Origin of the sequence: Streptomyces sp. CRCS-T-1 (genome assembly GCF_024442335.1) — a bacterium.
GTDB lineage: Bacteria > Actinomycetota > Actinomycetes > Streptomycetales > Streptomycetaceae > Streptomyces > Streptomyces koelreuteriae.
The window spans coordinates 513,548-624,462 of record NZ_CP101651.1 but is presented as its reverse complement, the minus strand read 5'-3'; the positions used below and the strand labels follow the sequence as shown (position 1 = coordinate 624,462).

Genomic DNA, 110,915 nt, shown 5'->3' with positions numbered 1-110,915 from the left:
GCGCGTCCACTCCGTGCGGCCCGTGGCGGTGGTGTGCCGGGACAGCACCTGGAACGGCTCGCCCCCGTCCGGCCAGCCGCAGTGCGGGCAGGCGGTGGCGTGGGTGCTGGTCATGGCTGACTCCTCGTACGTCGTGGCTGGTTGACCGTCGCGACACAGCCAGGGTGCGTCGAGATCTCCGTACACGTCCAGGTTGACTTTGTGGACCGCATTGTGAAGCTTGGACTACATGATTGACCTGCGCAGGCTGCACGTCCTCAGGGCTGTCTCCCACTACGGCACGGTCACCGCGGCCGCCCGGGCCCTGCACTTCACCCCGTCCGCCGCCTCCCAGCAGATCCGGCAGCTCGCCCGCGATCTGGACGTCGAACTGCTGGAGCCCCAGGGGCGCGGAGTGCGCCTCACCCCGGCCGCCGAGAGCCTCCTGGCGCACGCCGACGCCATCCAGGCCCGCTGGGACCTGGCCGAACTCGACCTACGGGCCGATCACGGAGCGCCCTCCGGGTTGCTGCGCGTGACCGGATTCCCCGTCGCGATCTCGGTGCTGCTGGCCCCGATGGCGGCCCGGCTGGGCGAGCGGCATCCGCGGCTGTCCGTACGGATCACCGAGGCGGGTGTCCCCGAGAGCTTCGATCTGCTCTTCGAGGGGGAGTGCGAACTGGCGATCGTCGAGGCCACCCCGCTCAACCCGCCGCTGAGCGACACGCGGTTCGACCAGCAGCCGCTGCTGGACGACCCGTTCGACCTGGTCGTCCCCGAAGGGCACCGGCTCGCGGGGCGGGCCCGGGTCGATCTCGCCGAGGCGGCGCGCGAGGCGTGGATCGCGCCGGTGGAGGAGAGCCCCTGCCGTCCGCACGTGCTGTCCGCCTGCGGCGCGGCGGGGTTCACGCCCGACGTCGTCCACCACGCCCTGGACTGGAACGTCACCGCCCACCTCGTCGCCCACCGGCTCGGCGTCGCCCTCGTCCCACGCCTGGCCCACCTGACCCCGCACCTGCCGATCACCCGGGTCCGCTGCACAGGCAACCCCCACCGCAAGCTCCTGACCTGCACCCGCGGCGGCGGCCACGCCCGCCCGGCGGTCGCGGCGGCCCTCAGGGAGCTGCGCGAACTGGCCCCTACGGCGGTTGCCTGACCCGTTCGCGGTATCGCCGTCCGGGGGAGGCCTCAGCGCCCCGGCGCCCCCACCCGCAGCCCGTCCATGACGAAGTCCAGCAGCCGGGCGGCGCGCGGTTGCCAGTCGGTGTGGGGGTCGATCGTCCAGAGGCCGCCGATCGTGAGGAAGAGATCGTCCGCGGTGATCCCCGGGCGGATGGTGCCGGCCTCCTCGGCGGCCCGCAGCAGCAGTTCGGCGGCCTCCGTCACCGGGGTGTGTCCCGGCTTCGCGGGCTGCCCCGGTGCGCTCGTGGCCTGGCGGATGGCGTCGGCCAGGCCCGCCTTGGTCATGGCGAACCGCGCGAGCCGGTCCATCCACTCGCGCAGCGCCCGGTCGGGTTCCCGGCTCTCCAGCAGGGGCGCGGCGCTGTCGGCGACCTGCCGCATCTCGTGGCGGTAGATCTCCAGGACGAGTGCCTCACGGCTGGGGAAGTGGCGGTAGAAGGTCCCCTGCCCGACGCAGGCCTTCTTGGCGATCGAACTCAGCGGCGCGTCCGCCGACCGCGTCAATTCGGCCAGCGCCACTTCCAGGATGCGCTCGCGATTGCGCTGCGCGTCCGAGCGCAGGGGAGCGTCCTTCTTCTGCCGCACTCGCCCTCCTCGCGATCCCATGGCCGAAACCCGGCCCTTGTTAAGCGGACAGTTGTCCGTTACGTTTTCGGGTAACGGACAACTGTCCGCTTGCTCCATCGTATCGGTGTGCCGTCCGCGCGGACAGCCCGCGCCCCTGCCTCCTGTGCCTCCTGGCCTCGCGACACTGAGAGAGAAGGCTTCCATGCCCCCATCGACGTCCAGCGACCTCACCCTGTCCGTCAACGGCGAGAAGTACACGCTGACCGTCGACCACCGCACCACGCTGCTCGACGCCCTGCGTGAACGGCTCGATATGACCGGCACGAAAAAAGGCTGTGATCAGGGGCAGTGCGGCGCGTGCACCGTCCTGGTCGACGGCCGCCGCAGCGTCGCCTGTCTGCAACTGGCCGTGGCGGCCGAAGGGCGCGAGATCACCACCATCGAAGGCGTGGCCGAGGGCGACCGGCTGCACCCGGTGCAGCAGGCGTTCCTCGAACTGGACGGCTACCAGTGCGGCTACTGCACGCCGGGACAGATCTGTTCGGCCATCGCGATGATCGAGGAGCACGCGGCGGGCTGGCCGAGCGCGGCCACCGGCGACGTACGGCCCGAGGCGGGACCACCACCCCTGACGCCGGAGGAGATACGGGAGCGCATGAGCGGCAACCTGTGCCGCTGCGGCGCGTATGTGTCGATCGTCCAGGCCGTGGCCCGCGCCGCGGAGTCCAAGGGAGCGGCGGTATGAGGGAGTTCGGCTACCAGCGGGCGTACGACGTCTCCGGCGCCGTGGCGCTGCTCGAAGGCGACCGGGAAGCCCGCTTCCTGGGCGGCGGCACCAACCTGGTCGACCTGATGAAGACCGGCGTCGAGCGGCCCGCCCTCCTCGTCGACGTACGCGAACTGCCCCTGAACCGCGTCGAGCCCACCGAGGACGGCGGACTGCGTATCGGGGCCACCGTCACCAACAGCGACCTCGCGGCGCACCCCGAAGTCCGGCGCCGCTACCCGGCGTTGGCGCAGGCCGTACTGGCCGGCGCCTCCGGGCAGCTGCGCAACATGGCCACCGTCGGCGGCAATCTGCTCCAGCGCACCCGCTGCGGCTACTTCACCGACGTCACCGCCCCCTGCAACAAGCGCAGCCCGGGCAGCGGCTGCCCCGCGATCGAGGGCGAGCACCACAACCACGCCGTCCTCGGCGCCTCCGACCACTGCGTGGCCACCCATCCCTCCGACATGGGCGTGGCCCTGGCCGCCTTCGACGCGACCGTGTCGTACGAGACGGCGGACGGGCCGGGGGAGGTGCCGCTCGCCGACTTCTACCTGCCGGTGGGGGAGACCCCGCATCTGGAGACCGCCCTGCCGCCGGGCGCGCTGATCACCGGCGTCACCCTGCCGCCCGCCCCGGTCGCCGCCCACTCCCGCTACCGCAAGGTCCGCGAGCGCGCCTCCTACGCCTTCGCCATCGGCTCGATCGCCGCCGCGCTCGACGTCCGGGACGGCGTCGTGCACGACGTGCGCCTGGCCTTCGGGGCCGTCGCCTCCCGCCCCTGGCGGGCCCGCGCCGCCGAGGGCGTCCTGCTCGGCGCACCCGCCGACGCCGAGACCTTCGCGGCTGCCGCGGAGCTGGAACTGGCCGCCGCGAGGCCCCTGCCCCACAACGGATACAAGGTGACCCTGATGCGCAACCTCGTCGTCGCCGTGCTGAGCGAACTCGTCGAGGAGGCCACCCGATGACCACCGCCACCAGGGGCTCCGTCGGCTCCGCGCACGCCCGTGTGGAAGGCCGCGACAAGGTCACCGGAGCGGCTCGCTACGCCGGTGAGATCCCCTTCGCCGATCTCGCCCACGGCTGGCTGGTGCTGTCCACCGTCGCCCGCGGCCGCGTCCGCGCCCTGGACACCGAGGCCGTGCTCGCGATGCCCGGGGTCCTCGCCGTCCTCCACCACCAGAACGCCCCGCGTGTCGACACCGACTACGCCGGACTGATGGGCATGTCCCCGGACCCGAGCATCGCCCTCTTCCAGCACGACCGGGTCGCCCACCTGGGCTGGCCGGTGGCGCTGGTCGTCGCCGAGACGTCCGAGCAGGCCCGGGAGGCCGCCGAGTCGCTCCAGGTCGACTACGAACAGGAGCCGCACGACGTCGCGTTCGGCGCCGAGAGGGAGGCCGAGGCGTACGCGCTCGACGGCCATATGCCGGGCGTGGTCGAGAAGGGCGATCTGGAGGCCGAGCTCGCGGCGTCCGCCGTCGTGCTGGACGCGGAGTACACCACTCCGGAGGAACACCACAACCCGATGGAGCCGCACGCGGCGACGGCCCGGTGGGAGGGCGGCCGGCTCGAGGTCGTCGACTCCAACCAGGGCACCACCTGGGTCGCCGGCGAACTCGCCAGCCTGTTCTCCCTCGACCCGGCCTCCGTGCGGGTGCGCTCCGAGCATGTCGGCGGCGGCTTCGGCAGCAAAGGCGTGCGCGCCCACCAGGTGGGCGCGGTGATGGCCGCGACCGTTCTGCAGCGCCCGGTGAGGGTCGTCATGACCCGCCGGCAGATGTTCTCGCTCGCCGGATACCGCAGCCCCACGGCCCAGCGGGTCAGGCTCGGTGCCGACGCGGACGGGCGGCTGCGCGCGCTGGAGCACCGGTCCCTGAACCTCACCTCGGCCGTGCACGAGTTCGTCGAGCCGAGCGCCGCGGCGGGCCGGTCGATGTACGCGGCGGACGCCCACCACACGGCCAGCCGGATCGTCCGGCTCGACGTACCGACCCCGACCTGGATGCGCGCCCCCGGCGAGGCTCCGGGCTCGTTCGCGCTGGAGTCGGCGCTCGACGAACTCGCCGAGCGGTGCGGCCTCGACCCGATCGAGCTGCGCGTACGCAACGAGCCCGAGGTGGGCCCGGTGTCCGGCCTGCCGTTCGGCAGCCGCAACCTGATCGCCTGCTTCCGCGAGGGCGCCCGCCGGTTCGGCTGGGCGGACCGGGACCGGCGGCCGGGGGTGCGCCGCGACGGCCGCTGGCTGCTCGGCACGGGCACCGCCGCCGCCTCCTTCCCCGCCGGGGCCATGCCCTCCACGGCGGCCGTCACCGCGGAGGCGGACGGCACCTTCACGGTGCGGATCAACGCAGCCGACATCGGCACCGGCGCCAGGACCGCGCTCACGCTGGTCGCCGCCGACGCCCTGGAAGTGGCGACGGACCGCGTCCGGGTCCGCATCGGGAACAGCGACTTCGGCCCGGCGATGATCGCCGGCGGCTCGATGGGCACCCGCTCCTGGGCCTGGGCCGTCACGGCTGCCGCCGACGAACTGCGCCAGAGCCTCGCTCCGGGCGCCGACATCCCGCCGGAGGGCGTCACCGTACGGTCCGACACGAGCGAGGCCATCGGCGCCCTCGCCCAGAAGGAGCGGCACTCCTTCGGGGCGCAGTTCGCCGAGGTCGCCGTCGATCCGGCCACCGGCGAGGTCCGCGTCCGCCGCATGCTGGGCATCTTCGCGGCCGGCCGCATCGTCAACCCGCTCACCGCCCGCAACCAGTTCGTCGGCGGCATGACCTGGGGCATCTCCATGGCCCTGCACGAGGAAGCCGTACGGGACCGGGCCAGCGGCGGCCTCTACGGCGCCGACCTCGCGGGCTACCACGTCGCCGCGCACGCCGACGTGCCCCCCATCGAGGCCGACTGGATCGACGACCCCGACCCGGACGACCCGGTGGGCATCAAGGGCATCGGCGAGATCGGCATCGTGGGTGCCGCGGCGGCGGTCGCCAACGCCGTGTGGCACGCGACCGGCGTACGCCACCGCGACCTGCCGATCCGGCCCGACCGTGTCCTGATGGCGGGCGGCGATGCTTGACCTCGCCCGACAGCTGCGGGAGTGGATCGAGGAGGGCCGGGAGTTCGCCGTCGCCACGGTCGTCGCCGTCGGCGGCAGCGCCCCGCGCCCTCCCGGCGCCGCCCTGGCCGTCTGCGCCGACGGCACCGCCATCGGCTCGGTCTCCGGGGGCTGCGTGGAGGGAGCCGTGTACGACCTCTGCCTCCAGGCCCTCCAGGAGGGCGAGACGCTCGTCGAGCGGTTCGGCTACAGCGACGAGGACGCCTTCGCCGTCGGTCTGACCTGCGGCGGAACCATCGACGTCATGGTCACCCCGTACGACGCCTCCGAGACACACGAGACGGCCGCGCTGTCGGCCGCCGCCCGAGGCGAGCCGGTGGCTCTCGCCCGGGTGGCCAGGGGGCCCGCCGTCCTCCTCGGCCGGTCGGTGCTCGTACGCCCCGACGGCTCGCACGAAGGCGGTCTCGGCGGCGCTCCGGACCTGGACCGTACGGCGATCAGCCAGGCCCGTGCCCTGCTGGACAGCGGCCGCACGGGCACGGTCGAGCTTTCCGAGGACGGTTCGCACTGCCCGGGCGGGATCACCCTGCTCGTGGAGTCGGCCGTGCCGCCGCCCCGCATGATCGTCTTCGGCGCGATCGACTTCGCGGCGGCCCTGGTCCGGGCGGGCAAGCTCCTCGGCCATCACGTCACCGTGTGCGACGCCCGGCCCGTCTTCGCGACCCGGGCCCGCTTCCCCGAGGCCGACGAGATCGTCGTGGACTGGCCCCACCGCTATCTGCGGGCGACTCGGACCGACGGACGCACGGTGCTGTGCGTGCTCACCCACGACGCGAAGTTCGACGTGCCCCTGCTGACGGAGGCCCTGCGCCTGCCGGTCGCCTACGTCGGCGCCATGGGTTCCCGCCGCACCCACCAGGACCGCAACCGGCGCCTGCGGGAAGCGGGCGTCGGCGAGCGCGAGCTGGCCCGGCTGCGGTCGCCGATCGGACTCGACCTGGGCGCCCGTACGCCCGAGGAGACCGCCGTGTCCATCGCGGCGGAGATCGTCGCGGCCAGGCGTGGCGGAACGGGTCTGCCACTCACCGGCTCGGGGACCCCGATCCACCGGACCGAGCCGCTGCCCCAAGCGGTCTGACACCGTCGGGAACACGCCGGAGGGGCCGCAGCCGACCATGGCTGCGGCCCCTCCTCGGCACCGGTCGCACCGGTCGCGTGACGGGTCAGGCGGCGGCCGTCTCCGTGGCCTGGCCGTGCAGACGGGTGATGACCTCGGTGAGCTGCGCGGCGACCTCGGCGTCGTCGGCCGGGTGCGTCTCGGCGAAGCGGGTCAGCGAGCCGGGGATGGACACCTTGACGTCCTCCAGCACCTTGGCGCCGGCGATCCCCACGGACTTGCGGGTCTCGTCGTGCGCCCACACACCGCCGAACTGGCCGAAGGCGGTGCCGACCACGGCGACCGGCAGGCCGCTGAGGGCACCGGCGCCGTACGGGCGGGACAGCCAGTCGATGGCGTTCTTCAGGACGGCCGGGATGGTGCCGTTGTACTCGGGCGTGAACAGGATCAGACCGTCGGCCGCCTCGGCGGCCTCGCGCAGCTTCACGGCGGCGGCCGGGACGCTGCCCTCGACGTCGATGTCCTCGTTGTAGAAGGGGATCTCGGCGAGGCCCTCGAACAGGTTCACCTCGGCACCCTCGGGGGCGAGCTTGACGGCCGCCTCGGCGAGCTGGCGGTTGTGCGACCCGGCGCGAAGGCTGCCGACGAGCGCGAGGATGCGAACAGACATGCTGACTCCCAGGTAGAGAAAGACTGCTGCGAAACACAGCCGTTACGATCCGGACCGAGGTCCGTTTATTGTTCTAGCACCCTAACCGGACCGCGGTCCAGTTTTGTTCCCGATGCTTTACGCTGGCTTCATGTCCACCGCCCCGCCGCCCTTCCCGACGCCCCAGGAGCCCGTCGCCCGTCCCGAGCTGCTCCAGCTCGAGACCGCCCCGGAAGTCGACGAGCCGTGCCTGCGGGCCGACGCCGCGCGCAACCGGGCCCGGCTGCTGGAGGCCGCCGGGCGGCTGGTGGCGGAGCGCGGCGCGGACGCCGTCACGATGGAGGCGGTGGCCGCGGCGGCCTGCGTCGGCAAAGGCACGGTCTTCCGCCGGTTCGGCGACCGCACCGGCCTGCTGACGGCCCTGCTCGACCACTCCGAGAAGAAGTTCCAGGCCGCCTTCCTCAGCGGCCCGCCGCCGCTCGGACCCGGCGCGCCGCCCGTGGAGCGGCTGCGGGAGTTCGGTCGCGCGATGCTGCGCCGGTCGGTGGACGAACTGGAGCTGCAGCTCGCGGCCGAGCCGGGCGCGAACCGCCGCTTCGTCGTCCCGGCCCGCCGGGTGCTGCGCCACCACGTGGCCATGCTTCTGCGGCAGGCGGTCCCCGAAGCGGACTGCGAACTCCTGTCCCACACCCTGATGGGCCAGCTCGACCCGGCCCTGATCCACCACCTGACCAAGCAGTGCGGGATACCCCTGACCCGCCTCGAAGAGGCGTGGACCGACCTGGTCGACCGGCTCACGGGCACGCAATCCACCCGCTAGGGGCGCCCGCCGCCCCTCGTGAACGCTCACGGCTTCCTCACAACTCCCCCGCTTGAAGGGCGCATTGGGGCTTCTGCCAAGATGCCGTACGTCATGGTGCAGATACCGAAAACGCCCGCGCCCCCGTCCCCCGCACCGATGCGCTCGGTACCCACGAGCGCCGATGTGGCCCGCCTGGCCGGCGTCTCGCGCGCGACCGTCTCCTACGTCCTCAACAACACCAGCGCCGTACGGATCAGCGAGCCCACCCGCCGCCGGGTCCACGCGGCCGCGAAGGAACTCGGGTACGTGCCGCACGCGGCGGCCCGTTCCTTGCGCGCCGGGCACAGCCGTATGGTCCTGATCCCCGCGCCGACCTTCCCTGTCGGCCCGCTCTACAGCCGGTTCCTCACCGATCTCCAGGTCGCGCTCGGCGCCCTGGAGTACACGGTGGTGCAGCATGGCACCGGCGGCCCGCACGGCGACGACGCCGCCCGCGCCTGGGCCGAACTGCGGCCCGTGGCCGTGCTGGTGCCCGGTTCCGGACTCGGCCCGCACGGAGTGGCGGTGCTCAAGCGCTCCGGCGCCCGGGCCGTGGTCACCCTCGGCCCCGAGACCATAGAGGGCGCGCACGCCCTGCTCATGGACCACGACGTCGTCGGCTACAGCGCGGGCGCCCACCTCTACGACCGCGGGCGCCGCCGGATCGGCGTCGTCGTCCCGCAGGAACCCGGCCTCGAGGCGTTCTCCGCGCCCCGGCTCGACGGGGTGCGCCACGCCCTGCGGGGCACCGACGCCACGGTGACCGAACTGCCCCTCGCCCACGATGAACAGGACGCGGCCCGCCTCGCCGCCCGCTGGCGGACCCTCGGCCTGGACGCGGTGTTCACCTACAACGACGAGTACGCGATGCTGCTGATGCGGGCCCTGCAGGACGAGGGCATCCGCATCCCGGAGGAGACGGCCGTGGTCGGCGCCGACGATCTGATGCTCGGCCGGCTGCTGCGGCCCCGGCTGAGCACGGTCCACCTGGAACTGCCCTCCGGCCGTGAACTCGCCGAACTGGTCGACCGCGCCGTACGCAAGCCCATGACCGAGCCCGAGACGCACAAGGTGCTGGGCGCGACGCTGCTGCACCGCGACTCGAGCTGACCCGACCGGAAGGCGGCTCCTCGCGGGACAATCGGAGTGGTCCGGCGGACGGGCGGCACCGGTCATCGCCCGGCGCATGACTAGGATGTTGCATCGTCAACAAAACGGGGGCGCGTGCGAACGCGGGCGCTGCACACATGGCTGCCCCGGATCGCCGCGCCCCGCCCTGTGACCGCCGAACCGGCCACGTTCCAGCGGGAGTTCCACCCACCCCGCACGCCGGTGACCGATCGATCGGAGAGCCGTCATGCCGCTGCTCGACCCCAGGACCTGGCAGCCCCGCGCCCTGGCGGGGCCCGGGTACACCGTCACCGAGCCCGCCACCGGCGGGGCCCTCGGCACCCTCGCCCTCGCCACCCCCGAGGACGTCGGCGCCGCCGCAGGGCGCGCGGCCGCCGCCCAGCGCGAGTGGGCACGCGCCCCGCACTTCGCCCGCGCCGCCGTCCTCCGCAAGGCGGGCGACCTGTTCACCGCGCACGCCGCCGAACTGCGCGAATGGATCGTCCGCGAGTCCGGGTCCGTCCCCGGCAAGGCCGACTTCGAACTGCACGTCGCCGCCCAGGAGTGCTACGAGGCCGCCGCGCTCGCCTCCCGCCCGGCCGGCCAGGTCCTGCCCAGCGAGGCGCCGCGCCTGTCGTACACCCGCCGTGTCCCGGCCGGTGTGGTGGGCGTCATCTCGCCCTTCAACGCCCCGCTGATCCTGTCCATCCGCTCCGTCGCCCCGGCCCTGGCCCTGGGCAACGGGGTCCTGCTGAAGCCGGACCCGCGCACCGCCGTCTGCGGCGGTCTGGCCCTCGCCGCGGTCTTCGCCGCCGCGGGCCTCCCGCAGGACCTGCTGCACGTGCTCCCCGGCGGTCCGGACGCCGGGCAGGCCCTGGTCTCCGACCCGCGCGTGCCGGTCATCTCCTTCACCGGCTCCACCGCCGCCGGACGGGCCGTCGGCGAGGCCGCCGGGCGTCACCTCAAGCGGGCCCACCTGGAACTGGGCGGCAACTCGGCCATGATCGTGCTGGAGGACGCCGACCTCGACGCGGTGATCTCCACCGCCGCCTGGGGCTCGTTCTTCCACCAGGGCCAGATCTGCATGACGACCGGACGCCACCTGGTGCACGCCTCCCTCTACGACGAGTACGTGGAGCGGCTGGCCGCCAAGGCGGACTCCCTGGCCGTCGGCGACCCGCACCGCGACCACGTCCACCTGGGCCCCATCATCGACTCCGGGCAGCTCGACAAGATCAGCGGCCTGGTCGACTCCAGCAGGGCCGCGGGCGCCAAGATCGCCGCGGGCGGCACGCACGACCGGCTCTTCTACCGGCCCACCGTCCTCGCCCATGTCGACGACCGCACCCCGGCCTACACGGAGGAGGTCTTCGGCCCGGTGGCGCCCGTGCGCTCCTTCAGCACCGCCGACGAGGCGGCGGCCCTGGCCGCGCAGAGCCCGTACGGCCTCTCCCTGGGCATCGTCACCAGGGACACCGCCCGCGGCCTGGACCTCGCCGAGCGCATCCCCACCGGCATCGTCCACATCAACGACCAGACCGTGAACGACGAGGCCGTGGCGCCCTTCGGCGGGGTGGCCGCCTCCGGCACCGGCGCCCGCTTCGGGGGCGAGGCCAATCTGGAGGCCTTCACCGAACTGCGCTGGACGACGGTACGCGCGGACGTGGCCCCGTACCCCTTCTAGGCCTGGGCCGGACACGGCTTCCGGGCCGGACGTGACCTGAGGCCGGACGGCGACCTAGGGCCGGACACGACCTGAGGCCGGACACGACCTGGGGCCGGGTCCGGCCTCGCAGGCCAGGCCCGGCCCCGGAGCCGGTTGCTCGAGGGCGTGGAAGCGCCCCCGGGCCGCTTACTCGGTCCCCTGCGGCTGCTGGGCCTGCTGCTCGGCGACGGCCTTGCGGACCTCGTCCATGTCCAGGCCACGGGCCTGGCCGATGACGTCGGTCAGGGCGGCCTCCGGCAGGGCGCCCGGCTGGGCGAACACGGCGACCTGGTCGCGGACGATCATCAGCGTGGGAATCGACTGGATACCGAAGGCCGCGGCCAGCTCGGGCTGCGCCTCGGTGTCCACCTTGCCGAACACCAGGTCCGGGTTCTCCTCCGCCGCCTTCTCGTAGACCGGGGCGAACTGCTTGCACGGCCCGCACCAGGACGCCCAGAAGTCGATCAAAACGAACTCGTTGTCCGTGACCGTCTGGTCGAAGTTCTCCTTGGTGAGCTCCACGGTGCTGCTCATGGTGTAAATCCCTCTTCCTGGTGTGGGGGCAAACCGTCGGCACAACACGGCCGACCTGGTGGGTATTCCGCGCCCCTACCCGTGTGGCCAGGGCGCACACCACCCACCAGACTGACCCCATGACGGAAACGGAAACCAACGCGTACGACGTCGTGGTGCTCGGGGCCGGGCCCGTGGGGGAGAACGTCGCAGACCGCGCCCGCGCCGCCGGTCTGACCACCGCGGTCGTGGAGAGCGAACTGGTCGGCGGCGAGTGCTCGTACTGGGCGTGCATGCCCAGCAAGGCCCTGCTGCGGCCGGTCATCGCCCGGGCGGACGCCCGCCGTGTCCCCGGCCTGAGCCAGTCGGTGCAGGGCCCCCTCGACGCCGCCGCGGTCCTCGCCCACCGGGACTACTACACCTCCCACTGGAAGGACGACGGCCAGGTCGGGTGGCTCGACTCCATCGGCGCCGACCTGTACCGCGGCCACGGACGCCTCGCCGGCCCCCGTACGGTGACGGTCACCGGCCCCGACGGCGCCGAGCACGTCCTGACCGCCCGGCACGCCGTCGCCGTCTGCACCGGCAGCCGCGCGTCCCTCCCCGGGCTGCCCGGACTCGACGAGGTCAAGCCGTGGACCAGCCGGGAGGCCACGAGCTCCAAGAGCGTGCCCGGCCGGCTGATCGTGATCGGTGGCGGCGTGGTCGCCACCGAGATGGCCACGGTCTGGCAGGCCCTCGGCTCCGAGGTCACCATGCTGGTCCGCGGCAAGGGCCTGCTGCCCCGGATGGAGCCCTTCGCCGGGGAACTGATCGCCGAGGCGCTCACCGAGGCCGGCACGGACGTCCGCACCGGTACGTCGGTCGAGTCGGTGACCCGCGAGAACGGCAAGGTCGTGACCGTCACCGACACCGGCGACCGCGTCGAGGCCGACGAGATCCTCTTCGCCACCGGCCGCGCGCCGCGCACCGACGACATCGGTCTGGAGACGATCGGCCTGGACCCCGGAACCTGGCTGCCGGTCGACGACAGCCTCCGCGTCACCGGCCACGACTGGCTGTACGCGGTCGGCGACGTCAACCAGCGCGCCCTGCTCACCCACCAGGGCAAGTACCAGGCGCGTATCGCGGGTGCTGCCATCGCCGCGCGGGCCACGGGGGAAACCCTCCTCGCCCAGCCCTGGGGCGCCCACAGCGCGACCGCCGACCACGCCGCCGTCCCCCAGGTCGTCTTCACCGACCCGGAAGCCGCGGCCGTGGGCCTGTCCCTCGCCGAGGCGGAGCAGGCCGGCCATCGTGTGAAGGCCGTCGACGTCGACCTGTCCTCCGTCGCCGGGGCCGGCCTGTACGCCGACGGCTACAAGGGCCGCGCCCGCATGGTCGTCGACGTCGAGGCCGAGATCCTCCGCGGCGTGACGCTCGTGGGCCCGGGCGTGGGCGAACTCATCCACTCCGCCACGATCGCCGTGGCCGGCGAGGTCCCCGTCAGCCGCCTGTGGCACGCGGTCCCGTCCTACCCGACGATCAGCGAAGTGTGGCTCCGGCTGCTGGAGGCGTACCGGGACGCGTGACCGGCGCGGCCGGGGCGGGCCGCAGGGCCCGTCCGGAGGCCACTGGTCGGCGGGACGGGGCCGCAGGCGGGCGGCGGGGCCCGCCAAACGGTGACCGGTCGCCGGGTTGGAACCCTAGGCGGGCAGCGGGGCCGTCCCAGCAGCCACCGGTCGCCGGGACGGGCACCCTCGGACGAGCGGCGGGCCCGCCCAGCAGCGACCGGTCGCCGGGCTGGGCCCTTAGGCGGGCAGCGGGGCCGTCCCAGCAGCCACCGGTAGCCGGGACGGGCACCCCCGCGCGGGTGGCGGGGCCCAGCCGGAGGCCTCAGGTACCCAGAGCCAGGTCACGCGTGCGCGGGCACCACCAGCTCCCGGTAGTCGTCGCTCCACAGGTCCTCCTCCGCCTCGGGCAGCAGCAGCACCCGGTCCGGCCGCAGTGCGTCCACCGCTCCCTCGTCGTGGGTGACCATGACGATCGCGCCCGGATAGGTGCCCACCGCGGCCAGGACCTCGGCGCGGGAGGCCGGGTCCAGGTTGTTGGTGGGCTCGTCCAGGAGCAGGACGTTGGCGCCCGAGTGCACCAGCCCCGCGAGGGCGAGCCGGGTCTTCTCGCCGCCGGAGAGGACACCGACACGCTTGTCCGTGTCGTCGCCGGTGAACAGGAACGAGCCCAGCACCTGGCGGACTTCGCCGTCGCCGAGGTGCGGGGCGGCACCGGCCAGATGCTCACGCACCGTCAGCTCCGGGTCCAGCGTGTCGTGTTCCTGGGCGAAGTAGCCGATCCGCAGCCCGTGCCCGTGGACCACCCGCCCGCTGTCGGGTGTGTCCCGACCCGCGAGGAGACGCAACAGGGTCGTCTTTCCCGCCCCGTTGGGGCCGAGCACGACCAGACGGCTGCCCCGGTCGACGGCCAGATCCACCCCGCGCAGGACGTGCTGCCCGCCGTACGACCTGGTCAGACTGACGGCACCGAGCGGGATCCGGCCGCAGGGCACCGGCTCGGGCAGCCGGATCCTGGCCGTCTTCTCGGCGCGCCGGGCCGGTTCGAGGTCGGCGAGCATCCGGTCGGCCCGGCGGGCCATGTTCCGGGCGGCCACCGCGGTCGACACGCGGGCCCGCATCCGGTCGGCCTGCGCGTGCAGCGAAGCCGCTTTGCGCTCGGCGTTCGCCCGCTCGCGCGCCCGTCGCCGCTCGTCGGCGTCCCGCTGGGCGAGATAGGCGTCCCAGCCGGTGTTGTGGATGTCCAGCACGGCCCGCCCCGGGTCCAGGTGGAACACCCGGTTCACGGTTCCGGCCAGCAGGGACGTGTCATGGCTGATCATCACCAGACCGCCCTGATGGCTCGCGAGGAAGGCGCGCAGCCAGGTGATCGACTCCGCGTCCAGGTGGTTCGTCGGCTCGTCCAGCAGCAGCGTGCCGTGCCCGGCGAACAGGATGCGGGCCAGCTCCACGCGCCGGCGCTGACCGCCCGACAGGGCGCTGAGCGGCCGGTCCATCAGACCCGACGGCAGCCCGAGCCCGGCGGCGACCCGGGCGGCCTCCGCCTCGGCCGCGTAGCCACCGCGCGCCTGGAACTCGGCCTCGGCCCGCACATAGGCGTTCATCGACCGCCGCGCACCGTCGGCCATCGCGGCCTCGGCGCGGCGCAGCGCCCGTACGGCGCGGTCCAGACCGCGCGCGGACAGGATCCGGTCGGTGACCGTGACCGACTGGTCGGCCGCGCGGGAGTCCTGCGGGAGATGGCCGACGTCGCCGGTGCGGGCGACGGTTCCGGCGGCGGGCCGCAGGGCGCCCGCCAGGGTGTGCAACAGGGTGGTCTTTCCCGCGCCGTTGCGGCCGACCAGGCCGACGCGGTCGCCGGGGGAGACATGGAGACAGACGCCGGACAGCAGCAGACGCGCGCCCACGCGCACGTCGACGTCACGAACGGTGATCATGAGAAAACGCTCCGAACGAGAATTCCGATCAAGAATTCCGCATAGCAAGAGGACACACGGGTGGCGTGGAAGCGGGTCCTCGGCTAGGAAATTCGGGGCGTAGACATGGGCGGCACGCTAGCTGAGGCGCCCGGCGGGCCGCCTCCGGTTTTCCGTTCGTTCCCTACGGCAGCTCGAAGCCGAGCGCCCGCGCGGCCTTCTCCGGCGTCGGCTGAGCCCAGCGCTCCGCCATCGCCGCGTTGGACGACAGCGAACGCGACTCGGCCCGGTCCAGATAGAGCACGCCGTCGAGATGGTCCGTCTCGTGCTGCACGATCCGCGCCGGCCAGCCGGAGAACACCTCGTCCAGCGCGCGCCCGTGCTCGTCCTGCCCGGTCAGCCGGACCCCGGCGTGGCGTGCGACCACCGCCTGCCAGCCCGGCACACTCAGACAGCCCTCGAAGAACGCGGCCCGCGCGTCGCCGACGGGCTCGTAGACGGGATTGACCAGCACCCGGAAGGGCTGCGGCACCCGCCCGCGTACCAGACGCACGTCCTCCGGCACCGGAGCGGGATCCTCGATCACCGCGATCCTGAGCGGCACACCGACCTGGGGCGCCGCCAGACCGACCCCGGGCGCCGCGCGCATGGTGACGCGCAGGGCCTCGACGAACCGGGCCAGCAGCGAGGGCTCCAGCTGACCGTCGTACGGCTCGGTTCCCCGCCGCAGCACCGGGTCCCCGGCCGCGACGATGGTCAACGGGACGCCGCCCGCGAGGAGTTCCTCGACCCGCTCGGCCAGCGGTGCGCGATCACTCGGAGTTCCCATCGCGTCAGGATGACACGGCACCCTCCCGGCCTACGTGACGCACATCACATGCACTCGTCGGGAACTGAATGCCCCGCCGCCCCGACTACTGCACCGCAACACCACCACAGCCCCACGCACGACCACCACGCAACGGCCAAGAAGACGTCCCCCGGAGAAGCCCGCCGATGACCACCGCTCCCTCGACCACCACGGACGAGGCCCCGAAACCAGCCACCCCGGCACCGTCGAAGAGCAGTTGGGCCCCCTTGCGCCCGCTGGTCCTTCGCCTGCACTTCTACGCCGGGGTGCTGGTGGCGCCGTTCCTCCTCGTCGCCGCCGTCACCGGCCTGCTGTACGCCGCCTCCTTCCAGGCCGAGAAGATCGTGTACGACCACGAACTGACCGTCCCGGTCGGCGAGCGGAAGCTGCCGATCAGCGAGCAGGTGGCCGCCGCCCGCAAGGCCCACCCCGAGGGCACCATCTCGGCCGTACGCCCCTCACCCGAGGCGGACGCGACGACCAGGGTCATGCTGTCCGGCGTCCCGGGCGTCGACGAGACCCACGCGCTCGCCGTGTTCGTCGACCCCTACACCGCGAAGGTGCGCGGCTCCCTCGAACAGTACGGCTCGACCGGCGCGTTGCCCCTGCGCACCTGGATCGACGAGTTCCACCGGGACCTGCACCTGGGCGAGACAGGGCGCTACTACAGCGAACTGGCGGCCAGCTGGCTGTGGGTGATCTCGGCCGGCGGACTGGTGCTGTGGTTCTCCCGCCGCCGCGCCCTGCGCAAGGTGCGGGGGACGACAGGACGGCGCCGCACGCTCGGACTGCACGGCAGCATCGGCGTGTGGGCAGCGGCCGGGTTCTTCTTCCTCTCGGCGACCGGTCTCACCTGGTCGGCCTACGCCGGGGCCAACATCGACGAGCTGCGCACCTCGCTGGGCCACGCCACCCCGACCGTGTCGGCGGCGGCGGGCGGTGAACACTCCGGCCACGGCGCCGCGGCCGGGCAGGCGGGAGACGCCGCGCACGGCGTGGGCCTGGACAAGGTCCTGGCGGCGGCGCGGGCCGAGGGCCTCGGCGACCCGGTGGAGATCGTGCCGCCGGCCGACGCGACCTCGGCGTACGTCGTCAAGCAGGTACAGCGCGGCTGGCCCACGAAGCAGGACACTGTCGCGATCGACCCGTCCAACGGCGAGGTCATGGACGTGCTGCGGTTCGCCGACTACCCCGTCCTGGCGAAGCTCACCCGGTGGGGCATCGACCTGCACACCGGCATCCTGTTCGGCCTGGCCAACCAGATCGTCCTGATGCTGCTCACGCTCTCCCTGATCCTGCTGATCGTGTGGGGCTACCGCATGTGGTGGCAGCGCGGCCGCGGCTCCGCCTTCGGCCGGCCGATCCCGCGCGGCGCCTGGCAGCAGGTACCGCCGCAGATCCTGGTCCCGCTGCTCGCCGGGGTCGCGGTGCTCGGCTACTTCCTGCCGCTGTTCGGCATCCCGCTGGCGGCCTTCCTCGCCGTCGACATCCTGCTGGGCGAGATCGCCTACCGGCGGGGACGGCGGTCGTACGGAACCGGGACGCCCGCGCAGTAGCGGAAGGCCCTCTGATACGAGCGGTGCCCGGCTCCCTAGCGAGCCGGGCACCGCTCGTATCACCGACAGTCAGAGTTGCTGGAAGAGCCTCAGCTCTGCTCGAAGTCGCCCGCGAGAGCCGAGGCGATCCGCAGATGCGACTCCGCCTCCTCGTACCGCCCCTGTCGCTGGAGCGTACGGCCGAGCATCAGCCGGGCGTAGTGCTCGACGGGGTCACGCTCGACGATCGTCCGCAACTCGCTCTCCGCACGCCACAGTTGGGCCGAGTGGTAGTAGGAGCGCGCCAGCAGCAGCCGCGGCCCGGTCTGCTCGGGCACCTCCTCGACCAGCCCGACCAGGACGCGCGCGGCGGCGGCGTAGTCCTTGGCGTCGAAGAACAACTGCGCGCGCTCCCAGCGCTCCGCCGGTGTTCCATGGGCGTAGTACGTGGCGTCGTAGGTCGTGTTCACTCGGGGCCTCCTTCGAGGCCGACAACCGGGCCGGTCGGTTCAATATTCCACTACCTGGTTCGGTAGCTGCCGGCCAGAGCGGCCAGCTCGGCATCGGCCCGCTCGGTGATCAGGCTCAGCACCCGTCCGGCGACGGCCAGGTCCTCCGCCGGAATGCCGTCATAGATCCGGGCCGTGAGGGGCGCTGTCTCCCCGGAGGTCGTGTCGTAGAGCTCCCGTCCGGCATCTGTGATCCGCACACCCGATCCCTCGTCCGGGGCCAGCAACCGCGCGGCGATCAGCTCGTCGATCACGGCGTGCACCTCCGTCGCGTCGATCTTCAGCGCGCCGGTGACCCCGTCGACGAGCCGCTCGCGCCCGACCGGGCCCTCGGCGACGGCCGCGAGGCGGAGGGTGACGGACTGCTGGAAGGTGACGCCGTGCCGGGCCAGTACGTTCTCGAGGATCGCCCGGCCGGCGTAGTGGGCCAGGGCGATGACGCGGGGGCCGACCGGGGGAGTGGTGGTGGTCATGACTGCTCCGTCTCGTTCTCGCTGAAGGGATCAAGAGGCGCGTCGAGCAGGGCCGTCAGGTCGCGCGCGAACTCCCTCGCACGCGCGCTCTCGAGACCGCCGAGCGGCTCCAGAAGCTGCTGAAGCAGCCCGTGGACGACGGTGATCGCCCGCGCGCCGACCTCACACCCCTGCTCGGTGAGCGCGAGCTGCACCGCACGCGGATCGCGCGGGTCCCGCGTGCGCTCCAGAAGGCCGGCGGTCTCCAGTGCGCGGGCGAGCTTGGACACATAGAGCGGTTCGAGTCCGGTGTGGTCGGCGAGGCGACGCTGACTGGGCCGTTCGCCGGACCGTCGCATGCCGTAGAGCGAGGCCACGAGCGAGTACTGCGCATGGGTCAGCCCCAACGGGGCGACGGCCCGGTCGACGGCCACCCGCCACTTCATCGACAGCCGCCACACCAGGAACCCGGGTGTCGCGCCTTCGGAACCATTGCTCATGGGCCGATACAGTACATGGCGACTATATACATGGCGACTATTTATGGACGGGGGCCAAGGGCATGACCGCCTGGATGACGCGGCGCAGCGCCGCGGCGACACATGGACGCAGCGACGCATGGACGCAGCGACGCATGGACGCGCTGACGCGAGTCCTCCCGCCGGACTAGGTTGTGGCCATGAGCAATCTTGAGCGCGAGGCGGCACCCGCTCTGTGCGGTGGCCGGGGCTTCGTCGTGGCGGAGCCGGTGCGTGAACTCCTCAGTCCTCGCCGCGTCAAACTGGGCGAGTCCAGCGAGGTCCGCCGGCTGCTGCCGAACCTCGGCCGCCGGATGGTCGGGGCCTGGTGCTTCGTCGACCACTACGGCCCCGACGACATCGCCGACGAGCCCGGCATGCAGGTGCCGCCGCATCCCCACATGGGTCTGCAGACGGTGAGCTGGCTGCACGAGGGGGAGGTGCTGCACCGCGACTCCACCGGCAGCCTCCAGACGATCCGCCCGCGCGAACTGGGCCTGATGACCTCCGGCCGGGCGATCAGCCACTCCGAGGAGAGCCCTCGCTCGCACGCCCGTTTCCTGCACGGCGCGCAGCTCTGGGTCGCCCTCCCGGACGGCCACCGCCACACCGACCCACGCTTCGAACACCACGCCGACCTGCCGGTCGTCACGGCACCCGGCATCAAGGCCACCCTCATCCTCGGTGACCTCGACGGCGCCACCTCGCCCGGCACGGCGTTCACCCCGATCGTCGGCGCCGACCTCGCCCTGACCCGAGGCGCGGACCTACGCCTCCCCCTGGAACCGGACTTCGAGTACGCCGTCCTGTCCATGTCCGGCGAAGCCCACGTCGACGGCGTCCCGGTCCTGCCCGGCTCGATGCTCTACCTCGGCTGCGGCCGCAGCGAACTGCCCCTGCGGGCGGAGTCGGACGCAAGCCTGATGCTCCTGGGCGGCGAGCCGTTCGAGGAGGAGTTGATCATGTTCTGGAATTGGATCGGACGGTCCCAGGAAGAGATCGTGCAGGCGCGTCAGGACTGGATGGAAGGGTCGCGGTTCGGGGAGGTGAAGGGCTACGACGGGGCCCCGCTGCCGGCCCCCGAACTGCCGGCGGTAGCACTGAAGCCGCGAGGCAGGGTGCGTTGACCTGCAGAAATACTTTCCTGGCGCCTAGTCAGCCATGGAGAGATACCCGGACGTCATGATCACACCAAACGCAACGAGATCACGGCTCGGGACTTCCCAGGTACTTCCAGAACGGCGGCCGCCGCAGGGCAGCCGGTGCGGCAGAGGTTCTGCCGGGCCGGTCAGGCGTCAACTGCGGGAAGCTGTTCCAGGGTTGGGTAGTCCGTGTATCCGCGGTGATCTCCGCCGTAGAGCCCGTGGGGTGCGAGGGCGTTGAGCGGGGCGCCGACGCGCAGCCGCTCCACGAGGTCCGCGTTGGCGAGGAATCCGCGTCCGAAAGCGACCAGGTCGGCACCGCGTCGCAGCCAGGCGTTCGCCGCATTGACCTTGGTGACATCACCCGGCCGGCCGGCCATTGGTGCGATCACGAGAGCGCTGGGCCACACAGCCCGGATGCGGTCATCAAGGTTGGTACCCGTCTCGACAAGGTGGAGGTAGGCCAGACCGTCCTGGGCCAGCTCCTGGACCAGCGCGGTGTACGTCGCCTCCGGTGCCTGCTCGACGAGGCCGCCGAACTGGTTTCCCGGGGAGATCCGCAGCCCGACGCGGTGCGGGCCGATGGCTGCGGCCACCGCTCGTACGACCTCGACCGTCAGCCGGATCCTGGCGTCGAGAGATCCGCCCCAGCCGTCAGTGCGCAGGTTGGCATTCTCGGCGAGGAACTGGTGCAGGAGGTAGCCGTTGGCGGCGTGGATCTCCACACCGTCCATCCCAGCGGCCATCGCGCGCACCGCCGACTGGGCGAAGTCGTCGATGACGTCCAGGATCTGCTCATGGGTGAGCGCTTGCGGACGGACCGCCGCCTTCCGTCCACCGGCGGTATACACCTCCGCTCGCGCGGCGATGTCCGAAGGAGCCACGGGGTGCAGCCCGTCGGGTAGAAACGAGGGGTGGGCGAGGCGTCCGGCGTGCATCAGCTGTACGAAGATCCTCCCCCCGGCGTCGTGCACCGCGTTTGCCACGTAGGACCAGCCGAGACGGTGGGCGTCCTGGTGCAGTCCTGGCGCGCCGGGGCCGATGCGGCCTGCGGCGGTGGGGTGGGTGCCCTCGGCGATGATCAGCCCGGCGGTGGCACGCTGGGCGTAGTACGTGCTCATCAACTCGGTCGGGGTGCCGTCCACGGCGGCCCGTGACCGGGTCATCGGGGCCATTGCGATGCGGTTGGGCACGGTGAGGGCGCCCAGTGTCGTGCTGTCGAACAGTGTCGTGGTGCTCATGGTGTCGGGTCCTCGCTGCACCCTGCTGCGTGGGCAGGGAAGCCGGAATGAGTAGGGGGAGATTCGGGGGTCACGCGGATTTCAGTTCGGCGAGGAGTTCGTAGCTGCGGATGCGGTCCTTGAAGTCCCAGGTCTCGGTCAGGACGATGAGCTCGTCGGCCCCGGTGCGCTTGAGCAGCGCACCCAGGCCCTCGCGGACGGTGCCGGGCGAACCGACCACGGACTCGCGCAGCATGTCTTCGACGGCCGCGGCTTCCTGCGGGGACCAATGCCGGTCGATGTCGTCGACCGGGGGCAGGTTCTGGAGTTCGCCGCGGATCAGGGTGAGGAACTTGCGCTGCAGGGTCGTGAAGATGCGCCGGGCTTCGCGGTCGGTGTCGGCGGCGATCACGTTCACGCCGACGATGGCCTGCGGCTTCTCCAGGCTCTCCGAGGGGCGGAAGTTTGCTCGGTAGACCTCCAGCGCGGCGGCGAGCTGGGTGGGTGCGAAGTGCGAGGCGAAGACGAAGGGCAGGCCCTCCTGTGCGGCCAGGGCCGCGCCGAAGGTGGAGGAGCCGAGAACGTACAGCGGGACCTTGGTGCCCTCGCCCGGGATGGCGCGTACCCGCTGCTTGGGTGTGGTCGGCTCCAGGTAGCGCCGCACCTCCGCCACCTGCGCCGGAAAGTCCTTGGCACCGGCGTCGCCGCGGCGCAGGGCCTGGGCCGTCCACGGGTCGGTGCCCGGAGCTCGCCCGATGCCGAGGTCGATGCGCCCCGGGAAGAGGGAGGCAAGGGTGCCGAACTGCTCGGCGACCACGTACGGGGCGTGGTTGGGGAGCATGATGCCACCGGAGCCGACCTTGATCCGTTCGGTGGCGGAGGCCACCTGCCCTACGAGAACGGAGGTCGCGGCGGACGCCACCGCGGGCATGTTGTGGTGTTCGGCGATCCAGTAGCGGTGGTAGCCGAACTCCTCTGCCTTACGGGCGAGTTCGATGGTCTCGAGCAGTGCCTCGGTGGCCGTGCCCTCGCCGTGCCGGATGGGGGCGAGGTTGAGCAGGGAGAGCGGAATGTCGCGGAGCTTCTTCATGGTGGTGCGGGATTGCCTTTCTGCAGCTGCGGACGCGGAGCTGGGCCGGTCGGCGTGGATCACGTGATCAGGCAGTGGGTGTACAGGGGAGGCGGGGCGGAACTGCGACGCCGGACACCGACGTTAAACTTGCACATCGATGTCAAGGTCAAGACGAAATGGAGTGAGGTGCGTCACTGTGAAAATCGGTGAACTCTCCCGACGTACCGGGGTCGCCACCAGGCTCCTGCGCTACTACGAGCAGCAGGACCTGCTCCACCCCGACCGCCTCCCCAACGGCTATCGGGACTACCCCGAGAGCTCAGTGCAGCGCGTCCAGCAGATTCGCGACCTGCTCCAGGCGGGGCTGAGCACCGATGTCATCCGTGAGATCGTGCCCTGCTTCCTGGGTGCGGGAGCCGAGCTGCGCCCCATGGTCGACCCGGAGCTGGCCGCCAACCTGGCGCGGGAGCTCGGCGAGATCGAGCGGCGCATCGAGACCCTGACGCGCAATCGTGACGCGATCCGCGACTACCTGGCAGTCGCAAGCCAGACGGTCCCGGGCCATCGGAAAACCCCCGCTGCTTGACATTCACACTGATGTGAATGTTTAGCGTCGGCGCCATGTCTCGCAGCAAGAAGCCATGCTCCTCCCCTCCACAGTGGGGGGCCGATCGATGAACCCGATCACCAAGGACGTACGCGCCACTCTGGACGCCTTCGCCAGGGGGTGGACCAACGGCGACGAATCTGCCCTGAGTCGCCTCTTCACCGAATCGAGCGTGCTGCATTCCAGCGCGCACGGGCAGGCTCGCGGTGCGGCGGAGATCGCCGCCCTGTTCAGCGCCGACATCGTCGCCAAGACGGCCCTCCGTCTGGTCACCACCAATCACTCCGTCAGGGGAGACGATCGCCGGACCGTGCTGACGTCGTACCTCTACGGCACCAGCTCCCATTCCGACCCCGCGCCCTCCACTTTCGGCGCGACGCTCCTGGCCGACCTCGTGCGGAGCGAGGCGGGCTGGCAGTTCGCGGAGCTGCGGCTGTCCATCCCATGGACCGACGGAGACCCGGCACGGTTTGCCCCGTGGAGCCTCCCGTCAGCGGAAGGCTGGAAGCTCGGCGACGCGGCACCCACCATCGTGAGTGAGCTGGACTCGCCGTGGGGCCGTGGCATCCCCGACCTCGACGCCGACGACGCCGTGCAACAGGCAGCGGACTTCTACGCACGCTATTCATGGGCCATCGACCAAGGCGACTTCACGCTCCTGCACGACTGTTTCACCGAGGACATCTCCGGGTCATTCCCCCCGATGGGCGACCTCAACGGTCGCCATGAAGTCATCGGCCAGATGAAGTCCTTCCGGCGCGGGTGGCCATGGATGCAGCACTTCGGCCGGACGCTGCACGTCACGGTCGACGAGGCACAGACCAGCGCTCACCTCGTTGTGGGCAGGATCATTCCGCAGCAGCCGGCCGCGCCCAATGGCCAAGACCTCTACGGAGCCCACTACCAGTTGGACCTCCGCCGCCAGAGCGGCATCTGGCGGATCTCCGGCTTCGACTACACACCCGGCTGGATCACGGTCAAGGATTCCTAGACCTTCCTGGAAGCGACACACCGCATGGTGACGTCCGCGGCCAGGACTCATCAGCTGCCCCGTTCCATGCAGTCGAACACTGAAGGACCCTCATGTCTGATACACACGAAGCCCTCACCGCCGTTGCCGCGCTGGAGGCCCGCCTGAACCGGCTCGAAGACGCTCGCGCCGTCGAGCAACTGAAGTACCGGTACGCGGCTCACTGCGACAACGCCTATGACGCCCAGGGCATCGCGTCCCTCTTCACCCCCGACGGCCGCTGGGTGGTCGACGGCGAGGGAGGCAGTAACAACGGCCGCGTCGAGATCACCGAACACTTCAAGGACCTCCCGAAGAAGATCTTGTGGGCCCAGCACTACGTCATCAACCCGCAGGTGGAAATCGCCGAGGACGGCTTGTCGGCCATCGGCAACTTCCGCCTCCTGTGCCTGTGCACCATTGCCCGCACGGACGACGCCGGCGCGCAGGACGCCGTGATCCTCACGATCGACTACACCGACCGGTTCGTGAAGCGTGACGGGCAGTGGTACTTCCAGGAACTGCGCGGGCGCACCCACCAGGTATCCAATTGGGACCAGGGCTGGGTGAAGCAGCCCTTCCGAGAGTGAGTAGCAACAAGAATGCCTAATGGAGAACCGCCGTGCCGCCGTCCGCTTCCTGGTGGCTTGGTCCGGCTGCGTATGCCAGTGGCGGTGCGACTGCTTGCGCATCCGCTCCCTCGCCGACCCAGAGGGTGATGAACAGCGCGGCTGTCGCTTCCAGGAGTCCCGCACGTTCGAGACCGCCGACAGCCACGGGTTCGCAGCCCACGTCCCGCACCAACTCGCGTACAAACACGAGAGCCTCCTCGTCATTCCCACAGATCGGAACGGCCAGTGGTCGCCCATCGAAGACGGGCGGCCGCATGCGCCACACGTCCTCGTGGCAGAGGTTGAAAGCCTTGACCACGTGGGCTCCCGGTGCCGCAGCGGCAAATCGCCGCGCGGCCGAAGGGCCTCCTTCCGTCAGCAGCCGGAACCCTGGACCGACCGGGTTGGAGCAGTCGAGCAGCACCTTGCCCTCCAGGGCCGCATGCATGTCCCGCGCCACGTCTGCTCCCGCCCCGAAGGGCAGCGCGGCCAACACCACCTGGCCGAACTCGGCCGCCGCGCGCAGACCGGCAGGTTTCGTGCTGCCTCCGATGCGCGTCGCGAGCCGCTCTGCCTTGCGTACGTCCCGTCCCCCGATGATCACCTGGTGTCCGGCCCGCACCCAGTGGGTGGCGAGCGCGTCGGCCATATTGCCTGTCCCCAGTACGCCGATTCTCATCATGCGTCCCCTCTCCGCGCCTGCTATGACCATGTGCACCGACGCTAGAAGGCGGTTCGGGCACCATTTGGTACGTGACGACTGATGCCTTCCTCGCCGACTGCCGCGCACGCCTCGCCTTCGACCTGCTTTCCAACACCTGGAACGCCGTCGTGCTCTGGGCCCTGCGCGACGGCCCCAGGCGCCCGGTCGAACTACGGGAGCGGATCGGGGGCATCAGCTCCAAGGTCCTCACCGAGACTCTGCGCCGACTGCAGTTCAACGGACTGGTCGACCGGCAGGCAGACCCTGACGCACCATCACGGGTCGAGTATCGACTCACGTCTCTGGGCCGGACCTTGCTGGCGCCCATCGACGCCTTCGGCGCGTGGGCCTTCCAGTACGGCGATCAGGTCATGGCCGCCCAGGAAGCAGCATGCACGCCCGCCCCGGCGAAGCAGAGCGCGGTGCCCTTGGGGTCAGGGCCCGGATCGCGTCGGCCGGCAGGATCCGCTCCTGCCGCATGCTGACCGAGGTCGACTTCCCGGACTCCGAGTGCGAGGTGGAGGTGGTCTCCACCTCGTGGTCGCCGATCAGCCGGCTGAGCTTGTTGGCGAAGTCGGGGTCGTCGATGCCGGAGCCGATGACCTTCACGGTCGACGCTGACCACAGGGCATCCACGCCCGCGTCCCCCCCCCAGACCCTCTGGCCCTGGCGGTAGGACTGCAGGATGGTGATCGGGATGATCCCGCGGCTGCCGAGGTGGGAGAGGTCCGGCAGGTCGCTGATCTTGCAGACATAGGCGGCCTCGTCGAGGATCGCCAGTACCGCCCAGGCGTGCTCTCGGGCCGCCGCCTCCAGCTGGTCGTATCCCACCTGGGCCGTCATCTGCCCGTCCCACTTGCGGTATCGGTACACCGGGACCGGCAGCAGGATGCCGGGGGCGAGAGCGGTGACGCCGAGGGCCGCGCAGTAGTCCTCGCCCTGGACGAGGCCGCCCATCGTGGCGGCGCGCACGAGGTCGGTGCGGGCGAGGATCGTGGTCGGCCCGATGGGGATGGTGTCCGCCGGCGACTTCCAGTACGTCGACACGTCACCGGCCTCCTGCCGGCCGGGCGGCGTGGGGGCCCGCCACAGGGTGGTCGAGCCGTCGGGGTACTGGTCCTCGCTCCAGCCCGCACACCAGCCGACCCCGGTCGACTCCAGGGTGTTCAGCTGTACGGCCATGGCGTCGTGGGCGAACTCGTCATCGTCGTCCGCCCAGTTCATGTACGGGGTGCGGACCTTGTTGAGGGCCAGGTTGCGGGCGCAGGCGGCGCCGACCGGCCGGGGAAGCGCCAGCGTGCGGACGCGGGGGTCCTGCGCGAGCGGCGCATCGAACCGGCATGCTGTCAATTGCAGTTGCAGCCGGATTCTCTCCTGGCTTCGGCGACGGAGCTGTGGCCCTTGGTGGCAAAGGCGCGGTCGGGCGTCGGTATGCTGGTGGGCTCGCGTATTCAACTGTCGTGAGTTCTCCGTGGGTTCCAGCCGGATGGTGACTTTAAGCGGTCTCCGCCGGCGTATCGGCTCCAGGTGCCTCCTCCCTTCGGCGAGTACCCGGACGAGACCGCCGGCCTCTTCGGTCCTGTTGAGGTGCTGTCCTCAGTGGCTTGCTTCGTTGTTCTCAGCTCGACAGCGATCGCTCCGTGCCCCTGGCTTCGTGGTCGAGCCGTGTCCCGATCCGCCACTGGCTGACCGGCCGTGACGAGCCCGCCGCCCCGGACATCGCACGCCGGGCGTCCGGCCGTGCTGTCGGAGGCGGCTTGTATCCTTCACGCATTCGAGGATCGGACGATCACGCGTACGGGCATGTGGGCCCGGGGCGGGCGTCCAGGGGCGGGAGCGCGGGGATTTCGATGAGTGACGCACGTCCGTTACGAAGCCGCAGACCGGGCCTCGCGGCCGGCGCGTGCATCATCGCCGGGGTCGTCCTCGCCGCGATCGGGGCCGTCGGCGCCTGGCTCCAGCACGACGCTCCCGGCCGGAGTGCGGAGCCGCGTACGGAGTTCACCGCGAACAACCCGCCCGCCGGTCTGCCCACCGCGCTCACCACGGGCCAGCACCTCCGCTGGTCCCGCTGCTCCTCGCCGCCCACCGCGCGCACGGGCTACGACTGCGCCACCATGAAGGTCCCCCTGGACTACCGGAAGCCGGACGGCAGGACGATCGACGTCGCCTTGATCCGCCGCAAGGCCACCGGCCCGAACGCCCGGCGCATCGGCTCGCTCGTCCTCAACTTCGGCGGCCCCGGCGTGTCCGGCGTGTCCGGACTGCCCGAACGCCTCAACCAGTACGAGACGCTCCTCGACCGCTACGACCTGGTCTCCTTCGACCCGCGCGGCGTCGGCGCGACCATCCCCGTGCGATGCGGGAAGTCCGCGGACGACACCGGCTACGACGGGGCCGACGCCTGCGCCGAGCACTCCGGGGCGCTCCTCCCGTACATCGGCACCTCGCACACCGCGCGCGACCTCGACCTGATGCGCTACCTCCTCGGCGACGAGCGGCTGTACTACTTCGGCGTCTCGTACGGAACGGCGCTCGGCGCGGTCTACGCCCACCTGCACCCGTCGCACGTCGGACGGCTCGTCCTCGAAGCGTCCGTCGATCCGACCGAGAACCTCAACGAGGAGCAGGTGTCGCAGGTCAAGGCGGTCCAGGCGGCGTTCGACCGGTTCGCCGCGCACTGCGCGGCCCGTATCCGCCACTGCCCGACCGGCGATGGGCCCGAGGAGGCCGCGCGGCGTATGGTGCGCCTGGCCGACCGCCTGGAGAAGAAGCCCGCCCCGGCCGGCGGCGGAAGGAACCTCGACGCCGACGACCTCGCGAACACCGTCAGCGACCATCTCGGCCTCGGCACGGACGGCTGGGCGCCGCTCGCCAAGGCCCTCACCGCGCTGATCGACCACAACGACGGCCGTCCGCTGAGCAAAGGCGCGGACCACATCGGCTCCGCCGACCGCGCGGCGACCCCGCGCGACAACAGCCGCGCCGCCCAGACCGCGATCACCTGCGCGGACTCCAGTCTGCGCCCCGGCTTCGAACGCCTCGACAGGGACGAGGCCCGCGTCAAAGCCGCCTCACCTGTCTTCGGCGCGGCCTGGTCCACCGGTGTCTACCTCTGTTACGACTGGCCGTTCGACGGCGAGCGCACCACGCTTCAGGTGAACGCCGACGGCGCGGCCCCCGTCCTGGTGGTCGGCGGCACCGGCGACCCGACCACCCCCTACCCCGGTGCCCGCCACATGGCCCGCGCCCTGGGCGACGGTGTCGGCGTCCTCCTGACGGCCGAGGAGGAGGGCCACGGCACATACCCGCAGAACCGCTGCGTCACGGAGACGGTCGACTACTACCTCCGCACCGGCCGCACCCCCGCACCGGGAACGGTGTGCCGGGGCAGCATGTCCTGAGGCTCGTACGGCGGGGGCCGAGTCAGGGGCGGACCGAGGCGAGGGCAGGCCAGTGCCCTCATCGTGTTGACCGCCTCCGGCAGGCAGTGCTGGAGTCGGCGTGTGGACAGCATCCCCGCGAACCGGCGGCTCTGGAACCGGATCAGCAGCGCCTACCAGCACGAGCACGATCCGCAGATCGGCGCCGCACCTCGGCTGTGGGGCATGTACTCCATCCCCGACACGCACCTGCACGCCCTGGGCGACGTCACCGGCAAGCGTGTCCTCGAACTCGGCTGCGGCGCCGGCCAGTGGTCCAGGGCGCTCGCCGCCGAGGGCGCCACCGTGGTCGGGCTCGACCTGTCCGAAGCCCAACTCACCGCAGCACTCCGCGCGATGGGATCTGCTCGCTACCCGCTGGTGCAAGGCGCCGCCGAACAACTCCCCTTCGCCGCCGACAGCTTCGACCTGGTGTTCTGCGACTTCGGTGGGCTCAGCTGGGCGCCCCCGCACCTGGCCGTCCCGCAGGCCGCACGCATCCTGCGCCGCGGTGGGCGCCTGGTGTTCAATGTCGCCAGCCCATGGTTCGAAGCCTGCTACGACGAAGCCGCCGGCCGCGTGACCACGACGCTGCAGCAGGACTACTTCGGGCTGAACACCATCGCCGAAGACGACGGCGCGACCAGCTATCAGCTCACCTACGGCGGCTGGGTCAAGGTCCTGCGCGGCGCGGGTCTCATCATCGATGACCTCATCGAGCCGCGGCCCGAGCTCGGAACACCCAACGGCTACAACGAAACCGACCCACCCGACTGGGCACACCGCTGGCCGGCGGAACTGCTCTGGGTAACCCACAAACCGTAAGTTCCGCCGTGCCGAAATGTGGAAGGCATCCCCTCGCCGGACAGCACACCTAGGGCGCCCCAGACAAGGTTGAACTGTGCGCAGCGATCCGTCGTGAAGTCCGGGCGGCCCCCCGCTATTGCGGTCTGATGGCTTTCAGCCAGTCCTCGACGGCCATGACATCTGCCCATTGCGGGAACAGCCTCTCGGTGAGCATCTTGTGGATCTCAGGGTCGGTGTCGAGGCAGCCATCCGCCAGGACGGTGAGGCCGAAGTCCAGGTCGATGGCGTGCCAGAGAGTGGACAGCACTACAGCGCTGGTGGCGATGCCGGTGAGAACAAGGCTGTCGATTTCGCGAGCCCTGAGTATCAAGTCGAGGTCGCTGCCCGAGAATGCGCTCCCTCGCCTCTTGGTCACCACCACGTCGCCCTGCTGGGGCGCGACGTCGTCATGGATCTCGGTGCCAGGGGCGCCCTCGGTGAACAGGCCGGCCCGCACGGCGTTTGTGATCACCTTGTTGCGAGGGCTGACTTCCGGATCGCCCGGCCGTAACCCCATCACCACGTAGATCACGGGGATGCCGGCAGCCCGGGCACCGTCGATCGCCCTGCGCAAACGCGGCAGATATCCGGAACCGTCGTCGGCGATGGCCACGACGTCCCGTTGGATGTCCATCACCAGAAGAGCACTGCCCGCCATGCTCGCCGTCCCTTCTCCCTTGGAAAACAAGGGCAAGTCTGGTCGATCAAACGAGCCGCGGTGGAGGATCGGAGATCTTCTCGGTGACAGGCAGCGTCGCCCGTGAGTTACGAAGCCATCGGGTCGGCCCAGAGCGGGATCATCCGCACCGCGACCTCGTGTTGCTCGGGAAGGTCGCGGAGGACATCTGGAGCGGCGTGATCGGCTTCGGCCGGTCACTTCTCTGGACTCAGACTTGGCGTCCGGCTCGAGGCTCCCGCGCCGCGCCCGTACTGATATCTCAAGCGATGCACGCCTCGACTACTCAGCACGCGCTGACCGTCGCGCCGCCACCCCTCTCGCTCATAGAACGCCATGGCCCGCTCATTCCCCTCCAGCACCCACAGGAACCGTTGGGTTGCTCCCATGCCGTCCATTGCTTTGTGAGCTGCTTCCATGAGGCGTCGTCCGACACCGGCTCCCTGTGCCTGCGGCGCGACAAAGAGGTCGTACACATAGCAGTGGCCCGGTTCGTCGCCCGAGGCGACGTCGACGAACCCAACGATGTCGAGCTCGTCGACAGCCACGATCACGCTGTGACCTCGGAGTAGGCCGCGCCACCCTGCGGCAAGGCTGACGCGGAGAACGTCTGGAGACAGAATCTCGGCGTAGGCCAACGACATCGCGTCCGCGTACACCTGGCGGACGCCAGTGCGGTCGCCAGCTTCGTACGCCCTCGTGATCATCTGAAGGAGGGTAGTCCACAGCAATAAGTCGTGCTCCTGCGGATGTAGTTGGACGCAGAGATCGAGGGCTGCACCGCCGCTCCACCGTCTCGCACCGCAACGGTTGCGCTCGATGGATTCCTGACAACAGCCTGAACTGCGGAATCGTGGTCTGCAGAGCTGCCTCACGGGCTCAGGACCCAAGAGGACCGAGCGGCTGAACGAAGCCTTCACGGTCCCGTGCCTCTGCGCGGCTGTTGTCTACCGCCGGACCTTAGAACTCGTAACATGATCTTGCTGGCGTACCGCAGCTGGTCGGGGGGCACTGTGTTGAGTAGGTTGCCGCTGCCGAGGTCATTCACGGGCTACGCCGGAGTCATGCTGGGATGAAGCTCGGCCACCAGGGTGGGATGTTGCCCGGGCACAACGGGGCGGGGTAGGAATCCGGCATGCCGAGCCATGTGACAAGGAACCAGGTGAACCACAGGGTGAAGATGAGCTCTGCAGTCAGGGCTGTCCTGCGATGACGTCTTCCGAGGGTGCTGTGCAGGATCACCCACGGAACCGCAGCGGCGATCCAAATGAGAGGGACAAGAAACAGCAAAGCCATGCCATTGGTTACGCCGTTGCCGATGTCACACGTAGCCCATGCATTCCCAATGGCAGCAGTGGACACCACCGCGGTCAGCCCACCGAAGCGGACACCAAAGCCAGTTCCTCTGAACCAGCGGCTCGGAGGACTCGACGGCGCTGCTCCCACGATCATCTCCCCTCCTCGCCGTAGATGCGGAGAGTACCAACGTGTGAAGCAGCCTGCTGGTGTCCTGGCCTGCCCTGACACCGGTCAGCAGTTCTTGAGCTTCCGAAGCCGTCGCCAGCAGATGAGGCTGCAGGCGAGGGAGACGAAGGCGTCGTGAAGTTCGGTGCGGCGTTCCCATCGCACGGCAAGGCGTTTGAAGTGGTGAAGCAGGGCGAAAGTCTGCTCGACGACGTAGCGGAGCTTGCCCATGCCCTGGATGTTCGGCGATCCCTTGCGGGAGATGACGGGCAGCATCCGCCGGCAACGCAACTCGTCGCGGTGGGCGTTGGAGTCGTAGCCCTTGTCACCGAGCAGAGCCTCGGGCCTGCGGCGGGGTCGGCCGGGGCGGCCCGCGACGGGCGGGATGCCGTCGACCAGGGCGAGGGTCTGGGTGACGTCGTTGACGTTGGCCGCAGTCGTGATGACCTTCAACGGGGTGCCGCGTCCATCGCAGATCAGGTGGTGTTTGCTGCCCGTTTTCCGCCGGTCGACCGGCGACGGACCCGTGTCGGCGCCCCCTTTTTCGCGCGGATGTGAGAGCCGTCCACGCAGGCCCGTGACCAGTCGAGTTCGCCAGCCGCGTTCAGCTCCGCGAGCAGGACCCGAACCAGCCGGTCGAAGACTCCTGCCTTCTGCCACCGGTCCAGGCGGCGCCAGCGGGTCTGCCCCGAGCCGAACCCCAGCTCCAAGGGCAGCAGTTGCCAGGCTATGCCGTTGCAGAGGACGAACAGGATGCCCTGAAGGCAGAGCCGATCCGCCACCGGTCGCGGCCCCGGGGCCCGCACCGGCTACGGCGGCAGTAACGGCTCGATCAGCGCCCACAACTCATCGTCCACGATCCACGGTCGAGTACCCACACCCCACGAACGGCCGAATCGTCACACCGGTTACGCCCCACCAGCACGCTTCAACAAGATCCTGTTACGAGCTCTTAGACGGCGCCATTCTGTGTGGTGCCGTGCAGGATATGGTCATGGAACCCTCGAAGACCATTCAGATGCTCTGGGCCCGTATGCATGCCCGGGATTGGGAAGGCGTCGGCGAGCTGCTGGCGGACGATGTAGTTGTGGAATGGCCGGTCAGTGGTGAACGCATCTGCGGCCGGGAGAACTACGTACGCATCAACGCGGAGTATCCGGAGGGCTGGTCGATCAAGGTTCTCCGCGTCCTGGCGTTCGGGGACGAAGTCGTTTCTGAGGTTGAGGTTCCTCACGACGCGTTGGGTATCCACCGGGTGGCGTCCTTCTGGACTGTCCGCAACGGCATGGTCGTCAGCGGCCGCGAATACTGGACGGAGCTTGGAGCGGATCCTTCTCCGGCATGGCGGGCTCCGTATGTCGAGCGCCTCTGAGGAGGTTCATCGTCACCGACACCCTCGGCCTGCTCATGGCCGTTCACGTCGTGCAGCGAATGTCCAGGACCGCGACGGCGCCCGCGTCCGCTGCTGTGGACCCGGCTCGACCATCCCGGAATCTGTAAGGCCTGGGCGGACCAGGGCTTCGCTGGCCGACTAGTGGAGTGGACCGCTCAGACTCTGGGGCGAGAGCTCGAGATCGCCGAAAGGAACCCGGCCGGCGAGGTTTCCGGGTCCAACCCAAACGTTGGGCGTCGAGCGGACCTTCGCATGGCTCATCGCCCACTGGCGTCTGGCCCGGACTACGAGTCCAGCCCTGCCCGATCAGAAACGATGATCCGCTGGGCGATGATCGGCATCATGGTCCGCCGACTCTCAAGGCGAGGGCTGACCGCACGGCCAGGAGCCCGTCGCTTTTCCGGACCGCTACTGAACCGGGCCGGCCAGGGTACTGATGGGCAGCGGAGGGACCCTCTCCGGCGTCCGGGTGAGGTTGACCAGCTCCTCCGAAGGATCGTCTCCGTCCCGGACGGCCATGACCTAGGCCTTCGCCTGCTGCAGCCCCAACAGTGGGGCCCGCTTCCGCAGGTGGCGCATCGCGGCCATGGTCCCCTCGGAGTGGACGAGCGCTTCAACGGCCGCGACCAGCGGATCGGGCGGCCGGACGCCCCTGATCTGCTGGAGGTGGAGATCTTGCCAGACATCGGCGACGTATGTGGTGGCAGGGATGTGGTGGATGCTCCCGTCCTGCCGGTCGACTAGGTAGGGCCCGTGGCCCACCAGCATCTTCCCAATGTCGCCGCTGCGGATGTACTCCACCGATTGCCAGACGACCAGCCACCCGAGAGCGTGCTCCTTTATCTCGTAGACAGCGAGCTCGGGTAGTCGTGCCATCCATGGTGACTCCTGCCGCTGTCTCGACAGCAGGGCCTTGACCAGCTCCACGGCACGCTCCTTCGTAACCACGCTCCTCATCTTGCATCACGGCGCAACCGGTTCTTGATCCCGAGCTGACCAGCGGCGCATGACTAGATCGAGATCTCAAACACGGTCTGAGAGAATGCGATCGGCTCCGCGGGTAGACATGGCAGCTGGGGTCGGTGCTCGCTGCTGGGCCTGGGGCCGGGCCGCTTCGGCTCAGCCCCCTGCGTTCATCAAGGCGCTGACATAGGCGTTCAGTCGTTCCTCCACGACACGCGTCGTCAGCTCTGCCCTGCCTGCCTCCCGCCATGGCCGCGCCACCTGCTGCACTTCTTCTGAGCACGCCAGCGCGTCCCGCACCTGCCAATACAGCCGTGCGCCCGCAGCCGCGGCCAACGCTCCGCCGGCCTCCTCGTACACCTCGGCGAACCGCAGGCCCCACGTCGGGCCGTGCAGCAGCGCGAGATTGGTCGAGCAGTGCGCGACATCGAGATCCGCCGGGCCCCAGGAGGCCGTCGCCCAGTCGACGACACCGGTAATCCGGGCACCGGTGGGCTGTGGGGGCGACTCGTCGAACAGCAGGTTGCCGGGCTGGAAGTCCCGGTGCAGGAAGCGACCTTGGTAGGGCGGCGCGGGCTTGCGGATCACGTCGATCGCCGCGGCCCATACTGCCGCCTCGGCGCACTTCGGAACCACGACGGTGTCGGCGGTCGTCAACGCCACATACTCCCGGAGCGGCTGGGTGGGACGTACCGCGTGGATCGTCACGAGTTGACGGGCCAGTAGAGGTACGCGCGTCTCCAGTCCCTCATCGTCGAGGATCGTCCGGCCGGCCAGATGTGTCATCAGGAGCGAGGGAAACTCGCAGTGTGCCGCCGTTGAATCAACGGCGAGTAGTTCAGGAGCCGGCACCTCGGTCCCCGTGAGTAGGGTCAGGGCGTCGGCCTCCCGGCTCAGCCAGTCCGCGGCGTGCCTCACGTGGCGCGAGTCGACGAAGCTCCGCAGGACCAGGTCACGCGTGTCTCCGTTCTGCACGCCGACGGTCAGCCTGAGCATTTCGGCCGTAATGCCGCCGTGCAGCGCCTCGGCTTTGACGACCCGTTCGCCGACCTCGAGGTGCCGGCTCACCCAGGCCAGGGTTCGTGGTCGGACAGCCACCTCCTCATCATCATCAGGCAAAACGGCGTGGCTTTCGCGGAAGGCTTGATGGTGGGGATGTTTGCTCAGCCGTCCTGGTCGTCGGCCCGGCTGCCCGAAGTCGCCTGGGGCGGTGTCGTGGTTGGGGGTGGCGGCTCCTCAGGCAGCAGGTGCCAGCCGAGGTGGGCCGTGAGGAAGGTGGCGAGTTCGTCCGTATTGGTGGACTCCGCAGGTAGGTCATTCGGCCGGGGCTGGTGGAGCTCAATCAGTTCATCCCGTAGCCGGGCATCCAGAATCGGTGCTTGGTAGCAGTCGATGGTCCCTCGATAGAACAGCCAGTCGAAGATGCGGACAGCAGGGCAGCGGCCAGATTGGGGTATTTCCGCCAGATGCTTGTCCTGCCAGGAGCCGACGTAGGCGTAGTCCGCTTGCTTCAACGCTTCGTCGAGGGTCGGGGTGGGGAGATCCTTCACCCTCCAGTAGATACGGGCTTCGGCTTCAGGCAGAGGTTCCGGGACTGCGGCAAGCCAGAGGCGATATTCGAGCACCGAAGCAGCTTGCCAGGTCATTTCACCTGTGTGCTTACCAGCGCGCGGATGGAGGGCGTGGCGAGGGTGGCGAGGAGGATGAGCGCGGCGGCCGCGTAGAGGGTGGCTTGGAGGTCGAGGAGGAGTACGGCGGGTCCGGCGGCGAACTGGGCGAGGGGGAGTGCGAGGTAGGAGCCGAGGTCGCTGTAGGCGTAGGCGCGGGCCAGGCGGTGACAGGACGCCGTCGGCGACCGCGCCGAGTGAGCCCGCGGCGACGGCCACGCCCCAGCCGGTGCGGCCGATCCCGGTGCTGTCGGCGACGGCCGGGCCGAGGACGGTGAACGAGGCGGTGATGCCGGCGTTGAGGAAGCAGAAGGCCACCACGATCACCCACACCCAGCTGCGGGAAGTGAATTCCTGCCAGCCGACGCGCAGTTCATGCACCACACCGGGGCTGGGCGAGGGCGGCGTGACCCGGACGCGGACCAGCGCGAAGCACACCGCCGCGAGCGCGAAACTGAGGGCGTCGACGGCCAGGCGCCAGCCGGGGCCGACCGCGGCGACCAGTACGCCGCCCAGTGAGGCGCCGACGATCGTCGCGCTGCTGCCCGCGATCCTGGAGAGCGCGAGGGCGGTGCGGCGGGACTCGGCCGGCACGGTCTGGGGCAGCAGGGCCTGGGCGGCGGGCTGGTAGCAGGAACTCGACGCCCCGTTGATCACGGTCAGCGCCATGAGCAGGGGGATGGCGGCGCTGTCGGTGAGGACCAGGGTGGCGATCACCGCCTGGCTCGCGGCGCCGGCCAGGCTGCTGCCGACCAGCAGCGGGCCGCGTGGCAGCCGGTCGGCCAGTACCGCGCCGTACAGCAGGAAGAGGATGCGCCACCCGTTGCCGAGCAGGTTGGCCGTCGTACCGATGAAGAGATGACGGAACGGGCGGTGGTGCAGAGGTGCCAGGGCGGCAGGCATGCGCTTGATCGTCGAGCCGGGTGCGCGGCTGCTCATTTGTCTTCGTGAGCGTTACGGCGATTCCGATCACACCGACGAGCTGCCTTCGGGAATGAGGACGCCCGTCCCTCTCGCCCTGACGATTCACCCGTCGCGTGATCGTGCCGTGCCACGGCGGCGCGATCGCTTCGTCACCGAACGTGTCCCCCTCTCACTGTCCGCGCCCACCGCGCGATCCCCCGGCGCAGGCGAAGCGGCCCCGGGTGTTATTGAATGAGGTGTGCGGTCAGGAATCTCGGGGCCCTGTCGCCCGGGTTCTGGTACGGCCCCGGCGCTGTGCCGGGGTTGGCGAGCGAGCTGAGAGAGCCGCATGGACTCCACCCCCTCCCCCTCGTCCGCGTCGCCGTTCGACATGGTCAGCGGCGCTCTGGGGCAGTACATCCCACGCGGCGGGGCGGCAGCGGCCACCGGTTCTGCCGACCCGCCGGGCGACAGTGCCGCCTGCCAGCACGTACCGGCCAATCCGAACCCCGGCCGTCAGGAGCAGATCCTCGGCGCGGTCAATCTGGACCGGGATCTGAGGATCACCCGCTCCAATCTGGGCGCCCCCGTCTTCGCGGGGGTGGAGGCCCTGACCGGGAGCTCCTTCGTCGATCTTCTGCCTCCCTGGGACGTACCGACGGTCACGCGGCGGTTGCGGCAGGTCCTGGAGACCGGTGAGCCGCATGTCGCCCGGGTCCAGCGCCTGCGGCGCGGTGACGGGTCGGAGCTGGTGGTCTCGATGAGCATCCTGCCCGCCGCGCCGCCACAGGAGGGCCTGACCGTCTCCCTGATCGCCATGGCCAGGAGGCTGCACCTGTACGCCGCCGAGACCGCGATCGGCACCTCGCTGGACATCGGCGAAACCGCGCAGTCGCTGGCGGAGTCCCTGCTGGCCTGGGGAGACGTGGCCGCCATCGACCTCGACCTCGCCGTGTGGACGGGCGAGGTGGTCACCGAGCAGCCGCAGCGGCGCATCCGGCTGCGGCGGGCGGCCCTGGTGCCGGACCGGGCCTGGCCCGACGGCTATGTGACGCCGGGCGACGATCTTCCCGGCGACGCGAGTCGTCTGCTGTCCCAGGCGATCCGGCGTGACGACGCCGCGCAGGCCATCGTCATCCCCGACCGGGCGGAGATCGAGCGGGTGCTCGGCAGTCAGCGGCTGGTGCGTGCCCTGGTGCCCGGTGACCGTGCGGCGGGTGTGGCGTACATTCCGCTGGTCCTGAACGGCGCGCCGCCCGTGGTGCTGGGCGTGGCGGAGGTCTGGCGGCGGGCGGACCGCCCCTTCCACGACAGTGAGCTGCTCGACCTCCAGGAACTGGTGGCCAGGACCTCGCACCACGTGGACCTGGCCCGTCAGCACCAGCGCGAGCACACACAGGTGCTGGCGCTGCAGCGCCGGCTGCTGCCGCGGTCCGCCGGCGACACCATCGAGACCGCCAGTGTCTACCAGCCCGCCACCCCCGACAGCGCGGGCGTCGGCGGTGACTGGGTGAACAGCTTTCCGCTGCCGGACGGCCGTACCGCGCTGGTGGTCGGTGACGTCGTCGGGCACGGCCTGGGAGCCGCGGCGACCATGGGGCAGCTCAGCATGGAGGCCCGCGCGCTGCTGTCCGCGGGGCTGGCGCCCAACGAGGTGCTGGAGCACCTGGACGAGACCGTGACGCTGCTGGACGACACGGAGTCCGGGCTGGTGGCCGGGTACAGCGCCCTCGGGTCGACCTGCTGCATCGCCGTCTACGACCCGGTCAGCCATCAGGTGGCGCTGTCCAGCGCCGGACACCTCCCTCCGGTCCTGGTGCCCCCGGACGGGCCCGCCGGTTCCGTCGCGGTACGCCCGCACCCCGGGCTGGGCGCCGAGTTCGCGCTGCGGGAGCCGTTCGACGTGCACGTGTTCGCCGTACCACCGGGCTCGCTGCTCGCCCTCTACACCGACGGACTGGTGGAGGATCCCGCCCTCTCGATCGACGAGGGCATCGGCAGGCTGGCGGAGGTCGTGTCCACGGTGCACCCCTGGGACGCCCTGCCGCCGGCCGCTCGGCGCGTGGTCTCCGAGCTGGCGCCCGTGCGCCGCCGCGACGACGTGACCCTGCTCCTCGCGCGCATGATCGGCTACCGCAACGAGGACACCGCGACCTGGCGTCTGCCCGCCCGCGGCGACGCGGCCGCCCGGGCCCGCAGGCTGGTCTCCGCGCTGCTGAGGCAGTGGCGCACCAGGGACGACACCCGGGACAGTGTGCTGCTGGTGGTCAGCGAGCTGGTCGCCAACGCGGTCCGCTTCGCCGAGGGACCCGTCACCGTACGGCTGATCAGGGCCGGTCATGGGCTGCTGTGCGAGGTGGGCGACACCGGCAACGGCAGGCCGCGGCTGGGCCGGGGTGGGCTCTCCGACGACGGCGGCCGTGGCTTGCACGTCGTGCACGGACTCACCACCCGGTGGGGGGTGCGGTGGACGGACACCGGCAAGGTGGTCTGGGCATCGATCGCGTCAGCCGGATCAGCCGGATCAGCCGGGTCGGCTGGGCCAGCCGGGTCGGCTGGGCCAGCCGGGCCAGCCGGGTCAGCCGGGCCAGCCGGGTCAGCCGGGTCAGCCGGGTCAGCCGGGCCAGTCGTGAGGTGACGAGGCCGCGGGCGACGCGAGCGCGCGCTACAGCCACTCGCCTTCCAGGGCGGTCGCCGTGAGGCCCGGGGCCGCCGCGTACAGGACGGCGCGACTGCCTGGTGCCTGCCCGGCGTCGTGCGCCCTGCGCATGATGTCGAACACGGCGGCACCTCCGCGGTTGCCGCTGGTGTAGCTGTCCCGGCTGTACTCCAGCAGCCCCGACGGCCACCCGTCGGGCATCGTCTGCTCCATGTACTCCAGCACGCGTGTCCCGCCGGGGTGCGCGAGCAGGACGTCGGGGTGCCAGGAGCCGGGGTCGTCCTCGTACCGGACGCGCAGCCACTCCCACATCGCGGTGACCGTCTCCTGCACGGCGCGCGGCCCGCGGCGGTCCATCACGAAGTGGGTGCCGTCCTCCCGTGTCTCCAGGCGGTGCAGATCCTGGGTGCCGGGCAGGGTGTGGTGCCAGGCGGCGTCCAGCCGCAGCATCGACTCGGGCCTCGGGCGGCCCGTGACCACGGTGGCGACCGCGGTGTCCGCGAACAGCAACCGGACGATCAAGGACTCCAGAGTGTCGTCCGCGGGCTGGTAGGTCGTGCTCAGTGCCTCCGAGATCACGACCAGCACCACCCGGTCGGGGTCCGCGGCCACGAGATCCGCGGCCAGGGCCAGGGAACGGGTCCCGGCGACACAGGCCCACTGCGTGGCGGGGAGCAGCATCACGTCGCCCCGGAGCGGGATCTTGTTGGCCAGGGCGACGTCCAGGCCCGGCAGCGCCGGGGTGGTGGAGTGGCTGGTGATCAGGCAGTCGACGTCCGAGGTGTCCAGCCCGGCGATCTGCAGGGCCCCGCGTGCCGCCTGCTCCCCCGAGGACTGCACGGCCGCCCAGGCCGGCGCCGTGCGCTCCTGGACGGTCTGCGGCGCGGGTATCGCCTCCAGGGCGGTGATCACACGGTCCACGTCCTGTTCACTGAACCCGTCGCCGGTCAGGGCCTCCCGGGCGGGCCCGACCCCGGCGGCCGGCAGGGCGCTGCCGCCGCCGGGTGCGACGGCGCTCTCCAGCGGCAGCATCCAGCCGCGGTTCTCGATGCCCGTGCTGGCCGCGATGCTCTCGACCCGCGGCGCCCACGCGGCGTGCGGGTGCCGGTCGCGTACTTCCGAAACGATCTCGCTGGTCTTCACGGTGTGCCTGCCGTGAATCACGGCAGGCGGGCACAGGTAAGCGGCCATGGTCGGCACCTTTCTCCGGGGAGAGGAGGGGGGAGAGGGAGGAGAGGGGATGGAGGGCGAGGGGGAGCATCACGATCGCTGTGGCATGGATCACTTGGACGGGTCCGTCCAAGTCGATGAGGGCGCGCTCCACTTCGGGCTTCGGCAGCCGTTCCGAGAATGGACCCTAAAGGGATATTTGCGCTGTGATTTGGGCAACTTAGGTGGTTTTGTCATGCGTGACATGGTGCACACCGAGCGACTCGTCACAGCGCTCCGTCCGCCCGGCTGACGCGAAAACAGGTGGACACGTCCCTGGGACTCCATGACCATGCGCGCTGTGACAGACAAAGCCGAGCGCCTGACCACAGCCCCCACGAGCACGAGATCCGTGAGATTCGTCGAGCTGTCGAGCACGGCCATGGCCGCCCTGCTGAAGGACGATCTGGCTCAGGCCGGTGCCGAAGCCGGTGTTCCTCTCACCGAGTACTTCGTCACCGACAGGGCGAAGTGGGTGTGGCGATACCGGCTCAACCAGCTCGCCTCGGACCCGGGTTGCGCGGGGTGGCTCACACAGATCGTGGTGGCCGAGCCGGAGGGTGCCGTCGTGGGGTACGCCGGATTCCACGGGCCGCCGGACGAGGCGGGCATGGTGGAGCTCGGCTACTCGGTCGTCCCCCTCCACCGCCGTCAGGGCTGTGCCAGGGCGATACTGACCGCGTTGCTGCGGCGGGCCTCCGGCGAAGCCTCCGTCAGGATCGTGCGGGCGACGATCAGTCCTGACAACACCGCTTCCCTGGCCACGATCTCCGGGTTCGGCTTCGTGGAGGTCGGAGAGCAATGGGACGAGGAGGACGGCCTCGAACTCGTCTTTGAGGTTCCTGCCTGATCGAGCTTCCGCTTCCTCGGCCTGAGCGGCAGCTCATGCGCCGTGTCGTCGCGGTGCGAGCGGGGGAGTGCGCGCGGCGATGAGGGTGATGTCGTCGCGGGGGTCACCGAGGTCCCGGGCGAGTTTCGCGCACAGCTCGGGCAGCGGCAGATGGCGGTGGGTGGTGACGTGCTGGCGCAGACGGGTCATGCCCTCGTCGAGGGATTGGGCGCGCGATTCGACCAGGGCGTCGGTGTAGAGCAGGAGAGTGGCGTCGGCGGGCAGTTCGGTGTGGGTGGTGGGGCGCTCGGCGGTGGGGCGCAGTCCCAGGAGCATGGCCCGCGCTCCCGTGAGGTAGCCGACGCCGTCGGCGGTGATCAGCAGGGGAGGGGGATGGCCCGCCACGGACCAGGATGCCTGCCAGGCCCCGCTGGTGGTCCGGCGCAGCCGGGCGAGGATCGCGGTGGCGGAGTCGGCGAGGGTCAGACGGGCCTGGGCGGTGTCCAGGCGGCGCAGGATCTGACCGGGTGTCTCCTCGGGGCGGTCGACGGCCAGCGCCCGGAGCATGTTGCGCAGTTCGCTCATACGCGAGGCGGCCTGGATGTCGTGTCCGGTGACGTCTCCGATGACGAGGGCGAGGTCACCGTCGTGGAGGAGGAAGGCGTCGTACCAGTCGCCGCCGACCTCCGCCGTGTGCTGGGCCGGCTGGTAGTGGGCCGCCAGTTCGATGCCCGGGACATCGGGCAGGGCGGTGAGCAGGGCGCGCTGCAGGGCCGTCGCGATGTCGGCCTGGGCGGCGTGCAGCCGGGTGTTGTCCAGGCCCAGGCTGATGCGGCGCGCCACCTCTTCGGCCAGGGCACGGTCCGCGACGTTGAAGGGCGGGCCCGCCGGTGCGCGGGTGAGGGTCAGCGCCCCGAAGGTGGTGGCGCGCAGCCGCAGCGGAATGACGAAGGCCTCCTCGGCCTGCACCACCGCCATCAGGTCGGTCTCCTCCGGCGCGGCCGGGGCCAGGTCCGTCAGGTGCTGAGGGCCGCCTCCCTGCATGACGCGGCTGACGGCCGCGTGGTGGGCGGGGTGCCGCGGCAGCGTCTCACCCTGGTCGGACGAGGCGGCGGGCAGGATGTCGGCGATGTGATGGGCGTGGGCCGCCCGGCGGTAGCCATGTCCCTCGGCCAGGTCGATCAGGGCGGTGTCCGCGAGGCGGGGCACCAGTTGGCGTACGAGACGGTGCAGCGCTTCGTCGGTGTCCAGGGTGCTGGTCATGGCGAGCGTCAGCTCGCCGAGCCAAGTGGCCTCCGCCAGATCGTATTCGGCCTGTTCACGCATCGTCTCGCTGTGCGCGTACCGCTCGGCGCGGCGGCCCTCCCGCTCCCGCTCGGCCGTCGCGTCGTGGAACACGACCACGGCGCCCTCGCCGTGCCCGAGCGCCGCGGGCAGCGGAGCGGCGGTCCACCACACCTGAAGCGACGTGCCGTCGGCGCGCAGGAACACGGCGCGGTCGCCACTGGTCCTGCGGCCCGGCGCGCCATCCTTCGAAGTCGGCCGCTGCGTGGGTACGGCGGCGGCCCCCGCGCCCGGCGGGTGCAGGGCGCGGTGGGCGTCGACCCCGATCAGGGTGCCCGGCTCGTAGCCGAGCAACTGCTCCGCCCACGGGTTGCAGGCGAACACCCTGCCCTGGTCGTCCACGGCGTACACACCGGCTCCCACGGCCGCGAACAGCGCCGACATCAGCGTCTCGTCCACACCGATGCCCGTGATGTCACGTTCTCCCCGCCCGCTCTTCACTCGACGCATTTTGCCCGCACCCGCCCCCATCTCGGCAAGCCATGCCGACAGACCGCTACGGGCACGGGGCCTCGCATGCCGCCCGAACGCCCGGAAAGACCTCGACGGCGGTGCTCAGCCCCGTCAGCTCCAGCAGCCGGCGTACCTGATCACGCGGGGCCGCCAGACGCAGCGTCCCGCCGAGCGCCCCGGCTCGCCGCGCCCCGTACACCAGCGCACTCAGACCGGACGAATCCATGAACGGCACCTGCTCCAGATCCAGCACGATCCGGGCCCGGTCCTCGACGATCAGTGCGTCCACCGCCTCACGCAGCGCCGGGGCCAGCGCCCGGTCCACCTCGCCGGTGAGCACGACCACCGCCCACCCCCCACAGTCCTCGGAGCGTCGTACGCCGGGCAGCGGAACCATGGAGGTTCCTCCTCACTGTGGAATTCCCTCATCATCGCACCGGACAGCGGCCTCGCTTGACCGCCTGGTGGGACGGCGCACTTGAGCTCGGCGGGGTGACTCACGCACAATGCCTGGCATGACCGCTGCCGCCGACATCCTCGTGGGACGACTGCACGTAGATCTGTGCCGCCAGTCCAGCGCGACCTGTCGCGGCTGACGACCAAGAGCCCATGAGTTCCCCGGCGGCGTAGGGCCACCGGGTCGTCAGTCTCAGCGCGTCCGCGTCCCCCACAGCACCATGCGCACCGGTCGAGGCTGCGGCCATCCCCTTTTTCACGCGCCCTTTGCGTGCACCGACGCGTCCCTGGACGTCGTACGTACGTCTTCGCGTCGGCATGCCCGCACGCCGTCTCCGCACCCCCACTCGGAGCCACATGTCCGCGCATGCAACCCAGACGCCACAAGCCCAGAAGCCGGAACAAGAAGCCCCCGCTCCCTCCCGGCTGAGGACCGTGGTGCTCGCCAGTCTGCTGGGCACCACCGTTGAGTGGTACGACTTCTTCCTCTACAGCACGGCCGCCGGGCTCGTCTTCGACAAGCTGTTCTTCCCCACGTCCAACGGCACCGTCGGCACGATGCTGTCCTTCGCGACGTTCGCCGTGGGCTTCGTCGCCCGTCCCGTGGGCGGTCTGCTCTTCGGGCACATCGGAGACCGGATCGGCCGTAAACACACCCTCGCCTTCACCATGGGGCTGATGGGCGTCTCCACCGCCCTGATCGGTCTGCTGCCCACGTATCAGCAGGTCGGCATCCTCGCGCCCGCGCTGCTCCTGGTCCTGCGGGTCGCGCAGGGCGTGGCCCTGGGCGGGGAGTGGGCCGGGGCGGTGCTGCTGGCCGTGGAGTACGGCCCCGACGGCCGCAAGGGCCGGTTCGGCAGCTGCCCGCAGATCGGGCTGGCCCTCGGACTGGCCCTGGGCACCGGCGTGTTCGCGCTGCTGAGCGACGCCCTCAGCGACGAGGCGTTCCTCGCCTATGGGTGGCGGATCGCCTTCCTCGTCAGCCTGGTGCTGGTCGTGGTCGGACTGGCCGTCCGGCTGAAGATAGACGAGACACCGGCTTTCCGTGCCGTACGCCGTCTTCAGGAACTGCCGCGTTCAGCGCCGCTGGTGGAGCTGATGCGTGTGCCCGAGGCCCGTCGGCACGTCCTGCTCGGGATGCTCGCCCGGTGGGGCGAGGGGGCCGCCTTCAACACCTGGGCCGTCTTCGCCATCACCTACGCGACCGGAACGCTGAATCTGGACCGTACGCCGGTGCTGCTCGCGGTCACCGCGGCGGCGCTGGTGATGGCCGTGCTGATACCGGTGTCCGGGGCGGCGGTCGACCGGCGCGGCGCCCGCCGGGTCTACGTCACCGGCATGGCCGCGTTCTCCGTCTCGGTCTTCCCGGCGTTCTGGCTCTTCGGCACCGGCGGGACCTGGGCCTTCGCGGCGGCGCTGATCGTGACGCTCGGGGTCGTGCACGCCTGGTTCTACGGCGCCCAGGGCACCCTGTTCGCCGCGCTCTTCGCCACCCCCGTCCGGTACACGGGCATGTCCTTCGTCTACCAGGTGTCCGGCATCTTCGCCTCCGGCATCACCCCGCTGATCATGACCGCCCTGCTCGCACTCGGCTCGGGCAGTCCGTGGTGGGCCTGCGGCTATCTGGCGCTCACCGGCCTGATCAGTGTGTGGGCGACGGGCCGGCTGCGGGACGAGGACCTGCATGTCCCGACCGGCCCGAGGCCGCTGTCGAAGGCCGACGCGCTCTAGTACGCAACTGGGGTTCAGCTTCGGGCAGATGGAGTGCTGCGCCGCTGCCCGAAGCGTGCCAGACAGTGCCAGACCTTCTTGAGGTCCTGGAGGTCGTAGCGGCCGGTGCGGGCGGCGTCTCCGATGGTCTTGGGGTCGAGCCGGCCGTCGACCGCGATCTCACTTCCGAGGTCGACGTATCTCTGTCCGCGGTAGTCCGGCCGACAGCGCAGCTCGTCCACGCCGAGCCGGAAACCGGGGTGCCATTCGACCGGGCACGGCAGCCGGTGAGCTGCGGATTCGACGGCGGTGCCGCGATAGCTGGGATCCAGCACCAGCGCCTCGACGTCACGGTCGAACCTGACGGGTCCATGGATCTGTGCCTCGACATGGCTGTCCAAGGCGTCCAGGCCGTCGGATTCGGCGAGTTCGATGAGCGAGCAGTGCGCGGCGACACCGAAGTCCGTAGGCCCGGTGGAACTGTCGGGGTAGCAGAACGTGGCGCGCCCCAGGGCCTCGGCGGTGAGCCTGAAGTACGAGGAGCCGAACCGTGGCGCACCACCGACGGGATCACGCCGGTAGTTCAACGCGCCGTACACGGGGCGCTCGTCTGCGGCGGCGTCGTCGTACGTGCCTGCGAAGATACGACTCTCCCAATGCCACCGGTCCCCGCCAGGGCGGGCGGTCAGTCCGCCGTTGCTCGTGCCGGTCACGAACTGCGACCGGTAGACACCGTCCTCCGCCATCCTCGCCAGGATCGGCCGGCCTCCCGCCGCGCGGTCGGGATGAAAGTGCATCGTCACCCTCAGATCAGGGGTGAGCGGCGCGCCTGCAGACAGGGTGGAGACATGTCGCAGGGCCATTTCCTGTAGAGACACGGCGATTTCAGAACCCTCCGTGGGAACCGGCATCAGGCAGCGACCAGTGAGGCCTGGATCCGACTGATCGCCCGCAGAATCTCGTCTCGGCTGTTCGCTCGCTTGATCCATGTCGGAAGGCGGGCCAACAACGTCATCCTGGGTCCGGTGAGGTTCCGGGGTGCCCGTTCCCGAAGAGGTGCCCGGACGAAACGACGGATCAGATCGAGGTGTTCGAGGTTGTACGCCCACAACCACCCGTGCCGGGTCTCGACCTGGAGCCACAGCGGCGCACCGAAGTACGGATCCGTCGCCGACTGAGCTGTCCCGCGAGAGAGATCGATGCGTCGGCCGCTCCACTCCCGTGTCAGCCCGCAGCAACGACAGACCAGACGCCGCGGCTTGAACAGAATCCGGCCCCCGGAAACGGAGGCCTCGGGCGCTGGAACGACACGGGCGGCCTTCTCGCAAGCGGGGCACCGCACAAGGATCGAGCCGAGGAAGTCGTACTCGGTGCTGCGCGGATCCCGGAACCGGTCGGAGAGCGAGGCCATGCGGTGAGTATGCAATCGCCCCGGAGAACAGCGCACCCCAATTCCGATGCGCTCACGATTGATCTCGCCGATGCCGGCGTGGGAAGGCCCTAGTCCTCCCGCCCCCACGGCCGTAGCTTCTCCGGGTTGCGGACTGCCCAGATTCGGGTGACGCGGCCGGCGGAGATGTCGAACGCGGCTACGGTCATGATGGCGCCGGCGCGCTGGGCCACCAGGCCGGGTGCGCCGTTGACCGATCGCAAAAGGAGTTCGAGGCCGGGGGCCTTGTCGGCGATGGCGATCATGTACTGGGCGATGCGGGCGCCGCCCTCGACCGGGCGCAGGGCGGCGCCGGTCATGCCGCCGCCGTCGGCGGTCATGACGGCGGCCGGGTCGAGGAGTTCGACGAGGGCCGCGATGTCCTTGGTCTCCCATGCCTCTTTGACGTGTCGTACGACGTCGGCGCGGCCGGTCGCCGGCGGCGGGGCGTGTGCGGCGCTCACCCGGCGGCGGGCGGAGGCCGCGAGTTGCTTGCAGGCCGCGGGGGTGCGGCCGAGGACGCCGGAGATCTCGGCGAAGGGGTAGCGGAAGACGTCGTGCAGGACGAACGCCACCCGCTCGGCGGGCGTCATCGACTCCAGGACGACGAGGAAGGCCATGGACACCGACTCGTCCAGGACGATCTGGTCGGCGGGGTCCGCGGGGCCGGTGGTGTCGGCGCCGCCCGCGTGGTCCCACTCGGTGCGGTCGGGCAGCGGCTCGGGCAGCCATGCGCCGACATAGCGTTCACGGCGGGCCCGTGCCGAGCCGAGCAGGTCCAGGCAGATGCGGCTGGTGACCGTCGACAGCCAGGCGCCGGGGGACCGGATCTCCTCCCGCCGGCTTCGCGGCAGCCCGTACCAGCGTGCGTAGGCATCCTGTACGGCGTCCTCCGCCTCGGTCACCGAACCGAGCAACCGGTAGGCGACATTGATCAGTTGGCGTCGCTCGCCGGTTATCTCATTCGTTCTGCTCCCGACCGTGCCCATGGTTTCGGCCCCCTCGCCTTACCTTTCGCAGGCCCGCGTCGTCGGGCTGGTGTGACCTTATCGATCTACCGCCCGACGGCGGGAAAAGGGGACCGTGACATGGCCACTCAGGTGACGGCGACGGCGACGGCGCAGCGCACTTCCTCGTTCCTGCGGATCGCGATCGCCCTCCAGACCCTGACCATCTTCCTTCAGGCGGTCTCGGCCGGACTGCTGCTGACCTCGTCCTACGGAGCGATGCTGCACGACGTCGGATCCCGGGTGATGTACGGCGCGTCGATGCTGTACCTGCTCGCGGCGGTACTGGCGTGGAAGCCCGGCGGCGGCTCGCCCCGGCCCGTCTGGCACGCCACGGGTTTCCTCGTACTCGCCTCCGTCCAGGTCGTGGTCGGTATCGCGCACGTCCCGTCGGTCCATCTCCCCCTGGGCGTCCTGATGTTCGGTCTGAGCGTGCTGGCGCTGGCCCGGCGCTGAGCGGCTACTCGTCGGACAGCGTGAGGTCCGGGACCCGCCAGGCCGCGATCACGAAGGCGACCAAAGACACCGCGGCGCCCGTGAGGAAGACGAGGCGCATCGAGGCGACATAGCCCTCCAGGAACGGCAGGGCCGCGCTCGGGTCGAGGGCGCGCAGGAACGCGGAGTCCTCCAGGTCGACGCCGCCGTCGGCGCGAAGTACTCCCGTCAGGGCGTGCGCGTTGTCCGGCTGAGCCAGGAGGTGGCGGTACGCCGGGTCGTGGCGGGCCTCGGCCAGCCGGTCGGCGATGCTGCCGGCCGCCGTGGTGAACAGGATGGACAGGAACGCCGCGGTGCCGACCGTGCCGCCGTTGGAGCGGAAGAAGTTGACCGACGCCGTCGCCGCGCCCATGTCCGTACGGGGCACCTCGCTCTGCGCGAGCGTGGTGAGCGTCTGCATCGACGCGCCGAGCCCCGCGCCCATCAGGGCCATGCCGAGTGCCGGGTGCCACAGCGGGCTGTCCGCCCGTAGCGTGGCGAAGACGAGCATCGCCGCGGTGAACGAGCCGACACCGGCGACGAGATGGACCTTGAACCGGCCGGTCCGGGCGATCATCCGGCCCGTCAGCAGCGTCACCGCGAGGTTCGCGGCGACCGTCGGCAGGGTGGCCAGGCCCGCCGCGATGGGGCTCATGCCGCGTACGAGTTGCAGGTAGAGCGGCAGCGTCGTCATCGCGCCGAACATGCCGATGCCGACGACGAAGTGCAGTCCGACGCCCAGCCGGAAGGTCCGGATGCGGAACAGGCGCGGCGGCAGCAGCGCCGCGTCGCCCGACCGCCGCTCGACGACCAGGAACACGGCCAGGCCCGCCGCGCCGATCGCGTACATCGACAGGGCCAGGGGCGAGCCCCACCCCCAGGTGCGGCCCTGTTCCGCGACCGTCAGCAGCGGCACGATGCCCACGGCCAGGGCGAGCGCCCCGGCGTAGTCGAGCCGGTGCCGCACCCGCCGGTGCGGGAAGCGCAGCACCCGCGTGATCGTCACCGCGGCCGCGGCGGCGAGTGGCACGTTGATCAGGAAGATCCAGCGCCAGCCCGCGATGCCCAGCAGTTCGGCCCGGTCCGCGAACGCACCGCCCACCAGCGGGCCGACGATGCTGGCGCCGCCGAACACGGCCATGAAGTAGCCCTGGTAGCGGCCCCTCTCCCGAGGCGAGGTGATGTCGGCGACGATCGTCATCGCCAGCGACATCAGCCCGCCGCCACCGAGCCCCTGAACGGCGCGGAACGCCGCGAGTTCATAGATCGACGTGGCACAGCCGCACAGCAGCGAGCCGACGGTGAACAGGGCGATCGCGGCGAGGTAGACGGGCCTGCGGCCGTGGATGTCGGAGAGCTTGCCGTACAGCGGTGTCGCGAGGGTGGCGGTGATGAGATACGCGGTCGTCACCCACGCCTGGGCCGTCAGTCCGTGCAGGTCGTCGGCGATGGTCCGCAGCGCGGACGAGACCACCGTCTGGTCCAGCGCCCCCAGGAACATGCCGAGGACCAGCCCGGACATGACGGTGGTGATCTGGCGGTGACTGAGCCGCGGGGGTATGTCCCCGGACGCGCCCTGTTCTTGGGTGTCGGAGAAGGTCACGTGTCGTCCTTGGGTGGGGGCAGGCGGGTACGGCTCGCTCGCGGGCAGGGGCCGCCCCGGGAGATCCGGAGCGGCCCGTACCCGGGGGACCGGACGGCTAGCCGGCGATCTTCTCCAGGTCACCGACCGCCTGGTCGACCTCGGGCAGCGTCAGCATCGCGAGCTGGGCCGTCCGGGCCCGCGCCCGGGGCCCGGGATCGGCGAGGAGCCCCCGGCACGCGTCGGCGATACCGGACGCGGTGCGGTCCGTGAGGTGACGGCCGAGCCCCAGCTCCGCCACCCGGTCCGCGTTGGCGGGCTGGTCCCCGAAGTGCGGCAGCACCGCCAGCGGCGTGCCGGTGCGCATGGCCTCGCGGATGCTGTTGAAGCCGCCGTGGGTGACGAACAGGTCGACCGACTCCAGCAGCAGCGGCTGCGGCACCCGGTCGGCGACATGGACGTGCCCGGGGAGCCCCTCGGTGTCCACCGGAATCCCGGACGTCGACACGACCACCGTGCAGTCGTCCAGCTCGGCCGCCGCCCCCACGATCGCGTCCAGGCTCTCGGTGGGGTCCGGCAACTGCACGGGCAGAGGCGTGCCCCGGCCCGCCATGCGCTCCCGCATCACCGGCAGGGCGGTGCCGATCGCCGCGTACACCAGCGGCCGGTCCGTGGGCAGCCGGGCGAGCCACTCCGGCAGCACGGCGCCCCGCTCGACGTCCACCGTCTGCCGGTAGGCCCACGCCTCGTGCAGATGCCGGGCGAAGGAGAATCCGGACGGCACGTAGTCGACGCGGCCCTGCGGAACGAGGGACAGCGGGTCGTCCCGCCCGGGCAGCCCCAGTTCCTCGCGCCGCTCGTTGAGCTGAGGCAGCACCTCGGCGGGGTCCAGGATGTTGCTGAACCCCGAAGGCGTCGGCAACTGCGGTACGCCCAGCAGCTCGGCGGTCAGCACCGCGCCCATGTCCATGCCGTCGCGCAGGATCACATCCGGCCGGAAGTCCCGGGCGAGGGGGAGCAGGATGTCCAGGTGCGGCTTGACTCCCGGCCCCGCCAGGTGCCGCATCAGCAGGCGGGTCAGCGCGGCCGTCGGATCCGTGAGGCCGGTGTTCTCCTGGAGGTCGGCGAGGTACGGGCCCATCGCGGCGAGCGGATCGAACTCCGGCAGAGCGGCGTCCACTTGGACATCGTCGTCACGGAAGACGGGGGCGAGGGCTTCGGTGGTGACCACCAGCACCCGGTGCCCGGCCTTGGAGAGGGCGCGCAGCAGCGGCAGTTGAGCCCGTCCGTGGGAAGGACTGCCGAGCGTGGTGCACAGAACCCGCATGGGGTGAGCCTTTCTCTTCGGGATTCTTCTTCGGCGACACAGAGGAGAGGGCAGAGGGGGTACGGGCCGCCCCGCCCGGGTGTCATGCCACCCGCGTCGGCGCGTCGGCGCGCCCGATGCCCTGCCAGCTCAGTCCGGCCCGCGCGAGCCGGTCCGGGTCCAGCAGGTTGCGGAAGTCGTGCACCTCGTGGCCGGCCATGCGCGCGGCGATCGCCGCCCAGTCGAGGTCGCGCAGCTCCGGCCACTCGGTGAGGACGAGACAGGCCGCCGCCCCCTCCGCCGCCCGCACCGGGTCGTCGACGAGCTCGACCAGATCGCTCAGGTCCGGCCGCTCCTCACGCAACGCCGGGTCGTACGCCGTGAGTTCGGCACCCCGCTCCCGCAGCAGCCGGGCGACGGAGAGCGCGGGGGAGTCGCGCAGGTCGGAGGTGCCGGCCTTGAAGGTCAGGCCGTACAGGGCGAGCCGTACGCCGTGCAGCGAACCGTCCTCGGCGCGCCCGCACGCGGCGGCGACCCGGTCGACGAGCTGCCGCTGGTGGGCGACGTTGGTCTCGATGGTGGCGCGCAGCAGCGGAAAGTCGACCCCGGCCAGATCGCACACGGTGAGCAGGGCGTGGGTGTCCTTGGGCAGACAGGAACCGCCCCAGCCGGGCCCGGGCCGCAGGAACGCGGAGCCGATGCGCGGGTCCCGCCCTATGCCCTCGGTGACATCGGCGATGTCCGCCCCGAAGCGTTCGCAGACGGTGGCGAGGTTGTTGGCGAAGGACAGCTTCATCGCGAGGAAGAAGTTCGCCGCGTACTTGGTCAGTTCGGCGCTGGCGGCGTCGGTGAGCACCAGCGGCGCGTCCAGTGCGGCGTACAGGTCGGCCACTTGCCGTGCGGCGTCCCGGTCGGCGGAGCCGATGACGATGCGGTCGGGGTGCAGGAAGTCCTGGACGGCGCGGCCCTCGCGCAGGAACTCCGGGTTGCTCACCACGGCCACGTCGTCCCGGCCGAGCAGCGCGGCCACCCGCTCGCACGTACCGACGGGCACCGTCGACTTGTTGACGACGACACAGCCGGGCGGCAGGACGTCGCGGATCTGCGCGGCCACGGCCTCCACGGCGGCGAGATCGGCCGCGCCGCCCGCACCCATGGGCGTGGGCAGGCACAGGAACACCACCTCCGCCTCGGCGACGGCGGCGGCGGTGTCGCCCGTGAAGTCGAGCCGGTCCGCGTCCAGGGCGTCCCGGACGGTCTCGGGCAGGCCGGGCTCCAGGATGTCCACCTGGGCCTCGCGCAGCCGCTCGACCTTGTGCGGGTCGGCGTCCGCGCACACCACCACGTGCCCGAGAGAGGCCAGACAGGCGCCGGTTGTCAGTCCGACGTAGCCGGTTCCGATGACGGCGACGCGTCGAGCAGGCACAGAGAATCACCTTTTCCGGTCGAGGAGGGTGCCCGCGTGCGACGGCTTCGGGGTGCGCGCCGTCGTGTCCCGCGGGCGGACCTGGAAGGGCCGACTCCGTCGTACGGCCCGGACACAGCGAGGACTCAAGTCACCAATCGTTGACCTGAGTCAGGTATGTCATGGGGCGAGAACGCAAGTCAACGATTGATGACATCGGTCGGTGACTTTGAGACAGCCGCCGCAGACTGGAACATGGGCGGATGGCCGAGGGGCCGTGGACCACGGAGGTGCGGTACGTGACCGGAGCACACAAGGGCGAGACGTCGAGGGCGGAGGCCTGCCGGCCCGCCCACAAACGCTCGGCGTCGGGGACGCGTACCGCGCTGCGGGCCGCCGCGGCCTTCCGCTTCGGCAAGTACGGCTACGAGGGCACCAGCGTGCGCGACATCGCGGGCGACGTCGGTGTGGACGCGGCGCTCGTCTACCGCTACTTCGGCTCGAAAGAAGCGCTGTTCAACGACGTGTCGGGTACGGGCAAGATATTCGAACCGCTGCTGTCCGAGCCGGTCGAGGCGATACCCGACTGGTTCTGCGCGCTGCTCATGGGCCCCCCGAGGGAGGGCGACTTCCCGCACCCGGTGCTGTCCGTGCTGCGCTCCTCCGGCCGGGACGAGGCGGTGGCACGCCTACGGGCGGACTTCACGGAGGTGTTCTCCCAGCGCCTGGCCGCCCGGCTCGGCGGCCCCGACGCGGATCTGCGGGCGGAACTCCTGGCGGCCTGGATGCTCGGCACCAGCCTGATGCGATCGGAGATCCGCCCTCCCGCCCTGGCCGCGGCGCCGGACGCCACGCTGGAGCGCTATCTGCGGGCGGGCATCGAGGTGTTGTTGGGCCCGGCGCCGGGGGAGAGCGAGGAGACGGCCGGAGCCGAGGGTGAAGGGCACTGCGTCTGCGGCAACCGACCCGACGCGGGCTGAGTCGGGGGACCTCAGACGGTGACCCGGGGCCGGGCCGGGGTGAGGTAGGACCCGGCGGTCCGGGTGGCGTGCGGGGCGAGCAGGTCGAGCAGTTGGTCGGCTGCGAGCTTGAGGAGATGGCCGTCGCGCTCGGCGTGGAGGGTTTCCAGGATGAAGGCGACGCGGGTGGAGTCCTCGGTGACGCGGGTGCGGTGGGCGTCGCGGTGGTTCCAGTGCCGCGTCAGGACCCCGGCGGCGTCCGCGTAGACGATCTCGCCGGGCTTGGGGTGCTCGACGGTGCCGGGTTCGCCGAGCGGGGTGAAGGACTCGGTGCCGTCCGCGTGGTGGATGCTGACGTCACCCGTGACCTGGTCCAGGTCGAAGGCGCCCGCGGGCAGCCCCTGGCGGACCGAGACGGCGTTGTAGGAGTCGACCGCCGGATTGATACGCGGCAGCGTTCCCTTCTTCGCCAGGCGACGGCCGAGTGCGTCCACGCTGGGGCGGATACGGCGGGGGTTGGTGCCGAAGGAGCGGTAGGCCGTGTGCCAGGCCTCGATACGCGGGTCGCTCTCGTCGGCCGGGTGCCAGGTGCCGGCGGCGACCTGCTGCTCCAACTCCTCCAGGACCGCACCGGTCTGGGGCCAGGGCTCGTGCCCGCGCAGGCCGGTTGCGGTGACCAGGGCGATGAGGGTGTCGGGGAAGGCGGTCGCGACGGCGGGGGAGAGGTGGAAGGAGGTCATGGGCGGGCTTCCGTTTCCTGCGTAGGGGGGCGGGGTCAGGGCTTCCAGGTGCCGACGTGGTCCAGACGGCGGCGCTGCTGCCGTGCGGCGGGCAGATCGAGGCCTTGGGCGCGTGTCGTGAGGTGGTCGGCGACGGCGGTGCGGTGCTCGGCGGGCTTGTGGTCGTCGTACTTGAACTTGGCGACCACGTCGCTGACGTCCAGGCGCAGGCCGCGGATGCCGGGGAGCATCCGGCCGTAGGGCGGCCGGTCGACGGCGACGGGGGCGTGGTCGCCGTCCGGCTGGAAGTGGGCCAGCTGGCGGCGCAGCAGCTCGGCCTTGGCCTCGGGGTCGTCGACGATCCGGGCGCGGCAGGTGAACTGGACGGCGGTGTAGTAACTGGTGGGGACGCCGTCGGTGGGCGGGGTGTTGGGCCCGGCGCGCCAGGGGCCGGGGACGAAGGCGTAGTCGCCGAGGACGGTGAACAGGACGTTCGGATCGTGCTCGATCGCCTTCCACACCGGGTTGGGCCGGGCGAGGTGGATCAGGAGACAGGAGCCGTCGACGGTGAAGTGGGTGGGCACTGCGGCGGGCGGGTGGCCGGGCAGGCCGTTGACGCTCAGCTGCCCGAAGTCGTGTCCCTCGGCGATCCAGCGCTGCCATTCGGCCGCGTCGAGGGCGGCGTCCCAGGGCTGAGTGAACATGGTGGTCTCCTAGCGTCGTCGGCCGGTTGTGTGGGGGACTTCGGGGCCGTTCAAGTCAGCGCGAGGAGGCTGACGGCGACGGCGGCGGTGCCCAGGCCCACGAGCTGGCCGCGGTGGACGCGCTCGGCGAGCAGGAACAGCAGGTTCGCCACCGAGTCGAGCACACCGGCGCACGCGGACATCGCGTACGCGGGACGCTCCGGGCCCAGCCTGCGGTACAGCACTCCCGCCGCGGCCAGGGTGACGCCCGAGGACACCGCCCGGCCGACGATCAACGGGGCCACCCCGCTGTCGGACGGCGCCCGGTGCAGGAAGATCAGCTGGAGGGCGATGGTGGCGCCGGCGCCGAAGGCCAGCAGCAGCGCCGTACGTGAGGGGCACGCCGCCCCGGCGCCGTGTCCGGCGCTGACCAGGACGACCGTGACCAGAGCGAGCGGTAGGCCCACCAGTCCGGCGACGGCTAGGTGTTCACCCTGCAGCAGGCCCACCCCGACGGGCAGTGCGGCGGACACCAGTGCGGTGACGGGCGACAGCACATTCATGGGGCCGATCGCCAGCGTGCGGTAGAGCAGGACGAACGCGGCGGCCGAGGCGACCCCGGACGCGGCGCCCCAGCCGAGGGCGCCGACGCCGAACGAGGCGCCGAGCACCGGCCACAGCAGCAGTTCGACCACCAGAGAGGCCGGAGCCGCGATCATCACGGTACGCAGCACATGGGCCTTGCGGGCTCCGAGGCCGCCGAGGAAGTCGGCGCAGCCATAGGCGAGTGAGCTGCCCAGGGCCAGCAGCAGAGCGATCACAGCACATCCCTTACCATTCAGTGGAACGACCAGACCGTACAACGCAACGACCGGCCGATGTCAACCGAACGACCGAACGGTGCATTGGAATGTTCGACGGTCAGGAGGGAGATCAGATGGTCGAGACAGCCGCGGCCCTGCGGACGGTCGCGCACAACGTCCGCGCGGCACGCACCCGGGCCGGCCTGTCCCTGGAGGAACTCGGCCGCCGGGCCCAGGTGAGCAAGGGTGCTCTGGTCGCCCTGGAGAAGGCGCAGGGCAACCCCAATCTGGCCACCCTGGTCCGACTGGCCGACACCCTCGGCATCTCCGTGTCCGCCCTGATGCAGGGGTCGCCCGAAGGCCGTGTCGTCCGTGTCGTGGCCGCGGACGCCGTGGCGCCCTTGTGGACCGGCGAGCGGGGCAGCGAGGCCCGGCTCATGCTGACGACCTCGGGCCCGGCCCCCGTCGAGGTCTGGCGCTGGCGCCTGGAGCCGGACGAGGAGTACCCCAGCCATCCCCACCAGGCGGGGGTCGTGGAAACCGTCAGCGTCACCGCGGGCCGTATGACCCTGATCGTCGACGGCACGGAACACATCCTGGAAGCCGGGCAGACCGCCACGTTCGACGGCGACGCCTCGCACACCTACCGCGGCTCCGGCATGGAACCCTGCGACCTGATCATGACGGTCCACCTGCCGCCCGCGCCCTGAACCGCCGCCTCAGTTCAGCAGAGCCGCGCCCGAGCCCAGGTGCTCCCGCAGCCACTGCTCCGTGCTGCTCACATGAAGCAGCGCCGCCGCCTGACTGAGGGCGGCGTCACGCGCGGCCAGGGCCTTGAAGATCGCCTCGTGCTCGGCGAGGGTCCGGCCCGCGGCCCGGGTGTCGACCAGGCCGCGCCAGACACGGGCACGCAGGGTGCGGCCTGAGATGCCCTCCAGCAGCGCGAGGAGACTCTCGTTGCCCGTGGCCGAGACGACGGCGCGATGGAAGGCGGCGTCGTGGGCGTTGAGCCGTTCGACATCGTCACGCGCCTCGCGCATGGCGTCCAAGTGCCGCTCCACCTCGGCCAGTTGGGCGTCGGAGATCCGGGTGGCGGCCAGCGCCGTGGCGACCGGTTCGAGGAGCCGCCGTACCTCCATGAGGTCCTGAAGCGCGGCCGAGTCGCCCTGCAGCAGCTCCACCGCACCGCCGAGCCCTCCGAGCAGCAGGCTCGGCTGCAGGCTGGTCACATAGGTGCCGTCGCCCCGCCGGACCTCCAGCACCCGCGCGACGGCCAGCGCCTTGACGGCTTCGCGCGCCAGATTGCGGGACAGGCCCAACTGGGCGGCCAGGTCCGCCTCCGGAGGGAGCTTCGAACCGGGAGGCAGGGCGCCGGTCCTGATCAGCTCGCGGATCTGCTCGATGGCCTTGTCCGTGAGAGACATCGCGAACTCCTCACCAGCCGGATAGTGCCGGGAAACATACCATGTCTGATCGATCGGCGAGTCGTGTTCATCCCGAAATGCCGGTAGGTAAGCCAGAGTTGCCGACACTTTTCGTTCCGTCGAACCCGTTGACATCCCATGACTCAGGGTCGATCTTCGTGCCTAACGTCTCCTGCCCCCCTCATACCAGGGATGTCTCCATGCCGAGGTCCTCGATCAACAGACGCCAGTTCCTGGCCAGTGCCACCTGCGTCGCCGCGGCGGCCGGTGCCGCAGGTGCGTTCGGTGCCGGCGGCGCGCAGGCGGCGTCCCGGAGGTACACGCCCGACTGGGCTTCGGTGGACCGGCATCCACCGGCCCCGGAGTGGTTCAAGGACGCCAAGTTCGGCGTCTACTTCCACTGGGGCGCCTTCAGCGTTCCGGCCTACGACAGCGAGTGGTACCCGCGCAACATGTACGCGGACGGCAGCAACGCCAACAAGCACCACATCGCGACCTACGGCAACCCGTCGGCCTGGCCGTTCCACCACTTCATCGACGGCGCGCGAGACCGGGCGGGCAACACCGTGCGGTTCGCGCCGAAGCTGAAGTCTGAGGGCGGGAACTTCGACCCCGAGGAGTGGGCGCAGCTCTTCGTCGACGCGGGTGCCAGGTTCGCCGGCCCGGTGGCGGAGCATCATGACGGCTTCTCCATGTGGGACAGCCAGGTCAACGAGTGGAACTCGGTGGACAAGGGCCCGAGGCTGGACCTGCTGCGGATCTTCACCACGGCCATCCGGGCCAAGGGCATCAAGCTGCTGGTGGCGATGCACCACGCGTACAACTACAACGGCTACTTCGAGCACGCGCCCGCCCAGACGGACCCCGGCCTCAAGAAGCTCTACGGGCAGTTGAGCGTGAAGGAGGAGAACCAGCTCTGGTACGACAAGCTCAAGGAGGTCATCGACCGGGCCGAACCCGACATCCTCTGGCAGGACTTCAAGCTGGACGCCGTCGACGAGACGCAGCGGCTGAACTTCCTGGCGTACTACTACAACCAGGCCATCCGCTGGGGCCGCGAGGTCGTCGCCACCTACAAGGACGGCATGAACGGCAAGGGCGAGGTCTTCGACTACGAGCGCGGCGGCCCGGCCGACCTCACCGCCCCGTACTGGCTCACCGACGACAGCATCTCCAGCAACAGCTGGTGCCACACCCAGAACATCGGCTACTACAGCACCCGGCAGATGCTGCACTCCTTCATCGACCGGGTCAGCAAGAACGGCAACATGCTGCTGAACATCGCGCCGAAGGCCGACGGCACCGTTCCCCAGGTGCAGAAGGACATCCTGCTGGGCATCGGAGACCATCTGAAGCGCTTCGGGGAGTCGGTGTACTCGACCCGCGCGTGGACCGCGTACGGCGAGGGGCCGACGAAGATGGGCGGCGGCTCCTTCACCCGGCCCACGGCCGGTACCGCGCAGGACATCCGCTTCACACGGAACAAGGCGAACACCGTCCTGTACGCCACCGTGCTCGGCTGGCCCGGCAGCTCACTGACCGTCACGACGCTGAACACGGAACGGATCGACCTCTCGTCGCTCACCTCCGTGAAGCTGCTCGGCTCCACCGCGGGCACCTACACGGACCTGCCGAAGCGGACGCAGGACGCGTCGGGGCTGACGATCACGCTGCCGTCCTCGGCGCCGTACAGCGCCGAAGCGTACGTCCTGAAGCTCGCGTTCTCCGGCCGGATCCCCGGCCTGCGCCCGTCGGCGGGTGCCGTCGGCTACCGGGAGGTGAACCACTCCGGCGTCGCCGCCGTGCTCCCCGTCGGCGACTACACCGCGGACGACCTGACCGCGGCCGGACTGGGCCCCCGCACCCTCTCCTCCCTGCGACTGGCCCCCGGCTACCAGGTCATCGGCTGGTCCGGCGACCACTTCACCGGCCGCTCCTGGACGTTCACCGCCGACAACGCCGATCTGCGGGGTACGGGTGGCAACGACCGGGTCACCTCGCTCAAGGTCCAGTTCAGGCCCTCGACGTACTTCCGCGTCATCAACGTCACCGACGGACTGGCCCTCGACAGCGGCGGCGACGTCGCCTCCGGGTCCGACCTCAAGCAGTGGAGCTGGGACGGCAGCGACAATCTGCGGTGGCAGGCTCTGGAGGTCGGAGGCGGCTACTACAAGCTGGTCAACCGCGCCAACGGCATGGTCGCCGACGGCTGGGGCGCCACCACCGACGGTTCCGCCGCCCGGCAGGCTGTCTGGAACGGCGGGAACAACCAGCAGTGGACGATCACCCACCGGGGCGACGGCCGCTACTCCATCGCCAACCGGACCACCGGCCTGGTCCTCGACGGCGGTGGCACCGTGCCCTCGGGCTCCGTCACCAAGCAGTGGACCTACGGCAACAGCACCAATCTGCTGTGGACGTTCACGGCCCTCTGACCGCTGCCGGTGCGTCGTCAGGGGCGTCGGCTGATCACGTCGGCCAGCCTCGCCAGCCGGGACGCGCGTCGGCTCCCGGCGAGTTCCTTGCGGTCGGCGCGGCTGTACGCCAGATACATGGACCGCACGCCCAGCCACCGCAGCGGTTCGACCTCCCACCGTCGTGAGGTGTGGCCCACCCAGGGAAGCCGGGTGAGTTCGGTGTCGTGGCCGAGGACCAGATCGCGCAGGGTGCGGCCGGCCAGGTTGGTGGTGGTGAGGCCCTGGCCGACGTACCCGCCGGCATGCCCGAGTCCGGTGGCCGGGTCGAAGACCGCGCTGGAGCACCAGTCCCGGGGCACGCCGAGGACGCCGCACCAGGCGTGTTCCACCCGGTGGCCGCGCGTGGCGGGGAACCTGCGGTGCAGGATCGACGTGAGGGACCGGATCGTCGCCTCCTGCGTGGCGCCGTCGCGGTCGGTGGCCGAGCCGAAGCGGTAGGGGATGCCCCGTCCGCCGATGGCGATCCGGCCGTCGGCCGTGCGCTGGCCGTACATATGGGAGTAGCACTTGTCGCCGAGGGTCTCGCCCCCGCTCCAGCCGATCTCGTCCCACACGGACTCCGGCAGGGGCTCGGTGACGATCATCGAGCTGTTCATGGGGAGCCAGGTGCGCCGCTCCCCGGCCAGGGACGCGGTGTAGCCCTCGGTCGCCCGCAGGATGACGGGAGCCCGGACGACACCCCGGTCGGTGTGCGCCGTGCCGCTCTCGATCCGGGTGACGGCCGTCGACTCCCGGATCGTGACGCCGAGGGACTCGACGACGTCGGCCAGGCCCCGGACGTAGCGGGCGGGCTGCATCCGGGCGCAGTGCGGGGTGTAGGCGGCCTTGAGCGCTTCCGGGATGCGCAGGCGCTCACGCAGTTCGCCGTCGTCCAGCAGCCGGGACTCGGCGACGCCCCACTTGTGGTCCTCGGTGACGCCGGAGGTCAGCCGCCGCACCTGCGACGGGGAGCAGGCGATGCGGAGGGTGCCGCCCTTGACGACATCGGCCTCGATGCCCTCGGCCGCGCCGACGGCGACGATCTCGTCCACGGCCTCGTGCATCATGCGCTGCTGCGCCTTGGTCGCGTCGACGCCGTACAGCTCCGCGAACCTGTCCCGGGACCCGGCGAGCAGCCCGGAGGCCCAGCCGCCGTTGCGCCCGGAGGCGCCGTAGCCCGCGAACTCCCGCTCCAGGACGACGATGTGGAGGGAGGGGTCGGCCTTCTTCAGGTAGTAGGCGGTCCACAGTCCGGTGAACCCGGCGCCGACGATGCAGACATCGGCGGTGGAGTCGCCCGGCAGCGCGGGGCGCAGCGGGGGCCGGCCGCCGATGGCCTCGAACCAGAACGAGACGTTTCCGTTGACGGGATCCGCCCGGGGCGTGGTGACAGCGTCCATGGCGGCGCTCACATCCCCAGCAGCGCGGGGAGTTCGGACAGGTCGCGGATCTCGTCGTAGGGCTGGTAGGCGTCGCTGCCCTTGAGGTCGTAGCGGTTCACCCAGACCCGTCGGGCGATGCCGAGGTCCTTGGTGGGCATGATGTCGTAGTCCCAGCCCTGCGCGGCATGGGTGATCTGGTCCCTGCTCTGCGGCAGCACCTCGAAGAGTTTCTCGAAGGCCTGGCGGCGGGGCTTGTAGGCGCCTGCCTGCTGGGCGGTGACCACATGGTCGAAGGGGACGCCGATGGTCTCCAGGTGGTACGGGATCAGATCGTCGTCGCTGTTGGTGAGGATGGCGATGTCGTAGCGCTCCTTGAGCGTGCGCAGCGCGTCGGGGACGTCGGGGAAGACCGGGAACCGCTCGGCGGCGGCGATCAGTTGCTCGTAGTCCTCGTCGCGGTACTCGATGCCGTGCAGCAGCATGCAGTTCTCGAGGCTGTCCCGCACGATCTCGCGGTAGCGGCGGTAGGGCTGGACGACGCCCTGGAAGCGCATGACGCGCAGGTTGTCGAGGAAGACCTCGTGGTCGACGCCGACCTCGTCGAGGCGGTCCCGGACGATGGGCAGGGTGGCGCGGTTGAGGTCGAAGTCGATCAGGGTGCGGTAGCAGTCGAAGGAGACGACGGGCCTCGGAGCCATGGGCGTTCCTCAGTGTCGTGCCGCGAGGGCGGCGGGACGTTTGTCTTCACTGTGAACCGAGGGAGCGTGGGGGAGACAGGAACAGACTGTCAGCGCATCGCCGTTCCGGTTGACACGACGTCGCGTGATCGCGGACCGGCGGCCCAACGCGCCAGCTGAGCAGCGCCTACGGCTCACCAGGCGAGTGGTTCCCGGTCCCGGAAGAAGCCGCCTGTGGGGCCGTCGTCGGGCAGGGTCGCCAGCCAGACGGGAGTGTCGGCCCCCTCGGCCGGGCCGCGTGTCGCGGTCGGGCTCATGTCGGTGCGCACCCAGCCGGGCGAGGCGGCGTTGACCAGCACCCCGGTGCCGGCGAGCTCCGCCGCCAGCAGCCGGGTCAGCGCGTTCAGCCCGGCCTTGGAGACGCGGTAGCCGGGTTCGGTCGGGCGGTCCATGAGGGCGAGCGAGCCCAGCGTGCTGCCGATGTTGACGATGCGTCCGTAACCTGCGGCGACCATGCCCGGGACGACCGCCTGGGCACACCGCCAGGCACCGAGGACATTGGTGTCCCAGACGTGGGCCGCCACACCGAGGTCCGCCGTCGCGGGCGTCTGCTTGCCGTCGGTGATCCCGGCGTTGTTGACGAGGATGTCGATGCGCCCGTCCTCGTCCAGGATCCGCCGCACCGCCGCCGTGACGCTCTTCTCGTCCCGTACGTCCAGCCGCACGTCGCGTGCGGTGCCTCCGCCCTCCCGTACGCCGCGCCACACGCGGACACCCTGTCCGGCCAGGCCTTCGGCGATGGCGGCGCCCAGTCCTCGGTTCGCGCCCGTGACCAGCGCGGTTCTCTGTTCCATGGCGACCAGCTGTACCGCAGTCGACCGGCCGCGCGATACCGGCGGGCGAGGAACGGAACGAGGTGTCAACCGGGCCCGGGACCACCTGACACTCTGTATCTGTCGGCCCCGGGTGACCTGTCCCACAGTGTCTGCACCCGGCCCTTGCCGACGAAAGGCGCTCCACCATGACAACCACCCTGGACGACGTTCCCGTCAATCGGTTCCATCGACGCCTGGTCGCGGTGGCGATGGGCGGTCCGTTCTGCGACGGCTATCTGCTCGGCATCATCGCCATCGCGCTGAGCCAGATCACCCCTCAGCTCCAGCTCGGTTCCGTGTGGTCAGGACTGCTCGCCAGTTCCGCCCTGATCGGGGTGTTCGTCGGGGCGCTGGTCTTCGGCGCCATCACCGACCGGGTCGGACGACGGCTGATGTACGTCCTCAACCTCGTGGTGTTCGTCGCCGCGTCGATCCCGCAGTTCTTCGTGAACGAGGCCTGGCAGCTCTTCGTCCTGCGCCTGATCATCGGGATCGCCGTCGGCGCCGACTACCCGATCGCCTCGGCCCTCACCGCCGAACTGGTCCCCAGGAAACTGCGGGGCAGCGCGTTGTCCGGGCTGGTGCTGTCGTGGTGGATCGGCTACGGCGCGAGCTACTGGATCGGGCTGGCCCTGATGGGCGTCGGCGACGACGCGTGGCGCTGGATGCTGGCCTCCGGGGCGGTTCCGGCGGCGATCTTCCTGGCCATGCGGGCCGGACTCCCGGAATCACCGCGCTGGCTGGCCAGCCGGGGCCGGGTGGACGAGGCGACCGCGATCGTACGGCGCTACATCGGACCCGACGTCCGGGTCGACGAACTCGTCGAGGAGAGCAGGGTGCCCCGGCGCACCGGCTCGGGCCTGGGCAACATCGGCGAGGTGTTCCGCCGCGGCTACACGAAACAGGTGGTGTTCTGCTCGACGTTCTTCCTGTGCCAGGTGGCGACGGGCTACGCGATCCGGACCTTCCAGCCGCAGATCCTCACGTCGATGGGCGTCGGCAACGCCACGACCAGCGCGGCCGTCATGATGCTCATCCCGATCCTGGGCGTGTCGACCGGACTGTTCCTGGTCAACCGGGTCGGCAGGAGGCCGCTGCTGATCGGCAGCTTCGTCGCGATCTTCGTCTCGCTGTTCTGTCTCGCGGTGCTGCCGCTGCACCTCGCCCTGCCGATCATCGTGCTGTTCCTGGTCTTCCACTTCGCCGAGGCAGCCGGAAGCGCCCTGCAGTTCCTCTATCCCAGTGAGCTCTTCCCCACCGATCTGCGGGCGACCGGGGTCGGCTTCGCCTCCGCCATGAGCCGTATCGGATCGGCCGGCGGCACGTTCTGTCTGCCGCTGCTCATCGCCGGGGTGGGCAACTCAGGAACGCTGCTGATCGGAGCGGGCATCACCCTCGTCGGCCTGGTGGTCTCACTGGCCCTGGCCCCGGAGACGAAGGACCGCCCCCTCACCTCCACGACCAAGACCGAGGCCGTGCCGGTCCGGCAGCCGTGACCCATTGCGTGGTGGCTCGAAAGCATGCAAGTTGTCAGGGTGAGCGACGGCGGGACAGTGACGGTGGCCGAGGTACTGGCCCTTCCGGTGCTGGTCCGCGGACTGCCGAAGGTCCTCGCGGGGCAGGACCGGCTGGACCGGCCCGTGCGCTGGGTGCATGTCACCGAGTGGGAGCACCCGGCGTCGGCCCTGCGGGGCGGCGAGCTGGTGCTGACCACCGGGTTCGGCTTCCCCAACCGGCTGGAGGAGTGGGCCGCCGAATTCGCGGACATCGGTGCCGCCGCCCTGGTGCTGGAACTCGGCCGCCGCTTCCAGGAAGCGCCGTATGAACTGGTCGCCGCGTGCCGGGCGCGGGGCGTGCCGCTGATCGTGCTGCAGCGCGGGATCAAGTTCGTCGACGTCACCCAGGAAGTGCACGCGATGATCCTGACCGGCCAGGTCCGCACCCTCCGGGCCGCGCAGCACGTCCACGACACCTTTACCGCGCTCTCCCTGCGCGGAGCCGGCGCCGACGAGGTCGTCCGGGCCGCCGCCACGATGACCGGCCGGGCCGTCGTCCTGGAGAACCTGGCCCACCAGGCCCTGATCTGCGCGCCCGGCGAAGCCATGGTGGAGGACGCGCTCAACCGGTGGGAGGAGCGCTCCCGGGCCACTCCCTCGCCCACCGAACGCACCGAGGTGTGCGGCCAGGAGGGCTGGCTGGTCACCTCCGTGGAGTTCCGCGGACAGCGCTGGGGACGACTGGCCATGCTCCCCGGATGCACCGCCGAGCAGCGGTTCCACACCGACCATGTGATGGTCCTGGAGCGGGCGGCCATCGCCCTCACCCTGTCCCGGCTCACCCATGAGACGCGCTGGGAGGAACAGGCCCAACGGGACGCGCTGCTCGACGTCCTGGAGCAGCGGCACCTGTCCTGGCGCGACACCCGGACGAAGATCACCGCGCTCGGCGTGCCCACCCATGGGCGCAGACTCGCCGTCGTGCTGGTCTGCGCCGCCGACCGCGACGCCCTCCTCGACAAGCTGCGCGCACGGCTGGAGGGCAGCGCCCTCGTGGGAGACCTGGGCGAGCGCGGCATCGGGTTGCTCCTGGCCTACCGGGAGCCGGGCGGCTGGCGTCCGCTGGCCACCGACATCAGCGAACTCGCCGGCGCACCCGTCTACGTCGGTGCCGAGGTGGGCGAACTGTCCGAGGTGGCCCGCTCCGCCGCCGAGGCGGAACAGGTCGCCGACGCCGTGCCGCCCGTCGGCCCGGCGGCCGTCCACACCATCGCCGACATCGGCCTGCCCCAGCTCTTCTACTCCCTGCGCGACGACCCCCGGATCCAGGCCTACGCCGAACGCCAACTGTCCGCGCTGCTCGCCCACGACCAGGACCACGGCACGGACCTGCTGACCACCCTGCGCCACTACCTCGCCTCCGCCGGTAACAAGTCGATCGCGGCCCGGCGCAGCCACCTGTCACGCCAGGCGCTCTACCAACGCCTGCACCTCATCGAGGACATCCTGCGTGCGGACCTCGAATCCGGCGACTGCCGGGCGCAGTTGCATGTCGCCATCGCGGCCCTGGACGCGCAACGGTCACGACATCGGCCGGGCCGGGCGTGATCCTCAGAGCCGGTGTGAGCGGTCCGGAGGCGTGAGGATTCCGCTCAGCGTGATGCCGCCTCCGTCGAGGACGGCACCGCCAGGCTGCCCGGCAGCGGCGTCCGCGCGGGGCGTTCGGCCAGGACGTCGAGGATGTTGTCCACCGCCAGATCGACCATGGCGGCCCGGGTGGCTTCGGTGGCCGAGCCGATGTGGGGGAGCGTGACCACGTTGGGCTCGGCGACCAGCGGAGACAACTCCGGTCCCATCGGCTCGCGTTCGAAGACGTCGAGTCCGGCGGAGTGCAGCCGCCCCTCACGGACGGCGTGCAGCAGGGCCTCCTCGTCTACGACACCGCCGCGGGCGGTGCTGACCAGCGTGGCCGTGGGCTTCATCGCGGCCAGTTCGGGGGCCGAGATCAGATGCCGTGTCTCCTCGGTGAGCGGCACGTGCAGCGACACGACGTCGGACTCGGCGAGCAGCGTGGCCAGATCGACCGAGGTGGAGAGGTCGTCGTCGGGCGCGTAGGGGTCGTGGTGGATCACGCGCATGCCGAATCCGTGGGCCCGGCGGGCCACCGCGCGGCCGATCTGGCCGTAGCCGACCAGACCGAGGGTGGCTCCGTGGATGTCCAGGCCGAGGTAGTCGTGCATCCGGAACAGACCCCAGGAGCCCGACGCCAGGCTCGCTCCGGCGGCGCCGATCCGTCGGCGGGCGGCGAGGATCAGGGCGAAGGTGAGGTCGGCGGTGGTCTCCGCGAGCACCCGTGGGGTGTGCGTGACGACGATGCCGCGCTCGGCGGCGGCGTTCCGGTCGACGTTGTCGAAGCCCATGCTCGCCAGCGCGACGACCCGCAGGGAGGGGCCGGCGGCGTCCATCAGCGCGCCGTCCACCGGGTCGTTGCCCAGAGCGAGGACGGCGCTGACTCCGGGAGCGAGCGCCGCGAGGTCCGAGGGGCCGGGCTTGCCGTCGCCCGGCCACGCCACCAATTCCGCTGCCCCGGCCAAACGGTCCAGGCCGTTGCCGGGCAGGTTTTCACGGGTGGTGAGCACACGCTTCTTCATTCATGTCTCCAGGGCAGCGATTTTCGCAGAAAGCTAGCCGCGACTGCCACCGGAAACAAATAGAGGTTCCGTGTGACGCTATTGCGTTTCCTTATCCTTCGTGCGGTGTCTCGTCAAAGGCCGTGATGAGTTCCAGGAACAGATCGTGCACCGCCAGGGCGGGTTCCGAGAGGGGTTGGTTGTCCGAGGTCACCAGGGACAGCTTCACCTGGATCACGGGATGCACGATGCGCCGCACCGACAATGAGCGGACATCGAGAATGGCCCGCGCGGCCGACCAGGGCAGGACGGTGGCGCCGAGGCCCGCGTCCACGGCGTTGACGAGCGTCAGCGCCGACTCGACCTCGCCCGCCACGTTCGGCAGGAGCGAGGCCTGCTGGAAAGCCGCGTCCACCACCTGCCGGATCGTGTGGATACGGCTGGGCAGCAGCAGCGGCACGTCCTTGAGCTCGTCCAGATCCACTTCACCCGCCTTGTGCGGGGCCGTGTCCCCGGGCGCGCCGATCAGGAACAGGTCCTCCGTCCGCAACGGCTCGAACTGCACACCCCGCAGCGGGCCGGCCCCGTAGATGAACGCCATGTCCATCCGCCCGGTCATGATGGCCTCGCTGATCACACCGCCGAAGTTCTCGTTGATGTGCAGCAGGATGTCCGGATAGCGCTCACGCACGCTCTTCAGCAGCGGCAGCGCGAGCGCCGCGCCCAGGCTGTACGGCGCGAGACCCACGGACACGCTGCCGGCGGGAGCCCGGCCGGAGACCTCCACGGCGGCGTGCGCGAGGTCCACCTGCCTCAGGATCAGCTGGGCGTGCCGGTACAGCGCCCGGCCCGCCTCGGTCGGGGCCACCCCGCGTTTGCTGCGGATCAGCAACTGCTGCCCGAACTGCGCCTCCAGCGCGGACAACTGCTGGCTGAGCGCGGGCTGCGCGATGTGCAGGATGTCCGCCGCGCGCGTGATGCTCCCCGCGTCAATGATCTTGATGAACGAGTACAGACGCCTGGTGTCCATGCGGGGCCTTCCACGGGGAGCGGAGCCTCATCGTAGGGAGGGGCCACCTCCCAGCACACCCCCGAGAGGGGCCTGGGGTGTGAGGCAGGTCATAACGGTTCGCGATAACGCCAGATCGAACGCATATTGGCGGTCGAGCGAGCAGGGGATTAAGTTGAGCGGAACATCCAGCCCGGATGGTTCTCGGGAAATCACCACCACGTGATGGCATTCCCCTCCTCGCATTGTCCTTCCCCATATTCTCCCGGAGGACTTCATGACCCCCATGGTTGATCTCGTCGCCGATCTCGGCGAGGGATTCGGCGCCTACACAATGGGCGACGACGAAGCGCTCCTGGAAATGCTGACATCCGCCAATGTCGCCTGCGGATTCCACGCCGGTGATCCGCGCATCATGGACGCCACCGTCCGGACCTGCGTGGAGAACCGGGTCGCCGTGGGCGCCCACCCGAGCTTTCCCGACCTGGTCGGCTTCGGCCGCCGCGCCATGGACCTCACGCCCGAGGAGGTCCGCACCGACGTGCTGTACCAGATCGGCGCCCTCCAGGCCTTCGCTGTCGCGCACGGCACCCGGGTGCAGCACGTCGCCCCGCACGGACGCCTGGGCAACCTGGTCGCCGTCCGCGCCGACTACGCCCGCGCCGTCGTGGACGCCGTCGCCTCCCTCGACGAGTCGCTGATCGTCCTCGCGCAGGACGGCGAACTCGCCGATGCCGCCCGGGCCCGCGGACTGCGCGTGGGCATCGTCGGCATCGCCGACCGCGCCTACCGCGACGACGGCACCCTCGTCCCCCGCTCGGAGCCCGGAGCGGTCGTCCACGACCCGGACGAGGTGGCCCGGCGGACCCTGCGCATGGTCACCGAGGGAGTCATCCGCAGCGCCGGGGGCAAGGACATCCCGGTCGCCTGCGACACCGTCCTGCTGCACGGCGACAGCCCCGGCGCGATCGCCCTGGCCGGCCGCATCCGCCGCGAACTCCTCGCCGCCGGTGTCGAGATCACCTCGCTCGACAAGGTGCTGAGCGGGACGGGCTCCTGACATGAACGCCAACATCACGATCACGGACTGCGGCGACTCCGCCCTGACCGCGAGGGCCGTTGGCCTGGACGCCGAGGACGCCTGGCGGCTCGTCCACGCCTTGGCTGACGCCCTGGACGCCGTCCGGCTCCCCGGAGTCCACGACGTGGTGCCCACCTACGACGCCCTGCTCGTGGAGTTCGACTCCACCGGCACCGACCACGACACCGTCCGGCGGATCGTGGCGCACGAGGCCGCCCGCCTCGGACCGGACCCCGCACCGGCAGCGCCGCCCCGACGCTTCGTCGTACCCGTCGTCTACGGCGGCGAGCACGGGCCCGACCTGCCCGAGGTCGCCCGCCAGCTCGGCCTGACCGAGAGCGAGGTCGTCGCCCTGCACTCCGGGAGCGACCTCACCGTGCGCTGCCTCGGAGCGCCCGCCGGAGCACCGATGACGGACGGCCCGCCCTTCCCGAAACCCGTGCCGAGGCTGGCGTCGCCCCGCACCCACGTCGACCCGGGCGCGGTCGCCGTCGCCGGGCGGCAGGCCGTCATCTGCCCGATGCCCTCGCCCGGCGGCTGGCCGCTCCTCGGACGCACCCCCGTGCGCGTCCTCGACCTGCACAGTGACCCGATCACCGCCTACCGGCCCGGGGACACCTTCCGCTTCGTCCCCATCACCCCCGACGAGTGGGACGACCACGCCGGCACCTCCCTGGCGGCCTGCCATGGCTGACACCCTCACGATCCGCACCCCGGGCATCGCCACCGTGCAGGACCTCGGCCGGGTCGGCCGCTCCCGCTACGGTCTGCCCGCCGGGGGAGCCGCCGACCAGCACTCGGCGCGCGTCGCCAACGTCCTGTGCGGCAACGACGACCGCGCCCCCCTGCTGGAGATCACGGCCTTCGACTTCGCGTGCGTGCCCTCCGCCGACATCCTCGTCGCCGTCACCGGCGCCCCCGCCGACGTGACCGTCGACGGCAGTGCCCGCTCCCAGTGGGAACCGGTCTCCGTGTGCGCGGGCGAGACCCTCCGTGTCTCCGGCATCCGACGGGGACTGCGCGTCTACCTGGCCGTGCTCGGCTCGTTCGAGGCCGACTACCTTCAGGGCAGCTGCGCCCCCGACACCATCCTGGGCTTCGGCCCCGCCCTGCGCGCCGGCGACGAACTCGTGCTGCGCGCGGCCTGCCCGCCCCTGGACCACCCCTACTCACGGATCCCGCTGTTCCGTCTGCACGCTCCCGTCCCCCCGTTCCCCACCAGTTGGACGATCGACGTCACCGACGGCCCCGACCGGGCCGAGTTCGGCGACACCGCAAGCCGGCTGTTCGAGGCTCCCTTCACCGTCAGCCCGCGCAGCAACCACATCGGCCTGCGACTGCAGGGCGAGGTGCCCCGCCGCGTCACCCAGGGCGAGATCCTCTCCCGCGGGGTCCCCATCGGCGCCGTCGAAGTGCCGGCGGGCGACGAACTTCTCGTGCTGCACCGCGGCCGCGGCGTCACGGCCGGCTACCCCGTCCTGGCCGTCGTCACCGCCACCGGCCTGTCCTCCCTCGGGCAGGTGCGCCCCGGGCAGACCATCCGCTTCCGGCACCGCACCCTCGACCAGGCGGTCACCGCCCACCGCGCCCAGCGGGGCGCCGTCGACGCCCTGCGCACCCGCGTCCGCACCGCCTTCGACGCCCTGCGCATCCGCGCCCCCGACACGGCCTGACCGACCGGCCACGTCCCCAACGTCCCCCCTCGCCCGCCCGCACGGAGCCCCACGCCCCTCGCCTCGTCCCCAGCCCGCCGCAAGACAGGAGACGCCATGACCACCATGGCCGCTCAGCCCGTCCCCAACACCGTCGACCCGAGAACAGCCCGGAAGGTCACCCTCGCGGGATGCGTCGGCATCTTCGCCGAGCTCTACGACAACGGCATCTTCGGCTTCATGGCCGGCACGCTCGCCGCCGTCTTCTTCCCCGGCTCCGACGACGCCGTCATGCTCGTCTTCCTCGGGTACGCCGTCTCCTTCTTCTTCCGCCCCCTCGGCGGCATCATCTGCGGCCATCTCGGCGACCGCATCGGACGCCAGCGGATGCTGGTCTTCGTCATCCTGCTCATCAGCGTCGCCACCGCGGCCATCGGCCTGCTGCCCACCTACGCGAGCATCGGCATCGCCGCACCGGTCCTGCTGATCCTGCTGCGCGTCGCCCAGGGCTTCTCCGTCGGCGGCGAGGCCTCGGGCGCGATGAGCTTCCTCGCCGAGCACGCCCCGGAGGGCAAGCGCGGCCTCTACACCAGCTACGCGCAGATCGCCTCCTTCCTCTCCCTGCTCACCGGCACGCTGGTCGCCGCCGGCATGACCAGCGGACTCGGCGACGAGCGCATGGAGTCCTGGGGCTGGCGCATACCGTTCCTGCTCGCCGTGCCGCTCGGCATCACCGGCATCTACATCCGCAAGCGCATCAGCGACACGCCCAACTTCAACCGCCTGAAGGAAGAGGGAGGCCTCTCCAAGAACCCCCTGAAGGAGGCGTTCACCTCCGCCGAGCACCGCCGCGCCATGCTGCTGGCCCTGTTCATCCCCCTGATGAACGGCTCCGGGTACTACGTCCTGTTCAGCTACATGCCCACCTTCATGAGCAGCGAGCTCGACTTCGGCAAGGTCCAGGGGCTGCTCGTCACCGCCTCCAGTCTGGTCGCGATCTGTATCGCCATCCCCTACATGGGCCGTCTCTCCGACCGGATCGGACGCAAGAAGGTCATCGCCGGCTCGGCGATCGCCATGGCCGTCGTCGGCATTCCCTGTTACCTGCTGATCGGCACCGGCAACCTCGCCCTCGCCGTCGTCGGCGCCTGTGTCATGGCCGTCGTGTTCGCCGGGCACACCGGCGTCATCCACATCCTGCTCGTCGAACTGTTCCCCACCCGGGTGCGCTACTCCGCCTACGGCCTGGGCTACAACGTCTCCTCCGCGCTGTTCGGCGGCACGGCCCCGCTGCTGATGACCTACCTCATCGCCCAGACGGGCAACGTCAACATGCCGGCCTTCTACGCCGTCGTCACCGCCCTCGGCACCCTCATCGCCGTGTCCCGGGTGAAGGACCGCGCCCACCTGCCCCTGCGCGACGCCTGAACACCCTTTCCCTCAACTTCTAGGAGCACAGCAGCATGCCCATCTCCGACTACAGGACGGCCCTCGTCACCGGAGCGTCGACCGGCATCGGAGCCGTGGTCGTCGAGCGACTCGCCAAGCACGGCCTCGAGGTGCACGCGGTGGCGCGCAACGCCGAACGGCTCGACGCCCTCGCCCGCGACACCGGTTGCGTCCCGCACGCCGTCGACATCACCGACACCGAGGCCCTCACCGCCGAGCTGGCCGGCCTGGACATCGACATCCTTGTCAACAACGCGGGTGTCTCACGCACCGGCAACATCCTGACCGCCGACGAGTTCGCCGTGGACGAGCAGGTCGCCGTCAACATCCAGGCCGTCCTGCACCTGGTGCGCCTGATCATGCCCGGCATGGTCGAGCGCGACCTCGGCCACATCGTCAACATCAGCTCCATCGCCGGCGTCTACAACTTCGGCGGCAACACCATCTACCACGCCACGAAGGCCGCCGTGCACACCCTCTCCCGCCAGCTCCGGGTCGACGGCTACGGCCGCCGGGTCCGCGTCACCGAGATCTGCCCGGGGCGCGTGGAGACGGAGATCTTCGGCCGGCTCCTCGGCGACATGGAGGAGGCCCAGCGGCGGTTCTACGACGGCTACGAGTCCCTCAAGCCCGAGGACATCGCCGACTCCATCGAGTTCGCCGTCGACTCGCCCCGGCACGTCAACATCGGCCACATCGAGATCCTGCCCACCTTCCAGGTCCCCGGCGGCCTCAACTTCGAGCGCAGGGAGGGCTGATCCCATGGACACGGCAGAGCGGGTACGCCGTATCAAGCCCTCGCCCAGCACGGCCGCCGCCCAGCGCGTACGCGAACTGAAGAGCCAGGGCCACACCATCCTCGACCTGACCGTGGGCGAGCCCGACTTCGACACCCCCGACCACGTCAAGGCCGCCGCGATCGAGGCCATCGAGGCGGGCGAGACCAAGTACACGCCCGTGAACGGCACACCGGCCCTGCGCGCCGCGATCACCGGCAAGCTCCACGAGCGCCACGGGCTGGAGTGCGACGACGCGCGGATCGCGGTCGGCGGCGGAGCCAAGCAGGTCATCTTCCTCGCCCTGATGGCCACCCTGGACGAAGGGGACGAGGTCATCGTCCCCGCCCCGTACTGGGTGTCCTATCCGGACATGGTCCGCGCCAACGACGGCACCCCGGTCATCGTGGACTGCCCCGAGACGGACGGCTTCAAGCTCACCCCGGAGCGGCTCGGGGCGGCCATCACCGACCGCACCCGCTGGGTCGTCCTCAACACCCCCGGCAACCCGACCGGCTCCGCCTACACCCCCACCGAACTGCGGGCACTCGCCCAGGTGTTGCTGGACCATCCGCGGGTGCGCGTCCTCACCGACGAGATCTACGACGAGATCTGGTACCGCGAGGAGGACGCCCCGTCGCTCGCCGCCGTCGAACCCCGTCTGGCCGAGCGGGTGTTCCTCACCAACGGCGTCTCCAAGACGTACGCGATGACCGGCTGGCGGATCGGCTACGGCGTGGGCCCGGCGGACCTGGTGACCGCGATCAACACACTGCAGTCCCAGACCTCCTCCTGCCCCTCCTCCGTGAGCCAGGCCGCCGCCGCTGCCGCCCTCACCGGACCGCAGGACTTCGTCCGGGAGACCGTGAGCGTCTACCGCGCACGCCGCGACGCCACCGTGAAGCTCATCAACGACATTCCCGGTCTCAGCTGCACCGTCCCCGACGGCGGCTTCTACCTCCTGGTCAACTGCCAGGGCGCGATCGGGAAGTTCACCCCGTCGGGAAGCCGGATCGAGAGCGACGAGGACTTCGCCCGCCACCTCCTCGACAGCGGGCAGGTGGCGGTCATCCACGGAGCCGCGTACGGCGCGCCCGGCTACTTCCGCATCTCCTTCGCCACGTCGACGGACGTGCTCACCGAGGCCTGCGCCCGCATCGCCACCGCCTGCACCACTCTGTCCGAGAGGCCGTCATGATCCGCGTCAGCACCAAGTTCGACCGCCCCGCCCCGGAACTCGTCGAACGCCTCGCCGCCTACTCCTCGGCCACCCTCCACGAAGCCCAGGGCAGGCTGGGCGCCCTCGACTCGACCCTCAAGCCGGTCGACCACCGCATGTCCCTCTGCGGCCCCGCCTTCACGGTCCAGTGCGCGCCCCGCGACAACCTGATGCTGCAGACCGCCATCGCCTACGCCCGCCCCGGGGACGTCATCGTCGTCTCCGCCGGCGCCTACGAGGAGGCCGGCTCCTTCGGGGACGTCCTCGCCAACGCCTGCCAGTCCAAGGGGCTCGGCGGGCTGATCACCGACACGGGCGTGCGGGACACCGAGGACCTGCGCGCCCTGGGATTCCCCGTCTTCTCCCGCAGCATCTCCATCAAGGGCACGGTCAAGGAGACCGTCGGGCCGATGTGCGAGCCGGTCACCGTCGGCGGCGTGCTCGTCCGCCCCGGCGATGTGATGCGGGCCGACGCCGACGGCGTGGTCGTCGTACGCCGTGAGGACGCCGCCGAGGTGGCCGCCGCCTCGCAGCAGCGGGTCGACACCGAGGCGGACTACATCGCCGCGTACCGCGCGGGCCGGACCGTCATCGACATCTGCGGGCTCGAGCCGCTGCTCGCGGCGAAGGGGCTGGTGATCGAGGAGTAGCGAGGGGCGTGCCGGTCAGGGCCTCGTGTCGGTCAGGGAGATACGGGCGGTGATGCGCTTGCCGACCGGCTGCCGCTCGATGTCGAGGCCCTCGGCGACGGCCTTGACGATCTCCAGTCCGTGCTGTCCGACACGGTCGGGGTCGGCGGCCCGGGCCGCGGGCACGGCCGGGTCGCTGTCCCACACCACGACCTCCACCGCCGCTCCCGAGACGCGCAGCTCCATGAGGACGGGACCCGGGGCGTACTTGCGGGAGTTGGTGACCAGCTCACTGACGACGAGCTGGGTCAGGTCCATGGCGCGCGGGGAGACCTCCAGCTCGTGCTCGTCCCGGAGCCGGATGAGGAAGTCGGCCGCGTGATGACGGGCCTGCGCGATGCAGCCGTCGTCCCCGCCCAGGGCGTAGCCGACCTGCGTCGGTCGGGCGCCGGGCTCGGTACGTTCCCCGTCGGGTTGCGGCTCCAACAGCATCGTCCTTCTACTCCCCGTTCACGCGCGTGCGTGTACCCCTCACTTTGTCATGCATGCCACGGGCGTGTTGTTCGGCACAGTCGATTGGATGCGTAGGGCCGTGCGAGTGCGGCACAATCGTCGGCACAGACGTTGCACGGGGCAGCCCAGGCGCAGTTGAGGAGACGGTGACCGACAACCAGGGGACGGACCGGCCGGACCGGCTGTCCATCGAGCACTCCACCGTCGACGGCATCCGCGTCGTGACCCTGCGCGGCGAGATCGACCACGGAGTCAAGGACGCACTGCAGCACGCCCTGTCGCCCGGGGACGACGAGGGCGCGCCCCGGATCGTGGCGGATCTCAGCGGCGTGACCTTCATCGACTCCAGCGGCATCAACGTCTTCATCCACATCCATCAACGTGCGGACGCCGCCCAGGGCTGGCTGCGTCTGGCCGGGATCCGGGGACCGGTCATGCGGGTCGTCCAGCTCGTCGGGCTGGACGCCGTCGTCGCTTGCCATGACACGGTCGAAGAGGCTCTGGCGTAAGCCGTCATGAGTACGCGTACTCAATAGGGCCCGCGACAGTACCGATCCGGTCGGCCGGGTGCGATGAGAGGGTCACCTCATGTCCGCCTCAACTACCGCCCGCCGGGCCCCTGTTGCCGTCGTGGGCCTTGGCCTCGTCGCGATCCTGACCCTCACCGCCTGCGGTGACCTGCACGCCTCGGGCGCGACGGCCGGGGCCACTCCCGGCAGGTCCGAACGGCCCTCGCCCAGCGCCTCGCCGAGTGCCCTCGGAGCCTCGCCGTATGTGGAGCCCGGGGCCGGTGACGGGGCACCGCACTACAACGAGAACAACGGCCACCGCCGTCCGGGCGAGATGTCCCCGGCCCACGCGAAGGACGCCGAGCGGGAGGCCGATCGCATCAGGCCGGTGCTCGAACGGCTCTGGAAGCGGCGCACATGGGACCCCGCGACGGTCCGCGAGGCCCTGCTCCGGCTCGGCTACGAGGAGGAGCGCGTCACCGCGGACGGAGAACGGCTCGGCGGGACGCTCACCGTCAAGGGGATGCCCTCCCGCTGGAAGGACGACCGATACGTGACGCCCGAGGGGGCGGAAGTCGCCCTGCGCGTCCACGACGACGCCTGCGTCATGGCGTTCGTCCAGAAGACGAACTTCTCGGCGGTGGCCAACGGGCCGTACCCGGAGAGCGGCTGCTTCTCGCCGCCCTTCGCCCACTGAACACGGAACTCACCCGTCCGCACGCGCTGGGCAAGGCGTGGCCGGGACCGGCCCTTCAGGATGGAGGAACCCGGGACCAGCCGTGCGCGTGCGAGGGAGAGGCATGACCGAGACCGACAGGGCCAGGACCTTCCCCGCCGAGGACGGAAGCGGCCGGCCCTCGCCATATCCCGACCCGGGGAACGGCACGGCCGACCTGCGGCGCGTCGGCGCGCACCCCGACTTCTGGTACCCGGTCGCACTGTCCCGCCGCGTCCGGAGCAAGCGCGTGGTCGCGACCGCCTTCGCGGGGGAGCGCATCGCGCTCTACCGCGGGGAGAGCGGCACCGTGCACGCGCTGGAGGACCGGTGCGCGCACCGGCAGGTGCCGCTGAGCATGGGCGTCGTGGAGGGCGACACCCTCCGCTGCTGCTACCACGCCTGGGCCTACCGCGGCGACGGCCGCATCTCGCAGATCCCGTACCTGTCCCGCGAGGACGGCCGGCCCCCGCGCGGCGTGCGCGGCTACCCCGTCCGCGAGGCCTACGGCCTGGTGTTCGTGTTCCCGGGCGACCCGGACAAGGCGGAGGACACCGCCCTGCCCGAACTCCCGGCCTTCGGCTCACCGCGCTACAAGACCATGACCTACTCCCGGACCGTGCGCTGCCACTACTCGTTCATGCACGAGAACCTGCTCGACATGAACCACCAGTTCCTCCACCGGGGCGTCGTCGGCAAGCTCCACCCCGAACTGCTGGACCACCGCAGCGACGCGAGGTCGGTGGAGGCCCGCTACCTGTTCACCCACACCGGGGGGAAACGGAACCGCGGCGCCAGCCTGCTGGCCGCCGAGGGCATCAGGGGCAGCGACTCCAGCGACGTCATGACCATCCGCACCGCATACCCGTACCAGACACTCGACCTGGTCCCGGAGAACGCCGAGCGTCCGGCCTTCCGCCTCTGGGCCGCCTATGTGCCCGAGGACGCCGAGCAGCGCGTCTGCCACACCTACGGGCTGCTGATGATCGAGAAGCCCCGGGTGCCCGGCGCGCTGCAACTGGCCTGGCCGTTCATCAGGCGCTTCACCGAGCGCGTGTTCGCCGAGGACCGCATGGCCGTCGAAGCCGAGCAGCGCGCCTGGGACGAGCAGGGCGAGGACCGCAACCACGAGGTGTTCTCCCTGATCCTGGACGTCCGCGAGGTACTGCGCTCCAACGGCGTGCCCCTGCCGGCCAGGACCGCGGCATGTGGCACCGCCCCGGCGCGCGACGGCCGGGCATCGGCGTCCGGTTCGCACCCGGCGGGCTGACGGAAGACCCGCCCGAGCGCCTCGGACAGCGCGGACCGTGACGTCAGCCGGCCGCGTGGTCGACGCGCAGCCGCACCTGCTCTTCCAGCCGCTCCAGGCTGCTGTCCAGCGCGTCGCCGGCGGCACGCTCGCCGGGGTCGTGGCCGGCGTCGAAGAAGGACAGGTGCACCGTCACCTCGCTGGCCCCGCTGCCGAGCCCGGCGACCTGGAGCCAGCCCGCGTAACCGCCCTGGTCCCGGGTGCCCCACTCGATCCGCATCTGATCGCGCCGGGCGCGCAGCAGGGCGGAGGTGTCCTCGTCCGTGCGGTCCTCGTGCACGGTGACGGCGGGCAGGCCCTCGGCCCGTACATGCAGGGCCTCAGGCAGCCAGGTGTCCAGCCGCCCGACGTTCGCGGCCTCGTCGAAGACATGCTCGGGCTGTGCGGGCATCGTGCGTGAACGTTCGTACTCGGTCATCGCGGTACCTGCCTTGCCTCGGGGGCGTACAGCGCACCGCGTTCCCGGACTGCCCGGGCCCAACCGCGAAAAGGCCCCGTCCGCGGGGTGCGGGCGGGGCCTTTTCGCGTCGGTCCTCAGAACTTCGGCTGGGGCGACTGCGCCTGGACGAGTTCCGTCGCCTCCGCCTCCGTCTCCACGGACGGCGGCGAGCCCGCCAGGGGCTTGTTCGCCGTCTCCCGCATGCACAGCACGGCGATGACGCCGATGACGGCGGCACCCGTGGCGTAGTACGCCGGCATGAGGGTCGAGTCGAAGGCGCTGATCAGCGCGGTGATCACCAGCGGTGTCGTACCGCCGAAGAGCGAGGTGGCCAGGTTGTAGGCCACCGAGAGGGAGCCGTAGCGGACGTGGGTCGGGAAGATCGCCGGGAGCGCCGCCGACATCGTGCCGAGCATCATCACCAGGGACAGCCCCATCAACAGCAGTCCCAGCGCGATGAGGACGACACTGCCCTGCCGGATGAGCAGGAACGACGGCACCGAGAGGAAGAGGAAGCCCAGCATCCCCGTCATCAGCAGCGGCTTGCGCCCGAAGCGGTCGGAGAGCCGCCCGACGTAGTTGATGACGCACATCTGCAGGACCATCACGAGGAGCAGGATCAGCAGCCCGTGATTGGTGCCGTAGCCCAGCTCGTCGGAAAGGTACGTCGGCATGTACGACAACAGCATGTAGTCGTTGATGTTGTACGCCGCGACGAGCGCGAGGCACAGCAGCAGCGGCCTCCAGTACCGGGTGAAGATCTTGCCGAGGTCCCCGGTGGCCGAGGTCTCCACGGAATCGGCGGCCTCGCTCGCCTTGACCTGGCCGCCCTCCAGCTTCTGGAAGGCGGGCGTCTCGTCCAGCTTCAGCCGCAGATAGAGGCCGATGAGCCCGAGCGGCGCCGCCACCAGGAAGGGGATGCGCCAGCCCCAGGCCAGCATCTCGTCCGCGCTGAGCACGCTGTTGAGGATGACGACGAGACCAGAGGCCCCGACATAGCCGCCGAGTGTTCCCAGTTCCAGGAAGCTGCCGAAGAATCCGCGCCTCTTGTCCGGCGCGTACTCCGCGATGAACGTCGAGGCGCCGCCGTACTCTCCGCCGGTCGAGAAGCCCTGCACCAGCCGGAAGAAGATCAGCAGGGCCGGGGCCCACATGCCGATGACGTCGTGCGAGGGGACGAGGCCGATGGCGAAGGTCCCCACCGCCATCATGATCATCGTGAGGGAGAGGATGCGCTTGCGGCCGACCTTGTCGCCCAGCGGCCCGAAGACCATTCCGCCGAGCGGACGCACCAGGAAGGCCACCGCGAACGTCGCGAAGGAGCTGAGCAGCTGGGCCGTGTCGTTCCCGGACGGGAAGAAGACCTTCCCGATGGTCACGGCCAGATAGCTGTAGATCCCGAAGTCGTACCACTCCATCGCGTTGCCGAGAGCGGCGGCCTTCGTGGCGCGCTTGACCGCCGCTTCGTCGGTCACGGTGATGTCACTGCGGCGCAGCTTCGGGTGGCGTCGTTTCTCGATCGCGCGGAACAGAACCCGGTGTCGTCTCACAGCCGCGGGATCCACCGACTCGTCATTGTCGGGCGCCGCCATTACGTCGTTCCTTTCGCCGGTCGTTTTCCCAAGCACAACGCCTGCACAGTTCTGGCCCGCTCAAACTCCCGTCCACGTCACAGACGATCTTCCCTTCGACCGGCCGGTTCCGCTTGCGGGCGGCGGCGTGTGCCCGTCCCCTGGTGGGGAAAGTGAATCCCCGGGTGCGGGTGGGGCCCCGGCGAGAGGAGCCCAGGTGACAGCGTCGGCACAGGAGGATGCCGGGTACGAGCCGGATCCGCGCCGGTGGCGGGCCCTGTGGGTCACGCTGGTGGCCGGCTTCATGAGCCTGCTGGACGTCTCGATCGTGGTGGTCGCCCTGCCCTCCGTCCAGCGCGGCCTGCACGCCTCTCCCGCACAGGTGCAGTGGGTGGTGTCCGGCTACGCGCTCTCGTTCGCACTCGCACTCGTCACCGCGGGCCGCCTCGGCGACGCGCTGGACCGCCGCCGCATCTTCCTGCTCGCCCTCAGCGGCTTCGTGGTCTTCAGCGCGGCCTGCGGGGCGGCCCCCAGCATCACGCTGCTGATCGCGGCCCGACTCGCCCAGGGCCTGGCCGCCGGTTTCATGGCGCCGCAGAACTCCGCGCTCATCCAGCAGATGTTCCGCGGCGCCGAGCGCGGTCGCGCCTTCGGGTTCTTCGGCGCCACCGTCGGCATCTCCTCCGCCGTCGGCCCCCTCGCCGGCGGCATGATCCTCGCCCTGGCCGACGGCGCCCAGGGCTGGCGGTGGGTCTTCTACGTCAACGTCCCCATCGGCATCCTGGCCGTCCTGCTCGGCCGCCGCCTGCTGCCCCGCACCCGGCGCTCCGGCCGGGGACATGTGGACCTGCCCGGGGTCATGCTCCTCGGCCTCGGCGTCCTCGCGCTCATGTTTCCGCTGGTCCAGGCGGGCTCCGGCGGCATCGGACGGCTGTGGTGGCTCTTCCCCGCCGGTGCCGCGCTCCTGGTCGTCTTCGCCCGCAGGCAGCGCCGCCTCGTGGCCCGCGACATCCCGCCGCTGCTCGATCCGCGCCTGTTCACCACCCTGCGCGGCTACGCCGTCGGGGCCGGCGTCGGCACCCTCTACTTCGTCGGCTTCAGCGGCGTCTGGCTGGTCTTCGCGCTGTTCTACCAGGACGGCCTGGGCTTCTCCCCGTTCCGTTCCGGCCTCGCCGTCACGCCCTTCGCCCTGGGCTCCGCCTGCGCGGCGGCGATCGCAGGGCGGCTGGTGGACCGGCTCGGGCGCCTGCTCACCGTGGGCGGTCTGGCGGGGGTGATCGTCGGCCTGGGCGGCACCGCGCTGGTGCTCCGTTACGCGCCCCTCGACATCGCGCCCTGGGTGGCCGCCCCGCTGCTGTTCCTCGGCGGCGCCGGCAGCGGCTGTGTGATCTCCCCGAACATCACCATGACCCTGCGCGATGTGCCGGTGCACATGGCGGGGGCGGCGGGTGGCGCTCTGCAGACCGGGCAGCGGCTCGGCGCGGCCGTGGGCACCGCGGCCCTGCCCGGCCTGTTCTATCTGGTGCTCGGCGGCAGCGACGACTACCGGGGCGCCCTCGTCGTCGCGCTCGGCGCGGCACTCGTCGGCATGGCGGCCGCCCTGGCCCTCGCGGCCTTCGACTGGCGGCGCGACCGGCGGAGCCGGCAGGGGCACGGGACCTGCCCGGAGGACGTCGCCAACAGTCCGGTGCACGCCCGGCAGACCTGAGGCGCGGGGGGCCGGGGCTCACGTGGTCTGCGGCCTCAGCTGGTCCGCGGGCTGAGGTGGTCTGGGGCCTCACGTATTCCGCGGCCTCGCGTGCCCCGCGGGCCTCACGTGGTCTGTGGTTGAGCATCCCCCGGCGCGTCGTCCAGATCGCCGCGGACGGCGGCGATGGCGAAGGCCGTCGCAGAGGCGAGAGTGACCAGCGCGAGCGGCCCCCAGATCGCCGGTATCGCCCACATCGGCCAGTCGTTGGCCGACTGTGCCCAGAGGGTCAGGATGGCGGTGGCGCCCAGGCCGACGCCGTGCCACCGCACCACCGTCCCTGCCTTCGCATGCCGCCGGTCACCCCGCGCGAGGAGCGGCCACAGCCCTCCCACGAGGGCGGCCAGGCCGAACGACACACAGGCCAGCGCGCCGCCCAGCCGGTCCTCGGGCCAGCCCACGGGCCCGTCGGACGTCTGCTGCCGCCGCCCGTCGGAGTCCCGTACCTCCACGACCTGCCCGTGCCAGATCAGACCGACGACCTTGTCGTCCGGCTCCAGTTCGGACACCACGGGATCGGCCCGCAGGAACGTCACCTGCCACGACGTGCCGGACGGCGACATCAGCTCCGCCTCCGGGGACGCGTTCCTCTCACCCCGGTTCGTGTCGGCCGTGCGGACCGTGAACTCCTGCTCCCACACGCACCCCGACGCCCGCACCGGAACAGCGGCGCAGTCCGGCGCGGCACGGAACTCCCGCTCCCGCTCCAGCGCTCCCCGGATCTGGAGCGCCGACGCCACTCCGAACACCAGAGCGGCGACAGCGATCAGCAGCCAGAGCACGGACCGCAGCGCCTCACGTCCCGGCGACTCCACCATGTCTCGTCCCCCCCCCGTTTCACGCGGAACCCGCAGGCGCAAACCCGCAGGCGCATTGGAACACGCCCGCGGGTCCGCGCCCAGGCCTTTACCCGGCGGAGTGCACGCGCCGACCCTCGACGAAGGTCTCCAGCACCCGGGTCCCGGCGATCTCCTCGGGCGGGCCCGCGAACGGGTCGCGGTCGAGGACCACGAGGTCGGCCGACTTCCCGGCGGTGATGCTGCCGGTGAGGTCGTCGAGGTGGTTCACATAGGCGCTGCCCGCCGTGTACGCGGCGATGGCCGTGCCCAGATCGAGGCGCTGCTCCGGAAGGAAGGCCGGGGTGCCTCCGGGTGCGTCGGGGGAGACCCGGTTGACGGCGACATGGATGGCCTGGAGCGGATCCGGGCTGCTGACCGGCCAGTCGCTGCCCGCGGCGAGGGTCGCGCCGGCGCGCAGCAGATCACCGAAGGGGTACTGCCACGCCCCGCGCTCCGCGCCCAGGAAGGGCAGTGTCAGTTCGTCCATCTGCGGTTCGTGCGCGGCCCACAGCATCTGCAGATTGGCGCTCGCGCCCAGTTCGCGGAATCGCGGCAGGTCGCGGGGGTGGACGATCTGGAGGTGCGCGAGATGGTGCCGCGTGTCGTGGTGGCCGTTGGAGGCCCGGGCGGACTCCACCGCGTCCAGCGCCTCACGCACCGCGCGGTCGCCGAGCGCGTGGAAGTGGACCTGGAAGCCGAGCGCGTCCAGCTCGGTGACGTACTTCCGCAGCTCGCCCGGCTCCACGAAGCTGATGCCGCTGTTGTCCGAGGAGCAGCCGCAGCCGGTCAGGTAGGGGTCGAGCATCGCGGCGGTGTGGTTCTCGGCGATGCCGTCCTGCATGATCTTCACCGTGCCGGCCCGGAACCGGTCCCGGCTCAACTCCTCCCGGGCAGCGGCCAGTTCGGCGATCTGCTCGGCGCCGCGCTCACGGTCCCACCACAGCGCGCCGACGACCCGGGCGGTGAGCAGACCCCGGTCCAGCGCCGCCTGGTAGGCGGGGGCGGGGTCGGTCATGTTGGCGTACGTGCCGATGATGGCGTCCTGCCAGGCGGTGACGCCGTGGGAGTGCAGCACGGCCTGGGCGCGCAGCAGAGCGGCGAGCTTCTCCTCGGGCGTGGGGTCCGGCAGCAGCCGGCCCACCAGGTGGACCGCCCCCTCCTGGAGCATCCCGGTGGGGTTTCCCCCGGCGTCGCGCTCGATACGGCCGTCGGCGGGGTCGGGCGTACGGGCGTCGATGCCCGCGCGCTCCAGGGCCCGGCTGTTGACCCAGGCGCCGTGGTGGTCGCGGTTGGGCAGGAAGACGGGGCGGTCCGGGACGATCGCGTCGAGGGCGGCGGCGGTGGGGGAGCCGCCGGGGAACGCCTCCAGGGACCAGCCGCCACCGGTGATCCACTCGGCGTCCGGGTGCTCGTCCGCGTACGCCCTGATCCTGCGCAGGTACTCGGCCGGGTCGACGGTGTCGCCGAGATGGCACTGGCCGAGTTCGATGCCCGCGCCCAGCGGATGGACGTGGGCGTCCTGGAAGCCGGGCAGCAGCAGCTTTCCGGCGAGGTCGACGACCTCGGTGCGCGGCCCGATCAGCTCGCGCACCTCGTCGTGACCGACGGCGGCGATCCGCCCGCCGCGCACGGCCACGGTGGTGGCGCGGCTGCGGGCGGGATCGACGGTGTGCACGGGGCCGCCCGTGAAGACGAGGTCGGCCGGTCCCGTGGCGTGGGGGTGCGACATCAGGGTGAACTCCATGGGGGTGGGTTCAGACCGCCGTGCGGTCCATCGGGAGGGTGAGGGCATCGGCGTCGGTGCCGTGCCCTGTCGTGAAGTACGGCGAACGCCGGACGTACTTGGCCACGGCCGCCATGCCCAGCCCGGCGAGCACGATCACGGCGGGCAGCGAGAACATGAACCAGCCGTTGTCCGGGCTCAGTTCGAAGTGATCGCTCATGGTCAGATACGAGTATCCGAGGTAGCCGCCGAGGCCCAGCAGCACCAGCCCCGACACGGCCGGCACTCCGACGGCGAGCAGTGCCTCGCGCGGTCCGTCGTGACGCGAGGAGCGGAAGCGCACGGCGCAGGCGAGCGCGGTGAGGCCGTAGTAGAGGGCGACGATCAGCCCGATGGCGTTGACGGCGGCCAGCAGCATGTCGCTCAGCTTGGGGATCGCGAAGGCGAGCAGGGCGATCACGGCGGCGACGGTCATCACGACGGCCGTACCGACGGCGGGTGTGCCGTACCGGGGGTGGATCCGGGTCCACAGCGGCCCCATCGTGCGGTCGCGGCCCATGGCGAGCAGTCCGCGTGCCGTGGGGATCAGGGTGGCCTGCACGGAGGCGACGGCGGAGAACATCAGCGCGACCAGGGGCAGGGTGGCCCAGGGTTCGGCGGCCAGTTTCGCCCCGAGGTAGGGCAGGGCCTGGGGGCCGTTGCGGACGAGTTCGGCGAGGCTCATCTCCCGCTGGAAGGCGACCGAGGCGAAGAGGAACAGACCGAGCATGGCGAAGAGGGCGATGAGACCCCCGCGGGCCGAGTCCTCCGGGCGCTTGGTCTCCTCGGTGACGCTGAAGGCCGCGTCCCAGCCCCAGAAGAAGAACACCGCGAGGACCATGCCCTGGGCGAAGCTGGTGCCGCTGGAGATCTCGAAGGGGTTGAACCAGGACAGGGAGAAGGCGTGGTCGCCGGTGACCAGGGCCCAGCCGCAGAAGCCCAGCAGCACCGCGTACTCGAAGACCAGCAGGACGAACTGGAACCGGGTGGCGGCCCGCATGCCGGTGACGGCCAGGGCCGCGAGGGCGAGGAGGATCACCAGCCCGACCGCCGTGCTGACGCCGGTGGACGTCGGATCGAGGGCGATGCCGGCGAGGCTGGTCAGTCCGGCCTTGTTGGCGAAGAGCAGCACGACCGAGCCCATGATAGCGCTGGTGTAGGCGCAGAAGATGATCGAACCGACCAGCGTCACCCAGCCGGTCAGGAAGCCGGGCCAGGGGCCGAGGGACCGGCCGACCCAGACATAGCCGTTGCCGCAGTTGGGTTCCGAGCGGTTGAGACGGGCGTAGGCGGTGGCGATGCCGAGCACCGGCAGGAACGCCAGGAGCAGCAGCGCCGGGGCCTGGAGGCCCACGACCGTCGCGATCGTGCCCATGCCGATGGCGATGCTGGTGGTGGCCGCGGTACTGGACGCGGCGATGGCGACGCCGTCGACGACACCGAGGGAACGGCGCAGAGCGGGGCGTGGTGGAGGCGGTGCGGACGGCATGAAGGCTCCTCGGGGTCATGGTGGGAAGAGCCGCGCGGGACTGTGATGGAACAACCGGCGTCCACATTGGGTCAACCCTGTTGACGTAAGGCGCGCGGAGCCGTTCACTGCCTTGCACACGCGTGCGACGAGGCCTGTGCCTCACCGCGTCGGCCACGCGCGCGACGAGGCCGGAGCTTCACCGCGTCGGCCACGCGTGCCACGAGAGGAGTCCGGGCCATGACCACCCGCGTCCCGCAGGAGCGCCGGCGCCGCCGGCCCACCCGTTCCGGTGTTGTGCTCTCGGAAGAGCTGATCGTCGAGACCGCCCTGCGTCTGATCGGGGAGCACGGCCCCGAGGCGCTGAGCGTGCGCCGGCTCGGCGCGGCCCTGGGCTGCGACCCGACCGCGCTCTACCGCTACTTCCACGGCACCGACGACCTGGTGCTCGCCATCGCCGACCGGATCATCGGCGACGCGATGGCCGGCTTCGTCCCCGGAGACGACTGGGCGGCTTCGCTGCGCGAGATGGCGACGCGGGTCCGTGCGGGATACCTCGCCCATCCCAGGGCGGCCGCCATGGCCGCCCACCGGGTGACCCGGCGCCGGAACGAGATCCACGCCGTGGACACCGGGATCGGCCTCCTGCTGAACGCGGGCTTCGCACCGGCCGACGCCGCCCGGCTCTACCTGGCCTTCATCGACACGGTGCTCAGCCACGCCGCCACCGAGGCCGCGTTCCACGCCCTCCCGCGACACCAGCGCGAGGCCGACCACCGGGCCTGGCGGGACGTCTACCAGGGCCTGGACCCGGAGACCTACCCGTCCCTCACCGTGGTCCGCCCCGAGCTGCCCACCATGGCGGACAGCTCCTTCGACCAGGCCGTGGACCTCCTCCTGGAGGCCCTGACGGCCCGGGCCCCGGCCGGGCGCGGAGAGACGTGAGCGCGGACCGCCGCACCCGCCCCGAACAGGGACCCCACCAGAGCCGCGCCCGCCGTCACACCACCTCCGCCCGTCCCGGGTCGTCGTCCAGGAAACCGCCCGACTGGTGCTGCCACAGCTTCGCGTAGGCGCCGTCGACGGCGAGCAACTCCTGGTGTGTGCCCTGCTCGACGATCCGGCCCCGGTCGAGGACGACGAGCTGGTCCATGGTGGCGACCGTGCTCAGCCGGTGCGCCACCACCAGCGCCGTCCGCCCGTCCATGAGCCGCCACAGCGCCTCCTGGACGAGCAGCTCACTCTCGGAGTCCAGCGCGCTGGTCGCCTCGTCGAGCAGCAGGATCGGCGCGTCCCGCAGGATCGCCCGGGCGAGGGCGACCCGCTGGCGCTGACCGCCCGACAGCTTGATGCCGCGCTCGCCCACCATCGTGTCGAAGCCGTCGGGCAGGGAATCGGCGAACTCGGTGACGTGGGCCGCCTCGGCGGCCTGGCGGATCTCGGCGTCGGTCGCGTCCGGCCGGGCGAACGCGATGTTGTCCCGCAGGGTGCGGTGGAACATCGCCGGGTCCTGCGGCACATAGGCGATCCGGCTCCGTAGATCCGCCTGCCGCAGCCTGCTGATGTCCTGACCACCGATCAGGATGCGGCCCGCGTCGATGTCGGTCATCCGCAACAGCAGCCGGGTGAGCGAGGTCTTGCCGCCGCCGGAACGGCCGACCAGACCGAGCTTCGCCCCGCTCGGCACGGCCAGGTCCAGCCCGTCGAACAGTGGTCGACCGCCACGGTGTGCGAAAGTCACCTTCTCGAAGCGGACATCGGCCGCCCGGGAGCACAGCGGCTGCGGCGACGCCGGGTCGAGCACGGTCGGCGGCGTCAGCAGCAGTTCGGTGAACTGCGCGGCCTCCGTCATCGAGCTCTCCAGCCGGCGGTATATCTGGTTGAACTCGAACATGATGCGGGTCGCGTTGCCGTAGTAGGCGAAGGCGACCACGATCGCCTCCACTCCGTGCGCGCCCCCGGCCAGCGTGATGGCGACCAGCAGGCCCATCGCGTTGGTGAGCACGGACATCGGCGCGACCAGGGTGTCGATGCGCAGGTTGCCGTAGTCCCACGCCCGCACGGTGAGCCGGCGCGACACCGCGACCCGGGAGCGGTGCTCGGCCGCCTCGCTCTTCTCCGCGGCGAACGCCCGTACGGTGTCCATGTTCATCAGGCTGTCGGCGACATGGCCCGACACCCGGGCGATCGCCTCCTCACGCTGGTCGACGATCCGCTGGCGGCGCCGGATGAGCGGCGCGACGAGTCCCGCCGTCAGTGCGATCATCACCAGCAGACCGACGACGAGCAGCGGTTCGTAGCGCCACAGCACCACCGCGCCGAACGCCAGTGGCACGAAGCTCCCCACGACCTGGAACGTCACCGTGTCCACGAACTGCTCGAAACGCGAGGCGAAGCTCAGGACCCGCTTGGTCAGCGAACCGGCGAAGTTGTCGTGGAAGAACGCGGCGTCCTTGGCGAACAGCTCGTCCATCCCGATCACGTACAGATGCTCGATGCCGAGGGCTTCGAGACGGAAGAGGCAGTGCAGGGCGACGCGCCACAGTACCTCCGCGAGCAGCAGGACACCGGCGAAGCCGAGGACGTACGGCAGTGCCGAGTCGAACGTGATGCCCTTGTCGCCTGCGAGTTCGCCGACGAGCTTGGCGACGATCAGTGGCGCCACGTAGTTGATTCCGATGTTGCCCAGCGCCATGAGCAGCATCGCGGGTACCGTCAGCCGGCGCAGCCGGGCCAACTCCCGTCCGTAGTAGCGAAGTGCGAGTAGCACCGAGCGCTTGCCCGGTTGGACCCTGCGAGATTCAGGCGTTTCCATTCCACCCCTGTGTCGTCCTGTGGCTGCCCGGCACGCGCTGACGCGGGCAGGGGGCATCGCCGCAACGAATGTGTGGATTTCGGTCGAGTCCGGCAGTGTCCCGCGACGGCGGCCGCGCCGTCCAAGCGTTTTCCGGCCGGGCGGTGGTGCGCGGGGGAGCGCCAAGGGGCGCGGGAGCGGATCGGGAGCCTGATGGAGCAGCCTCAGGGGGCGAGCGTACGGCGGACGACATACGGCAGGATGCCGCCGTGGCGGAGGTAGGCCAGCTCCTGGCGGGAGAAGATCCGCAGCCGCAGTACCGCCTTGCTGTCCGGCCCCTGCCTCCCACGGATCCTCAGCGTGACCCGATTGGTGCCCACGGACAGGTCGTCGAGCCCTTCGAAGGCCAGGTCCTCCGCACCGGTCAGGGAGAGCCCCGCACCGCTGTCGCCCTCGGTGAACTCCAGGGGCAGGACGCCCATGCCGATCAGGTTGGAGCGGTGGATGCGTTCGTACGACTCGGCCAGTCTGCCGCCGCACCGCGTCCAGCAGGAACGGGTTCCCGGAGCAGCCCACGAGCATCTCGTGGAACGTCGCGTTGACCTGGAAGAGTTCAGCCCGCGGCAGCAACAGGATGTCCCCGTGCAGCAGCGCCTCCTGCTGCCGCCGGTGCCGGCCGAAGGCCTCCGCGTCCACGGTGAAACCGGGTTCCAGCAGCGCGGCCGGCTCGACGATCATCCGGAACCGGTAGCTCTGGTCGTGTGCCTCGGCGGTGGCCATGACGTGCTGGAACTCCCAGCCCCGGCCGCCCGCCTTGCGCCGCACCAGGTCCTCGGCCTCCATACGGGACAGCACACGGTCGGCCTGACGCGGGTTCAGCCCGTAGCGGCGGCCGATGTCCGCCGAGGTGAAGGAGCCGGTGAAGCGCCCGCCCACGTAGTCGTCGGCGATCTCGAAGTACGCCGTCTGCTCCGCGTCCGCGCCGTCGGCGAGATCGGGCCGGGCCAGGGCGCTCGCGTCCCGTGTGAGGAAGAAACCGCGGTGGGGGACCCGGTCGAGGATGCCGACCTCGGCGAGGAAGAGCATCGCCTTGCGCACCGGAGTGCGCGAGACCTCCAGCGCGTCCGCCGCCCACTGCTCGGTGACGTGCGCGCCGTCGGTCAGTCCGCTGCGGCGGAACAGGTCCACCAGTCGGGTGGCCGTGGCGGTGGTCAGGTTCGGCCGTGACATCAGCCCCTGCGCTTCGTGCGTGGTCGGACGGAACGCCCCATCCTAGGGACCCGGTCGCGGCGTGCCGCCCCGCGGGAAGCTCAGAGGCCCTTCCGTGTGAGCGTCAAATGCATGACACCGCCGGGTGAGGAGGTGGCCTCGACCTCGTAGTCCTCCTCCAGGCCCTCCAGCCCGTCCCAGAGGCGTACGCCGCGGCCCAGCAGGATCGGGGTCACCGTGACGTGCAGGTGGTCGATGAGTCTCGCGGCGAGGAAGTCGCGGACCACGGTGGGGCCCCCACCGATCCGTACGTCCTGGCCGCCCGCCGCCTCGCGGGCCGCCTCGAGCGCCCCGGCGGGGGAGACGTCGAGGAAGTGGAACGTCGTGCCGCCCTCCATCTCGATCGACGGGCGCGGGTGGTGGGTGAGGACGAAGGTCGGTGTGTGGAACGGCGGATTGGCCCCCCACCACCCCTTCCACTCCGGGTCGGTGTGCCATCCGGGGTAGCCGAACTTCCCCGCGCCCATGATCTCGGCGCCGATCCCGGGCGTGTGCTGCCGTGCGAAGGCATCGTCGAGACCTCGGGTCCCGCCGGGTTGGCGCGTCATCTCGTGCCAGAACCGGGTGGCGAACATCCACTCGTGCAGCCTCTCACCGGCATGGCCGAACGGAGCCTCACGGCTCAGTCCCTCACCGGTTCCGAAGCCGTCGAGCGAGATGGAGAAGTTGTGAACGCGCGCGAGTGACATGGCCGGCCGATCCCTTCCTTCTCGAAACGTCCTGTGCCCAATGTTCCAGGTCTCGGCGACCACCGCAGGGCCGGTCCTCGGTGAGGGCCGACGCCGCGGGGACCCGACGGGCAGGTCATGACGCGTGGCTGCTGTCCGGGCGCAGGGTGAAGACCTGGTCGAGACCCACGAGCGTGAGGACCCGCAACAGGTTCGCCGGTACGCCGGCCAGGACGATGTCGGCCTCGGCGGCCAGGGCGTGCTGGCGGGCGGCGAGCAGGGCGGTGATGCCGGTGGAGTCGCAGAACGCGAGGCCGGAGAGGTCGAGGACCAGGCACTGCCCCGGGGCCAGGGTCACTTGGTCGACCTGGAGGCGCAGTTCGGGGGCCTGGGCGTAGTCCAGGTCGCCGGCCACGGCCAGAACGGGGCCGGTCGCGGTGTCGCGGTGATCGATGGTCAGCGTCTTCATGAGGCGGAACCCCTTGCGGGGCGGGTGAGGGAGGAGTTGGCGGGGACGCCGAGGGCGAGCAGGGCGGTGTCGTCGTTCAGCCCGTCGCCGAAGCCGTCCAGCAGCCCGGTGAGTGCGGTGATCACCTCGCCCGGGGCGGCGGGAGCGAGGTCGGTGCCGAACGCCAGCAGGGCGTTCTCGCCGTACAGGTCGTCGCGGTGGGGCCCGCTGCGGGCCTCGGTGAGACCGTCGGTGTACAGCACGATCGTGTCCCCGGCGGCCAGGACCGTCTCCACGGTGCTGATCGGCGCGTCGGGCACCACGCCGACGAGCAGTCCGCCGCGCGTGTGCAGGAACTCGGCGCGGCCGTCGGACCGCAGGACGAGCGCGGGCGGATGGCCGCCGGAGGCGAGACGCACGACCGTCGGACCGTGGTCCCCGCCGGGCTCGACGATCCCGAAGACGCAGGTGCAGTAACGGGGATCGCCGCCGGCCGTGTACCGCTCGTGCAGTACGGCGTTCAGCGTGGCCAGGGCCGCGGCCGGGTCCGGGTCGTGATGGGCGGCGGCCCGCAGGGTGTAGCGGGTCAGCGAGGTGAGGGAGGCCGCCGCGGGGCCCTTGCCGCACACGTCGCCGAGGAAGAACGCCCACCGGTCGCCGGCGACGGGGAACAGATCGTAGAAGTCGCCGCCGAGCTGGTCCGGGGCGGCCGTGTGGTAGTGGACGGCCGTCTCCAGACCCGGCACGGCGGGCAGCGAGTCCGGCACCAGGGACCGCTGCAGCACGGTCAGCGCGTCGGCCAGCCGCGCCCGGTCGGCCTCGGCCTGCCGCCGGGCCTCGTCCGCCTCGGCACGGGCCCGCTCGGCCTCCTTGCGGCGGCGCAGGAGTTCCGTCTCGTAGGAGCGGCGGTCGGAGGCGTCGAAGACGGTGACGCGGATCAGCAGGGGCTCGCCCTCGGTGCCGTACTTGACCACGGCGGAGACCAGCACCGGCAGCCGGCCGCCGCCCTGGCGCCTGACGTCCAGGGCGATGCCGCGCAGCTCGCCCTGCATGCGCAGCAGCGGCCCGAAGTGCGTCTCGTGGTACAGCTTCCCGCCGACGGTGAGCAGATCCGTGAAACGCTTGCGGCCCACCACGGCCTCGCGTTCCAGACCGAGCCAGTCCAGCAGCGTGGTGTTGATCTTGGCGATGGTGCCGTCCATCAGCGTGGACAGATAGCCGCACGGTGCCGACTCGTACAGGTCCTCCGCGCTGTCCTCCAGCAGCGCGGTGAACGCCGCGTCCGTGCCTGTCTCGTCCCCGGTCCCGGCAGGCTCCGGCACGCCGCCCGTGCGGCACATCACTTGAGGGACTCCAGGAAGTCGAGGATCGCCGCGCCGGTGGCCTCCGGGGCGCTCAGCTGCGGGCAGTGCCCGGTGGCGTCGAGGGTGACCAGGCGGGAGGAGGGGATCGCCCTGTGCACATAGGCGCCGACCTCACGGGGCGCGATGGCGTCCTGCTCGCACTCCAGTACGAGGGTCGGCACGGACACACCCTTGAGGTCCTCGCGGCTGTCGGTCAGGAAGGTCGTACGGGCGAAGACCCGGGCGATGTCGGGGTCGGTGGCGCAGAAGCTGTTGGTCAGCTCCTGACCCAGCTCGGGACGCTCCGGATTGCCCATGATCACCGGGGCCATCGCGGACGACCAGCCCAGATAGTTCGCCTCCAGGGAGTCCAGCAGCTCGTCGATGTCCTCGGCGCTGAAGCCGCCGTGGTATCCCTCGTCGTCGAGGTAGCGGGGCGAGGGCGTCACCATCACGAGGGCCCCGATCCGCTCCGGCGCGGCCTGCGCCGCCAGCGCTCCGACCATGCTGCTGACCGAGTGCCCCACGAACACAGCCCGCCGGAGGTCCAGCTCCTCGCAGACGTCGACGACATCGGCCGCGTAGCCGTGCAGCGAGGAGTACCGCGCCTCGCTCCAGGCCGACAGATCCGATCCGCCGGAACCCACGTAGTCGAACAGCACCACCCGGTACCGCTCCGCCAGAGCCGGCACCACCAGGCGCCACATGTTCTGGTCGCAGCCGAAACCGTGGGCCAGCACCAGCACCGGCGCGTCGTCTCGGCCGATGACGTTCACGTTGTTCCTGCGGCGGACGTCCATGTGGCCATCGTCCCACCTCGACCGGCACCGTTCGACGGCGGGCAGCACAGTCGTCGACTTCTCGGGCGCGGAGGACGCTTCGCCGGGCGTGGAGGACCGCCCTCCCGCTCCTCAGCCCCCCGAGCTCTCCCGCACGATGAGCCGGTGCCCGGCCACATGGTCGCCCGGCGGCGCGGAGTCCGGGGCGTCGATCCGGGCCAGGAGCCGGGCGACGGCGGCCCGGGCGATCTCCCGCTTGTCGGGGGCGACGGTCGTGAGGGTCGGGACGCTGAAACGGGAGGCCTCGATGTCGTCGAAGCCGACCACGTCGAGCTCGCCCAGCACGGAGCGGCCCAGCTCGTGCAGGGCCCGCAGCGCGCCCAGGGCGAGATGGTCGTTCAGGCACAGCAGCGCGTCCGGGCGGGGGTCGCTGTCCATCAGCGCGGCGGCGGCCCGCGCTCCGTCCTGCCAGTGATAGGCGTCCACCCGCACCACCAGTCCGGGCTCGAAGGGCAGGCCCGCCGCGTCCAGGGCCTCGCGGTGGCCGTCGGTGCGCAGCCGGTCGGTGCCCTGGCGGCCGTGCAGGGCGCCGCCGACCACGGCGATGCGCCGGCGGCCCCGGGCCAGGAGGTGCTCGGTGGCCTCGCGCGCCGCGCGCACGTTGTCGATGCCCACATGGTCGGTGCCGCCCTCGGCGGAGCGCTCGCCGAGCAGGACCACGGGCAGGCGCCGGTCGCGGACGGCGAGATCATGCGGCTGGAGGGAGAGCGGACTGAGGATGACGCCGTCGGAGAACTGCGCGTCGAAGCCGTGCAGCGCCGCCAGTTCCCGCTCGCGCACCGCCCCGGTCTGGTGCAGCAGCACGGTGTGCCTGCGCCGGTCCGCCTCGGCCATGACGTGCTTGGCCAACTCGGCGAAGTAGGCGACGTCCAGCTCCGGGACCGCCAGGGTGATCATGCCGGTGCGGCCCTGGCGGAGTTGCCGCCCGGCGATGTTGACGCGGTAGCCCAGGGCGTCGATGGCCTCCTGGACGGCGGCACGGGTCCGCTCCGAGACATGCTCGAAGTTGTTGATCACGTTGGAGACGGTCTTGGGGGAGACGCCGGCGTACTCCGCCACGTCCTTGATCCTGGGTCTGGCCGCCACGCTGTCCCACTCTGCCGACTGCCGAGATCGTACCGACTGATCCCAGGGGCCGTCCGACGGGTTTGCATCGATGTAAACCCGTGGTGCCATGGGCACCGACCGGCACGGGCGACACCCGGCACGGCGGAGCCGAACAGCGCGTCGACTTCCACGGCGCGATCCGCACCGGCGAGAAGCTGCAGTACGTCAGCCCCAAGCTGCCCCACGGGCGGCACACCCTGCGGATCAGGGTCACGGGGGAGCGCAACGCCCAGTCCCGGGGCGCCGGGTCAGCCCAGGTGGATCGGGAACTTCGCGGCCAGATCGCCGAGTTCGGCCCGCTCCGCCTCCGTGGGCGCCCGCCTCCCGGTGCCCACCAGCAGCGCGTCCCGGTCGGTGAACGACGCGGGGAACGCGCTCTCCGCGATCCGCTCCAGCAGTTCGCGGGAGCGGGTGAGCCCCTCCGCCGGCGGCTGCTCCGCGTCCGGGAGGTGCGCGATCAGGTCGAGGTGGTGCAGCGTCCACTCCAGGACGTACACGGAGAGATAGTCCGCCACGGTGAGGACCTCGTCGCGGGTGCCGACCCGGCCGGCCGGGTCGGCGAGCCGGGCGGCGCGGCCGGCGGCGGAGCCGACGTCGTCGAGGTGGAACGTGAGGAGGTGCGGCTCCTCGTACGCGGCGGCGAGCCGGACGGTCAGCGCGTCGAGCGGGTCGTCGCCGGTCGGAGGTGTGGCGGTGACCTCCCAGTAGGTCACCGCGTCACGGGTCGGCTCCCGGTCGGACGGGGTGGCGAGGGTGATCAGGACGTCCTGGGCGTCGATGACCAGATGGCACACCAGGTCCCGCACCAGCCAGCCCGCACAGCCGGACGGCCGGGCGAAGTCCTCGTCGGCCAAGTCGGCGACCGCCGCGCGCAACGCCGTCCAGGAGCGTGAGAAGAGATCCACCTCGGCACCGTAGTGCCGTGCCGTGAGGACGGACAATCGCATTTCGGGCGGCCGGTACGCATCCCTGCCAACTCCCCCACCAGGCCCATGAGTTCCTCGGCGCAGGACTCTGGCGGCCCCGAGAACTCCTGGGCTACCGTCGGTAACACCTCTGGTAGCCCCAGGGGCCTCTCCCGACCCCTGCGCACCTCCAGAAGGAAGGCGGCCCATGGAACACTCGTCAGAACCCGCCGCGTTCACCCGCCGCCGTGCCCTGACCGTCGCGGGCGGTGTGCTCGCCGGTGCCGCTCTCGCGCAGTCGACGTTCCCGGCCTTCGCGGCCGGAGCCGCATCGTCGGACGCGGACGCCATCGTCATCGGCCACGGTCTCGCCGGGCTCGTCGCCACCGCCGAACTGGCCGCCGCCGGACGCAAGGTGCTGCTGCTCGACCAGGAGCCGGAGGCCGGCCTGGGCGGGCAGGCCTTCTGGTCCTTCGGCGGGCTGTTCTTCGTCGACTCCCCAGAGCAGCGGCTCATGGGCATCAAGGACTCGAAGGAACTGGCCTGGCAGGACTGGCTGGGCACGGCCGGCTTCGACCGCGGCATCACCGACCCGTCGGGCCAGGACCACTGGGCCCACAAGTGGGCCGAGGCGTACGTGGACTTCGCCTCGGGGGAGAAGCACTCCTGGCTCGCGGGGCTCGGGATGCAGTGGTTCCCGATCGTCGGCTGGGCCGAGCGCGGCGGCGGCCTCGCGGACGGGCACGGCAACTCCGTACCCCGCTTCCACGTCACCTGGGGCACCGGCCCCGCCGTGGTCGAGCCCTTCGAGAAGAAGGTGCGGGAGGCCGTCGAGGACGGCAAGGTGACGTTCAGGTTCCGCCACCGGGTGGACGACCTGATCGTCACGAACGGTGCCGTCACCGGGGTACGCGGAAAGGTCTTGGAGCCCAGCAGCGCGGCACGCGGCAAGCCCAGCTCCCGCAAGGTCGTCGGCGACTTCGAACTGAGCGCCCCCGTCGTGGTCGTCACCTCGGGCGGCATCGGCGCCAACCACGACCTCGTCCGGCAGAACTGGCCCGCGCGTCTCGGTACGGCCCCGAAGTCCATGATCACGGGTGTGCCCGCGCACGTGGACGGCCGGATGCTCGCGATCACCCAGAAGGCCGGCGGACGGATCGTCAACCCCGACCGCATGTGGCACTACACCGAGGGCCTGAAGAACTACGACCCGATCTGGCCCGACCACGGCATCCGCATCCTGCCCGGCCCGTCCTCCATGTGGTTCGACGCCACGGGCAAGCGCTTCTCCAGCCCCGACATCCCGGGCTACGACACGCTCCACACGCTCAAGTCGATCACCGACACCGGATACGACTACTCCTGGTTCGTCACGACCCAGAAGATCATCGCCAAGGAGTTCGCGCTCTCCGGCTCCGAGCAGAACCCCGACCTCACCGAGAAGAACGTCTGGAAGCTGCTGTCCCGCGTCTGGCAGACCCCAGAGCCGATCGAGCGGTTCAAGGAGAAGGGCGAGGACTTCGTCGTCGCCAAGACCCTGCCCGAACTGGTCGCCGGCATGAACAAACTGACGGGGGACAACCTGATCGACCTGGCCGGCCTCCAGCGCCAGATCGAGGCCCGCGACCGCGAGATCGCCAACCCGTACACCAAGGACGCCCAGGTCATGGGCATCCGCAACGCCCTCGCCTACCCCGGCGACACCCTCAGCCGCACCGCCTCAGCCCACCGGATCCTGGACACCTCCGCCGGACCGCTGATCGCCGTACGCCTCAACATCCTCACCCGCAAGACCCTCGGCGGCCTCCAGACCGACCTCTCCGGCCGCGTCCTGAACGCCTCCGGTAAGCCGATCAGCGGTCTGTACGCGGCCGGCGAGGTCGCCGGCTTCGGCGGGGGCGGCGTCCACGGCTACCGCTCCCTCGAAGGCACCTTCCTGGGCGGCTGCCTGTTCTCGGGCCGCGCGGCGGGCCGGGCGGCGGCGGCCGCGACGGCGACCTGACCCGACCGGGGGCGGGCCATGCCCGGCCCGCCCCCGGCCGCGAGCGTCAGGCGAGTCCGGGCCGCTCCCCGTCCAGTTCGGCGCGGACGGTCCGGGCCGCCGAGACCAGGTTCTCCAGGGACGCGCGGGTCTCGGTCCAGCCGCGGGTCTTCAGGCCGCAGTCGGGGTTGACCCACAGCCGCTCGGCGGGGATGGCCTTCAGGCCGGTGCGCAGCAGATCGGCCGCCTCCTCCGTGCCCGGAACCCGCGGGGAGTGGATGTCGTAGACACCCGGCCCCGCCTCACGCGGATAGCCGTGCGAGGCGAGTTCGCGGGCGACCTGCATATGGGAGCGGGCGGCCTCCAGGCTGATGACGTCCGCGTCGAGGTCGTCGATGGCCTGCACGATGTCGCCGAACTCGGCGTAGCACATGTGCGTGTGGATCTGCGTGTCCGGTCGCACCCCGGCCGTGCTGAGCCGGAAGGCCTCCGTGGCCCACCCCAGATACTCCGGCCGGTCGGCGGCACGCAGCGGCAGCGTCTCGCGCAGGGCGGGCTCGTCGACCTGGATGACCGACGTCCCGGCCGTCTCCAGGTCCCCCACCTCGTCGCGCAGGGCGAGGGCGACCTGCCGGGCCGTCTCGGCGAGCGGCTGGTCGTCACGGACGAAGGACCAGGCGAGCATCGTGACCGGGCCGGTGAGCATGCCCTTGACCGGACGGTCCGTGAGCGACTGCGCGTACGTCGTCCAGCGCACGGTCATCGGCTCGGGGCGCGAGATGTCGCCGGCCAGGATCGGCGGGCGGACGTAGCGGGTGCCGTAGGACTGGACCCAGCCGTGCTGCGTGGCGAGATAGCCGGTGAGCTGCTCCGCGAAGTACTGGACCATGTCGTTGCGTTCGGCCTCGCCGTGCACCAGGACGTCAAGACCGGCCTTCTCCTGGAAGGAGATCACCTCCTGGATCTCGGCCTTGATGCGCTCCTCGTAACCGGCCGTGTCGATCCGGCCCGACCGCAGGTCCGCGCGGGCGGAGCGCACCTCACCGGTCTGCGGGAAGGAGCCGATCGTGGTGGTCGGCAGCAGGGGCAGACCGAGCCGGGTGCGCTGGGCGGCGGTCCGCTCGGCGTACGGCAGCGAGCGGCGGGAGTCCGCCCCGGACACCGCGGCCGTGCGGGCGCGGACCGCCGGGTCGCGGGTGATCGGGGAGTTCGCCCGGGACGACAGGTCCGCCCGGTTCGCGGCGAGTTGCGCGCCGATGGTGTCGGTGCCCTGCGCGAGACCACGCGCGAGGGTGACGATCTCGGCGGTCTTCTGCCGCGCGAAGGCCAGCCAGCGCAGCACCTGCGGCTCGATGTCCCGCTCCGCCGCCGTGTCCAGCGGTACGTGCAGCAGGGAGCAGGAGGCCGAGACGTCGACCCGGTCGGCCAGGCCGAGAAGCGTGCCGAGCCGGGAGAGCGAGGCCGCCAGGTCGTTGATCCAGATGTTGCGGCCGTTGACGACACCGGCGACCAGCCGCTTGCCCGGCAGACCGCCCACCGCCGCCAGATCGTCCAGGTTGGCCGCAGCCGACTCCGTGAAGTCCACCGCGAGCCCCTCGACCGGCGCCTTCGCCAGCACCGGCAGGGCGTTCCCGAGCCGGTCGAAGTACGAGGCGACCAGCAGCTTCGACCGGTCGGTGAGGGCGCCGAGGTCGCGGTAGGCCCGCTCGGCGGCGTTCAGCTCGGCCGGGGTCCGGTCCTGGGCCAGGGCCGGCTCGTCGAGCTGGACCCACTCGGCGCCCGCCGCGCGCAGATCCGCGAGGACCTCGGCGTACACGGGCAGCAGCCGGTCCAGGAGGGTGAGCGGCTCGAAGTCCGCGGGCACCCCCGGGGCGGGCTTGGCGAGGAGCAGATACGTGACCGGGCCGACGAGGACGGGGCGCGCGGTGCGGCCGAGCGCCAGCGCCTCACGCAGTTCGGCGACCTGCTTGGCCGAGTCGGCGGTGAAGACCGTGTCCGGACCCAGCTCGGGCACCAGGTAGTGGTAGTTCGTGTCGAACCACTTCGTCATCTCCAGCGGCGCCACGTCCTGTGTGCCGCGCGCCATGGCGAAGTAGCCGTCCAGGGCGTCCGCCGCGACGGCGTCCCGGTGGCGGTCGGGGATCGCGCCGACCATGACGGTGGTGTCCAGGACGTGGTCGTAGAACGAGAAGTCACCCGTCGGGACCTCGTCGATGCCGGCGTCGGCGAGCTGCCGCCAGTTCGAGGCGCGCAGGTCGGCGGCGGTGGACCGGAGGGCGTCGGCGGTGACGCGGCCCTTCCAGTAGCCCTCGATCGCCTTCTTCAGTTCCCGGTTCTGTCCCTGGCGGGGGTAGCCGTACACGGTGGCCCGTGCTGCCGCGGCTGCGGGCTTGGTGGTCACGGAGATCTCCTTCGCGAGATGAATCCCTGAGATCCCGGCGACGGGACGAGAGCGCGAAGGTGTGACGAACCCGACGGAGTCGACCTCGCGCGGCACAGCGCGGTCGTCCGTCTGGTAAGTACGCCGACCCGCCCTCGAGGTCACCGGAATGTCCGCGCACGTATCGTCCGCGCGCGGGCAGTTGGCAGGTCTTCGGACTCGCGGGCACGTCTCACTGTGTGAGACACCTACTGGCCGTCGCTTCCCGGGCCCTGCGTGGACCCAGTGCGTATGACGGCGGTCGTTCCCGCTCACCGCTGCGGGGCAGTCCCGGATTCCCACCGGGTTCCCTCTTGCGACGCATCCCGTCTGGCGGACGGGGCGAACCAGCTGCACCGCCAGCCTATACACGACAAGGCCGGGGAAGCGACCCTCAGCCGCCGGTCACCGGCCGCTCCGCCGCCAGGGCGGCCAGCTCCTCCGGGGTGCGCGGGCCGGGCGCCGACCCGGTCAACAGCCCCTGCGCGCGCAGGAGGTCCGCGGCGGCGGCACCCCACGGCAACCGCAGCCCCGCCCGCCCGAGGAGATCCGTCCGGGCCAGTGCCGTGGGCGCGGGAGCGAGGTGCGCGCCCTCCGGGGTGAGGAGTGCCGCGTCGTCGGCCCAGCGCAGGGCGAGATCGACGTCATGGGTGGCCATCACCACCGTGGTGCCGCTCGCACGCAGCCCGTCGAGCGTGGCCAGGAGCCGTTCCTGGCCGTCGGGGTCGAGTCCGGCCGTCGGCTCGTCGAGGATGAGCACCCGGGGCCGCATGGCGACCGCGCCCGCGATGGCGGTCCGCTTGCGCTGCCCGTAGGAGAGCAGATGGGTGGGCCGGTCGGCCAGGGCCCCGATGTCCAGGGCGGCGAGCGACTCCGCCACCCGCGCCCGTACCTCGGTGTCGGACAGCCCGAGGTTCAGCGGCCCGAACGACACGTCCTGCTCGACGGACGCCGCGAAGAGCTGGTCGTCCGGGTCCTGCACCACGAGCTGGACGGTCGTGCGCAGCCGGGTCAGGCCCTTGCGGTCGTACGTCACCGGCTGCCCGTCGACCGTCAACCGCCCCTCGTGCGGCCGCAGCCCGCCGCTGAGCAGCCGCATCAGCGTGGTCTTGCCGCTGCCGTTGCGGCCGAGCAGCGCCAGCGCCCGCCCCTCCCGGATGTCGAAGTCGAGGCCGCTGAGCACGGCCGGGCCGTCCTCGTAGGCGAAGGACGCGCCCCGCAGGGCGACGAGGGCGGGCTCGCTCATGTCAGCGGCCTTTCCAGTACGAGGGTGAGGACGGCCAGCGTCGCGAGGAGCGCGCAACTGGCGACCGTGAAGCGGACGGAGACACGGGCCTCGGGCACCAGGACCCGCAGGGTTCCGTCGTAGCCGCGCCCGGCGAGACCGGCCTGGAGGCGGGCCGCCCGGTCGAAGGCCCGGACGAACGCGGTGGCGCCGAGTCCGCCCAGCGAACGCCAGGTGGCGGCCCGTGTGGTGTGCCCGAGCCGGGCGGCCTGCGCGTCGCGGATCCGGCGCACGGAGTCCAGCAGCAGAAAGCTCATGCGGTACGTCACGAGCGCGACATCGACGACCGGCGCCGGGACGCCCGCCCGGACCAGGCGCGGCAGCAGGTCGGACATCGGTGTGGTGAAGGCGAACAGCAGCACCCCGAGGGAGGCCGCCGAGGTGCGCAGCAGCAACTCCCCGGCCCGCAGGGGCCCGTCGTCCGCGAGGGAGACGAAGCTCCCCGGCCCGCCGACCTGGACGAGCAGCGTGAGGGCGCCGGTCACACAGAAGCCCAGCGGCACCCGGTAGGCCCGCCAGAGCCGGCGGCCGGGCACACCGGCCGGCCCCAGCAGCAGGGACACGGCCGTCACCAGCACCAGGGCCGCTCCCGGCCAGGGCGGCAGCGAGATGGCCAACACGGTGAGGCCGAGACCGAGCACGGCCTTGTCCACGGGATGGCGGCGGCGCCAGCGACTGCTGTGCGCCGCCGCGTCGATCGGCAGCACGCGGCTCAGGCCCCTTCGGCCCCGGACCCCTCGGTGACGCCCGTGGTCTCCTCGGTGTCCTGCCGCGCCCGCTCCTCGCCCTGGCGGCGGCCGCGCCGCAGGCCGAAGTAGTAGGCGAGCACGCCCGCGCCGATCGCCGCCTGCAGGGCGAACAGCGCCGACTCGATCTCACCCGACGGCGGCTCGTACAGCGGCGAGAACCAGGGCTTGTAGTCCGGGTCGATCTCGGTGATCGCCGTCTCCGCCTGGGCGTCGGCGCCCGCGAACGGCTCCTCCTTGTGGTCGCCGAGGCCGAGGGCGAGCGGCAGGACCGCGAGCAGGGCCACGGCGAGCAGCAGCAGGCCGTTGATCTTCGTGTTCCGGTTCATCACGCCACCGCCTCGGACTCGGCCGCCGTCTTCTTCTCCTTGCGCCCGCCGGTCACCAGCACACCCAGCCGGGTCAGTTCACCCTTGCTGGACTGCACCAGCAGCCGCATCACGAGCACCGTCAGCAGGCCCTCGCTCACCGCGAGCGGGATCTGGGTGACGGCGAAGATGGTGCCGAACTTGCCGAGCGCGCCCACGAACCCGCTGCCCGGGTCGGGGAAGGCGAGCGCCAGCTGCACGCTGGTGACGCAGTAGGTGGACAGGTCGGCGAAGAACGCCCCGAAGAAGACCGCGACCATCAGCGGCACGTCGTAGCGCCGCAGCAGCTTGTACACGGCGTATCCGGCCCAGGGCCCGACGATCGCCATGGAGAAGACGTTGGCGCCGAGCGTGGTCAGACCGCCGTGGGCGAGCAGCAGCGCCTGGAAGAGCAGGGTGATGGTGCCCAGCACCGCCATGATGGGTGGCCGGAACAGGATGGCTCCCAGGCCCGTTCCGGTGGGGTGGGAGCAACTGCCGGTGACCGACGGCAGTTTCAGAGCGGACAGGACGAACGTGAAGGCACCGGAGGCACCCAGGAGCAGGGTGCTCTCGGGGTGCTCACGCACCTCACGGGTGAGCGACCGGACTCCGTGGACGACGAACGGCGCCGACGCGGCGCCCCAGGCGACCGCGTGTGCCGGCGGCAGAAAACCCTCGGCTATGTGCATGGCTCAGCAGACCCTCTCCAGCACCTCGTGGATGGTTGACGCGCCTTGGCCGGTCTCCTGGCTGACGGGTACCACCGCCCGTACTCCGCCTTCCCGGGTCGCAAGGACCCAGTGGCTGCCTGTTAGGGCCGGAGCCGGACTTCCCGATTCACAGTGGCGAGGGCCGCACCGGCATCACACCGGCTTTCCCGTTCACCAAGGCGTGGTGACAGTAATGCCGAGATAAGGACGATGACAAGCCACCCGAGGGGGCGCGCGAGGGGGCGTCCGCTCGCACACCGGCGCAGGGCCGCTCAGTCGTCGCCCCCGTCGTCATCGTCGTCGCCGTCTTCCCAGGTCCGACGGGGCTTCTCCTGCCGGGGTTTGTCCGCCTTTCGCGATGCGTCGGCCGTCTCCTGGGCCGGTGTCGTGGGGCTGGGCGTCGCTTCGACGGGGGTCGGGGGAGCGGGTGCGCTGGTGGACGGGGTGATATCGGCCACTGTGCCGGCGGCCGGAACGGTGGCGTCCGGAGCCGTGTCCGCCGCCGGAGCGGAAGAGAGCGGCGAGGCGGAGCCGGCGGACGGCGTGGCGACGGGACTGCTCGCGGAGGGCGACGCGTCGGGCTCCGTGCCCTCCGTCGCGGTGTCGTCGGGCGAGAACCACAGCATGCCGGCGAGCATCGCGGCGGCGAAGAGCGCCGCCGCGGCGACCGTCGCCGCCGCTTTGCGCCGGTTGTCGGGGGCGGCCCGGGGCGCGGCGCGGCGCGCACGGCCGGCCTGGGGTGTGCGCCCGGTGCGCAGCCCAGGGGCGCCGGGCAGCGCGTAGGTGGCCGGGTTGCGGGTCTCGGCGGCCGGGTACGGCCTCGGCGCGGCGGACGTCACCGGGGGCGCGGCCTCCGGCAGCGGCTCGGGCAGTCCCCGCCAGGCACCGCCGCCGAACCACTCGGCGGTCCGCTGGGCGGTGGGCCGGTCCTCGGGCTGCTTGGCGAGCAGGCCGAGCAGATAGTTCTCGAAGGCCGGCGGGAGCCCGGCGACACCGAGCTCACGGGGCGGTACGGGCGCGGAATCGAGGTGCTGGTGGAGGAGCGCGACGGCGGTGTCCGCCTGGAACGGTGGCCGGCCGCTGAGGAGTTGGTAGAGCAGACACCCCAGGGAGTACATGTCGGAGGCGGGTCCGGCGGGCTGGCCCAGGGCGCGTTCGGGCGCGAGATAGAGGCCGGTGCCGACGATCTGGCCGGTGGCGGTGAGCGCGGCGCCGGGGTCGTCGAGGAAGCGGGCGATGCCGAAGTCGCCGATCTTCAGCGTGCCGTGGGCGTCCAGCAGCAGGTTGGCGGGCTTGATGTCACGGTGGACGATGCCCTGCGCGTGGGCGGCGGCGAGCCCCGCGGCGGCCTGCGCGGCGAGATCGGCCACCCGCTCGGCCGGCAGCGCCCCGGAGGCGGCCAGCACCCCGGCGAGGCTGTCGCCCTCGACCAGTTCCATCACCAGGTACAGCCGGTTGTCGTACTCGCCGAAGTCCAGGACACCGACCAGATGGGGGTGGTTGAGGCGCCCGGCGGTCTGTGCCTCCAGACGGAACCGGGAAGCCGCCGTGACATCGGTGTCCTGGGGCAGCAGCAGCTTGACGGCCACCGCCCTGGCGAGCGTCTCGTCGTACGCGCGCCAGACCTCTCCCATTCCACCGCGCCCGATCTCAACATCCAGCCGGTAGCGGCCCGCTAGCAGCACTCGTCCTCGTCTCATGCGTATGGGAAGGTACGTCGCCGCAGGCCGAACTCCCCGTTTTGAGGCGGGGGTTGGCGGGGGACGCGCAGCCGACCCAGGATACTGGCGCCGAGTGACCGATGATCTCCACGGCGGTGTCGAGGGCCGGTACGGTCCCGGAAATCCGAGCGGAGACATCGCCCGGCGGGGTGAGGTGCGGTGCGCGCGGTTGCCCCCGGGCCCCCGCGCCGCCGCCTACCGGATCAGGCCGCCGCGTCCGCCTCCTCGGCCCGCTCCTCCCGGCGCGGCAGCAGAGCCACCGTCAGGGCCGGTACGGCCGCGAGGAGCAGCCAGGGCACGGCGGCCGGGAGGCCGAGGTCGAGAAGGGAGCCGGTGGCCGCGCTGCCGGCCAGGACGATCAGGCCCGAGACGGAGGACAGCGCGCCCATGTAGAGGCCGATCCGGCCCTCCTCGGCGAGGTCGGGCACCCAGGCGCGGGCGGCGGGCACGACCAGCATCTGTCCCACGGTGAGCAGTACGACGAAGCCCGCGGCGGGCAGCAGCCCGGCGAGGTCCGTCCACCCGGCGGGGCGCGCCGCGGCCACCACCGCGAAACCGGCCGCGATCAGCAGCAGCCCCGCCGTCATGGAGCGGCGCAGGTCCAGCCGGTCGCCCGCCCAGCGGGTCACCGGCAGCTGGGTGAACACCACCAGCACCGAGGACAGCGCGAACAGCCAGGACAACGGCGCCTGGGAGCCCGCCGCGCGCTGCACCTCGTCCGGCAGGGCCAGATAGAGCTGGTTGTAGGCGAGCAGGTACGAGCCGTACGCGCCGCACAGGGCCAGGAAGCGGCGGTTGCGCAGCAGCAGGCGCGCCCCGCCCCGCTCCCGGGTGCGGACCCGGCCCGGGATGTGCTGCGGCATCAGCCACAGATGCCCGGCCAGCACGAGGACGAAGACCGCCGCGCCGGCGAGGCACGCGGTGCGGAAGTCGACGGCGAGCAGCAGTCCGCCGAGCAGCGGCCCGACGAAGGCCCCGGCCTGCCCCGCGACGCTGAACAGGGCGAGGAGACGCGTGCGCGAGCCGTGTCCCTCCTCCTCCCAGACCACCGCCTGGCGGGCCACCTCGGACTCCACGGCGGGGGAGAACAGCGCGGCGGCGAAACCGATCACCAGCACGGCGCCGATCACGGCCCAGCTCGCCTCCGCGTACCCCAGCCACGCGAACCCGGCGATCCGCAGCGCACAGCCGGCCAGCACGACGGGCCGCACCCCGAACCGGTCGACGAGCCAGCCGCCGACCACGAACAGCCCCTGCTGGCTGAAGGTGCGCAGCCCGAGCACGAACCCGACCAGCCAGCCCGCCATGCCGATCGCGGTGCCGAGGTGCTCGGCGAGGAACGGCAGGACGGCGTAGAAGCCGATGTTGAAGGCGAGCTGGGTGAGGATCAGCAGCCGCAGCAGCGGCGACAGCTCCTTCCAGAGCCGCCAGGTGCTCTCACGCGGGGTCTTGGGCGTACGGGCGGACCGGCGGGCCGGCACGCGGGAGGCGGGGTCGGTCATCGCTCTTCTGTCGGTGAGGTGGACACGGGGGCCAGGAGGGCGTCGGCGCTGTCCCGCCGCCGCTGCGGGGGCATGACCCGCTCCCCGGGCGGCCCGGCCGGGCCCTCGGGCCGCCCACGCCGCCGGGGCAGCCGTACGCCGCCCGCGGCCGTGACCGCGAGCGCCCCCAGCAGGGCGAGGACGGCGGCGGGGAAGAGGACGGCCCACGGGGCGCGCTCGGCGTACGGCTGGTTCTCGGCGAGCAGCAGACCCCACTCGGGGGACGGCGGCTGGGCGCCCAGGCCCAGGAAGCCGAGGGCGGCGAGGCTCAGCGCGACACCGGGCAGCCGGAGCAGGGCGTGCCGGGTCACCGGCGACAGCACGGCGGGCAGCAGTTCGTGCCAGAGCAGATACCAGCGGCCGGCGCCCAGCGCCCGGGTCGCGGCCAGATGCGTGGTGGCGCGTTCCTGCCGCAGCAGGGAGGACGTGTGGGCGGCCAGCGGGGACCAGGCGAGGACACCCACGGCGAACGCGGGCGTCCAGGGCCCGCTGCCCGCGACACCGGCGACGAGCAGTCCCGCCAGGACGGGCGGCACGGCACTGACGGTGTCGACCAGCGGCCCGGACAGCCTCGGCAGCAGCCCCAGCAGCAGCCCCACGAGGAGCGCGGCGGCGCTCACCGCGAGGGCGATGCCGAGGGTGGTCAGCGCGCCGTGGGAGACCCGGGCGAGGACGTCCCGGCCGAGCGCGTCCGTCCCGAACGGGTGCGCAAGCGAGGGGGCCCGCAGCCGGGCGAGGGTGTCCAGGGCGAGCGGGTCGCGCGGCAGGCCGAACCCGATGACGGCGGCGAGCAGCGCCGCGTACAGCAGGGGCAGGGCGCGGCGCTCGGACGGGCCTGCGCCGTGCAGGGAGTGCAGGGCGCCGTCGCGCAGCGCGGGCCCGATGAGCAGCCGGGCCGACAGCCGGGCGAGGACACCGGCGACGGCCGCGACCAGGACGAGGGCGAGGGTGCCGGTCTGCAGGACGGGCAGGTCCTGGGCGAGGGCGGCGTGCAGGGTGAGCCGGCCCAGGCCCGGGATGTCGAAGATCTGCTCGACGGCGACCGAGCCGCCGGTCAGGCCGACCACGAACAGGCCCAGATTGGGCAGCAGTCCGGGCACGCAGCGGCGCACCGCCTGCCGTGCCACGGACTTCGGCGGGATGCCGCGTGCCGCGGCGGCCAGGGCCCACGGCTCGGCGAAGGCGCCGGGCAGCAGGTCGTCCAGCATCCGTCCGAGGATCGCCCCGGCGGGCAGGCCGAGGGCCAGCGACGGCAGCACCATCCACTGCGGCCCGTACCAGCCGAGCGCGGGCAGCCAGCCGAGCTGGACGCCGATCACCGAGGCCAGCACCGAGGCGACGAGGAACTCGGGCAGCGCGGCCAGCACGGCCGACGCGGTGCCGCCGGTGCCGCGGGCGGCGAGCCGCCCCCGCGAGCCGAGCCGGAGTGTGCGGGCGCACACCGCGGCGACGGTGCCCGCCGCGACCACCAGGGCCCCGGACACCAGCAGCAATGACGCGCCGAGCCCCTGCACGACGCCCGGCAGCACCTGGCCGCCGGACACCCACGAGGTGCCCGCGTCCCCGTGCAGCAGCCCGCCCAGCCAGCGGCCGAGCAGCGTCAGCGGGCCGTCGTCCAGCCCGAGTTGGTCGCGGATGGCGCGCAGCGTCTCGGGCGTCGGGTCACGGTCGGCCGAGCGGGCCTTGAGCACGGTCAGCGCCGGGTCGGTGCGCGACAGCCATGGCAGCAGGCCGATCGCGCCCACCAGGGCGGCCATCAGCACGGCCCGCCACAGCAGCGTCGGGGCGCCGCCGCGGGCGAGGGCGCGCAGGGCGGTGAGGCCCTTGGGCAGGGGTGAGTGCGAGGTGTTCAGTGTCGTCCCCGTGGTGCTCAGGCGAAGGGAATCTCGAAGTGCACCACGCCGTTGCCGCCGCCGGGCACTTCCTCCCGCTCGTCGCACACCACCTTGCCCAGCGTCCGCCACAGGCCCAGCGCGCCGGGCGAGTGCGGATACGTGTGCAGATAGAGGGACCGGTACCCGCCGTCGGCCCGGGCGAAGTCGACCAGACCCTCGACCAGCCGCCGGGCCAGTCCGCGCCGCCGGTGCGCGGGGCTCACGTACAGCCGCCGCAGTTGCGCGGTCTCGCCCGAGGGGTACCGCTCGGCCAGCCAGCGCGGGTTCGGCGGATGGGCCGGGCCGCGCGCGTCCAGCGCCCCGGTGGCCGCCACCGTCCCGTCCCGCTCGTCCACGGCCACCAGGAGGGTGTGCCGCGGCGGTTCGACGTAGAACGGCACCGGGTCGATGATGTCGGCGTGCCAGGTCGGCACATAGCCGGTGTCGAAGTCGCGGTACACGGCGTCCAGCATCACCACCCGTGCCCCGTCGATGTCCGCAGGCGTGGCTTCCCTGATGCTGTAGTCGTGCATTTGCGCATCATATGCAAATCAGTTGAACGCTCATCCAGGGGCCGCTGATGTGGTTCCGGGGGCCGCCGAGGTGATCTGGCTCAGCACGCACCGCCAGCGCCCGTCCCGCTTCACGAACACGTCCGTCGTCCACTCGTCGGCGTCGTAGCGCTCGCCCTGGTAGTGGGCCGTGTTGGTGACCCGTCCGGTGACCACGGCCGTGTCGCCGTAGACGCGGACCCTCGGCCGGGTCCTGAGGTCCATCGCGGAGTGGGTGAGGTCCCCGGACTCCACGAGGGAGAGAAACCTCTCCTTCGGGTCGATCCCCGACTCGGAGACGATCACCCACTCGTCCGCCATGAAGCCCGCGATGCGGGCGGGGTCGTTGGCGACGATCGCGGCCGCCCAGTCCTTCACCAGACCGGCGAACTCGCGGACGGTGTCCTCGCCGGGTTCCTGAGCCGCCGCACCGGGACCTTGGTTCATGTCGCGACCGTAGCGGGTCAAGGCCGCGATCCGGGGGTTCGGCAGTCCGGGTGACCTGGCGCGTCTTGGGCGCCGCCGAGGGAAAAGGATGCGGTCGTCCCTACCCGGCCGTCCGCCCGTCGACCGAAAGTGATGCCCCGTGTCCCTGACCGCCCCTGCCCCCTCCGCCCTCGGCACCGCTCTGTCCCAGAGCCCGGTCGACATCCGTCCGCAGGCCATCGATGTCTCGGCCCTGCCACCCCTGCGCCTGCGCCATCCGGGGCGACTCTCCCTGCGGCTCAGCTTCGAGCGGCCGAAGCGGCACCGGCCCGACTGCCTCCGGCCCGAGGAGGGCTCGGTGAAGGCCGAGCCGCCGCTCGGACAGGACTGCCTGATGAGCATCGGCGACGCCACGTACCACCTGGAGGACATCCACTGGCACACGCCGTCCGAGCACACCGTCGGCGGGGTGGTGTTCCCGATGGAACAGCACCTGAAGTACGCCCGGACGACCGGGGACGGGGACAGGGACGGGGCCGGTGCGAAGGAGTACGCGGTGCTCGGCGTGTTCCTCCACCCGGGCGACGCCAACGGCTCACTGGACCGGCTGCTGGAGTCCGCCCGCCGGAGCGAAGAGCACTGGGACGTGCCCGATGTGGAGATCGACACCCTGCTGCCGCCCTGCACCGAGTCCTACCGCTACGTCGGATCCACCACGACCTGCCCCTACACCACCGGCGTGCGCTGGACCGTCCTGACCCATCCGGTCCAGGCGTCCGCCGCCGCGCTGGAGCACTACCGGAGCCTCTTCCCCGAGGGCAACGCGCGCGAGGTGCAGCCGCTCGGGAAGCGGCGCATCGCCGGGGACAGCCATCGGTGGTGGTGACTCGCCCGGTTCAGGCCTCGGACGGAGCGAGCACCACGAAGTCCGCCTTCGCCGGGTCGAGACAGACGGCCAGCCGGCCGACGCCCTCCATGTCCTCGGGCCCCATCTGCACGCTGCCGCCGTACTCCCTGACCTTGGCCACGGCGGCGTCGCAGTCGGCGACGGCGAAGACCGGGTGCCAGTAAGGCCGCCCGTCCGTCAGATCCAGGTCCTCCGGGCGGAGCTCCACGAGGCCGCCGTGCATCCGGTCCTCGGGCAGCCCGGCGGGGGTGATCAGGGTGTACATGCCCGCGTCGCCCGGCATCGGCATGTCGCTGAACTGCCAGTCGAAGAGTCCGCCGTAGAACGCCCGCGCGGCCGCCGCGTCCGTCGTCATCAACTCCGTCCAGGACAGCGAACCCGGCTCGTCGACGAGGTCGAGGCCCTTGGAAGTCCCCGGCTGCCAGACGGCGAACTGGCCTCCCTGCGGGTCGGTGTACTGCGCCATCCGGCCCCATTCCTCGAGGTCCATCGGCGCGACGCGCACGGTGCCGCCCGACTGCTCCACGGCCTTCGTCGTGGCGTCCGCGTCGGCGACGCTGTAGTAGAGCATCCAGGCCGAGCGCGCTCCCTCCTCGGTGAGCTTGCCGAGCCCGGCGACGATCTTGCCGTCCTTCCGGAACATCCCGCCCTCGAAGTCCTCGCTCTCGCCCATGGACTCGTAGTCCCACCCGAGCACGGCGCCGTAGAAGGCGGCGGCGGTCCGGACGTCCGGAGCGCCGAGGTCGAGCCAACAGGGGGAACCGGGGGCGAACTCCGTGGTGATCATGGCGATGCTTTCCCTTCCGCAGGTCCTGTGGTGCCCAGCGTGACACCGGGCACTGACAAGCGCCCGTCGGCCGCTCTCCGACGGGGGACCCCCGGCGGTGATCCCCGGCGCGTGGCGGGGTCGTGGAATCATCGGGGCGTCGACCGGCCGGGTGGTCGCGGGACTCTGTGCTGTGAGGGTGGTGGTCGGGCATGGTGGTCGGCTGGGAGTGGGACGACACGCTGTTCGCGGGGACCGCCGCCTACTACGAGCGGGGGCGGCTGCCCTACGCACCCGGGCTGGCGGACGCGCTCGCCGAGGAGTTGCGGCTCGACGGACGGGGGCGCCTCCTGGACGTGGGCTGCGGGCCCGGCACCATCGCCCTGAGCCTCGTGCGTCTGTTCGGCGAGGTCGTCGGGGTGGACCCCGACAGCGGGATGATCGCCGAAGCCGGGCGCGGGGCCGCCGCCCGGGAAGTGGGCGCCAGGACCCGCTGGGTGCGGGCGCGGGCCGAGGACCTGCCCGCGGGGCTCGGCACGTTCGACGTCGCGACCTTCGGCCAGTCCTTCCACTGGATGGACCGTGACCTGGTGGCCGCGACCGTCCGGGACATGCTCCGCCCCGGCGGGGCCCTCGTGCACATCGCGGACCTGAAGACCGAGCCCCGGACCGTCGACGGCATGCCGCACCCGGCGGTCCCCTACGCGGACGTGGGCGACCTGGTGAAGCGGTACCTCGGGCCCGTGCGACGAGCGGGCCGCGGGGTGCTGACGCAGGGGACACCGGGCGCGGAGGACGAGGTGCTCGCCCGGGCGGGCTTCTCCGGGCCCCGGCGTCTCGTCGTCCCCGGCGGGCAGGTGCTGGAGCGGACCCACGACGATGTCGTCGCCTGGGTGTTCTCCATGTCGTTCTCGGCGCCGCATCTCTTCGAAGGGCGCCGGGACGACTTCGAGACGGAGCTACGGCTGCTGCTGCGCGAGGCCGCGCCCTCGGGCCGGTTCTCCGAGCGGGCACCGAGCACCGAGGTCTTCGTGTGGCGGACGGGCCCGGCCGTCTGATGCGGTCGCCGCGTCAGTGGACGGACATCCCTCCGTCG

The 110,915-nt window shown here is 71.3% G+C and carries 105 protein-coding genes, 4 pseudogenes and 2 riboswitches (2 of these 111 running past the window's edge); of the genes and pseudogenes, 44 read left to right on the top strand and 65 right to left on the bottom strand.

Going from position 1 to position 110,915, the window contains the following annotated elements:
* A protein-coding gene (locus tag NNW99_RS02835) for a hypothetical protein (protein WP_215116999.1) crosses the window boundary here: on the bottom strand, positions 1-114 show its 5' portion. The gene continues 117 nt to the left of window position 1, outside the view; only the first 114 of its 231 coding nucleotides appear in the window; it begins with the start codon at positions 112-114; its stop codon lies beyond the left edge, outside the window.
* Between the two features lie 115 nt (positions 115-229).
* Here NNW99_RS02835 and NNW99_RS02830 point away from each other — a divergent pair, with 115 nt between their 5' ends.
* The gene (locus NNW99_RS02830; RefSeq protein WP_215116998.1) at positions 230-1,135 is read left to right on the top strand and encodes a LysR family transcriptional regulator; all 906 of its coding nucleotides are present in this window, start codon (positions 230-232) and stop codon (positions 1,133-1,135) included.
* Positions 1,136-1,167: 32 nt separating this feature from the next.
* On the opposite strand, the gene NNW99_RS02825 is transcribed toward NNW99_RS02830, so the two are convergent.
* Positions 1,168-1,746: a TetR/AcrR family transcriptional regulator gene (locus tag NNW99_RS02825; protein ID WP_215116997.1), complete on the bottom strand. Its 579-nt coding sequence runs from the start codon at positions 1,744-1,746 to the stop codon at positions 1,168-1,170.
* A gap of 184 nt (positions 1,747-1,930) precedes the next feature.
* Between NNW99_RS02825 and NNW99_RS02820 the strand changes: the two genes are divergently transcribed.
* The 4 genes from NNW99_RS02820 to NNW99_RS02805 are packed head-to-tail and all read left to right on the top strand — an operon-like array spanning position 1,931 to position 6,690.
* On the top strand, positions 1,931-2,473 hold the full coding sequence (locus NNW99_RS02820; RefSeq protein ID WP_215116996.1) for a (2Fe-2S)-binding protein: 543 nt from the start codon (positions 1,931-1,933) through the stop codon (positions 2,471-2,473).
* A complete protein-coding gene (locus NNW99_RS02815) occupies positions 2,470-3,462 on the top strand; it encodes a xanthine dehydrogenase family protein subunit M (RefSeq protein WP_215116995.1) in 993 nt (330 codons plus the stop codon). The genes NNW99_RS02820 and NNW99_RS02815 overlap by 4 nt, the downstream gene beginning before the upstream one ends.
* On the top strand, positions 3,459-5,573 hold the full coding sequence (locus NNW99_RS02810) for a xanthine dehydrogenase family protein molybdopterin-binding subunit (protein ID WP_215116994.1): 2,115 nt from the start codon (positions 3,459-3,461) through the stop codon (positions 5,571-5,573). Before NNW99_RS02815 ends, NNW99_RS02810 begins: the two co-directional genes overlap by 4 nt.
* Complete coding sequence (locus NNW99_RS02805; protein ID WP_215116993.1) at positions 5,566-6,690, top strand: XdhC/CoxI family protein; 1,125 nt, start codon at positions 5,566-5,568, stop codon at positions 6,688-6,690. The genes NNW99_RS02810 and NNW99_RS02805 overlap by 8 nt, the downstream gene beginning before the upstream one ends.
* Before the next feature lie 85 nt (positions 6,691-6,775).
* Here NNW99_RS02805 and NNW99_RS02800 read toward each other — a convergent pair whose 3' ends face one another.
* Complete coding sequence (locus NNW99_RS02800) at positions 6,776-7,339, bottom strand: NADPH-dependent FMN reductase (RefSeq protein WP_215116992.1); 564 nt, start codon at positions 7,337-7,339, stop codon at positions 6,776-6,778.
* 130 nt (positions 7,340-7,469) lie between these two features.
* Between NNW99_RS02800 and NNW99_RS02795 the strand changes: the two genes are divergently transcribed.
* The 3 genes from NNW99_RS02795 (at position 7,470) to NNW99_RS02785 (ending at position 10,953) form a co-directional block, all read left to right on the top strand.
* A complete protein-coding gene (locus NNW99_RS02795; protein ID WP_215116991.1) occupies positions 7,470-8,138 on the top strand; it encodes a TetR/AcrR family transcriptional regulator in 669 nt (222 codons plus the stop codon).
* A gap of 81 nt (positions 8,139-8,219) precedes the next feature.
* On the top strand, positions 8,220-9,269 hold the full coding sequence (locus NNW99_RS02790; RefSeq protein ID WP_370869112.1) for a LacI family DNA-binding transcriptional regulator: 1,050 nt from the start codon (positions 8,220-8,222) through the stop codon (positions 9,267-9,269).
* Positions 9,270-9,516: 247 nt separating this feature from the next.
* Complete coding sequence (locus NNW99_RS02785; RefSeq protein WP_215116989.1) at positions 9,517-10,953, top strand: aldehyde dehydrogenase family protein; 1,437 nt, start codon at positions 9,517-9,519, stop codon at positions 10,951-10,953.
* Positions 10,954-11,121: 168 nt separating this feature from the next.
* On the opposite strand, the gene trxA is transcribed toward NNW99_RS02785, so the two are convergent.
* A complete protein-coding gene (trxA, locus tag NNW99_RS02780; protein WP_215116988.1) occupies positions 11,122-11,508 on the bottom strand; it encodes a thioredoxin in 387 nt (128 codons plus the stop codon).
* 119 nt (positions 11,509-11,627) lie between these two features.
* Here trxA and NNW99_RS02775 point away from each other — a divergent pair, with 119 nt between their 5' ends.
* Positions 11,628-13,058, top strand: a complete 1,431-nt coding sequence (locus NNW99_RS02775) for an NAD(P)/FAD-dependent oxidoreductase (RefSeq protein WP_215116987.1) — start codon at positions 11,628-11,630, stop codon at positions 13,056-13,058.
* A 323-nt stretch (positions 13,059-13,381) separates the two neighbouring features.
* Here NNW99_RS02775 and NNW99_RS02770 read toward each other — a convergent pair whose 3' ends face one another.
* Together NNW99_RS02770 and NNW99_RS02765 are read right to left on the bottom strand one after the other, a co-directional pair.
* Positions 13,382-14,974 carry an ABC-F family ATP-binding cassette domain-containing protein gene (locus NNW99_RS02770; RefSeq protein ID WP_215116986.1) on the bottom strand — a complete coding sequence of 531 codons (1,593 nt, stop codon included), beginning with the start codon at positions 14,972-14,974 and terminating at the stop codon, positions 13,382-13,384.
* Positions 14,975-15,137: 163 nt separating this feature from the next.
* Positions 15,138-15,782 (bottom strand): peptide deformylase, encoded by a 645-nt coding sequence (locus NNW99_RS02765; RefSeq protein ID WP_215116985.1) that lies wholly within the window; start codon positions 15,780-15,782, stop codon positions 15,138-15,140.
* A gap of 167 nt (positions 15,783-15,949) precedes the next feature.
* On the opposite strand from NNW99_RS02765, the gene NNW99_RS02760 reads away from it, so the two are divergent.
* The gene (locus tag NNW99_RS02760; RefSeq protein ID WP_215116984.1) at positions 15,950-17,359 is read left to right on the top strand and encodes a PepSY domain-containing protein; all 1,410 of its coding nucleotides are present in this window, start codon (positions 15,950-15,952) and stop codon (positions 17,357-17,359) included.
* An 89-nt stretch (positions 17,360-17,448) separates the two neighbouring features.
* Here the strand turns inward: NNW99_RS02760 and NNW99_RS02755 are convergent, their stop codons facing one another.
* From NNW99_RS02755 to NNW99_RS02745, 3 genes are read right to left on the bottom strand one after another with little or no spacing between them, the layout of a single operon-like run.
* Positions 17,449-17,808 carry a M48 family metallopeptidase gene (locus NNW99_RS02755; protein WP_215116983.1) on the bottom strand — a complete coding sequence of 120 codons (360 nt, stop codon included), beginning with the start codon at positions 17,806-17,808 and terminating at the stop codon, positions 17,449-17,451.
* Positions 17,809-17,858: 50 nt separating this feature from the next.
* Positions 17,859-18,320: a winged helix DNA-binding protein gene (locus NNW99_RS02750; protein ID WP_215116982.1), complete on the bottom strand. Its 462-nt coding sequence runs from the start codon at positions 18,318-18,320 to the stop codon at positions 17,859-17,861.
* Positions 18,317-18,799, bottom strand: a complete 483-nt coding sequence (locus NNW99_RS02745) for a MarR family winged helix-turn-helix transcriptional regulator (protein ID WP_215116981.1) — start codon at positions 18,797-18,799, stop codon at positions 18,317-18,319. Before NNW99_RS02745 ends, NNW99_RS02750 begins: the two co-directional genes overlap by 4 nt.
* A 179-nt stretch (positions 18,800-18,978) precedes the next feature.
* Here NNW99_RS02745 and NNW99_RS02740 point away from each other — a divergent pair, with 179 nt between their 5' ends.
* Positions 18,979-19,944, top strand: a complete 966-nt coding sequence (locus NNW99_RS02740; RefSeq protein WP_215116980.1) for a pirin family protein — start codon at positions 18,979-18,981, stop codon at positions 19,942-19,944.
* Between the two features lie 161 nt (positions 19,945-20,105).
* Here NNW99_RS02740 and NNW99_RS02735 read toward each other — a convergent pair whose 3' ends face one another.
* Positions 20,106-21,200 (bottom strand): alkene reductase, encoded by a 1,095-nt coding sequence (locus NNW99_RS02735; protein ID WP_215116979.1) that lies wholly within the window; start codon positions 21,198-21,200, stop codon positions 20,106-20,108.
* Positions 21,201-21,270: 70 nt separating this feature from the next.
* Positions 21,271-22,269 carry an LLM class flavin-dependent oxidoreductase gene (locus NNW99_RS02730; protein ID WP_215116978.1) on the bottom strand — a complete coding sequence of 333 codons (999 nt, stop codon included), beginning with the start codon at positions 22,267-22,269 and terminating at the stop codon, positions 21,271-21,273.
* A gap of 178 nt (positions 22,270-22,447) precedes the next feature.
* Between NNW99_RS02730 and NNW99_RS02725 the strand changes: the two genes are divergently transcribed.
* The 3 genes from NNW99_RS02725 to NNW99_RS02715 all read left to right on the top strand — a co-directional run bounded on the left by NNW99_RS02725 (position 22,448) and on the right by NNW99_RS02715 (position 24,457).
* The gene (locus NNW99_RS02725; protein ID WP_215116977.1) at positions 22,448-22,837 is read left to right on the top strand and encodes a MerR family transcriptional regulator; all 390 of its coding nucleotides are present in this window, start codon (positions 22,448-22,450) and stop codon (positions 22,835-22,837) included.
* Between the two features lie 88 nt (positions 22,838-22,925).
* Positions 22,926-23,849, top strand: a complete 924-nt coding sequence (locus NNW99_RS02720; RefSeq protein ID WP_215116976.1) for a nuclear transport factor 2 family protein — start codon at positions 22,926-22,928, stop codon at positions 23,847-23,849.
* A 92-nt stretch (positions 23,850-23,941) separates the two neighbouring features.
* Positions 23,942-24,457 (top strand): nuclear transport factor 2 family protein, encoded by a 516-nt coding sequence (locus tag NNW99_RS02715; RefSeq protein ID WP_215116975.1) that lies wholly within the window; start codon positions 23,942-23,944, stop codon positions 24,455-24,457.
* 16 nt (positions 24,458-24,473) lie between these two features.
* On the opposite strand, the gene NNW99_RS02710 is transcribed toward NNW99_RS02715, so the two are convergent.
* Entirely contained in the window at positions 24,474-25,157 is a 684-nt protein-coding gene (locus tag NNW99_RS02710; protein WP_215124118.1) for an NADPH-dependent F420 reductase, read from the bottom strand.
* Between the two features lie 74 nt (positions 25,158-25,231).
* Between NNW99_RS02710 and NNW99_RS02705 the strand changes: the two genes are divergently transcribed.
* Positions 25,232-25,666 (top strand): helix-turn-helix domain-containing protein, encoded by a 435-nt coding sequence (locus NNW99_RS02705; RefSeq protein WP_251057686.1) that lies wholly within the window; start codon positions 25,232-25,234, stop codon positions 25,664-25,666.
* On the opposite strand, the pseudogene NNW99_RS39055 reads toward NNW99_RS02705, so the two are convergent.
* Positions 25,551-26,519: pseudogene (locus NNW99_RS39055) on the bottom strand (TraM recognition domain-containing protein); the annotation flags it as partial. The gene NNW99_RS02705 and the pseudogene NNW99_RS39055 overlap by 116 nt on opposite strands.
* 512 nt (positions 26,520-27,031) lie before the next feature.
* Between NNW99_RS39055 and NNW99_RS02690 the strand changes: the two are divergent.
* Positions 27,032-28,585 carry an alpha/beta hydrolase gene (locus NNW99_RS02690; RefSeq protein WP_215116974.1) on the top strand — a complete coding sequence of 518 codons (1,554 nt, stop codon included), beginning with the start codon at positions 27,032-27,034 and terminating at the stop codon, positions 28,583-28,585.
* Positions 28,586-28,687: 102 nt separating this feature from the next.
* On the top strand, positions 28,688-29,428 hold the full coding sequence (locus NNW99_RS02685; RefSeq protein WP_215116973.1) for a class I SAM-dependent methyltransferase: 741 nt from the start codon (positions 28,688-28,690) through the stop codon (positions 29,426-29,428).
* Positions 29,429-29,543: 115 nt separating this feature from the next.
* On the opposite strand, the gene NNW99_RS02680 is transcribed toward NNW99_RS02685, so the two are convergent.
* The 4 genes and pseudogenes from NNW99_RS02680 to NNW99_RS02665 all read right to left on the bottom strand — a co-directional run bounded on the left by NNW99_RS02680 (position 29,544) and on the right by NNW99_RS02665 (position 32,467).
* Complete coding sequence (locus NNW99_RS02680) at positions 29,544-30,107, bottom strand: cysteine hydrolase family protein (protein ID WP_215116972.1); 564 nt, start codon at positions 30,105-30,107, stop codon at positions 29,544-29,546.
* A gap of 215 nt (positions 30,108-30,322) precedes the next feature.
* Positions 30,323-30,832 carry an N-acetyltransferase gene (locus NNW99_RS02675; protein WP_215116971.1) on the bottom strand — a complete coding sequence of 170 codons (510 nt, stop codon included), beginning with the start codon at positions 30,830-30,832 and terminating at the stop codon, positions 30,323-30,325.
* A gap of 355 nt (positions 30,833-31,187) precedes the next feature.
* The gene (locus NNW99_RS02670; RefSeq protein WP_251057685.1) at positions 31,188-31,577 is read right to left on the bottom strand and encodes a hypothetical protein; all 390 of its coding nucleotides are present in this window, start codon (positions 31,575-31,577) and stop codon (positions 31,188-31,190) included.
* A 78-nt stretch (positions 31,578-31,655) separates the two neighbouring features.
* Positions 31,656-32,467, bottom strand: a pseudogene (locus tag NNW99_RS02665) (IS5 family transposase).
* Positions 32,468-32,583: 116 nt separating this feature from the next.
* Here NNW99_RS02665 and NNW99_RS02660 point away from each other — a divergent pair.
* Entirely contained in the window at positions 32,584-32,961 is a 378-nt protein-coding gene (locus NNW99_RS02660; RefSeq protein ID WP_215116970.1) for a nuclear transport factor 2 family protein, read from the top strand.
* 543 nt (positions 32,962-33,504) lie between these two features.
* Here the strand turns inward: NNW99_RS02660 and NNW99_RS02655 are convergent.
* From NNW99_RS02655 to NNW99_RS02645, 3 genes are all read right to left on the bottom strand, one after another.
* Positions 33,505-33,909: a YrhB domain-containing protein gene (locus NNW99_RS02655; RefSeq protein ID WP_251057684.1), complete on the bottom strand. Its 405-nt coding sequence runs from the start codon at positions 33,907-33,909 to the stop codon at positions 33,505-33,507.
* 192 nt (positions 33,910-34,101) lie between these two features.
* Positions 34,102-35,013, bottom strand: a complete 912-nt coding sequence (locus NNW99_RS02650; RefSeq protein WP_215116969.1) for a phosphotransferase family protein — start codon at positions 35,011-35,013, stop codon at positions 34,102-34,104.
* A gap of 95 nt (positions 35,014-35,108) precedes the next feature.
* Complete coding sequence (locus NNW99_RS02645) at positions 35,109-36,551, bottom strand: MFS transporter (RefSeq protein ID WP_215116968.1); 1,443 nt, start codon at positions 36,549-36,551, stop codon at positions 35,109-35,111.
* Positions 36,552-36,864: 313 nt separating this feature from the next.
* Between NNW99_RS02645 and NNW99_RS02640 the strand changes: the two genes are divergently transcribed.
* On the top strand, positions 36,865-39,153 hold the full coding sequence (locus tag NNW99_RS02640) for a SpoIIE family protein phosphatase (protein ID WP_215116967.1): 2,289 nt from the start codon (positions 36,865-36,867) through the stop codon (positions 39,151-39,153).
* A gap of 27 nt (positions 39,154-39,180) precedes the next feature.
* Here the strand turns inward: NNW99_RS02640 and NNW99_RS02635 are convergent, their stop codons facing one another.
* Complete coding sequence (locus NNW99_RS02635; protein WP_215116966.1) at positions 39,181-40,365, bottom strand: type III polyketide synthase; 1,185 nt, start codon at positions 40,363-40,365, stop codon at positions 39,181-39,183.
* Between the two features lie 370 nt (positions 40,366-40,735).
* Here NNW99_RS02635 and NNW99_RS02630 point away from each other — a divergent pair, with 370 nt between their 5' ends.
* Positions 40,736-41,233: a GNAT family N-acetyltransferase gene (locus NNW99_RS02630; protein WP_251057683.1), complete on the top strand. Its 498-nt coding sequence runs from the start codon at positions 40,736-40,738 to the stop codon at positions 41,231-41,233.
* A gap of 33 nt (positions 41,234-41,266) precedes the next feature.
* Here NNW99_RS02630 and NNW99_RS02625 read toward each other — a convergent pair whose 3' ends face one another.
* Positions 41,267-42,997: a SpoIIE family protein phosphatase gene (locus NNW99_RS02625; RefSeq protein ID WP_215116965.1), complete on the bottom strand. Its 1,731-nt coding sequence runs from the start codon at positions 42,995-42,997 to the stop codon at positions 41,267-41,269.
* A 55-nt stretch (positions 42,998-43,052) separates the two neighbouring features.
* The gene (locus tag NNW99_RS02620; protein WP_215116964.1) at positions 43,053-43,406 is read right to left on the bottom strand and encodes an STAS domain-containing protein; all 354 of its coding nucleotides are present in this window, start codon (positions 43,404-43,406) and stop codon (positions 43,053-43,055) included.
* Between the two features lie 109 nt (positions 43,407-43,515).
* Here NNW99_RS02620 and NNW99_RS39050 point away from each other — a divergent pair, with 109 nt between their 5' ends.
* Both NNW99_RS39050 and NNW99_RS02615 read left to right on the top strand, forming a co-directional pair.
* Positions 43,516-43,605: a putative leader peptide gene (locus NNW99_RS39050; RefSeq protein ID WP_106434236.1), complete on the top strand. Its 90-nt coding sequence runs from the start codon at positions 43,516-43,518 to the stop codon at positions 43,603-43,605.
* 217 nt (positions 43,606-43,822) lie between these two features.
* On the top strand, positions 43,823-45,196 hold the full coding sequence (locus tag NNW99_RS02615; protein WP_255961270.1) for an MFS transporter: 1,374 nt from the start codon (positions 43,823-43,825) through the stop codon (positions 45,194-45,196).
* A 14-nt stretch (positions 45,197-45,210) separates the two neighbouring features.
* Here the strand turns inward: NNW99_RS02615 and NNW99_RS02610 are convergent, their stop codons facing one another.
* The 3 genes from NNW99_RS02610 to sigJ form a co-directional block, all read right to left on the bottom strand.
* Positions 45,211-45,972 (bottom strand): DUF3626 domain-containing protein, encoded by a 762-nt coding sequence (locus NNW99_RS02610; protein WP_215116962.1) that lies wholly within the window; start codon positions 45,970-45,972, stop codon positions 45,211-45,213.
* 113 nt (positions 45,973-46,085) lie between these two features.
* Positions 46,086-46,586 (bottom strand): hypothetical protein, encoded by a 501-nt coding sequence (locus NNW99_RS02605; RefSeq protein WP_215116961.1) that lies wholly within the window; start codon positions 46,584-46,586, stop codon positions 46,086-46,088.
* A gap of 89 nt (positions 46,587-46,675) precedes the next feature.
* Positions 46,676-47,593: an RNA polymerase sigma factor SigJ gene (gene sigJ / locus NNW99_RS02600; protein WP_215116960.1), complete on the bottom strand. Its 918-nt coding sequence runs from the start codon at positions 47,591-47,593 to the stop codon at positions 46,676-46,678.
* A gap of 99 nt (positions 47,594-47,692) precedes the next feature.
* Here sigJ and NNW99_RS02595 point away from each other — a divergent pair, with 99 nt between their 5' ends.
* Positions 47,693-48,067, top strand: a complete 375-nt coding sequence (locus tag NNW99_RS02595) for a hypothetical protein (RefSeq protein ID WP_215116959.1) — start codon at positions 47,693-47,695, stop codon at positions 48,065-48,067.
* Positions 48,068-48,071: 4 nt separating this feature from the next.
* Here the strand turns inward: NNW99_RS02595 and NNW99_RS02590 are convergent, their stop codons facing one another.
* From NNW99_RS02590 to NNW99_RS02580, 3 genes are all read right to left on the bottom strand, one after another.
* Positions 48,072-49,688 carry an MDR family MFS transporter gene (locus NNW99_RS02590; RefSeq protein ID WP_215116958.1) on the bottom strand — a complete coding sequence of 539 codons (1,617 nt, stop codon included), beginning with the start codon at positions 49,686-49,688 and terminating at the stop codon, positions 48,072-48,074.
* Between the two features lie 97 nt (positions 49,689-49,785).
* Complete coding sequence (locus NNW99_RS02585) at positions 49,786-50,994, bottom strand: glycosyltransferase (protein ID WP_215116957.1); 1,209 nt, start codon at positions 50,992-50,994, stop codon at positions 49,786-49,788.
* Positions 50,995-51,076: 82 nt separating this feature from the next.
* A complete protein-coding gene (locus NNW99_RS02580; RefSeq protein ID WP_215116956.1) occupies positions 51,077-52,399 on the bottom strand; it encodes a UDP-glucose/GDP-mannose dehydrogenase family protein in 1,323 nt (440 codons plus the stop codon).
* 278 nt (positions 52,400-52,677) lie between these two features.
* Between NNW99_RS02580 and NNW99_RS02575 the strand changes: the two genes are divergently transcribed.
* Positions 52,678-53,358 (top strand): TetR family transcriptional regulator, encoded by a 681-nt coding sequence (locus NNW99_RS02575; protein ID WP_251057682.1) that lies wholly within the window; start codon positions 52,678-52,680, stop codon positions 53,356-53,358.
* 11 nt (positions 53,359-53,369) lie between these two features.
* Here the strand turns inward: NNW99_RS02575 and NNW99_RS02570 are convergent, their stop codons facing one another.
* Genes NNW99_RS02570 through NNW99_RS02560 form a run of 3 tightly spaced genes read right to left on the bottom strand, consistent with a single transcriptional unit; the run spans position 53,370 to position 55,560 of the window.
* Entirely contained in the window at positions 53,370-54,077 is a 708-nt protein-coding gene (locus NNW99_RS02570; protein WP_215116954.1) for a B3/4 domain-containing protein, read from the bottom strand.
* Positions 54,078-54,112: 35 nt separating this feature from the next.
* A complete protein-coding gene (locus NNW99_RS02565; protein ID WP_215116953.1) occupies positions 54,113-54,760 on the bottom strand; it encodes an FMN-binding negative transcriptional regulator in 648 nt (215 codons plus the stop codon).
* 50 nt (positions 54,761-54,810) lie between these two features.
* Positions 54,811-55,560 (bottom strand): EamA family transporter, encoded by a 750-nt coding sequence (locus NNW99_RS02560; RefSeq protein ID WP_215116952.1) that lies wholly within the window; start codon positions 55,558-55,560, stop codon positions 54,811-54,813.
* 116 nt (positions 55,561-55,676) lie between these two features.
* On the opposite strand from NNW99_RS02560, the gene NNW99_RS02555 reads away from it, so the two are divergent.
* Positions 55,677-56,252 carry a helix-turn-helix domain-containing protein gene (locus NNW99_RS02555; protein WP_215116951.1) on the top strand — a complete coding sequence of 192 codons (576 nt, stop codon included), beginning with the start codon at positions 55,677-55,679 and terminating at the stop codon, positions 56,250-56,252.
* Positions 56,253-56,261: 9 nt separating this feature from the next.
* On the opposite strand, the gene NNW99_RS02550 is transcribed toward NNW99_RS02555, so the two are convergent.
* Positions 56,262-56,966: a FadR/GntR family transcriptional regulator gene (locus tag NNW99_RS02550; RefSeq protein ID WP_215116950.1), complete on the bottom strand. Its 705-nt coding sequence runs from the start codon at positions 56,964-56,966 to the stop codon at positions 56,262-56,264.
* A 200-nt stretch (positions 56,967-57,166) separates the two neighbouring features.
* On the opposite strand from NNW99_RS02550, the gene NNW99_RS02545 reads away from it, so the two are divergent.
* A complete protein-coding gene (locus tag NNW99_RS02545; RefSeq protein ID WP_215116949.1) occupies positions 57,167-59,401 on the top strand; it encodes an alpha-L-fucosidase in 2,235 nt (744 codons plus the stop codon).
* Positions 59,402-59,418: 17 nt separating this feature from the next.
* On the opposite strand, the gene NNW99_RS02540 is transcribed toward NNW99_RS02545, so the two are convergent.
* From NNW99_RS02540 to NNW99_RS02530, 3 genes are all read right to left on the bottom strand, one after another.
* Positions 59,419-60,822: an FAD-binding oxidoreductase gene (locus NNW99_RS02540; protein WP_215116948.1), complete on the bottom strand. Its 1,404-nt coding sequence runs from the start codon at positions 60,820-60,822 to the stop codon at positions 59,419-59,421.
* An 8-nt stretch (positions 60,823-60,830) separates the two neighbouring features.
* Entirely contained in the window at positions 60,831-61,502 is a 672-nt protein-coding gene (locus NNW99_RS02535; protein ID WP_215116947.1) for an HAD-IA family hydrolase, read from the bottom strand.
* Between the two features lie 173 nt (positions 61,503-61,675).
* The gene (locus NNW99_RS02530) at positions 61,676-62,335 is read right to left on the bottom strand and encodes an SDR family NAD(P)-dependent oxidoreductase (RefSeq protein ID WP_215116946.1); all 660 of its coding nucleotides are present in this window, start codon (positions 62,333-62,335) and stop codon (positions 61,676-61,678) included.
* Positions 62,336-62,502: 167 nt separating this feature from the next.
* Between NNW99_RS02530 and NNW99_RS02525 the strand changes: the two genes are divergently transcribed.
* Both NNW99_RS02525 and NNW99_RS02520 read left to right on the top strand, forming a co-directional pair.
* Positions 62,503-63,852 (top strand): MFS transporter, encoded by a 1,350-nt coding sequence (locus NNW99_RS02525; RefSeq protein ID WP_215116945.1) that lies wholly within the window; start codon positions 62,503-62,505, stop codon positions 63,850-63,852.
* Between the two features lie 39 nt (positions 63,853-63,891).
* Positions 63,892-65,460, top strand: coding sequence for a PucR family transcriptional regulator (locus NNW99_RS02520; RefSeq protein WP_255986473.1), 1,569 nt, complete (start codon positions 63,892-63,894; stop codon positions 65,458-65,460).
* 44 nt (positions 65,461-65,504) lie between these two features.
* Here the strand turns inward: NNW99_RS02520 and NNW99_RS02515 are convergent, their stop codons facing one another.
* Together NNW99_RS02515 and nac are read right to left on the bottom strand one after the other, a co-directional pair.
* Positions 65,505-66,503 (bottom strand): D-glycerate dehydrogenase, encoded by a 999-nt coding sequence (locus tag NNW99_RS02515; protein ID WP_215116943.1) that lies wholly within the window; start codon positions 66,501-66,503, stop codon positions 65,505-65,507.
* A 91-nt stretch (positions 66,504-66,594) separates the two neighbouring features.
* Entirely contained in the window at positions 66,595-67,512 is a 918-nt protein-coding gene (gene nac, locus NNW99_RS02510; RefSeq protein ID WP_215116942.1) for a nitrogen assimilation transcriptional regulator NAC, read from the bottom strand.
* Positions 67,513-67,768: 256 nt separating this feature from the next.
* On the opposite strand from nac, the gene NNW99_RS02505 reads away from it, so the two are divergent.
* The 7 genes from NNW99_RS02505 to NNW99_RS02475 all read left to right on the top strand — a co-directional run bounded on the left by NNW99_RS02505 (position 67,769) and on the right by NNW99_RS02475 (position 74,318).
* On the top strand, positions 67,769-68,551 hold the full coding sequence (locus NNW99_RS02505) for a LamB/YcsF family protein (RefSeq protein WP_215116941.1): 783 nt from the start codon (positions 67,769-67,771) through the stop codon (positions 68,549-68,551).
* Position 68,552: 1 nt separating this feature from the next.
* Positions 68,553-69,266 carry an allophanate hydrolase subunit 1 gene (locus NNW99_RS02500; protein WP_215116940.1) on the top strand — a complete coding sequence of 238 codons (714 nt, stop codon included), beginning with the start codon at positions 68,553-68,555 and terminating at the stop codon, positions 69,264-69,266.
* Complete coding sequence (locus tag NNW99_RS02495) at positions 69,259-70,245, top strand: biotin-dependent carboxyltransferase family protein (protein ID WP_215116939.1); 987 nt, start codon at positions 69,259-69,261, stop codon at positions 70,243-70,245. The genes NNW99_RS02500 and NNW99_RS02495 overlap by 8 nt, the downstream gene beginning before the upstream one ends.
* 96 nt (positions 70,246-70,341) lie before the next feature.
* Positions 70,342-71,652 carry an MFS transporter gene (locus NNW99_RS02490; RefSeq protein WP_215116938.1) on the top strand — a complete coding sequence of 437 codons (1,311 nt, stop codon included), beginning with the start codon at positions 70,342-70,344 and terminating at the stop codon, positions 71,650-71,652.
* Between the two features lie 35 nt (positions 71,653-71,687).
* Complete coding sequence (locus tag NNW99_RS02485; protein ID WP_215116937.1) at positions 71,688-72,431, top strand: SDR family oxidoreductase; 744 nt, start codon at positions 71,688-71,690, stop codon at positions 72,429-72,431.
* A gap of 4 nt (positions 72,432-72,435) precedes the next feature.
* On the top strand, positions 72,436-73,647 hold the full coding sequence (locus NNW99_RS02480) for an aspartate transaminase (protein ID WP_215116936.1): 1,212 nt from the start codon (positions 72,436-72,438) through the stop codon (positions 73,645-73,647).
* The gene (locus NNW99_RS02475; protein ID WP_215116935.1) at positions 73,644-74,318 is read left to right on the top strand and encodes a 4-carboxy-4-hydroxy-2-oxoadipate aldolase/oxaloacetate decarboxylase; all 675 of its coding nucleotides are present in this window, start codon (positions 73,644-73,646) and stop codon (positions 74,316-74,318) included. The genes NNW99_RS02480 and NNW99_RS02475 overlap by 4 nt, the downstream gene beginning before the upstream one ends.
* Positions 74,319-74,333: 15 nt before the next feature.
* On the opposite strand, the gene NNW99_RS02470 is transcribed toward NNW99_RS02475, so the two are convergent.
* Positions 74,334-74,789: an ATP-binding protein gene (locus NNW99_RS02470; RefSeq protein WP_215116934.1), complete on the bottom strand. Its 456-nt coding sequence runs from the start codon at positions 74,787-74,789 to the stop codon at positions 74,334-74,336.
* Between the two features lie 167 nt (positions 74,790-74,956).
* Here NNW99_RS02470 and NNW99_RS02465 point away from each other — a divergent pair, with 167 nt between their 5' ends.
* From NNW99_RS02465 to NNW99_RS02455, 3 genes are all read left to right on the top strand, one after another.
* On the top strand, positions 74,957-75,319 hold the full coding sequence (locus NNW99_RS02465) for an STAS domain-containing protein (RefSeq protein ID WP_251057680.1): 363 nt from the start codon (positions 74,957-74,959) through the stop codon (positions 75,317-75,319).
* A gap of 79 nt (positions 75,320-75,398) precedes the next feature.
* On the top strand, positions 75,399-76,016 hold the full coding sequence (locus NNW99_RS02460; protein ID WP_215116932.1) for a hypothetical protein: 618 nt from the start codon (positions 75,399-75,401) through the stop codon (positions 76,014-76,016).
* Positions 76,017-76,119: 103 nt separating this feature from the next.
* Positions 76,120-77,304, top strand: a complete 1,185-nt coding sequence (locus tag NNW99_RS02455) for an aromatic ring-hydroxylating dioxygenase subunit alpha (RefSeq protein ID WP_215116931.1) — start codon at positions 76,120-76,122, stop codon at positions 77,302-77,304.
* Positions 77,305-77,347: 43 nt separating this feature from the next.
* On the opposite strand, the gene NNW99_RS02450 is transcribed toward NNW99_RS02455, so the two are convergent.
* Together NNW99_RS02450 and NNW99_RS02445 are read right to left on the bottom strand one after the other, a co-directional pair.
* A complete protein-coding gene (locus tag NNW99_RS02450) occupies positions 77,348-77,761 on the bottom strand; it encodes an SRPBCC family protein (protein WP_215116930.1) in 414 nt (137 codons plus the stop codon).
* Positions 77,762-77,877: 116 nt separating this feature from the next.
* On the bottom strand, positions 77,878-79,374 hold the full coding sequence (locus NNW99_RS02445; RefSeq protein WP_215116929.1) for an MFS transporter: 1,497 nt from the start codon (positions 79,372-79,374) through the stop codon (positions 77,878-77,880).
* Between the two features lie 196 nt (positions 79,375-79,570).
* On the opposite strand from NNW99_RS02445, the gene NNW99_RS02440 reads away from it, so the two are divergent.
* Positions 79,571-81,061 carry an MFS transporter gene (locus NNW99_RS02440; protein ID WP_215116928.1) on the top strand — a complete coding sequence of 497 codons (1,491 nt, stop codon included), beginning with the start codon at positions 79,571-79,573 and terminating at the stop codon, positions 81,059-81,061.
* Positions 81,062-81,165: 104 nt separating this feature from the next.
* Here NNW99_RS02440 and NNW99_RS02435 read toward each other — a convergent pair whose 3' ends face one another.
* The 3 genes from NNW99_RS02435 to NNW99_RS02425 form a co-directional block, all read right to left on the bottom strand.
* Positions 81,166-81,918, bottom strand: a complete 753-nt coding sequence (locus tag NNW99_RS02435; RefSeq protein ID WP_251057679.1) for a hypothetical protein — start codon at positions 81,916-81,918, stop codon at positions 81,166-81,168.
* Positions 81,919-82,006: 88 nt separating this feature from the next.
* Entirely contained in the window at positions 82,007-83,668 is a 1,662-nt protein-coding gene (locus NNW99_RS02430) for an amidohydrolase (RefSeq protein WP_255961269.1), read from the bottom strand.
* Positions 83,669-83,693: 25 nt separating this feature from the next.
* Positions 83,694-85,190 (bottom strand): APC family permease, encoded by a 1,497-nt coding sequence (locus NNW99_RS02425; RefSeq protein ID WP_215116926.1) that lies wholly within the window; start codon positions 85,188-85,190, stop codon positions 83,694-83,696.
* 219 nt (positions 85,191-85,409) lie between these two features.
* Here NNW99_RS02425 and NNW99_RS02420 point away from each other — a divergent pair, with 219 nt between their 5' ends.
* The gene (locus NNW99_RS02420) at positions 85,410-86,114 is read left to right on the top strand and encodes a TetR/AcrR family transcriptional regulator (RefSeq protein ID WP_215116925.1); all 705 of its coding nucleotides are present in this window, start codon (positions 85,410-85,412) and stop codon (positions 86,112-86,114) included.
* 55 nt (positions 86,115-86,169) lie between these two features.
* On the opposite strand, the gene NNW99_RS02415 is transcribed toward NNW99_RS02420, so the two are convergent.
* The 8 genes and pseudogenes from NNW99_RS02415 to NNW99_RS02380 all read right to left on the bottom strand — a co-directional run bounded on the left by NNW99_RS02415 (position 86,170) and on the right by NNW99_RS02380 (position 93,616).
* The gene (locus NNW99_RS02415; RefSeq protein WP_215124114.1) at positions 86,170-87,984 is read right to left on the bottom strand and encodes an ABC transporter ATP-binding protein; all 1,815 of its coding nucleotides are present in this window, start codon (positions 87,982-87,984) and stop codon (positions 86,170-86,172) included.
* A gap of 203 nt (positions 87,985-88,187) precedes the next feature.
* Positions 88,188-88,445: a hypothetical protein gene (locus NNW99_RS02410; protein ID WP_215124113.1), complete on the bottom strand. Its 258-nt coding sequence runs from the start codon at positions 88,443-88,445 to the stop codon at positions 88,188-88,190.
* A 607-nt stretch (positions 88,446-89,052) separates the two neighbouring features.
* A pseudogene (locus tag NNW99_RS02405) lies at positions 89,053-89,193 on the bottom strand (GntR family transcriptional regulator); the annotation flags it as partial.
* Positions 89,194-89,273: 80 nt separating this feature from the next.
* On the bottom strand, positions 89,274-89,921 hold the full coding sequence (locus NNW99_RS02400) for a dihydrofolate reductase family protein (RefSeq protein ID WP_215116924.1): 648 nt from the start codon (positions 89,919-89,921) through the stop codon (positions 89,274-89,276).
* Between the two features lie 115 nt (positions 89,922-90,036).
* Positions 90,037-90,369 (bottom strand): STAS domain-containing protein, encoded by a 333-nt coding sequence (locus NNW99_RS02395; RefSeq protein WP_215116923.1) that lies wholly within the window; start codon positions 90,367-90,369, stop codon positions 90,037-90,039.
* Positions 90,366-91,688, bottom strand: a complete 1,323-nt coding sequence (locus tag NNW99_RS02390; protein ID WP_215116922.1) for a PP2C family protein-serine/threonine phosphatase — start codon at positions 91,686-91,688, stop codon at positions 90,366-90,368. Before NNW99_RS02390 ends, NNW99_RS02395 begins: the two co-directional genes overlap by 4 nt.
* On the bottom strand, positions 91,688-92,491 hold the full coding sequence (locus NNW99_RS02385) for an alpha/beta fold hydrolase (protein WP_215116921.1): 804 nt from the start codon (positions 92,489-92,491) through the stop codon (positions 91,688-91,690). The genes NNW99_RS02390 and NNW99_RS02385 overlap by 1 nt, the downstream gene beginning before the upstream one ends.
* Positions 92,492-92,602: 111 nt before the next feature.
* Positions 92,603-93,616 carry a LacI family DNA-binding transcriptional regulator gene (locus NNW99_RS02380; RefSeq protein WP_251057678.1) on the bottom strand — a complete coding sequence of 338 codons (1,014 nt, stop codon included), beginning with the start codon at positions 93,614-93,616 and terminating at the stop codon, positions 92,603-92,605.
* Between the two features lie 122 nt (positions 93,617-93,738).
* Here NNW99_RS02380 and NNW99_RS02375 point away from each other — a divergent pair.
* Positions 93,739-93,903, top strand: a pseudogene (locus tag NNW99_RS02375) (hydrolase); the annotation flags it as partial.
* Here the strand turns inward: NNW99_RS02375 and NNW99_RS02370 are convergent.
* A complete protein-coding gene (locus NNW99_RS02370) occupies positions 93,886-94,542 on the bottom strand; it encodes a maleylpyruvate isomerase N-terminal domain-containing protein (protein WP_215116919.1) in 657 nt (218 codons plus the stop codon). The pseudogene NNW99_RS02375 and the gene NNW99_RS02370 overlap by 18 nt on opposite strands.
* A 208-nt stretch (positions 94,543-94,750) precedes the next feature.
* On the opposite strand from NNW99_RS02370, the gene NNW99_RS02365 reads away from it, so the two are divergent.
* On the top strand, positions 94,751-96,544 hold the full coding sequence (locus tag NNW99_RS02365; protein WP_215116918.1) for an FAD-binding dehydrogenase: 1,794 nt from the start codon (positions 94,751-94,753) through the stop codon (positions 96,542-96,544).
* A 46-nt stretch (positions 96,545-96,590) separates the two neighbouring features.
* Here the strand turns inward: NNW99_RS02365 and metE are convergent, their stop codons facing one another.
* The 10 genes from metE to NNW99_RS02315 form a co-directional block, all read right to left on the bottom strand.
* Complete coding sequence (gene metE, locus NNW99_RS02360) at positions 96,591-98,924, bottom strand: 5-methyltetrahydropteroyltriglutamate--homocysteine S-methyltransferase (RefSeq protein ID WP_215116917.1); 2,334 nt, start codon at positions 98,922-98,924, stop codon at positions 96,591-96,593.
* Between the two features lie 165 nt (positions 98,925-99,089).
* A riboswitch (cobalamin riboswitch) is annotated at positions 99,090-99,309 on the bottom strand.
* Between the two features lie 27 nt (positions 99,310-99,336).
* Positions 99,337-100,188: an energy-coupling factor ABC transporter ATP-binding protein gene (locus tag NNW99_RS02355; RefSeq protein ID WP_215116916.1), complete on the bottom strand. Its 852-nt coding sequence runs from the start codon at positions 100,186-100,188 to the stop codon at positions 99,337-99,339.
* Entirely contained in the window at positions 100,185-100,934 is a 750-nt protein-coding gene (cbiQ, locus tag NNW99_RS02350; RefSeq protein WP_215116915.1) for a cobalt ECF transporter T component CbiQ, read from the bottom strand. The genes NNW99_RS02355 and cbiQ overlap by 4 nt, the downstream gene beginning before the upstream one ends.
* A 5-nt stretch (positions 100,935-100,939) precedes the next feature.
* Positions 100,940-101,302, bottom strand: a complete 363-nt coding sequence (locus NNW99_RS02345; protein ID WP_215116914.1) for an energy-coupling factor ABC transporter substrate-binding protein — start codon at positions 101,300-101,302, stop codon at positions 100,940-100,942.
* Positions 101,302-102,012, bottom strand: coding sequence for an energy-coupling factor ABC transporter permease (locus NNW99_RS02340; RefSeq protein WP_215116913.1), 711 nt, complete (start codon positions 102,010-102,012; stop codon positions 101,302-101,304). Before NNW99_RS02340 ends, NNW99_RS02345 begins: the two co-directional genes overlap by 1 nt.
* Positions 102,013-102,041: 29 nt before the next feature.
* Positions 102,042-102,249: riboswitch (cobalamin riboswitch) on the bottom strand.
* A gap of 56 nt (positions 102,250-102,305) precedes the next feature.
* On the bottom strand, positions 102,306-103,733 hold the full coding sequence (locus NNW99_RS02335; RefSeq protein WP_321170379.1) for a protein kinase: 1,428 nt from the start codon (positions 103,731-103,733) through the stop codon (positions 102,306-102,308).
* 224 nt (positions 103,734-103,957) lie between these two features.
* Positions 103,958-105,256 (bottom strand): MFS transporter, encoded by a 1,299-nt coding sequence (locus NNW99_RS02330; protein WP_215116912.1) that lies wholly within the window; start codon positions 105,254-105,256, stop codon positions 103,958-103,960.
* Positions 105,253-107,052, bottom strand: coding sequence for an ABC transporter permease subunit (locus NNW99_RS02325; protein WP_215124111.1), 1,800 nt, complete (start codon positions 107,050-107,052; stop codon positions 105,253-105,255). The genes NNW99_RS02330 and NNW99_RS02325 overlap by 4 nt, the downstream gene beginning before the upstream one ends.
* Positions 107,053-107,165: 113 nt before the next feature.
* A complete protein-coding gene (locus tag NNW99_RS02320) occupies positions 107,166-107,702 on the bottom strand; it encodes a GNAT family N-acetyltransferase (RefSeq protein WP_215116911.1) in 537 nt (178 codons plus the stop codon).
* 30 nt (positions 107,703-107,732) lie between these two features.
* Positions 107,733-108,167, bottom strand: a complete 435-nt coding sequence (locus NNW99_RS02315) for a nuclear transport factor 2 family protein (RefSeq protein WP_215116910.1) — start codon at positions 108,165-108,167, stop codon at positions 107,733-107,735.
* Positions 108,168-108,306: 139 nt separating this feature from the next.
* Here NNW99_RS02315 and NNW99_RS02310 point away from each other — a divergent pair, with 139 nt between their 5' ends.
* Positions 108,307-109,032, top strand: a complete 726-nt coding sequence (locus NNW99_RS02310) for a carbonic anhydrase family protein (protein ID WP_215116909.1) — start codon at positions 108,307-108,309, stop codon at positions 109,030-109,032.
* Between the two features lie 10 nt (positions 109,033-109,042).
* Here NNW99_RS02310 and NNW99_RS02305 read toward each other — a convergent pair whose 3' ends face one another.
* Positions 109,043-109,840 carry a VOC family protein gene (locus tag NNW99_RS02305; protein ID WP_215116908.1) on the bottom strand — a complete coding sequence of 266 codons (798 nt, stop codon included), beginning with the start codon at positions 109,838-109,840 and terminating at the stop codon, positions 109,043-109,045.
* A 191-nt stretch (positions 109,841-110,031) separates the two neighbouring features.
* On the opposite strand from NNW99_RS02305, the gene NNW99_RS02300 reads away from it, so the two are divergent.
* On the top strand, positions 110,032-110,877 hold the full coding sequence (locus NNW99_RS02300; RefSeq protein ID WP_215116907.1) for a class I SAM-dependent methyltransferase: 846 nt from the start codon (positions 110,032-110,034) through the stop codon (positions 110,875-110,877).
* Between the two features lie 13 nt (positions 110,878-110,890).
* On the opposite strand, the gene NNW99_RS02295 is transcribed toward NNW99_RS02300, so the two are convergent.
* Positions 110,891-110,915, bottom strand: the 3' end of a protein-coding gene (locus NNW99_RS02295) for an SDR family NAD(P)-dependent oxidoreductase (RefSeq protein ID WP_215116906.1). The gene runs 773 nt beyond the window's last position; 25 of the gene's 798 nt are visible here — the last part of the coding sequence; the start codon falls outside the window, past its right edge — the gene reads right to left on this strand; the stop codon is at positions 110,891-110,893.

Bases quoted from the DNA above. Each gene is read 5' to 3' on its own strand.
- NNW99_RS02645 (WP_215116968.1), bottom strand. From the start codon at position 36,551: ATGAGCAGCCGCGCACCCGGCTCGACGATCAAGCGCATGCCTGCCGCC.
- NNW99_RS02715 (WP_215116975.1), top strand. From the start codon at position 23,942: ATGTCTGATACACACGAAGCCCTCACCGCCGTTGCCGCGCTGGAGGCC.
- NNW99_RS02720 (WP_215116976.1), top strand. From the start codon at position 22,926: ATGAACCCGATCACCAAGGACGTACGCGCCACTCTGGACGCCTTCGCC.
- NNW99_RS02500 (WP_215116940.1), top strand. From the start codon at position 68,553: ATGAACGCCAACATCACGATCACGGACTGCGGCGACTCCGCCCTGACC.
- NNW99_RS02740 (WP_215116980.1), top strand. From the start codon at position 18,979: ATGAGCAATCTTGAGCGCGAGGCGGCACCCGCTCTGTGCGGTGGCCGG.
- NNW99_RS02455 (WP_215116931.1), top strand. From the start codon at position 76,120: ATGACCGAGACCGACAGGGCCAGGACCTTCCCCGCCGAGGACGGAAGC.
- NNW99_RS02490 (WP_215116938.1), top strand. From the start codon at position 70,342: ATGACCACCATGGCCGCTCAGCCCGTCCCCAACACCGTCGACCCGAGA.
- NNW99_RS02640 (WP_215116967.1), top strand. From the start codon at position 36,865: ATGGACTCCACCCCCTCCCCCTCGTCCGCGTCGCCGTTCGACATGGTC.
- NNW99_RS02765 (WP_215116985.1), bottom strand. From the start codon at position 15,782: ATGGGAACTCCGAGTGATCGCGCACCGCTGGCCGAGCGGGTCGAGGAA.
- NNW99_RS02820 (WP_215116996.1), top strand. From the start codon at position 1,931: ATGCCCCCATCGACGTCCAGCGACCTCACCCTGTCCGTCAACGGCGAG.
- NNW99_RS02760 (WP_215116984.1), top strand. From the start codon at position 15,950: ATGACCACCGCTCCCTCGACCACCACGGACGAGGCCCCGAAACCAGCC.
- NNW99_RS02830 (WP_215116998.1), top strand. From the start codon at position 230: ATGATTGACCTGCGCAGGCTGCACGTCCTCAGGGCTGTCTCCCACTAC.
- NNW99_RS02570 (WP_215116954.1), bottom strand. From the start codon at position 54,077: ATGACCTCCTTCCACCTCTCCCCCGCCGTCGCGACCGCCTTCCCCGAC.
- NNW99_RS02505 (WP_215116941.1), top strand. From the start codon at position 67,769: ATGACCCCCATGGTTGATCTCGTCGCCGATCTCGGCGAGGGATTCGGC.
- NNW99_RS02785 (WP_215116989.1), top strand. From the start codon at position 9,517: ATGCCGCTGCTCGACCCCAGGACCTGGCAGCCCCGCGCCCTGGCGGGG.
- NNW99_RS02335 (WP_321170379.1), bottom strand. From the start codon at position 103,733: ATGAGACGAGGACGAGTGCTGCTAGCGGGCCGCTACCGGCTGGATGTT.
- NNW99_RS02345 (WP_215116914.1), bottom strand. From the start codon at position 101,302: ATGAACCGGAACACGAAGATCAACGGCCTGCTGCTGCTCGCCGTGGCC.
- NNW99_RS02410 (WP_215124113.1), bottom strand. From the start codon at position 88,445: ATGGGCGTCCTGCCCCTGGAGTTCACCGAGGGCGACAGCGGTGCGGGG.
- NNW99_RS02340 (WP_215116913.1), bottom strand. From the start codon at position 102,012: ATGCACATAGCCGAGGGTTTTCTGCCGCCGGCACACGCGGTCGCCTGG.
- NNW99_RS02415 (WP_215124114.1), bottom strand. From the start codon at position 87,984: ATGGAAACGCCTGAATCTCGCAGGGTCCAACCGGGCAAGCGCTCGGTG.
- NNW99_RS02555 (WP_215116951.1), top strand. From the start codon at position 55,677: ATGGTCGAGACAGCCGCGGCCCTGCGGACGGTCGCGCACAACGTCCGC.
- sigJ (WP_215116960.1), bottom strand. From the start codon at position 47,593: ATGGGCACGGTCGGGAGCAGAACGAATGAGATAACCGGCGAGCGACGC.
- NNW99_RS02595 (WP_215116959.1), top strand. From the start codon at position 47,693: ATGGCCACTCAGGTGACGGCGACGGCGACGGCGCAGCGCACTTCCTCG.
- NNW99_RS02710 (WP_215124118.1), bottom strand. From the start codon at position 25,157: ATGAGAATCGGCGTACTGGGGACAGGCAATATGGCCGACGCGCTCGCC.
- NNW99_RS02515 (WP_215116943.1), bottom strand. From the start codon at position 66,503: ATGAAGAAGCGTGTGCTCACCACCCGTGAAAACCTGCCCGGCAACGGC.
- NNW99_RS02750 (WP_215116982.1), bottom strand. From the start codon at position 18,320: ATGACCACCACCACTCCCCCGGTCGGCCCCCGCGTCATCGCCCTGGCC.
- NNW99_RS02770 (WP_215116986.1), bottom strand. From the start codon at position 14,974: ATGATCACCGTTCGTGACGTCGACGTGCGCGTGGGCGCGCGTCTGCTG.
- NNW99_RS02425 (WP_215116926.1), bottom strand. From the start codon at position 85,190: ATGCCGTCCGCACCGCCTCCACCACGCCCCGCTCTGCGCCGTTCCCTC.
- NNW99_RS02450 (WP_215116930.1), bottom strand. From the start codon at position 77,761: ATGACCGAGTACGAACGTTCACGCACGATGCCCGCACAGCCCGAGCAT.
- trxA (WP_215116988.1), bottom strand. From the start codon at position 11,508: ATGAGCAGCACCGTGGAGCTCACCAAGGAGAACTTCGACCAGACGGTC.
- NNW99_RS02320 (WP_215116911.1), bottom strand. From the start codon at position 107,702: ATGCACGACTACAGCATCAGGGAAGCCACGCCTGCGGACATCGACGGG.
- NNW99_RS02585 (WP_215116957.1), bottom strand. From the start codon at position 50,994: ATGCGGGTTCTGTGCACCACGCTCGGCAGTCCTTCCCACGGACGGGCT.
- NNW99_RS02800 (WP_215116992.1), bottom strand. From the start codon at position 7,339: ATGTCTGTTCGCATCCTCGCGCTCGTCGGCAGCCTTCGCGCCGGGTCG.
- NNW99_RS02390 (WP_215116922.1), bottom strand. From the start codon at position 91,688: ATGTGCCGCACGGGCGGCGTGCCGGAGCCTGCCGGGACCGGGGACGAG.
- NNW99_RS02540 (WP_215116948.1), bottom strand. From the start codon at position 60,822: ATGGACGCTGTCACCACGCCCCGGGCGGATCCCGTCAACGGAAACGTC.
- NNW99_RS02550 (WP_215116950.1), bottom strand. From the start codon at position 56,966: ATGTCTCTCACGGACAAGGCCATCGAGCAGATCCGCGAGCTGATCAGG.
- NNW99_RS02300 (WP_215116907.1), top strand. From the start codon at position 110,032: ATGGTGGTCGGCTGGGAGTGGGACGACACGCTGTTCGCGGGGACCGCC.
- NNW99_RS02460 (WP_215116932.1), top strand. From the start codon at position 75,399: ATGTCCGCCTCAACTACCGCCCGCCGGGCCCCTGTTGCCGTCGTGGGC.
- NNW99_RS02775 (WP_215116987.1), top strand. From the start codon at position 11,628: ATGACGGAAACGGAAACCAACGCGTACGACGTCGTGGTGCTCGGGGCC.
- NNW99_RS02480 (WP_215116936.1), top strand. From the start codon at position 72,436: ATGGACACGGCAGAGCGGGTACGCCGTATCAAGCCCTCGCCCAGCACG.
- NNW99_RS02605 (WP_215116961.1), bottom strand. From the start codon at position 46,586: ATGGCCTCGCTCTCCGACCGGTTCCGGGATCCGCGCAGCACCGAGTAC.
- NNW99_RS02535 (WP_215116947.1), bottom strand. From the start codon at position 61,502: ATGGCTCCGAGGCCCGTCGTCTCCTTCGACTGCTACCGCACCCTGATC.
- NNW99_RS02445 (WP_215116929.1), bottom strand. From the start codon at position 79,374: ATGGCGGCGCCCGACAATGACGAGTCGGTGGATCCCGCGGCTGTGAGA.
- nac (WP_215116942.1), bottom strand. From the start codon at position 67,512: ATGGACACCAGGCGTCTGTACTCGTTCATCAAGATCATTGACGCGGGG.
- NNW99_RS02735 (WP_215116979.1), bottom strand. From the start codon at position 21,200: ATGAGCACCACGACACTGTTCGACAGCACGACACTGGGCGCCCTCACC.
- NNW99_RS02315 (WP_215116910.1), bottom strand. From the start codon at position 108,167: ATGAACCAAGGTCCCGGTGCGGCGGCTCAGGAACCCGGCGAGGACACC.
- NNW99_RS02325 (WP_215124111.1), bottom strand. From the start codon at position 107,052: ATGGCCGCCCTGGTGGGCGCGATCGGCCTGCTGCCATGGCTGTCGCGC.
- NNW99_RS02680 (WP_215116972.1), bottom strand. From the start codon at position 30,107: ATGGCGGGCAGTGCTCTTCTGGTGATGGACATCCAACGGGACGTCGTG.
- NNW99_RS02675 (WP_215116971.1), bottom strand. From the start codon at position 30,832: ATGATCACGAGGGCGTACGAAGCTGGCGACCGCACTGGCGTCCGCCAG.
- NNW99_RS02610 (WP_215116962.1), bottom strand. From the start codon at position 45,972: ATGCACTTTCATCCCGACCGCGCGGCGGGAGGCCGGCCGATCCTGGCG.
- NNW99_RS02805 (WP_215116993.1), top strand. From the start codon at position 5,566: ATGCTTGACCTCGCCCGACAGCTGCGGGAGTGGATCGAGGAGGGCCGG.
- NNW99_RS02790 (WP_370869112.1), top strand. From the start codon at position 8,220: ATGCCGTACGTCATGGTGCAGATACCGAAAACGCCCGCGCCCCCGTCC.
- NNW99_RS02355 (WP_215116916.1), bottom strand. From the start codon at position 100,188: ATGAGCGAGCCCGCCCTCGTCGCCCTGCGGGGCGCGTCCTTCGCCTAC.
- NNW99_RS02620 (WP_215116964.1), bottom strand. From the start codon at position 43,406: ATGGTTCCGCTGCCCGGCGTACGACGCTCCGAGGACTGTGGGGGGTGG.
- NNW99_RS02330 (WP_215116912.1), bottom strand. From the start codon at position 105,256: ATGACCGACCCCGCCTCCCGCGTGCCGGCCCGCCGGTCCGCCCGTACG.
- NNW99_RS02530 (WP_215116946.1), bottom strand. From the start codon at position 62,335: ATGGAACAGAGAACCGCGCTGGTCACGGGCGCGAACCGAGGACTGGGC.
- NNW99_RS02795 (WP_215116991.1), top strand. From the start codon at position 7,470: ATGTCCACCGCCCCGCCGCCCTTCCCGACGCCCCAGGAGCCCGTCGCC.
- NNW99_RS02745 (WP_215116981.1), bottom strand. From the start codon at position 18,799: ATGAGCAATGGTTCCGAAGGCGCGACACCCGGGTTCCTGGTGTGGCGG.
- NNW99_RS02470 (WP_215116934.1), bottom strand. From the start codon at position 74,789: ATGCTGTTGGAGCCGCAACCCGACGGGGAACGTACCGAGCCCGGCGCC.
- NNW99_RS02815 (WP_215116995.1), top strand. From the start codon at position 2,470: ATGAGGGAGTTCGGCTACCAGCGGGCGTACGACGTCTCCGGCGCCGTG.
- NNW99_RS02305 (WP_215116908.1), bottom strand. From the start codon at position 109,840: ATGATCACCACGGAGTTCGCCCCCGGTTCCCCCTGTTGGCTCGACCTC.
- NNW99_RS02730 (WP_215116978.1), bottom strand. From the start codon at position 22,269: ATGAAGAAGCTCCGCGACATTCCGCTCTCCCTGCTCAACCTCGCCCCC.
- NNW99_RS02690 (WP_215116974.1), top strand. From the start codon at position 27,032: ATGAGTGACGCACGTCCGTTACGAAGCCGCAGACCGGGCCTCGCGGCC.
- NNW99_RS02660 (WP_215116970.1), top strand. From the start codon at position 32,584: ATGGAACCCTCGAAGACCATTCAGATGCTCTGGGCCCGTATGCATGCC.
- NNW99_RS02430 (WP_255961269.1), bottom strand. From the start codon at position 83,668: ATGTCGCACCCCCACGCCACGGGACCGGCCGACCTCGTCTTCACGGGC.
- NNW99_RS02670 (WP_251057685.1), bottom strand. From the start codon at position 31,577: ATGATCGTGGGAGCAGCGCCGTCGAGTCCTCCGAGCCGCTGGTTCAGA.
- NNW99_RS02475 (WP_215116935.1), top strand. From the start codon at position 73,644: ATGATCCGCGTCAGCACCAAGTTCGACCGCCCCGCCCCGGAACTCGTC.
- NNW99_RS02525 (WP_215116945.1), top strand. From the start codon at position 62,503: ATGACAACCACCCTGGACGACGTTCCCGTCAATCGGTTCCATCGACGC.
- NNW99_RS02635 (WP_215116966.1), bottom strand. From the start codon at position 40,365: ATGGCCGCTTACCTGTGCCCGCCTGCCGTGATTCACGGCAGGCACACC.
- NNW99_RS02495 (WP_215116939.1), top strand. From the start codon at position 69,259: ATGGCTGACACCCTCACGATCCGCACCCCGGGCATCGCCACCGTGCAG.
- NNW99_RS02810 (WP_215116994.1), top strand. From the start codon at position 3,459: ATGACCACCGCCACCAGGGGCTCCGTCGGCTCCGCGCACGCCCGTGTG.
- NNW99_RS02485 (WP_215116937.1), top strand. From the start codon at position 71,688: ATGCCCATCTCCGACTACAGGACGGCCCTCGTCACCGGAGCGTCGACC.
- NNW99_RS02385 (WP_215116921.1), bottom strand. From the start codon at position 92,491: ATGGACGTCCGCCGCAGGAACAACGTGAACGTCATCGGCCGAGACGAC.
- NNW99_RS02615 (WP_255961270.1), top strand. From the start codon at position 43,823: ATGTCCGCGCATGCAACCCAGACGCCACAAGCCCAGAAGCCGGAACAA.
- NNW99_RS02545 (WP_215116949.1), top strand. From the start codon at position 57,167: ATGCCGAGGTCCTCGATCAACAGACGCCAGTTCCTGGCCAGTGCCACC.
- NNW99_RS02400 (WP_215116924.1), bottom strand. From the start codon at position 89,921: ATGTCACTCGCGCGCGTTCACAACTTCTCCATCTCGCTCGACGGCTTC.
- NNW99_RS02435 (WP_251057679.1), bottom strand. From the start codon at position 81,918: ATGGTGGAGTCGCCGGGACGTGAGGCGCTGCGGTCCGTGCTCTGGCTG.
- NNW99_RS39050 (WP_106434236.1), top strand. From the start codon at position 43,516: ATGCCTGGCATGACCGCTGCCGCCGACATCCTCGTGGGACGACTGCAC.
- NNW99_RS02420 (WP_215116925.1), top strand. From the start codon at position 85,410: ATGACCACCCGCGTCCCGCAGGAGCGCCGGCGCCGCCGGCCCACCCGT.
- NNW99_RS02365 (WP_215116918.1), top strand. From the start codon at position 94,751: ATGGAACACTCGTCAGAACCCGCCGCGTTCACCCGCCGCCGTGCCCTG.
- NNW99_RS02565 (WP_215116953.1), bottom strand. From the start codon at position 54,760: ATGTTCACTCAGCCCTGGGACGCCGCCCTCGACGCGGCCGAATGGCAG.
- NNW99_RS02395 (WP_215116923.1), bottom strand. From the start codon at position 90,369: ATGAAGACGCTGACCATCGATCACCGCGACACCGCGACCGGCCCCGTT.